Source organism: Oceanithermus profundus DSM 14977 (assembly GCF_000183745.1).
Classification (GTDB): domain Bacteria; phylum Deinococcota; class Deinococci; order Deinococcales; family Marinithermaceae; genus Oceanithermus; species Oceanithermus profundus.
The window spans coordinates 1,392,662-1,501,697 of sequence record NC_014761.1 but is presented as its reverse complement, the minus strand read 5'-3'; the positions used below and the strand labels follow the sequence as shown (position 1 = coordinate 1,501,697).

Here is a 109,036-nt window from a genome sequence, read left to right as displayed (position 1 = left end):
GGGCCGCCTCGAGCCGCAGCGTCAACTCGCCGAGGAGCGGCTCCCAGGCGGCGGCGTGCGCCTGCACCACGAGGTGGCGGGCGTAGCCGTCCACGACCAGGCCGGGCAGCAGGTCGCCTTCGGCGTGCACGAGGCGGAAGCCCCCCTCGGGCTCGGCTTCGTAGGCTTCCCGGCGAAAGGCCAGGGCGCGCTCGAGGTTGGCCCACAGGGCGGCGAGCGGGTCGTCCGTGGGTCCGAAGTGGAAGACGCGCACCTGGATCAGCGAGCGGGGGTTGGTCAGGGCCCAGCCCAACAGCCCCCGGGGCCCGTAGACGGGGTGGATGCCGGGGGTCTCGGGGAGGCTTTTCACGTCGCTCTGCCAGACCCAGGGGTGGCGGGCGAGGACGCGGGCGGCGCCGCGGGGGGAGAGCACGACCTTCACGGCATCGAGCATACACGCGCAGGGCGCTTCGCGTATGATGGTAGACGTTGGTTCGCCCCCTGACGGGCGCGCGTTGACACCTCAGGGGGCCTGGGGTATTATGCGCCGGGACGCGTCGCAGACGCGAGTTTAGCCGTGTTTCGCGGGGTATAAGGAGGCGGTATGCAAGGCCTAGGACTGGTAAAGAGTCTCGCCGAGCGGGAGCGCGAGTTGGCGCAAAAACTCGAGGAGGCGCAGAAGACCGCAGAGGCCAAACTGGCCGAAGCCCGGGCGGAAGCCGAACGCATCCTCAGGCAGGCCGAAGAGGAAGTCGAACGGCTCGCCGCCGAATACAGCGAACAAATCGAAGCCGAGGTGCGGCGGATCGAAGAGGAGGCCCGCCGCAAGGCCGAGGCGGAGGCCCAGAAGGTCAAGGCGGCCGCGGAAGGCAAGCTCAAAGGGGCCGTGGAAGCGGTCCTCGAGGAGGTCCTTCCGTGATCGCACCCATGGAGAAGCTGATCGTCGCCGGCCCCAAGCGCCGGGTGCACGAGCTTCTCGGGGAGCTGCAGCGCATCGGGGTGGTGCAGATCGACGCGCTCCGCACCGAAGAGCTGCCGGAGTACGCCTACAGTCCCGAGGAAGAGGACGCGGCCAAGCGCTGGCAGCGCGTGGTCCAGGGGGCGGAGCACGCCCTCGCGCTGCTCGGCTCGGCGCCGGAGGCCACCCGCCCCTTCGAGGGAGGGCTGGCCGCGGCCGAGTCGGAGCTCGAGCCCCTGGTCCACCGCGCCGACGTGCTCACGCGCGAAGCCGAGAAGCTGCGTGAAGAGATCGACCTCATCGACCTCTACCAGCAGCCGGTCGAGACGCTGGCGGAGATGGCCCACGGCCTCGACACCAGCCGGTGGCTGGCGGTGCTGCCCTTCCTCCTCGAGAAGGAGTCCGAGCTGGAAGTGGCCGCCGAAGCCCTCGGCGAGGCGCTGGAAGACCGCTACGTGCTCGCCCACCAGCCGCTCGACGGCCGGGTCGCGGCGCTCGCGGTCGTCCTCCAGGGCGACCTGGAGACGGCGCGGGGCGCCCTTTCCCGCAAGGGCATCGGCGAGCTGCGCCTGACCGGTCCGTTCGCCGGCCTCTCGCTCGGCGAGGCGCGGGTGCGCATGCGCGAGCGCGCCAAGCTGGCGCCCGAGGAGCTCGAAAACGTGCACTCGGCGCTGACCCGGCTGCGCAAGGAGGCGGAGGCCCCGCTGCGCTCCCTCTGGACCCGGGCGATGGACGAAGCCGCACGCCTGCGCGCGCTGCTCGACATCGCCGCCGGCCGCTTCGGCTTTGCGCTCTTCGGCTGGATCCCCGCGCGGCTCAAGGGCAAGGTGGAAGAGGCGCTGGCGGCCCACAAGGAGCACGTCGTCTACACCCTCGAACCCGCCGACGAGCACCACGAGGCCGACCGGGTTCCGGTCACCCTCGAGAACGGCCCCATGGTCAAGCCCTTCCAGATGCTCATCGAGTTCCTGAACATCCCCAAGTACGGCACCTGGGACCCGACCTGGGTTGTGGCCGTCTTCTTCCCCTTCTGGTTCGGGATGATCGTGGGCGACCTGGGCTACGCCCTGCTCTTCATGCTGATCGCGCGGCTGCTCTCCGGGTTGGTCAAACAGAAGAAGCCGCTCGTCATCGAGTTCTTCGGCATTCACATGAAGCCCCCGGTGGTCAAGGACCTGGTCTTCGTCCTCAACGCCATGATCTTCTGGACCGTCGTCTGGGGCTTCATCTACGGTGAGTTCTTCGGCAACTTCCTCGAACACCTGGGCGTCTTCTACGTGCCGGGCCACAACGAGGGCCTGATTCCCATCGCCATTCCCAGGGCCGACACCGCGGCGACGGCCACGATGATGATCCTGATCGCCATCGCCTTCGGGGTCTTCCAGGTCTTCCACGGCCTGGGCGTGCGCGCCTGGCTGAGCCTGCGCCACGGCCACATGAAGCACTTCTGGGAGGCGACGGGCTACCTGGGCGGGCTCGTGGGCCTGATCGTCTTCGCCTACACCTTCCTCACCGGAGCCAGCGGGGGCGGGTACAACCTGGTCATGTACGCCGGCTTCGCGGTCTTCCTGCTGGGCATCGTGATGTCGCGGGTGGTCCTGATGATCGCCGAGCTGCCCACCCAGGGCGGGCACATCCTCAGCTACATCCGTATCTACGCCGTCGGCGTGGCCGGGGCGATCATGGCCAACCTGGCCACCGACCTGGGCTTCTCCCTGGCCGAAAAGCTGGGGATCCTCGGGGTCCTGGTCGGCCTGGTCGTGGGTCTGCTGACGCACCTCACGATCCTGGCGCTGACGATGATGGGGCACATCCTGCAGCCCATCCGTTTGGTTTGGGTCGAGTTCTTCACCAAGTTCGGTTTCTACGAGGAGTCGGGGCGGCCGTACCGCCCGTTCAAGTCCGTCCGTAACGATGCAGGCACTGCATCTTAGGGAGCAAGAGAGAAGGGTTGTGGAGGTTACATCATGAAGAAAGTTCTAACTGCACTGGGGATGATGGTTCTGGGCGCTCTGGCGATGGCTGCGGAGAACACCGCCGGCGGTGACGGCGGCGTCAGCAGGGGCCTGATCGGCCTGGGTATCGGCCTCGCGGTCGGCCTGGGCGCGCTCGGCACCGGCGTGGCGCAGGCCCGCATCGGTGCGGCGGGCGTCGGAGCCGTGGCCGAGAAGCCCGGGATGTTCGGTACCGCGCTGATCTTCCTGCTGCTGCCGGAAACCCTGGTCATCTTCGGTCTCGTGATCGCGTTCATCTTGCTCGGCAGGCTCTAGAGCGGTGCATAACGGCTTCGCCCGCGCCGCACGCGGCGTCGGGCGAACCGTCACGGGAGGCGGTGCATGTCTAAACTAGAAACGATCCTCCAGGAGGAGGTGCTGGCCGAGATCCAGCAGCTGATGGCCAAGGCCGAGGAAGAGGCGGCGGCGATCGTCGCCGAGGCCAAGGAGAAGGCCGAGGCGCTGGTAGCGGCGCAGCAGCGCAAGCTCGAGACGCGCAAACAGGCCGAGCTGCACCGCGCCGAGAGCGCGGCGGAGCTGGCGGTCACCACGGCCCGCGTCGAGGCCAAGGGTGAGGTCATCGCCACGATCTACCGTGAGGTGCAGGGCCGCCTCGAAGAGCTCCCCCAGAACCCGGAGTACCCGACGCTGCTCGAGCGCCTGGCCGAGGAGGCCGTGGCCGCGGTGGGCGAGGCCGAGGCCATCGTCGTCCACCCCGACGACGTCCCCCGGCTCAAGGGCTGGGCCGAGGGCAAGGGGCTGGCGGTGCAGGCCGACGACGCCGTGCGCCTGGGCGTCGTGGCCGTGGCCAAGGGCGGCAAGACCCGGGTGGCGAACACGCTGCCCGACCGGCTGGAGCGCGCGTGGGAGGTTCTTTCCGCCAAGGTCTCGCAGGTTCTGTGGGCATGAGGAGGTCCCGGTGACGGACGACTTTGGATACCTGAACGCGCGCGTGCGCGTCCGCCGCTCGAGCCTCCTGCCCGAGGGCTTCTTCCAGGAAGCCCTGAACCTGAACTTCGACGACTTCGTCGGCGCGTTGGGCGAGACCCCCTACGCCGAGCACCTGACCGGCGAGGACCTGGGCGCGGTCGACCGCGCCGTCGCCGCGCGCCTGCGGCAGGTCGTGGGCTCGCTGCCCGAGCTGGTGGGCGGCGAGACCCGCGAGGCCGTCGTCATGCTGCTCTCGCGCGCCGACCTGGCGAACATCAAGACGATCCTGCGCGCCAAGGAGGTGGGCCTCTCGGCCGAGGAGATCCGTGCCAACCTGGTCGGCGGCACCCTGCCCGAGGCCGTGTTGCAGGCGATGATCGAGGCGCCGGACGCGGCGGGCGTGGTGCAGGCCCTGGTCCTGCCCGGCCACCCGCTCTCGGCGGCGTTGCGCGAGGCCGTGGCCGCCGGTGGGGAGGCGGAGCAGATCGAGGTCGCCCTGGACCGGGCCTACTTCGAAGGGCTGCGCAAGCTGGCGGGAAGGATCGACGATGCCTTCCTGCAGGACTACCTGGCCTACGAGATCGACGGCGTCAACCTCTCCACCGCCTTCAAGCTGGCGCAGCGGGGGGGCGTGGCCGACGCCGACGCCTACTTCGTCAAGGGCGGGCGCCACGTCAGCGAGGCGCTGTTCACCCGCATCGCGGGCGGTGAGGTCGCCGCCGTGGACGAGCTCGCGGGTACGCCGCTCGAGCCGCTGGCGGCCGCGCGAGACCTGGGCGAGCTCGAGCACGCGCTGCGCTGCCTGCTGCTCGAACGCGCCGGGCGCGGTGCCTTCGACGCGGAGGGCGCCGGTCTGGTGACCGCGTTCGTCCGCGCCATGGAGTGGGAGGCGGCCCGCCTGCGCCTGATCGCGCGCCGCGCCTACTACCGCCTGCCGGTCGAGGCCGTGGAGCGGGAGGTGTTCTGCTCGTGAAGATCGCCGTGCTCACCGATCCCGAAACGGCCACCGGATTCCGCCTGGGCGGCCTCGAAGTGACGACCGCCCGGGACGAAGCCGAGGCCACCGAGCGTCTGGCCGAGATGGTCGAGAGCGACGAGTTCGCCCTGATCGCCGTGGACGAAGGGCTCCTGCCCGAGCCCTACGAGGCGGTGGAGCGGGTGATGCGGGGGCGCGACCTGCCGGTCCTGCTTCCCTTTACCTCGCTGGCGCAGGCCTTCGCGGCCGGCGAGGAAGACGCCACCGAGTACATGCGGCGGCTGGTGAAGTCGACGATCGGCTACGACATCAAGCTTTAGCGCAAGGAGGCAAACGGGAATGATCCAAGGAACCATCTACAAGATCGCGGGCCCGGCGGTCATCGCCAAAGGCATGAGCGGCGCCCGCATGTTCGACATCTGCAAGGTCGGCGAGGAGGGGCTGGTCGGCGAGATCATCCGCCTCGACGGCGACACCGCGTTCGTGCAGGTCTACGAGGACACCTCGGGCCTGCAAGTGGGCGAGCCGGTGGTCTCGACCGGAAACCCGCTCTCGGTCGAGCTGGGCCCCGGCATGCTTAACGCCATCTACGACGGCATCCAGCGCCCTCTCGACAAGTTACAGGACAAAACCGGCGACTTCATCGACCGCGGCGTCGTGGTGCACGCGCTCGACCGCGAGAAGACCTGGGACTGGACCCCCGCGGTCGAGCCCGGGGACGTGGTCTCGGGCGGTCACGTGCTCGGCACCGTGCCCGAGTTCCAGTTCACCCACAAGATCCTGGTTCCCCCGGGGGTCAGCGGCACCGTGAAGTCGGTCAAGCCCGCGGGGGCCTACACCATCGAGGAACCGGTGGTGGTGCTCGAGGACGGGACCGAGCTGAAGATGTACCACCTCTGGCCGGTACGCCGCGCCCGACCCATCACCTCCAAGGAGGACCCCAACGAGCCCTTCCTCACCGGCATGCGCATCCTCGACGTGCTCTTCCCGGTGGCCATGGGCGGCACCGCCGCGATCCCCGGGCCCTTCGGTTCGGGCAAGACCGTGACCCAGCAGTCGCTGGCCAAGTGGTCGAACGCCGACGTGGTGGTCTACGTGGGCTGCGGTGAGCGCGGCAACGAGATGACCGACGTGCTCGTCGAGTTCCCCGAGCTGGAAGACCCCAAGACCGGCGGCCCGCTGATGCAGCGCACCGTGCTGATCGCCAACACCTCCAACATGCCGGTGGCCGCGCGCGAGGCGAGCATCTACGTGGGCGTCACCCTGGCCGAGTACTTCCGCGACCAGGGCGTCTCGGTGGCCCTGATGGCCGACTCGACCAGCCGCTGGGCCGAGGCGTTGCGCGAGATCTCCAGCCGCCTCGAGGAGATGCCCGCCGAAGAAGGCTACCCGCCCTACCTGGCCGCGCGCCTGGCCGCGTTTTACGAGCGCTCCGGCCGCGTCGTCACCCTCAACAAGGAGCCGGGGGCGGTCTCGATCGTCGGTGCGGTCAGCCCTCCGGGCGGCGACATGTCCGAGCCGGTGACCCAGTCCACGCTGCGCATCGTCGGCGCTTTCTGGCGCCTCGACGCCTCGCTCGCCTACCGCCGCCACTTCCCGGCGATCAACTGGAACGGGTCGTACTCGCTCTTCATCGACATCCTCGACCCCTGGTACCGCAAGCACGTGGCCGAAGACTACCCCGAGCTGCGCAACCGCCTGCAGGAGCTCCTGCAGCAGGAGGCCAGCCTGCAGGAGGTCGTCCAGCTCGTCGGCCCCGACGCGCTGCAGGACGCCGAGCGCCTCATCATCGAGGTGGGGCGGATCGCCCGCGAGGACTTCCTCCAGCAGAACGCCTTTGACGCCGTCGACGCCTACTGCTCGCTAAAGAAGGCCTACGGCATCATGCAGATGATCATGGGGCTGTACGAGGCCGCTTCGGAAGCGATCCAGGCCGGCGTGACGATCGACGAGATCATCCAGCACGAGGTGATTGAGAAGATCGCCCGCGCCCGTTACGTCCCCGAGGACGAGTTCGAAGCCTACAAGGACGAGGTTCTGGCCGAGATCAAGAGCGCCTTCAAGGCCGCGGCCTAAGGGAGAAGAACCATGGATCTGTTCAAGAAAGAGTACACCTCCCTCACCTACATCTCGGGGCCGCTGCTCTTCGTGGAGAACGCCAGCGACCTGGCCTACGGCGCCATCGTCGAGATCAAGGACGGTTCCGGGCGCGTGCGCGGCGGTCAGGTCATCGAGGTCTCCGAGGAGTACGCGGTCATCCAGGTGTTCGAGGAGACCACCGGTCTGGACCTGGCCACCACCACGGTCAGCCTGGTCGAGGACGTGGCGCGCCTGGGCGTGAGCCCGGAGATGCTGGGCCGCCGCTTCAACGGCATCGGCAAGCCGATCGACGGCCTGCCCCCGATCACTCCCGAGAAGCGCGAGCCGATCATCGGTAAGCCCATCAACCCGGTGGCCCGCCGCAAGCCCGAGGAGTTCATCCAGACGGGCATCTCGACCATCGACGTGATGAACACGATGGTGCGCGGGCAGAAGCTGCCCATCTTCTCGGGCTCGGGTCTGCCGGCCAACGAGCTGGCCGCTCAGATTGCCCGCCAGGCGACGGTGCCCGGTGAGGACGTGCAGTTCGCCGTGGTCTTCGCCGCCATGGGGATCACCCAGCGCGAGCTTTCCTTCTTCGTGAACGAGTTCGAGCGCACCGGGGCGCTCGCGCGCAGCGTGCTCTTCCTCAACAAGGCCGACGACCCCACGATCGAGCGCATCCTCACCCCGCGCATGGCGCTCACGGTGGCCGAGTACCTGGCCTTCGAGCACGACTACCACGTGCTGGTCATCCTTACCGACATGCTCAACTACTGTGACGCGCTGCGCGAGGTCGCCGCGTCGCGTGAGGAGATTCCCGGTCGCCGCGGCTACCCGGGCTACATGTACACCGACCTGGCGACGATCTACGAGCGTGCCGGCGTGATCGAGGGCAAGAGCGGTTCGGTGACCCAGCTGCCCATCCTCTCGATGCCCGACGACGACCGCACCCACCCGGTGCCCGACCTGACGGGGTACATCACCGAGGGTCAGATCCAGCTGTCGCGCGAGCTGCACCGCAAGAACCTCTACCCGCCCATCGACCCCCTGCCCTCGCTCTCGCGGCTGATGAACAACGCCATCGGCAAGGGGAAGACCCGCGACGACCACAAGCAGGTGGCCGACCAGCTCTACGCCGCCTACTCCAACGGCGTGGACATCCGCAAGCTGGTGGCCATCATCGGTGAGGACGCGCTCACCGAGAACGACCGCAAGTACCTCGAGTTCGCCGACCAGTTCGAGAAGTACTTCATCAACCAGGGCTCGGCGAACCGCACCCTCGAGCAGTCGCTCGACCTGGCCTGGGCCCTGCTTTCGACGCTGCCGCAGTCCGAGCTGAAGCGCATCTCGCGCGACCACATCGGCAAGTACTACGGCGCCAAGCTCGAAGAGATCTGGGGCCAGGTCTAGCCGGGAGGCGTCATGGAACAGATCAGCCCCACCCGGATGACCCTCTTGCAAAAACGCAGCCAGCTGCAGCTGGCCAGCAAGGGGGTGGACCTGCTCAAGAAGAAGCGCGACGCGCTGGTGGGGGAGTTCTTCGCGCTGGTGCACGAGACGCTCGAGGCGCGCAAGCGGCTCGAGGACGCGGCCAAGGACGCCTACTTCGCCCTCTTCCTGGCCAAGGCCTTCGACGGTCCCGAAGCCGTGGACGCGCTGGCCCTGGGCATGCCCGTGCTGGGCAGCGTGGAGGCCGAGGTCGAGAACGTCTGGGGCACCAAGGTGCCCAAGCTGAACGTGGACTGGCCCGAGGGCGCGGCGGCGAGCCCCATCGCCACGGGTGGGCAGACCCTGAAGGCGCAGGAGGCCTTCCGCCGCTTCGCTCAGGCGCTCGTCGAGGTGGCCAACACCGAGACCCGGCTGCGCCGCATCGGCGAGGAGATCAAGAAGACCACCCGCCGCGTCAACGCGCTGGAGCAGGTGGTGATTCCCGGCGTGCTGCACCAGATGCGCTTCATCAAGCTGGTCCTCGAGCAGCGCGAGCGCGAGGACACCTTCCGCCTCAAGCGCATCAAGGCCAAGAGCGAGAAGGAAGAGAAGCAGCCCGCCACGGCCTGAACCCGTTTCCCGTTTGCCTTGCCGCGGGGCCCCAATGGGGCCCCGTTCGCCTTGCCGCCCTCAGAACCAGCAGGAGGTGGGCAGGGGCCCGGACTCCGCCAGCTTTGCGCCGAAACCCTGCGGCAGAACGACCGGTTCGAACCCGGTCGCCACGCTGCCCTTCAGGGCGTTCGCGGCGTAGCCGAGGGGTTTGACGTGCACCCGCACCACCACCTCGGTGTCGGGATCGATCAGCACCGGTCCGCCCGAGCGCGTGAAGGGTTGCTCGCGGGTGTGGGCGTGCAGCAACACGCGGCGGTAGAGCAGCTTCGACCCGTCGGGGGTGACCACTTCCCACCAGTCGGCGTAACGTTCGCAGCCGGTGTCGGGGCTCTGCACCCGAACCGCGAAGGTGTAGGCGCCCGCGCGCCCGTCGACCTTGACGTCCAGCACCTGGGCCGCGAGGGGCCGCGCCGGTGCGGGGGCGGGGCTTTTGCCCGAGGAGGTGGCCAGGGCCGAGGCCGCGAGCAGCAGCCACCAGAAAGCGGAACGCATACCGCAGGCTAGCCCCTGTGCATGAGAAGCGGCTGTCAGGGCAGCCAGCTGCGCAGCCAGCGAAGCCAGTTCTCGCCGAGGACGCCGGGGAAGACGCCCGCGGGCAGCAGATCCCCCAACCGCCGCAGGTCGGCGGGGCGGTCGAGCGGCTCGGGAAGCTCGCGGGCGCCGAAACCCCCGTCGAAGTCGGAGCCGATGCCCACGCGGTCCCAGCCGATCAGGCCGGCGACGTGCGCCATGTGGCGCCGCGCGGCCTCGAGCCCCGGTCGCGGCTCGCCCCGCTTCCAGCCTTCCTGCAGGAAGGCGTTGTAGAAGACGGTGCCGATCACCCCGCCGCGCTCGCCGATCGCGCGGATCATGGCGTCGGTGAGGTGGCGTTCGTGGTCCACGTAGCGGCGCGCGTTGGAGTGGCTGGCCAGCATCGGGCCCTCGTAGCGCTCGACCGCCTCCCAGAAAGAGCGTTCCGAGAGGTGGCTCGCGTCGAGGGCCACCCGCGGTTCGTCCTGCAGGGCCGCCATCAGCTCGCGGCCCAGCTCGGTGAGGCCGCCGGTGCCGTACCAGCTGCCGCCGGCGTAGCGGTTGCCGATCCAGGCGGGCCCCACCAGCCGCACCCCGGCGTCGGCCCAGAAGTTCAGCTCGTCCGGGGTGCGGATGGGGTCGGCGCCCTCCATCAGGACGATTGCGCCGACCACGCCGTCTTCCTCCCAGGCCCTCAGGTGGGCTTCGAGGCCGGCCCGGTCGGTGACGAGCCGAATCCGGCCCTCGTCCGCCCAGCGGCGGTAGAGCTCGAGCTGGCGCAGGGCCCAGGCGTGGGCTTCGTCCGGGGTGCGGTAGCCTTCGGGGTTGTGCTCGGGGTGGTAGGGGCTGGCGAAGAGGGTGGCGAAGACGAGCGCGGCGCCCGCCTCCTCCAGCGCCGGCAGCGTGACCGTGGGCACGTCGCCCTCCGTGCGCCGCCGCCTCAGCTCCACGAGCGGCAGGGTCAGGTCGAGCCCCATGTCGAGCACGTTGTGGGCGAGGTCGAGGTGCGCGTCCACGAGGGGAGGCTTTGGGGGTTTCACGCCATCCATGGTACGGCAGGAAGCCCGTCGTTCCAACGGCAAGGAGGGTTCGCAGGAAATGGCCTGTGGGAATCGGCCTGTGGCTCGTAGCTTGTAGCTCGTGGTTTTTCGCCGCAACAAGAGCCTTCGGTTTGGTTGCGGCGCAACAAGAAGCCCTCCCCGAGGGGAGGGCCGGGTGGGGACTTTGGGAACTGGGGGATCTAGAGATTTGCCTTCCCGGTCAAGGCCCCGTACGCCGATTCAAATCCTCGTTCAAGCACCTGCGAAAGCGACGTCGGCGACCTCGACCATGGGGCTCGCCCCCACCAGGAACATCACGCTCCACTCGAGTTCCTGGCCGACGGCCACGATGCGCTGGAGCAGCTCGAAGACGTTGCCGCTGATGGTGAAGTTTTCGACGGGATAGGCCTCCTCGCCCCCTTCGATCTTGAGGCCCAGCGCCTGCAGCGAGAAGTCGCCCGAGATGGGGTTGGCCCCGGCGTGCACGCCCATCAAGTCGGTCACGAGCACGCCCTCCTCGAGCCGCACGCCCGCGCCGGGGGCGACGATGAGGTTGTGCGGGGCCACGCCGAGCACGCCCTTGTAGCTGCGGGTGGCGTGGCCGGTGGGCTCGTGCCCCAGCTTGCGGGCGGTCTGGCTGTTGTGCAGGAAGCTCTCGACCACGCCCTCACGCAGCAGGTAGACCTTGCGCGTGGGGGTGCCCTCGGCGTCGAAGGGGGCGTTCATCAGGCCTTCGGGGTGGTCGGGGTCGTCGTAAAGCGTGAAGACCGCGCTCGCGACCTGCTGCCCCAGCTTGTCCGCGAGGCGGCTCTTGCCCTCGAGCACCTGCTTGGCGCTCCACATCGAGACGAAGGGCGCGAGCAGCGCCAGGAAGGCCTTGGGTTCCAGGTAGGCGGTGTAGCGGCCGCTCGGGAGCGGACGCGCGCCCAGCAGCCGGCCGGTTTTGTGGAGGAACTCCTGCGCGGTGCTGGCGGGGTCGAGGGCGGCGATCTCGCGCGTCACCTTGAGCTCGAACCCCTGTTTGACGCTCGCGCCCGCGCCCATCACCGCGTTCACCATCTGGTAGGCGTAGCCGCTGCGGTAACCGCCCTGGGCTCCCTTGGTGGAGGCCAGCTCGGTCTGGAACTCGCGTTCGCTATAGCTGGCCGCGCCCACCTGCCGCACCCGCGGGTCCTTCTGGACCTCGCGCTCGAGCGCCAGCGCCAGCCGCTTCTTCTCGTCCACCGGGGCGGAGAGGCCCTCGCCCAGCAGGTCGTGACGGCCGAGGGGGCGGCCGGGGGGAAGGAAGCCTTCGGTGTCGGCCTGCAGCTCGGCGTTCTCCACCGCCTCGGCGAGCACCCAGTCCAGGGCTTCGGGGGTGAGCTCCTCGGTGTAGGCGTAGCCCGTCTTGCCGCCGGTGACGACGCGCACCCCGATGCCCGCGCTTTCGGCCTCGGTGATCTCTTCCAGGTCGCCCTCCCGGGCGCGCAGCGTCAGCTCGCGGCTGCCGGTGGCCAGGGCCTCGAGCTCCACGCCGCGCTCGCGGGCGCGCTCGAGCAGGTAGGTTTGCGCTTCTTGCAGGGTCATCCTTCGCCTCCCACGACGATCTCGCTGATGAGCAGGTGGGGCTGGCCCACCTCGACGGGGATGGAGCCCGAGAGGGAACCGCACATCCCCGGCGCGTTCTTCCGGTCCGCCGCCACCGCCACGATCCGCTGGATGCTCTCGGGCCCCTTGCCCACGAGCATCGCGCCCTTTACGGGCTCCTCCACCCGGCCGTTTCGGATGACGTAGCCCTCCTGTACCGCGAAGTTGTACTCGCCGGAGCCGGGCTTGACCTGGCCGCCGCCCATCTTCTTGGCGTAGAGGCCGAACTCGATGCCCTCGAAGAGGCTCTCGATGGAGGCGTCGCCCGCTTCGATGAAGGTGTTGCGCATGCGGCTGGTGGGGGCGAAGGTGTAGTCCTGCCGGCGGCCGGAGCCGGTGGGGCGGTAGCCGGTCATCAGGCTGCCCCAGCGGTCCACCATGTAACTTTTCAGTACGCCCTTCTCGATGAGGACGGTGCGTTCGGTGGGGGCGCCCTCGTCGTCGTACTCCGACGAACCCCAGGCGTGGGGGAGGGTGCCGTCGTCGACGTAGGTGACCGCGTTGCTGGCGATCTGCTCGCCCAGCTTGTCCGTGAGCACGCTGGTCTTGCGGGCGACCGAGGTGGTCTCGAGCAGGTGGCCCAGCGCCTCGTGGAAGATGACGCCGCCGAAGGCGTTGCCGATGACCACCGGCATCGGGCCGGCCGGGGCGGGCCTGGCCCCGAGCAGGGTCCGCGCCTGCTCGCCGGCGGCGCGGCCGTGCTCGGCCGGGGGCTCCAGGTCGAAGAGCTCGAGCCCCACGCTCAGGCCAGGGCCGGCGAAGCCGGTCTGCATTCCCTGCTCGTTCTCGGCGATGGCCGTCACCATGTAGCGGGTGCGCACCCGCCGGTCGGTGTTCCAGACGCCCTCGCTGTTCACGACGAGGATCTCCTGGTCGCGCTCCAGCAGGTAGATCTGCACCTTCTTGATCTCGGGGCCCACCCGCGCGGCGGCGTCGGCCTCGGCCAGCCGCTCGATGCGCCAGCGCTTATCGCGGGCCTCGAAAGGCCGCTCGGGAGCGTGCCGGCCCGCGGGCGCGGTCTTGCGGAAGTCGAGGCCGCCGGCGCCGCGGGCGTCCACCCGGCCCCCGCCACCCTTGAGGCGGGCCAGGGTGTCGGTGACCTCGAGCAGGTTGGCCTCGCTGAGGTCGTTGGTGTAGGCGTAAACCACCTGGGTTCCGAAGAAGAGGCGGATCCCGGCGCCGCGTTCGATGCCGCTGGTGGCCTCCTGTACCTCCAGGTCGAGCAGGCGCAGGTTGCGGTTCTTGGTGCGCTCCACGTAGACTTCCGCGAAGTCGGCCCCCTGGGCGAGGGCGTGGGCGATCAGTCGTTCGGCCGTGCTTTCGCTGAGCATGGAACCATCGTACACGAAAACTGACCCGTGGGTCAGCCCCGCAGCGCCATCAGCACCCGCTCGAGCGCCAGCACCGGGTCGCGCCCCGTCTTGGCGGCCTTCTCGGCCTCGGCCAGCGCGTCGAGCGCGCGCAGCAGGCGGGCTTCGTCGATCCTGCGGGCAAAGGCCAGCAGCTTCTTGGCCGCGAAGGGGTGCAGCTTGAGCAGCGCGGCGGCGTCCTTCTCGGTCAGGTGGCGCCGCTGGAGCTCGGCCCAGAGGACGGCGGTGCGGGTGAAGTGCTTGCTCAGCGCGCCCAGGATGCGCAGCGGCTCCTCGCCGCGGTCCAGCAGCCCCCGCAGCAGCTTCATGGCGCGCTCGAAACGGCCCGCGGCCGCGGCGTCCACAAGGTCGAAGCTCGAAAGCGGGGGGTCCAGCGCCACCACCGCCTTCACCCGCTCGAGCGTGAGGGGGCCGTCGAGCAGGGCCAGCTTCTCCAGCTCGGCGTGGATGGCCTCGAGGTCGGCCTCGAGCTCGCCCAGGTAGTGGGCGACCGCCGCCGGCGCTTTCAGGCCCATGCGCTTCATCTCGTTCGTCACCCAGCGCACCTTCTCACGGTAGCGGGGGGTGGGGTGGTCGCGCTTCTCGGTGTGTTTGCCGAGCCAGCGGCTGCGGGCCGCGGTGGGTTTGGGGTCGTAGAGGAGGACCACGCTCTCCTGCGGAAGCGCCTCCAGCACCCCGCGCAGCTCCTTCCACTCGGCTTCGCCCGCCTCGCGCAGGTCCACGATCGCCCCGCCGGGGCCGAAGAGGCCGCCCCCGGCGGCCTGCTGCACGGCCATGGGCTCGGGCGGGAGCAGCCGCCACTCGAGTCCGCGCAGCTCGGCCTCGGCCCGCGCCGCCCGCCGGGCTAAAAACGGGTCACCGGTAAAGGAGACGATCACGCATTCATCTTAACCGTCCGCCGGTTTGTTAATATTGAAATATGGAAAGACGAAAGACCACCTTATACCTCGACGAAGACCTGATCAAGGCCGTCAAGATTGCGGCGGCTCGCGAGGGGCGCCGGGAGTACCAGGTGGTCGAGGCGGCGCTAAGGGCGTATTTCGGCCGCGACTTGTTAGACGAATTGTGGCAGCGCAACCAGCTTTCCGAAGATGAGGCCATGGCCATTGCCTACCGCGAGCTGGAAGCGGCGCGCGAGCGGTGATTCGCCTAGTAGTTGACCCGGGGGTTTTGATCGCGGCCGTTCTTTCCGCCGCCGGTGCGCCGGCGGAGTTGTTGCGTTACTGGCTGGACGGGGCGGTAGAGATTGTCGTGTCGGAAAAACTGCTGAACGAGCTGGACACCGTTCTGCAAAGGCCAAAGTTTCGCTCCTATTTGTCGGTCGCCGAAGCGAAAAGATATGTGGCTCTACTACGTCGCTGGGCCGAGGTGGCATCAGACGTGGAGAGCGGCGAGGCGTTTACCACCGATCCGAAAGACGACTACCTGGTGGCCCTGGCCCTTTCGTCCCGGGCCGATTTATTGGTTTCGGGAGACAAACACCTAACCGGGATCGAACACCCACGGGTTCCGGTTCTCACCCCGCGACAGGCGGTGGGGTTACTAAAAGAACTGGACCGGAAAAAGGGCGAAAGTTAGCGTCGGAAATATTCTCGATCAAATAAATAGCGGGCCCCAAGGCCCGCCGTGAGTGTCGCGGCAATAAACTTCAGTCCCCCGCCACCTCGGCCTTCCAGGCCTCGGGCACGTAGGCGCAGCGGGTCTCGGACTCGAAGGGGTCGCCGGTCTCGGCCCAGGCGCGGGCGCGGCTGCCCCAGCAGACGTTGCCGAACTCGCAGACGCGGCACTTGCCCTTCAGGTAGCTGCGGTCACGCAGTTTGCGGAAGAGCTCGGAGTTTTGGTAGATGTCGAGCAGGCTGCGCTCCTTGATGTTGCCCGCGCTCATCGCCAGGAAGCCCGAGGGGAAGACCTCACCCTGCGAGCTGATGAAGACGAAGCCGTAGGCGTCGTGCATGTGGACGCCGCGCTTGTTCTGCACCAGGGCGTGGTCGGCGTCCGCACTCTTCATCCGTTCCTGGATGACCACCCGGCGGAAGTGGGGCGCCTCGGTGGTGCGGATGTGCAGCTTGTGGGTCTTGGAGACCTGGTAGAGCCAGCGCAGCACCTCTTCGTACTCCTCGGCGCTGAGCTGCTGCAACAGGGCGCCGCGGCCCACCGGTACCAAGAAGAAGACCTCCCAAGCGGAGATGCCCAGGTCGCGGCCCAGATCGGCGAGTCCCGGCAGCTCGGGTTTCGTCTGCTTGGTGACCGTGGTGTTGATCTGGGTCGAGAGGCCGATCGAGCGGGCGTAGCGGAGGGCGTCCACCGCCAGCTCGAAGGTGCCGGGGACGCCGCGGAACTCGTCGTGGGTCTCGGCGCTGGCCCCGTCGAGGCTCACGGCCATGGCGTGCACGTCGAGCTCCTTGAAGCGGTCGATCACTTCGTGGGTCAAGAGCGGGGTGACCGCCGGGGTGATCCCGATCTTGATCCCCAGCTCGCGGGCCTTCTCCAGGATTTCCCAGAGGTCGTGCCGTTTGAGCGGATCGCCTCCGGTGGGGAGGAGGATGGGCTTGGGCTTGTAGGTGGCCATCTCCTCGAGGAAGCGGAAGGCCTCCTCGGTGGTGATCTCCCCGGGAAGCGGGTCGGGCTCGGCGCTGGCCCGGCAGTGCTTGCAGGCCAGATCGCAGGCGTGGGTCATCTCCCAGGCGACCAGGAACGGGTAGCGGTCAAAGTCCGGGCGCATGCTCCTAAATTAAAGCGTCGCGCTCAGGATTTCCCGGGGTAATTGTCCCTAGCAAAATCAAAAGAAACTAAATCAACACGTTTCCGACGGTTCCCCAGAATACCGCCCAGGCGAAGCTGGCGAAGGTGCCGAGCAGATAGTACTCGGTTTGCTCGCGGCTCTGGAAACGGGCGATGGCCTTGCCCGCGAAGACGAAGCCCACGCCGTTGTAGGCGCCGGCCAGGATCATGGTCAGGATCATCAGCCGCTCCAGGTAACCGATCCAGCGCCCCGCCTGTGCGAGTCCGGGTTCGACGCCCTGCACCCCCGGCACCTGGCTCAGGACGAAGCGCACCGCGTGGTTGCCGCCCTCGACCACCAGCAGGTAAAGCAGCACGTACTCGAGCGCCAAGATCATCCCCCCACCTCCTTTAGCAGCGCGCCCACGCCGGCCAGCCCCGCGCGCACGGCGAGAACGCCGCGGCCGTGCAGCTGCTTGTGCACCGCCTGGTAGCTGACGCCCAGCTCTTCGGCCAACGTTCCGATGTCCGCGACCTCATCGTAGCGCAGCGCGCGCCGCCACACCTCGGCGCTCCAGCGCTTCCACACGAACTCGACCAGGCCGAAGGTGCCGTCCGCCGCGGCGTCCAGGTCGGGTCGGCCGCTCTGCAGCACGAGCTGCCGCCTTTCCTTGCGCGCCCGCGCCAGCGCTTTGGCGGCGGCCACGAAGGCGGGTCCGGTGAGCAGCGACGGGTCCTCCACGTTCGCGAGCTCTTGATCGATGGCGCCGAGGCCCAGGCCGAAGCGGCTGCGCAACCGCCCTCCGGTGCGGCCGACGAGGCCGCCCTGGAGCCGAAAGACGAGGGCCAGGGCATCCGGGCCGGCGACCGCGACCCCCTGGAAGGCGTCGCCCTGGATCACGTCGAGGGGTACGAGCAGCGCCTCCGAGAACCGGGCGTTGACCTGGTTCACGACTTCGGAAAGGACGCGGGCGGCCTTGTCGGCGCCGTAGGCGCGCGAAGCGACGAGGTCGCCGCTGAGGACCACCGGGGTCATGCGCTCAGGATAAGCCGTTGGCCCGGAATAGTCAACCGTTAAAAGTTGAAATAGACAAATTAAACCTGAAAAGGTTGCACGCCGCCGGGAAGTCTCCGGCGGCGTGCGTGCGTGGAGCCTCGCGCTACTGGGCGAGACCGTTGTGAAGCTTGGCGTGCAGCACGTAGCCGCCGCTGCCGTCGTCTTCGCTCCAGACGACGACGGGATGACCGCCGGCGTTCACCGCCAGGTCGAAGGAGTAGAGTTCCTGACCGAAGTCGAGGTTGACCTCGTCCGCATAGGAATCCCAGGCGGTGCCGTTCCAGTGCATCACGATGAGGTGGCCCCTCACGTTGGTGGCGATGACGGGCCGGCCCTGGGGATCGAGCTCGAGCGCCACCTGGAACCCCCCGGCGTTCACCAGGTCGCTGCTCCCGTAGCTCCGCCAGGCGCTCCCGTCCCAGTACTTGGCGAAGATGCCCAGGCTGTTCGACTGCTCACGCCAGGCGATCACCGGCCGGTCGTCGGCGTCCAGCGCCATGTCCAGGGAGGGGATGAAATCACCGGTGGACTCGAAGATCTCCGGCGGGCTGCCGTAGAAGCTGTCGGTCCCGGTGTTCTTCACGTAGATGACCTTGCCGCTGGCCGTGTTCTCGACCCAGGAAAGGACCAGGCTGCCGTTCGCGGCCATCTTGGCGACGGGGGCGATGGCGTCGCGGTCGGCGTCGAAGTTGTCCGGGGTCACCACGCCGATCCAGCCAAGGTTATCGGTGTATCCGCTGCGGTAGACGCGGTAGGCGGTCGATCCGGAGACCGTCGATTGTTCGGAGAAGAAGACGCCCGGGTTGCCGTCGTTCCCGATCACCAGACTGGCGCCGTGGGCCGCGTCGGAAAGGGTGCGGTCGAGCGCCCCGCCGCCGCCGTAGCCCGTCCAGGCGCTGCCGTCCCAGTGCCGAACGAAGACGTTGTCGTGGTTCGTGGCGTTGTACTCACGGAAGGCCACCACCGGGTTGCCGTCGGGATCGAGCTCCAGGTCGGGGTCGAAGGCGCTGTCGCTGCTACCCGAGTTGAAGGGATTACCAATGCTTTCCCAGGTATTGCCGTTCCAGCGGCGGACGACGATGCGGTACCCGGAGGCCTCGGCGGACTCGAAGGCGACGACGGGCCGGCCTTCGGCGTCCAGGGCGACCGAGGGGTCGTCGGCGTCGGTCGCGGCGTCTTCCTGAACGAAGGAGCCCAGCTCGACCCAGTCGTCGGCGGTGGTGAAGCTGAAGGAGGTCGAAAGCGCAGACCCCCGGGTGTTCTCGATGCCGTCGATCCGCACGGTCAGGGTGGCCGGCAGGCTGGCGGGGGCGGAGGTCAGGGTGAGGGTCAGGGTCTTGCCGTCGCTCGAAAAGGCTTTGTCGTAGCTCAGTTCGTTGCTGCCGTCGAGGACCTTGAGGCTGTCGGGCGTAACCGTTTGGGCGGCGACCGCCACGTTGAAGTCGAGCTCGATGGCGTCGGCCAGGAGCACCCCGGTGGCGTCCGTGGAGGGGGTGTGCGAGGTGAGCTCGAGCGGCGGGACGGGGGCACCGCCGCACCCCAGGAAGGCGAGGGGCAGCGCAGCGGCGAGGGCGAGAAGTGCAAGGCGGAAGTAAGAAAAACGATTCATACGAATTCATCTCCTATCGGCCCCGATGGGCAGGTGCAACCGGCCCGTGTTTATAAAGGCCAGCCTGGACGAGCGCTGACTTTTTCCGAGCCGAGGCATTGTACCGTGACCAGGAAGGGCTAAATGTCCGGGGGTGGGGAAGCGCGAAGCCTTCCCTGCGCGGATCGCCCGCCGTGCGCTCCGACCGGCTGGCCGCGCGCACGCCGCCAAAGTAGAAGTTCCTACGCTCCCGGAGGATGAGGCGGAGTACGCCCACCAGGGCGCCCGGGGTAGCGCCCGCCCCGGCTCGACCTCGAGGCGGCGGTTTTTGCAGCAGACGCGCGGGGCGGCAACCGCCTTCGAGGTTCCACCCCTAGCGTGGGCGGGTGGACCGCCGTCCGAAAACGGCGGTTCGGACACGGCGGGAGCCGCCGGAGCCGAGGGCGTAGGCGCCGGTTTCGGACCGCAAGATCACCGGCGCCATCATCGGGGCCAGGCGCACCCCAGGTAGGGGAGGCGGGCGGTCGGATGGCGGCGCGTCGTCTTCGCCCGGCAGGTAGTTGGGCAAGACGCCGGTAGCGGGGGGCCACCGGCCCCGAGCCCTCGCCGTCGGTAACGGTCATGGCCGGCGGGCGGCCTTCGCCGTCGCAAATCGAAAAATGGGTGGTGCCGCGACGCGGCCCCGCATCGGCCGCGCGGCGCATGGCCTGGGCCAGGCCGGGTCTCGCGCAGGTCAAAACGGCCCGCTTGGCCGGGGGCGCGAGCTGCTTATTTCTCCTCCAGCCCGAAGACGTACCCCGGGCGAGTGAGCCAGATAGCGAACGAGACCCGGGGTCCATGCTGTCCGGAAAACCGACATTAGGTTGACGCCAACTACCCGCCGTTTGTTTGCCGGGGTGTTGATGCAACTTCAATCACGGGTTGATGACTCGGTCTGGATCCCAGGTCGCGCGGCTTCGCCGCTTGCCTGGGATGACGAGATTGTGTTTGGATCAAATCGAACCCACTTCGTCATTCCAGCCAAGCAGGCGGTTGCCTGTGCGGGCTGGAATCCAGAGCTTAAAGCATAGTAAGTGCTTCGTCTTTGTCTTATAGCGGCTTAAAGCCCTCCCCTTGGGAAGGTGGTTGCGTAGCAACCGAAAGGGGTTTTTCTATTCAGGATGTAGGAGGTTGAATGTGGGGTGTAGGGTGGCCACGAATCGGCACCCGACATCTGGCTATTGCATCACCAACAACCCCCACCCCGGCCCTCCCCAAGGGGAGGGAGCATTGTTTTGCGGCAACCGAACCGTGGCGTTTGGGCGCGGCATGGACCCGGCTCGCGGTCGCTGCGCTCCCTTGGCCGGGGATACGAACCGCTTTTCTGTCCCCAAGTCCAAAGACGTATCCCCGGGCGAACCCGCGAAGCGGGTGAGACCCGGGGTCCATGCCGTCACGCACAGCCGACGTTTCGTTGCCATGGACCGACCTGCCACGGGCCACGGGCTACAGGCCACAAGCCGCTTTTCCGGAATGTTGACGCAGCTTCAGTCATGGATCGGTAACTCGGTCTGGATCCCAGGTCGCGCGGCTTCGCCGCTTGCCTGGGATGACGAGAGAAAAATCAGAAAATAGTCGTGGGCGGCGTGCCACGTCGTTGGTAAGCATTGAAGCACGGGGTGAGCGAGCATTTGTATGCCAATGTGCGCTGCCGCCAACAAGCCGTCGAGTTTGCAAAGGTGTTAACCCAACCTCAGTCGCGGTTGGTGACTCGGTCTGGACCCCAGCTTTCGCTGGGGTGACGAAGTTTCGTCGTAAGTGTTTTTTCCGCTGCCGTTTTATCGAGAACTAATGAATTCACCATCGCAGGCATCAAGAATCAACTTTATTTCTCCAACCAATCTCGTCATTCCAACCAAGCAGGTCGTAGACCTGCGCGAGCTGGAATCCAGAGCCTAAAGCATGGTGAGCGCGCGTGAGGCGTTGAATATACGAGGCCGGCAACAATTTAATCGAGCAAATGGAACAGGTCGTTCCAGTTGGGGTTTTCCTTTTGAATGAGGTCAATCTTCCACGCACGTTTCCAGGCCTTGAGCTGCTTTTCGCGCTGGATGGCCGAGGCCATGGTGGGGTGGAGTTCGAAATAGACGAGGCGTTTGAGCCCGTAACGCTTGGAAAAGCCCTCGACCAATCCCTGACGGTGCTCCCAGGCGCGTCGCTTAAGGTCGGATGTTACCCCAACGTAGAGAGCGCCGTTCTTGCGGTTGGCCACGATGTAAACGGCAGGTTGCATCTAATGCAACTATAGCCTCGGCAATGGGTTTACCGGTGCATATTTCGGGGCGGTCAAACGTTGAAGTACCGCGCTTCGGGGTGGTGCACCACGAAGGCGCTGGTGGATTGTTCGGGGACGAGCTGGAAGTCTTCGGTCAAACTCAGACCGATGTCGCGCCAGGAAAGCAGGCGTTCCAGTTTGGCTTGGTCTTCCAGGTGGGGGCAGGCGGGGTAGCCGGGGGCGTAGCGGGCCCCCTGGTAGCCCTGGGCAAAAAGCTTTTGCAGGTCGGTGGCGTCGGCGGCGGCAATGCCCCACTGCTGGCGCAGGCGCTTGTGCCAGAACTCGGCCAGGGCTTCGGTCATCTCTACCGAGAGGCCGTGGAAGAGCAGGTAGTCTTCGTATTCGCCGGCGTCGAAGAGCTGCTGGCTGTAGGCGCTGGCGCGGGGGCCCATGGTGACGGCCATCAGCGCCATCACGTCGCGGGCGCCGGCGGCCCAGGCGGCCGGGGGCAGCCACTCTTCCTCATCGCCTAAAGGCTCCGCACTGCGGGGGCGGAAGTAGTCGGCGAGAGCAAGGCCGCCGCCGGCCTGGCGGGGGAAGGCGAAGCGCTCGAGCTCGGTCCCCGTTTCCGGGTCGAAGAGCACCACCGCGTCCCCCTCGCGCGCGGCGGGCCAGAAACCGTAGACGACCCGGGGCTCGAGCAGGTTTTCGTCAGCGGCGCGCTCGAGCCAGCGGCGCAGCCGCGGCCGGGCTTCGCGCTCGATGAGCGCGCGGTGTTCCTCGGGGCTCAGCTGGCCGCGCTTGTACCCCCACTGGCCGCGGAAGAGGGCGTTTTCGTTCAGGTAGCGGGCGATGGTAAAGAGGTCGAGCTCGCCCGGCTCGACGATGCGGCGGCCGAAGAAGGGCGGCCGGGGAACGCGCGGCGGCGGGGCGACCGGTTTGGCGCGGGCGGGGGCGGTTCGCGGTTTCGGTCTGGCCGCGGCGGCGGGTTTGGCGGGCTCTGCCCGGCCGCGTGCGCCGACGATTTCTTCCATCAACTTCAGGCCGGCGAAGGCGTCGGGGGCGTAGTGGACGGTGCCGGGGTAGACGGCGCGCAGGTCGCGCTCGACGTAGCTGCGGTTGAGCGCCGCGCCGCCGAGGATGACCGGGATGCGGTGGCCTAGGGCGGCCATGTGCTCCAGGTTCTCCTTCATGACCGCGGTGCTCTTGACCAGCAGGCCGCTCATGCCGACGGCGTCGGGCCGGTAGCGCTCGACGGCCTCCAGAATCGAGTCGATCGGCTGCTTGATGCCCAGGTTGATGACCCGGTAGCCGTTGTTGGAGAGGATGATGTCGACCAGGTTCTTGCCGATGTCGTGGACGTCGCCCTTGACCGTCGCCAGCACCAGGGTGCCCTTGTGGCTGCCCTCCTGCCGCTCCATGTGGGGCTCGAGCCAGGCGACCGCGGCCTTCATCACCTCGGCCGACTTGAGGACGAAGGGGAGCTGCATCTGGCCGGAGCCGAAGAGGTCGCCCACCTCCTGCATGCCACCGAGCAGGATCCGGTTGATGATCTCTTCGGCGCGGTACTTCTCCAGCGCCTCGGCCAGGTCTTCTTCGAGCCCCTTCTTGCGCCCCTCGACGATGCGGCGGTGCAGCCGCTCTTCGACCGGCAGTTCGGCTTCGTCCTTTCGGGCCTCGTCAAGGGTGTGGCTTTCGAAGTAGTCGATGAAGGCGAACAGCGGGTCGTAGCCCTCTTCGCGGCGGTCGTAGATGAGGTCGCGCGCCAGCCACACCGCCTCTTCGGGAATCTGGTTGACCGGTACGATCTTGCCGGGGTGGACGATGGCGGCGGTCAGGCCGGCTTGCTGGGCCTCGTGCAGGAAGACCGCGTTGAGCACCTTGCGGGCGGGGGGCTTGAGGCCGAAGGAAACGTTGGAGACCCCCAGCACGAAGCCGACGCCGGGCAGGGCGTCCTTCAGGTAGCGCATGGCCTCGAGCGTGGCCAGCGCCAGCCGCCGGGTGTCTTCGTCGCCCTGGGTGATGGGGAAGGTGAGCAGGTCGAAGAGGATGTCTTCGGGCAGAAAGCCATGCTTTTCCACCAGCCGCCGGTAGATGCGCTGGGCCACCTCGAGCTTGCGCTCGACCGTCTTGGCCATGCCCTCCTCGTCGATCGTCAAAGCGACGACCGCCGCGCCGTGGGCGCGGGCCAGCGCGGCGGTGCGGTCGAACCGGGCCTCGCCGTCTTCGAAGTTGACCGAGTTGATCACCGGGCGGCCGGGGACGTGCTCGAGCGCCGCTTCGATCACCTCGGGTTGGGTGCTGTCGATCATGAGGGCCGCGTCCACCTCGCGGGCCAGCCGCTCGACCACCCGCACCATGTCGGCCTTTTCGTCGCGGCCGGTCCAGGCCACGCTGACGTCGAGCATCTGCGCCCCGCCGGCCACCTGGTCCTGGGCCAGCTCGACGATGCCGTCGAGGTCGCCGGCGAACAACAGTTCGCGGAACTTCTTGGAGCCGGTGGCGTTGGTCCGTTCGCCGATCATCAGCACCCCGGCCTGGGGGCGCAGCTCGACCGCCTGGTAGAGGCTGGCCACCGCCGGGGGCTCGAGCCGGGCCGGGCGCGGCCTGGTCTGGGGTGCGCCCGCCAGCGCCTGGCTGAGGGCGCGGATGTGCTCGGGGCCGGTGCCGCAGCAGCCGCCGACCACGTTCAGGCCGTACTCGGTCACGAACTTGGTCTGCCAGCGGGCCAGCTCTTCGGGGGTCAGGTCGTAGACCACCTGGCCGTCTTCGTTGCGCGGCAGGCCGGCGTTGGGCATGCAGACGGTCGGTCGGCTGGAGTGTTCGGCGAAGACGCGGATGTGCGGGTCCATCAGGTCGGGACCGGTGGCGCAGTTCATCCCCACCACGTCCACCGGCAGCGACTCGAGCGCCGCCAGCGCCGCCTCGGCGTCGCTGCCCACCAGCATCTGGCCGGTGGTCTCGATCGTCACCTGGGTTTGCAGCGGCACCTCGCGGCCTTCGTCGCGCATCGCCTGGCGCACCGCCTGGACCGCGCAGCGCACCTGCAGAATGTCCTGGGCGGTCTCGATGACGATCAGGTCCACCCCGCCGGCGATCAGGCCGCGGGCGGCGGTGCGGTAGCTTTCGAAAAGCTCGTCCCAGCTAATCTGCCCCAGGCTGATCAGCTTGGTTCCCGGGCCCAGGGAGCCGGCGACGAAGCGGGACTTTTCGGGACTGCTGAAAGCGTCGGCCATCTGCCGCGCCAGCCGTGCGCCGGCCTCGGCCAGCTCGCGGGCGCGGGCCGCCAGGCCGTACTCGCCGATCACGTGGGGCATCACCCCGAAGGTGTTGGTCTCGATGACGTCGGCTCCGGCTTCCAGGTAGCGCTCGTGGATCTCGCGGATCACGTCGGGCCGGGTGAGGTTCAAGATCTCGGGACAGCCGTCGTATTCCGCGCCGCCGTAGTCTTCGGGCTTCAGGTCGTACTTCTGCAGCTCGGTGCCCATGGCGCCGTCGAAGACGAGCACCCGCTCGGAGAGGGCGCGCAGGTAGGGGAACCGGCGCGCGCGCTCGGCCAGGTCGTAGCGCAGCCGGGGCAGGGGCAGCTCGCCCCAGCCCGTCCCCTGCGGTGCGTGTTCGTGGTCGTGCGCCATGGAAAAGGCCCCTCCGGCCTTAGGCGCAAAGTATAGCAAAACGGCGCGGAGGGACGTGAGAAACGGGGTTCAAGCCGCGTACAGGCGGGGGTCGGCGGGGTTGGCGTTGGCGAGCAGGCGTTCGCGCGCCGCGGCTTCGTCCATGGCGTCGAGGGCGGCGTAGACGTCCGGCGGCAGCACGGCTTCCTTGAAGTTGTAGGCACCGCCCTTCCTGAGCAGCTGCACCAGCTCGGCGAGGGCCCGTTCGCCCGCTTCGCCGTAGGCGGGGCCGAAGGCGTCCTCGGTGAGCAGCGCGTGCTTGCCGCCCACCAGGAAGACGCGGTAACGCGCCCGTTCGCGGCGGCCTTGGCGGTCGGTCACGAGCACGACCTTGAGCGAGGGGAAGTGCAGCTTCTTGAGCCGGGGTTTCAGTTGCTCGAGCGTCTCCTCGGGCAGCCCTTTGAATCCAATCCGCTCCATACCCCCATTCTGCTCTGCGGCGGCGGTTTGCGCCAGGGGCAGGGGCCCTTGGCGGTCAGCGTCCCTTGGCGTAGGCCAGGCCCAGCGACGCCAGCGCGACGGCGAGCGTGAGGAGGATCACCGCGGCCAGCCAGAGCGCGCCTTCGGGCCCCGAGAGGTAGTCGGCGCGACCGCCGAGGGCCCAGTAAACCGGCCGCGCGTCCAGCGCCGCGATCGCGAAGGCGAACAGGGTGCCCACCAGCATGTAGAGCATGCCGCCCAGGCTCATGGGCACCTCGCTGGCGTTCGTGGCCTCGCGGTTGGGCCAGACCGCCCCGAGGCCGACCCCCAGGGCCGCCAGCCCCACCACCGCCGCCAGCGCCGAGATCAGCGAGACCGTACGCAGACCGGGGTCCAGGCCGATGACCGAAGGCGCGTAGAGCCCCAGCGCCAGCCCGAGGGGGAGCAGGAGCAGCAAGGCGAGGGCGTAGCGGGAGAGCAGGAGGCCCAGCCGCCCGACCGGCGCGGTCTGAACCAGCCAGTAGCCCGGGCCTTCGAAGGAGTAGAGCGGGTAGGCGAGGCGGACGCCCACCCCCGCGATCACCAGGCCCTGGAAGGCGAGGTGCAGGAAGCCCACGACGCGCACGAAGACCGCACCCTCCAGCGGCATGGCGGCCAGGCTGGTGGTGTAGAGCAGGACAAGCACGGCGACGAGCACCAGCTGCGCGATCTGGTTGGGATCCCTCAAGAAGAGGCGCAGGTCGCGCACCCACAGGGCCCCGACGCCGCCGAGGCGGGCGAGCGCGCGTTCCCAGACCGCGGGCGGCCGCGCGGGTCTGAGGACGCTCGCGCCCTCGAGGCCGCGGACCCAGCCTGCCTGGTAGGCGTAGCCGGCGGCGAGTGCGCTCGCTCCCAGCACGGCGGCGGCCGTCAGCAACAGCCCCAGCAGCGCGGGGGAAAGCGCCGCCGGCTGGGCGAGGGCCTCCTGTACCGCGCGGCCCGCCCAGGCCGGTGGAAGGAAGGGGGCCGCGGGGTTCTGGAACTGCTGGATGAAGGCCTTCAGGGCGGCCTCGTTCGCGAACTCCTGGCGGAAGAGGGCTTCGGGGCGCAGGGCCCGCAACCCGTAGATCATCGCGCCGCCCAGGACGGCGCTGAGCGCCCCGGCCCACTCGCGGGCGCGGCCCGCGGGGGCGAAACGCACCAGCGGCAGCGCCAGCCCGACGCCCAGGCCTACGGGCAGGGCGTACAGGGCCAGCACCGCGAGGGTGGCCACGAGGTGGTAGCCGAAAGGGGCCTCGTGAAAGGCGCCCAGGGCGTAGAGGACCGGCAGCGTGAGCAGCGTGGGCACGAGCGCGGTCACCGCGTAGGTCTCGATCACCTTGAGCGTGAAGACGCGGGCGGCCGGCAGCGGCCAGGCCAGCAGCAGCGGCAGGTCGCGGGAATCGTAGAGGACCGCGAGCGCCCCCGGGAGCGCCGAGAGCAGCACCGCGGCCGAGAGCACCAGGAACAGCCCTTCGAGGCTGCGCACTTCCACGACGCGGGCGGCGAAGGGGTAGCCGGAAAGGAAGCGCAGGAAGGCCAGGGTGCCGCCGTAGGCGAGGGCGGCCACCCCCAGCCCCAGGGCGGCGGCCACCAGCACCGCAAGCGGGCGGGCGGCGAGGCTATGGCGCAGGATGCGCAGGCGCAGCCGCAGCATCTTGGGCAGCGTCCTCCGTGAGCCGTATGAAGACCTCTTCCAGGCTGGCGTCACCGTGCTGGGCGCGGACCGCGTCCGGGGCGCCGAGCAGCCGCAGCCGCCCTTCGTGCAGCAGGGCCACGCGGTCGGCGGCGGCCTCGGCGAGTTCCATCTGGTGGGTGGAGAAGAGCACGGCGCGGTCGGGCTTCGAGTACGTGCGCAGCAGGGTGCGCACGGTGCGCGCGGCCACCGGGTCGAGCCCCACCATCGGCTCGTCCACGATCAGCACCCGCGGCTCGGGCAGCAGGGCTGCGGCGAAGGTGAGCTTCTGGCGCATGCCGTGGGAGTAGGTCTCGATCAGGGCCGAGGCGAAGCGCTCGAGCCGGAACTCCGCGAGCAGCGCCTCGATCCGGGCCTCGATGCGGCGCCCTTCCATCCGGTAGAGCCGCCCCACGAAGCGCAGCAGCTCCACGGCGGAGAGCTTGCCGTAGAGGTAGGGGCGGTCGGGCACGTAACCGAAGAGGCGTTTGGCCGCCACCGGGCGGCGCCAGACGTCGACGCCGGCGAGTTCCACGCGTCCCCGGGTGGGCCGCAGCTGGCCGGTGAGCGCGCGGATCGCCGTCGTCTTGCCCGCGCCGTTGGGCCCCAGGAGCACCAGGGTCTCGCCGGGGGGCACGTGCAGGTCCAGGCCCTCGAGCGCGGTAAAGCGGCCGTAGCGCTTGGTGAGGCCCTGGATCCGGATCACGCGGGTCTAGCGGGCGCCCAGAAGCTCGAGCGCCTTCTTGAGGATGGCGTCGTTCTCCACGTCCACCTTGGCCTCGCCCTGCACGTCCGAGAGCTCGCGCGGGGGCAGCTCCTCGCTGAAGCTGAACTTGCCCTCTTCGTCGGCGGTCGTGGTGTAGGTCTTGCCGCCGGTCGAAAGCGTCACCTCGGCGCCGGGTTCGGCCCCCAGGCCCTCGAAGGCGAGCGGCGTGGGGAAGCGGTTGTCGCGCACCTTGACGTCGGGGGTGATCCCCTGTTCGTGGATGGAGCGCTTCTTGGGTGTCAGCCACTCGAAGGTGACCAGGGTGAGCTCACCGCCGTTGGCCAGGGTGAAGACGTTCTGCCCCACGCCCTTGCCGAAGGTCTGCTCGCCCACCACCTGGGCGCGGCCGGTGTCCTGCAGGGCGCCGGCGACGATCTCGGAGGCCGAGGCCGAGCTGCCGTTGACGAGCACGACCATCTCGTCGTTCCAGATCGTGCGCGGGCTCGCTTCGCAGTAAGCGCGGGTGGAGCGGCGGTCGCGGGTGTAGACGATCACGCCGCGCTTCAAGAAGGCGTCGGCCACCTGGCAACCCTGGTCGAGCAGCCCGCCGCCGTTGTCGCGCAGGTCGAGGATCAGACGGGTGGCGCCCTGGCGCTTCAGGTCGGCCACCGCCTGGCGCAGCTGCTCGATGACCTTGACGTTGAGGAAGGTCTCGATGGCCACGTAGCCCACGTCGTTCGGGAGCATCGCCTTGCTCACCGAGACGATCTCGATCTTGCGGCGGACGATCTCGAAGCGCAGCACCGCATTGGCGCCCTTGCGCTGCACCCCGATGGTGACCTTGGTGTCCTTGGGGCCGCGGATCTTGGCCACGATGTCAAAGAGCGGCAGGTCGCTCACGTTTTCGCCGTCGACCTCGACGATCACGTCGCCGGTCTTGATGCCGGCGCTGAAGGCGGGGCCGCCGCGGAAGACGTTGACGATCTTGGCCCCGGTGCCGTCGGGGTTGGCCGGGGAGATCTGCACGCCGATGCCGAAGAACTCGCCGCGCACGTCCTCTTCGCGGATGTGGGCGTTGCGCGGCGGGCTGTAGCTGGTGAAGGGATCGCCCAGGGCGCCGACGACGCCGCTGATGCCGCCCTGCAGGAGCTCGTCGGCCTTTTCCGGGCCGATGGGCTTCAGGTACTGCTCCTGAATGATCTCGTAGGTTTCGATCAGGGCCTTGCCGTTGGGGTTGCGTTCGAAGCCCGCGCCGCCGCCGAACTGCGCGAGGCCCACGGCCACGGTCAGCAGGGCCACGCCGGCCCAGAGGAGTCGAGGATGCGCCATGGAGCGCATTTTACCCCGGAGCGCATGAGAAGAAGGTAGCCGGGCCTTCCTGCGCAAAGCCTCATCCGGGTGGGGTATCTTGGGTCCAGAATGATCCACTTTCACCGGGTCTCGGTCGAGTACCCCCGCACCAAGACAATGGCGCTCTACAACGTCAACCTCGAGGTCAAGAAGGGCGAGTTCGTCTTCCTGGTGGGGCATTCGGGCGCGGGGAAGAGCACCTTGCTGGGCTTGGCCCTCAAGCGGCTCGAGCCCACCTCCGGGGCCGTCTACGTGGCGGGTCAGAACCTCGCCAACCTGCGGGGCAACCGGGTGGCGCTGCACCGGCGCAACATCGGCATGGTCTTCCAGGACCACCGGCTGCTCGCCGACCTGACCGTCGAGGAGAACCTAGCCTTCATCCTGCGGGTGCTGGGGGTGGACCCGCGCGAGTGGAAGAAGCGCATCGTGCGGGTCTTGCGCACCGTGGGCATCGTCCACAAGCGCCGCGCCTACCCCTACCAGCTCTCGGTGGGGGAGGCCCAGCGGGTGGCCATCGCCCGCGCCATCATCGGGCGGCCGCCCATCGTGCTCGCCGACGAGCCGACGGGCAACCTCGACCCCGAGAACGCGGTGCAGGTGCTCGAGATCTTCAAGGCCATCCACGCCTCCGGGGCCACGGTGATCATCGCCACCCACTCGCGCGAACTGGTGGAGGCCTACCCGCAGCGGGTCGTCGTCCTGCGCTCCGGGCAGCTCGTACGCGACGAGAAAACCGGCACCTACGCCCTCTAGGCCGGTGCTAGACTGGAAGAGAGGGTGAAGTTCGGTCCGAAAGGAGGACGTATGAACATCTACAAGTTCGTGGGTCGCAACGTCGAGGTCACCGAAGCCCTCAAAAACTACGTCGAGCGGAAGGCCGAACGGCTGGACCGCTACTTCGACAACATCGTCGACGCCAAGGTGGTGCTGTCGATCGCGGGCGCCCCGCACGTGGAGCGCCGCGCCAAGGCCGAGATCCAGCTCAACGTCCCCGGCGGCATCATCCGCGTGGAGGAATCGGACCCCGACATGTACGCGGCGATCGACCGCGCGGTCGAGGTCCTGGAAAAGCAGCTGAAGCGGTTCAAGGGCCGCCTGATGGGCAAGCGCCACAGCGGCCTCGGACCGAGCGCCCCCCCGCCCCCGCCGCCCGAGGAGGAAGAGGAGCCCTTCGAGCCCGAGATCGTGCGTGTCAAGCGCTTCGAGATGAAGCCGATGACCCCCGAGGACGCGGCCCTGCAGATGGAGGCCCTGGGGCACACCTTCTTCGTCTTCCGCAACGCCGATACCGGCGAGATCAACGTCATCTACCGCCGCCACGACGGCAACTACGGCCTGATCGAGCCCGGGGCCTAGCCCCCGCGCCCGCGGTTCCCGCCCGCCGCGCCCTGCGGCGGGCGTTCAGTAGTACTTGGCCGGGTCGACCGAGACGAGCCGGCCCTTCTGGCTGAGGATGACGCTGAACCACATCTCGTTGGGGGGGATGATCGCCGAGCCCCCCAGGTAACCGATGATCTGCCCCTGCAGCACCCGGTCCCCGGTGCGCACGAGCGGCTCCTGGAGGTTGGTGTAGCGGGTGAGCAGGTTGTCGGCGTGCAGGATGAGCACGTTCCAGCCGTAGTTGGCGTAGAAAGCGGTGGCGAAGACCTGGCCATCGGCGGCCGCGCGCACCGGGGCGTAGTTCTGGTCGGCCTGGATCACCTGCCAGGTGTTGTCGGCCTTGCCGAAGGGCGTCACGATGCGGCCGCCGGGGATGGGGAAGAGCAGCTCGCCCACGAGCTCGCGGGGGATCTCGAAGCTGGGGCCGACGGTGCGCCCGGCGCGCGCTGCGGCCTCCCGGCGGCGGCGCTCCTCTTCCAGGCGGCGCTTCTCGGCTTCGAGCTGGGCCGCGAGCGCCTGCATCTGGCGCTCGAGCTCCTCGGCCGCCTTGTTGAGCTCGACGATGCGCACCTCCTCGGCGGCCCGTTTCTGCTCGAGCTCGGCGAGCACCGCCCGGTACTGGCGGCGTTTGGCTTCGAGCGCGGCGATGCGCGCCTCGCGTTCGCTCTTCTTCTTGGTGAGCTCCTGGAGCAGGTTCACGAGCCGCTCGCGGGCCGCGTGCAGCTCCCGCACCAGCGCGCTCAAGGTCTCGACGAGGCGCACGTCGCTGGCGCCCAGGTACTGCACCCAGCCGGCGCGCATCAGCAGGTCCGAGAGCGACTGGGCGCGCAACAGCGGCAGGTAGCGCCCGGCGCGTTCGCGGTAGAGCTTTTCCACCAGCCGCGTCATCCGCCCTTTCAAGCGTCCCAGCTTGGCCTCGATCCCCGCGATCTCCTGCTCGGTGGCGGCGATCTGGCCCTCGAGGCCGGCGATCGACTTCTCGATCTGGCGTTTTTCCCGCTCCAGACGGGTGATGTCGCGGGCCACGGCCTCGAGCTCGCGCCGCTTCCGTTGCACCTCGGCCCCCAGCTGCTTGAGCCGCACCTCGGCGGCGCGCGCCGCCTCGATGCGCTGCTGGCGGAGCTGCTCGGCCTGCTGCAACGCGGCGTTCAGCTCCTCGAGCGAGGCCTGCCCCCAGGCCAGGGGCAGCGCGAGGACCAGGAGCAGGGTCAGCCAGCGCTTCATGTTTCCGTATCCCGCAGGTAGGTGCGCACCGAAAGCCAGGCGCCGAAGAAGCCCAGGAAGACCGAGAGGGCGAGCAGGCCCAGCGAGGCGCGCAGCAGGTCGTCGGGGGAGAGGACGGGCAGGAAGGGCAGCAGGTTCTGCAGGGTGGCGGCGACGAAGCGGTAGGCGAGGTTGCCCAGCGCCAGCGCGAAGAGCGCCGCGGAGAGGGTGAGGAGCAGCCCTTCGAGCAGGAAGGGGCGCTGCACGAAGCCCCGGGTGGCCCCGACCATCAGCATCACCCGCAGCTCCTCGCGGCGGTTCTCGATGGAGAGCCGGATCGTGCCCATGACGCTGAAGAAGGTGTCGACGATCAGGAGCAGCATCAGCACGTTGGCCCCCAGGCGCAGCCCGGCGAGGAAGCGCACCAGGCGCTCCGTCACCTCGCCGCCGTAGTCGACGTTGCCGGGGCCGATCTGCGGCAGGTCGCCGAGTTTGCGCGCCACCTGGCGGGTGAGGGTGGGGTCGATGAGGCGCACCTTGAGGGTGTCAGGGAGGGGGTTGTCGATCAGGTCGGAGGCCTCGGCCAGGTAGGGGTACTCGAGCTGCAGCAGCGCCAGCGCCTCGTCCTTGCCGATCAGCTGCACCGACTCGACCTCGGGCCAGGAGCGCACCTGCGCGAGGACGGCCTGGGGGTCGGCGCCGTCCTTCAGGTAGGCGACGATCTCAACCTCGCTCTCCAACGAACCCACGACCCGGTCCAGGTTCCAAAGCAAAAGCCCCACCAGGAAGAGGAGCGAGAACGAAACGGTGGCCGTGGTCAGGGTCGCAAGGGCGCTGGTCGGGTGACGGCGGAACGCGCGCAAGGCCTGGGTGAGGGCGTACACATCGGTAGTTTACCCGCTTGCAAATTAAGGGCATGGGAACCGGCGGCTGCGTTAACGTAAGGGCATGCGCCTGCGCGTGGCCATCATCCTCGCGGCGGTCTTCGCCTACCTGAGCCCGCTCGCGGTCTTCTTCATCCACTACTGGGCCCGCGGAAACCCGGGGTTCGCGGCGCTCTACTACCGCTACCACCTGCTCGTGGACGCGGGCATCACCTTCGTGGCGGCGAGCCTGAGCGGCATCACCGTCTACTGGGCGCTGCGCTACATGCTGGGCCCCTGGCTGCGCCTGGAGCGCGAGCTCGAAGGCCTGCTCGCCGGCCGCGAGCGGCTGCGTCCGGTGGGCGAGGAGCACGCCGACCGCATCGTGGCGCGGATCAACGAGCTGCTGCGCATCAGCCGCGACTACCTGAGCCTGCAGGAGCTCGAGTTCAGCCAGCTGGCCTCGGCGCTGCACGACGACGCGGTGCAGACGTTGATCGCGGCCCGCTGGGCGCTGGGGCGCGGCGAAGCCGAGAAGGCCGAGCGACTGGTGCGCGACGCCGAGAAGAGCCTGCGGCGGGTGATCTGCCGGCTGGCGCCGCCGGAGCTCGAGCACCTGGACCTGCGCGAGGCGCTGGAGCAGCTGGCCCTGCGCCAGGGGCTGGAGCTCGAGCTCGCCCTTTCGGTCGACCTGGGCACCGAGGAGGCCATCGAGGTCTTCCGCATCGTGCAGCACGCCCTGGCCAACGCGCGCCGGCACGGGCGGGCGCGCAAGGTCTGGGTGCGCATCGAGCGCAACGGGGAGATGCGGGTCAGCGTGGACGACGACGGGCGCGGCGGCGCGATCGAACCGGGACAAGGGTTACGGTTGCTCGAGGCTAGAATGAGGTTGCGCGCGGGGCGCCTCGAGTGGGAGCCCAGCCCCCACGGCGGCATCCGCCTGGCGGCCTCGTGGCCGGTGGAGACATGAAGATACTCGTCGTAGAAGATCACGCGATGGTGCGCGAAGGGCTCGTGCGCATCATCGAAGGCGCGCTGCCCGACGCCGACGTCCGTGCCGTGGGCACGGCCACCGAGGCGAAGCAGCACCTCGACTGGGCCGAGCGGGTGCTGCTCGACCTCTCCCTGCCCGACCAGCACGGGCTGCGCTTCCTCGAGGAGATCGGGGTCAGCCACCCCGACCTGCCCGTCATCATCCTTACGGCGTACGACGAGCCCGCCTTCCGCACCCGCGCCTCCGAGGTGGGGGCCGCGGCCTTCCTTTCCAAGAACGAGCCGCCCGAGGTGCTGGCCGCGGCGCTCGCGGACCTGCAGGCGCCGCCCGATTCGGGGGCGCACCCGCGGCTCGAGCGCCTCTCGCCCACGGAGCGGCAGGTGCTGGCGCTCTTCGGTCAGGGGCTGTCCAACGCCGAGGTGGCCCAGCAGCTGGGGATCGAGGAAAAGACCGTCTACACCCACCGCCGCCACCTGATGTTCAAGCTGGGTCTGCGCAGCGCCCAGGACCTGTTGCGCTTCGCCACCCTGTACCACGCGGGCCTGGACTAGAAGCCTAAGAAAATTTCGTACCGTTTTCCTCACGCGCGGTTCACGTAAAACGTAATGCGTGTGGTTCCTGTTTGCAGCTGCGCTGGTGCTCCAGCCCGGAGATCCGCTGCCCCCGCTACAGCCTGGCGACACCCTGAGGCTCGCCCCCGGCGTGCACGCCGGCCCCTGGACGATCGACGTCCCGGGGGTCCGCCTGGTGGCCGAACCCGGGGCCGTTCTCGACGGGGGCGGCGCGGGCAGCGCGCTGGTGTTGGCGGCCGAAGGGATTGCGGTGGAGGGGCTCGAGGTGCGCCGCGTGGGGCGCGGGAGCGACTTCTACGCCCCCGACGCGGCCGTGTGGCTCGTCGACTGCCCGGACTGCACGGTGCGCGGCCTGAAGGCGGTCGGGGTGACCACGGGCGTGCGGGCCGAGGACTCGCCGCGGGTCCGCGTCGAGGACTGCGAGCTGCAGGGTCTGGGCGACGCGCCCGGGATCACGCTCTACCGCACCCCCGGCGCGCGGGTGCAGGGCAACCGCGTCGAGGGGTTCCTCGACGGCATCTACCTCGAGCACGCCTCGGGCAGCCGCGCGCTCGAAAACGTCTCCCGGGGCAGCCGCCGCTACGGCTTCCACCTGATGTTCAGCCGCGACGTCGAGGTCGCCGGCAACCGTGTGGAGCAGGGGCGGGTCGGATCCGCGGTCATGTACGGGGCCCGGGCCTGGGTGCACGACAACGTCTTCGCCGGGCACGTGGGTCCGCTGGCGTTCGGCCTGCTGGTGCAGGAGCAGAGCGAAAGCCGCTTCGAGCGCAACCGGGTCACCGGGAACACCGTGGGGATGCTCGTGGTCTCCTCCCCGGACGACGTCTTCCGGGCCAACGACCTGTTCGACAACGGCTTCGGCGTGCTGGTCCGCCGCGAACGCGACAAGGGCGCTTCGGCGCTGCGCTTCGAGGGCAACCGGTTCCGCGGCAACGTCTACGACCTAGCCGTCGACGATCCCGAAGCCAAGGTGGCGATGCGCCGCAACCGCTACGATCGCGTGCGGCCGCTCGACCTCGACGGGGACGGGGCGGCCGACCTGCCCTACGTACCCAGCTCCAGCTACGCGCTGCTGACGAGCCGGCAACCCGACCTCAGCCTCTTTGCCCTGGGGCCGGGGATGCTGCTTTGGGAGCGCGTCGAGGGGCGGGTGCCGGCGCTGCGCTTCATGACGCTGGCCGACGCGGCGCCGCTGCCGCTCGCGCGGGAGGGGCGGCCCTTCGCGGGCTTCGCCTGGATCCTGGCGCTCGCCGGTCTTGGAGGGGGGCTATGGTTGCGCTCATAGAAGCCTGCAAACGCGGCCGCCTGGAGCCGCTCACGGTCGAGATCGGCCCCGGCGCGCTGGCCCTCGTCGGGCCCAACGGCGCCGGGAAGAGCACGATGCTGGGCCTGATCGCGGGCCGGCTCGCCCCCAGCTGCGGCCGGGTGACGCTGGACGGCTTTCCGGCGCGCTCGCCACGGGCCAGCGCGCTGCGCGCCTACGTGCCGCAGCAGATCGCCTGGCCTCCGCATCTGCGCGCGGCCGAGGTGCTGGGCGCAGCCCGGCGCATGCGCGGAGCGTCGGAGGCGGCGCTGGAGGCGGCGGTCCGGCGGATGGGGCTCGAGCCGGTGCTGCCGAAGCCGGTGGGCCTGCTCTCGGGGGGGATGCGCCAGCGCCTGGCGCTGGCCGCCGGACTGCTTGGGGAGCCGCCCGTCTGGCTGCTGGACGAACCCGCGAGCGCGCTCGACCCGGGCGGCTTCGCGCGGCTGCGCGGCTGGGTGGACGAGCACCGCGCGAACGGCGGGACGGTGATCGTCAGCGCCCATCGGCCCGAAGAGGTGGAGGCCCTTGCCGACGAGGCGCTGCTGCTGGCCCACGGCCGGCTGCGCGCCCGCGGTCCGGTGGACTCGTTCTACCGCTACCGCCTCGAAGACGGCCGCGATCTCAGCGAGGTGCTTCCGGGGGCCCGCGTGCTGCGGGAACCCGTGGACACGCTTAGGGAGGTGCTTTATGAAGAGGAGTCGACGTCGTCTGATTAAGGGTTTGGGTGCGCTGGGGCTGGGGGCGCTGTTCAGCCCGGTCCTGGCGATGGGCCACGGCCGTCCGGCGCCGGGCATGGGGGCGCCGCAGCCGGGGACGGGCAAGATCTACCCGGCGGCGGAAGTACCCTGGCGAGAGGGGCGCTGCGCCTTTTGCGGCATGCCCCTGGCCACGCCCGAGGGCGGCTGGCGCGGCAAGAAGTTCCCCAAGGGCTTTTTCGAGCGCACCTACGCCCAGATCGTCTTCGAGGACGGCGAGGCCCTGCACTTCGAGTCGCTGGCCTGCATGTTCAACTACGCCTACGCCAAGGGGCTGGTCGACGGCGACGGCAGCACCTTCTACGTGATGGCCGTGGAGGCGCTGCCGAAGGGGTGCAAGCGCCTGGGCCTCGTTCCCGCGCGCCAGGCCACCTACGTTTGGGGCGAGAAGCTGAAGACGACGATGATGGCCCGCCTGGTGGCCGTGCCCAGCCCCAAGAAGGCCGGCGACTTCGTGAGGAACCGCCCGAACCTCGGCCGCTACCACTTCTACACCTACCGCCAGCTGCTCGACCTGAGCCCGCTCCCGGAGGCCAACCTGGTCCCGCTGCTCGCCAAGCAAACCGGGCTCGTGTAGGCTGACGCTTGATGAAACGCCGCGACCTACTCAAGGGCCTGATCGGCCTCGGCGTTCCCTGGAGCCTGGGGGTGCTCGCCGAAGCGCGCTCCGTGCGCGTGGGGGTGGACGTCTGCCCCTACTGCAACATGACCGTCATCGACGCACGCTACGCCGCCCAGATGATCACGCGCACCGGCAAGGTCTACAGCTACGACGCCATCGAGTGCCTGGTGGACCACCTGAACGGCTACGGCGGACCCAGGGTGGAACCGCGCGAACTCTACGCCGCCGATTTCGCCGCCTCGCGGGCGGACCGGGCCGAGCTGCGCGCCGTGGGCGACCTCGTCTTCCTCTACCACCGCCGCATCCGCACGCCGATGGGCGGGGGGCTCGTGGCCTTCGCCCGTTCCGGGGACGCGGACCGCTTCGTCCAGGAGCGCCGGCTCCAAGGGGTGCGCCGGATGCGCTGGGACGAGCTGGTGGCCGAAGGCCGGCAGCACGCCTGGGTGCCGCCCTACTGACGATGTCCGGACTCCAGGCCCCCGCCCTTTTCACGCTCTACCTCAAGGCGCTGCTGCGCAATCCCTGGGCCTGGGCGGCGGCGCCGGCGCTCGCGGGTTTTGCCGCGGTGTTTGCGGCGCGGGGGGCGGAGGTGGGCCTCGTCAGCACCTTTGCCCTCGCCCTGCTGGCGCTTCCGCCCCTGTGGTTGGCGCTTGCGGTGCCTTTGCTCGCCGAGCGTGAGGAGTGGGCTTTCTGGGCCGCCTTTCCCGGCAAGGCGGCACGGCTCTACCGTGCCGGGGCCTTCGGCGTCGCCGCGGCCTTCCTGCCCCCGCTCTTGCTGGGGGCCGGGCTGGCGGGGGGCGTGCTGGGCCTCGGCGCGGGGCCAACGCTGCTCCTCTTCGGCCTGCTCGCACTGGTGGCCCTCTACTGGGCGGGGGTGGCCGCGCTGGCCGCGGCGCTCAGCCCCGAGGCGCCCCGCGCCTTGGGTTTGGGGCTGGCCTTCTGGGCCGTGCTGGTGTTGCTCTACGAGCCGGTCGTCGTGGGGTTGGCGGTGGCCCTTGCCGACTGGCCCCTGGAGGCGCCGCTGCTCGCGGCGGTGCTTTCCAACCCCATGGAGCTGGCGCGGATCGGGCTGCTGAAGACGCTCGAGGTTCCGGTGCTCGTGGGACCCGTCGGCTACCTGCTCGACCGCTTCCTGGGCGCGTGGGGCCCGGCCCTGATGCTCCTGACCTTCGGGTTCTGGATCGCCTTCTTCTTCGCGCTGGCGGGCTGGATCTTCGCGCGCAGGGACCGCTGAACCCGGCGCGGCGGCAAAGAAGCGCCCGGCCCTGGGGGCCGGGTCTTTGGTGGGCGGTAGAGGACTTGAACCTCCGACCTCTCGCGTGTGAAGCGAGCGCTCTAGCCATCTGAGCTAACCGCCCGCGCGAACCTTAAGCTAGCACGCCGGCGCGCGGGGTGTCAAGGCGGATTTCGCGCCGTGAACGGCCTTCACCGGGTCCTGAAGTAGCATGGGGGCATGGGTCTGGATTTCGTTTCGGAGGTGGCGGCGCGGCCGCCCTTGGTGCTGGGGGTTGACCCGCGGCCGGCGTGGCACCCGGGGCCGGAGCCGCTCGAACACCTGGAGCGCTACGCCTTGGAGCTGATGGAAACGCTCGCGGACGGGCTGGCCGCGGTCAAGTTTCAGTACGCCTTCTTCGAGGCGCTGGGCGGAGCCGGCTGGGCCCTGCTGGAGCGCCTCGTCGCCGCGGCGCGGGTGCTGGGGCTGCCGGTGATCCACGACGCCAAGCGCGGCGACATTGGCTCCACCGCCGAGGCCTACGCCCGGGCCACCCTGGCGCGCTGGCCCGGCAGCGCCCTGACGGTGAACCCCTACCTGGGCGGGGACGCGCTCGAGCCCTTCTTCGAGGCCGCGGCCGCCAGCGGCGGCGCGGTCTTCGTGCTGGTCAAGACCTCGAACCCCGGCTCCGCCGATTTCCAGGACCTGGACGCGGGCGGGAGGCCCCTGTACCTGCGCGTGGCCGAGCGGGTGGCTGCGTGGGCCGAAGCCTGGCCTGCGGAGGCGGAGCCCTGGAGCCGGGTGGGGGCCGTCGTGGGCGGCACCCATCCCGAGGCGCTCGAGCTGCTGCGCGCCGCCCTTCCCCGCAGCCTCTTCCTGGTGCCGGGGCTGGGGGCGCAGGGGGCCGAGCCGCGTCCGGGCGCGGGGCTGTTGTGGTCGGCCTCGCGCAGCCTCTTCTACCCGGGCGGCCGCCCCGACCTGGCGGCGGCGCGGCGTCAGGCCGAGGCCTACCGGCGCGCGCTCGCCGGGTAGGATGGGACCGTGGACGTTCTGGAGCTCTACCGCAAGACCGGCGCCCTGCTCGAGGGGCACTTCTTGCTGCGCAGCGGCCGCCACTCGCCCGTCTTCCTGCAGTCGGCGGCGCTCTTGCAGCACCCCCTCTTCGCCGAGGCGGTCGGGGAGGCGATCGCCGAAAAGTTTCCGGACGAGCGCTTCGACTTCGTGATCGGGCCCGCGATCGGCGGGGTCGTGCTCAGCTTCGTGGTGGCGCGTGCGCTGGGCGCGCGCGCGGTCTTCGCGGAGAAGACCCCGGAGGGGGGGATGACGATCCGGCCCGGGCTCGAGGTGAACGCGGGCGACCGCTTCCTCGCCGTCGAGGACGTGGTGACCACCGGCGGTTCCTTGCGCAAGGCGATCGAGGCCGCGAAGGCGCGCGGGGCGGTCTTGCAGGCGGCCGCGGCGATCATCGACCGCAGCGGCGGTACGGCGCGTTTCGGCGCGCCCTTCGTGGCGCTGGCCCGGCTCGAGGCGCCGGTCCACGATCCCGAAGCCTGCCCGCTCTGCCGCCGCGGCGTGCCGCTCGAGGAGGTGTAGCATGCGACGTTGGATCTTGGGAGTGGGGGCGCTGTTGCTCGTCGCGGCCTGGGCGCAGGCGGCCGATCCGGTGGTGTTGGCGCGCGACGCGGTGGACCGCTGGATCCGGGGCGAGCTGACGCCCTCGGTATCGGTGCAGGACCTGCAGGGCAAGACGCCCGAGGAGATCGCCGACCTGCTGCGCCGCACCGTGGCCTTTCCGCCCCCGCCGCCGGAGCTGGAGGTCAACCTCGACGAGGCGCAGACGGACGCCCTGCCCGCCGGGGGCGAGCGCGTGCGCTTCCCGGCCGTGAGCGGCTCCGTCGGCGGCGAAGTGGTCGTGGTCGTCGCCGACGGCCGGGTGGAACGGATCGCCTGGCGTCCCAGCGGCGGCCTGTTGCCGGGATGGGTCAAGAGCCCCGTCACCCGCTGGATCTTCGCGGCGGTGAGCCTGCTCCTCCTCCTAAACGCGGTCCAGGGGGGCGTGACCCGTTGGCTGCGCGGCGCTTGGGCGCAGCTTGGAGGTTACCGGCGGCTCTACTGGGCGGTCAACCTGCTGCTCTACGGCCTCTTCGTCTTCGGCGCCCTGCTCGCCTACGCGATGCCGGACCTGGCGCGGGCGTTGCAGGAGGCCGTCGGGGGCGCCATCGAGACGATCGGGCTCGAGGAGGGGGTGAAGGGCGGGGTCAGCGGGCTGTCCTGGATGATCTTCTACTGGAACTTCACCCACGGCCTGCTGCTGACCAGCTTCTTTCCGGCGTTGCTGCTCGGCCTTCCGGCGCTGCTCGTCAACGCCGCCCGTTACTACGTCTTCGGCTTCGCGCTCAGCCCGGCGGTGATCCCCTGGTCGGTCTACGTTTGGCACGTCCCCACGCTGCTGATCGAGCTCCAGGGTTACATCCTCGTGACCTTTGGGGGGTTGGTGCTCTTCTGGGAGACCTTTCGCGGCGGCGGCTTCCGCGCGGGGCTGCGCTACCTGGGCCTCACCCTGCTGCTGGGCACCTTCTTCCTGCTTGCGGGGGCCTGGTACGAGTCCTTTGAGCTGCTGTACCTGCTGAGGTAGACCGGTGAACGTCGCCGTCCTTGGGGCCGGGGGTTGGGGTACGGCGCTGGCCGTGCTGCTGGCGCGGAGCGGGCACCGGGTCGCGCTCTGGTCGCGGCGGTGCGAGCTCGCCGAGGCGCTCCTGGCCACCCGCGAGAACGCGGCGTACCTGCCGGGGGTCCGTCTTCCCGAAGGCGTGCGGCCCGTCTGCACCGCCGAGCGTGCCGTCGAGGGAGCGGCATTCGTGCTGGTCGCCGTCCCCGCCAAGGGGGTGCGGGCGGTGCTGGCCGGGATGCCCCCCGTAGGGGCCTACGTGTCGGCGGTGAAGGGGGTGCGCTTTGCCGAGGGGCGGCTGCTGCGCATCTCCCAGATCATGCGCAGGGCCGCCCCCGGAGCGCGGGTGGCCGTGCTTTCGGGGCCCAACCTGGCCCTCGAGGTGGCCCGTGGGCTGCCGGCGGCGGCGGTGGTGGCCAGCGAGGACGCCGACCTTGCCGCACAGGTGCAGCGGGCGTTGGGCGGCCCCACCTTCCGCGTCTACACCTCCCCCGACGTCGCCGGGGTGGAACTCGGAGGGGCGCTCAAGAACGTGATGGCGCTGGCGGCGGGCATGGCCGACGGGCTCGAGCTGGGCGACAACGCCAAGGCGGCGCTGCTCACCCGGGGCCTCCGCGAGATGGTGCGCTTCGGCACCGCGCACGGCGGTGCGGTGGAGACCTTCTACGGCCTCTCGGGCCTCGGCGACCTGATGGCCACGGCCATGAGCCCGCTGTCGCGCAACCGCAGCGCGGGCGAGCGCTTCGCGCGCGGGGCGACTCTGGCCGACCTGGAAACGGGCCGGCAGGTCGTCGAGGGGGTGCACACCACCGCGGCGCTGCACGAGTGGGCGGCGCGCAGCGGCGAGGAGCTCCCCATCACCGAGGCCGTGTGGCGGGTCGTCTACCGCGGGGACGACCCGCGGCGGGTGCTCGAGGAGCTGATGCGCCGCGAGCCCAAGCCCGAATGAGGCCGCCTGGCCGCGCATTGCGCGGCCAGGCGGCCAGGAGCCGGCTCAGGCGGCCTTGTAGAACCGGCGGGTCGACTGCAGCAACCAGACGAGCAGCAGGGCGATGACGCCCAGGGCGATGTAGACGGTGAAGCCCTCCGGGTAGCCGCGGGCCGGGCCGAGCTCCTTGACGAAGAAGCCCATGATCGGGGGCACGACGAAGCCTCCGAAGGCGCCCAGCCCCCCGACCCAGCCGGAGGCGCCCCCCACCGCGTCGGGCACGTAGAACGGCACCATCTTGAAAACCGCCGCGTTGCCGATGCCCATGCCCAGGCCGATGATCGTCTCGCCCAGGAAGGCCAGCGGGAAGCTCTGGGCCAGGACCATGACCAACGCCCCCAGGAGCACCGATCCGAAGGCCAGCATGGCCGTCTTCTCGCCGCCGATCCGGTCCGAAAGCGAGCCGCCCCAGACGCGGATGAGCGAGGCCAGGATGGAGAAGTAGGCGGTCAGGTAGGCGGCGGTGCGCACGGGTTCCTGGTGGAACTCGCGCCAGTAGGTGGGGAGCCAGGCGGTCAGGGCCAGGAAGCCGCCGAACGAGGTGAAGTAGAGCGCCACGAGCACCCAGGTGCGCCAGTTGCGGGCGCTGATGGCCAGCGTTTCCAGCACCGAGCCGGCCGGGAAGATCTCCTGACCGAGCTCGCGCGCGATCGCGATCGCTTCCTCACGGGGAACGCCGTGCTTGACGAGCTGGAAGAAGGGCGCCCCGAACCCGATGACGATGAAGACCAGCGTGCCCAGCACCAGCAGCCCCGTCCAGGCGACGTAGGCGCCGAGCAGCCCCCAGCCCGCCAGCGCGGCCGGCAGCAGGAAGGTGAAGATCCCCGGGGCCAGGTTGCCCACGCCCGCGTAGGTGCCGAGCGCCCATCCCTGGCGGTGCTGCGGGAACCAGTAGGCGACCATGCTGATCCCTACGGAGAAGGTGGCGATGCCGCAGCCGGCCAGGAAGCCCAGCAGCAAGAGCAGGGGGTAGAGGCCGTCGTTGAGCCGGTCCGGGTAGTAGGCCACGATCAGGGCGATGAGGCCCAACAGACCGACGATGGCCATGGTGAGCAGGGTGAGCATGGGCTTGCGGCCGCCGTCGGTGTCGACCCAGGCGGAGAAGGGGATGCGCAGCAGCGACCCCGAGAGCATCGGCATGGCGACGAGCAGGCCGACCTGGACGGGGTCGAGCCCCATCGCGTCTTTGAAGTTCTTCGCGGTGACGTTGAACAGCGCCACGGCCGCGAACCCGACGAAGAAACCGATGGTGGCGGCGATGAGGGCCTCGGCGGGGTTGGACTTGATGCGGTGCTTCTTGAACGCTTCTGTGCTCACGGAATGCCTCCTCCTTATCGACTAGGGGTTGGGTTGGGTGAAGCGGCGGCGCACCCAGATCACGATCTGCCAGGGGCGGGCGACGTACCCCAAGGGTACGGTGATGATGTGCACCAGCCGGGAAAAGGGGAAGAGGGCCAGCAGCACCCAGAAGTTGAAGACGTGCCACTGGAAGGCGAAGGGCAGGTCGGCGACGAGCTCGGGGCGGGGGCGCAGCGTCAGGATGCTCGTCAGGTAGGGCGCCATCGTTCCCGCGAACCAGCTGCTGCCAAACCGGTAGGCCACGGCGGTGTAGATCCCGGTGAGTACGGAGACGAGCACCGCGAAGAGGACGAGGTAGTCCATGGCCGTCGCGGTGGCGCGCACCTTCGCGTTGACCAGACGCCGCCACAACAGGACGACGAGGCCCGCCAGGGTCCACAGCGCCAGCGCGAAGCCGCTGACCTCGAGCAGGTAGAGGCGGAAGAGCGACGCGTTCCAGGCGTAGATGGCCTCGGGAAAGATCCAGGCGATCAGGTGCACGGTCAGGATCAGGGTGATGCCCCAGTGGAAGGGCAGCGACCCCCAGAAGAGAAGCCGGCGTTCCAGCAGCTGGCTGGAGAGCGCCGAAACCGAGAACGGGCGGTAGGCGTAGCGGTAGAGGGTGACCACCACCGCCACGACCAGCGCCAGGTACGGGAAGATCTCGAAGAGCAAACGGTTCCAGTTCACGTTTTCCTCCTCTCCGGTGCGGGCACCTGCTGCAGGAGCGCGTCCAGGAGATGCAGGTAGGGGTTGGAGGCGTCCAGTACGTGCAGGTCCTTGCGGATGCGGGCGAGGGCGGGCTCGAGCACTTCCAGGAGTTCGGGCAGCGGCTCGTCCGCACGGGCCAGGTAGCGCAGCACCGGCACCAGGTGGTCGGGCAGCTCGCCCGCGGTGTCCAGGTCCAGTTCGTCCATCGCGTGCTTGAGCCGCGCCAAAAACTCACCGCGCCGGTAGCTCTCGCCCCAGACGACGTAGCCGACGTAGGGGACCAACCTGGGGTTCATGTCCAGCGTCGCGGTGTACAGCTCCTCCCAGCGGGCCAGCTCGAGCCGCTTCACCTCGGCGACGAAGCGGGCGAAGGCCTTTTGGGCGGGGCCGGCGGGGGCGCGCTCGAGCTCCGCCTCGAGCGCCTCCAGCAGCCCCTCCCGCGGGTAGGTGAAGGCGAGCGCCAGGGCTTCGAACATCTACTCCCCCCTCACCGGAGGCTGGATGTAGCCGAAGCCCTCCTGCCCCTTGCGTTCGAGCGGGTCGTTCCAGGCCTCGATCGAGGCTTCCCGGTGGTAGGGCGGGATGACGAAGCGCTCGTCCAGGGTCGGCTGGGTGGTCAGCCGGTAGATGGCCTCGGCCGTCTCCGGGGTCAGCCCCACCTCGTCCAGCGCCGCGCGGGCCGCGTCGTTGAGCCCGCCTTCCACGGATTCGGCGCGCTTGAAGATGCGCACGGCCAGCAGCCGCTTCAGCACCCCTTCGATGATTTCCTCGTTCCCCGCGGAGAAGAGGTTGGCCAGGTAGCGCACCGGCAGGCGCGCCTTGGAGAGGTCGGCGAAGAGCTCGAACTCGGGGCCGGTGGTGTCCAGCGCCAGGTTAAGGGCCCGGTCCTCCACGACGCTCATCACCGGCGAGAGCGGCGGGATGTAGAACATCATGGCCATCGTCCGGAACTCGGGGTGCAGCGGCAGCGCCAGCCGCCATTCCTTGACGAACTTGTAGACGGGGGAGGCCTGGGCCGACCGGATCCAGTCGTCGCCGATGCCGTTCTTCTTGGCCGCGGCGATCACCTCGGGGTCGAAGGGGTCGAGGATGGCCTCGAGCTGGGCCTCGACGAGATCGCGGTCGTCCACCATCGCGGCCTCGGGGATGCGGTCGGCGTCGTAGAGCAGCACCCCCATGTAGCGGATGCGGCCGACGCAGGAGTGGGCGCAGGCCGGCGCCTGGCCGGTCTCCAGCCGGGGGAAGCAGAGGATGCACTTCTCGCTCTTGCCCGTCGACCAGTTGTAGTAGACCTTCTTGTAGGGGCAGGCGGCGACGCACATCCGCCAGGCCTTGCACTTGTTCTCGTTGACCAGCACCACCCCGTCCTCGCCGCGCTTGTAGATCGCCCCCGAGGGGCAGGCGGCGACGCAGGCGGGGTTCAGGCAGTGGTTGCAGATGCGCGGCAGGTAGTTGAAGACCACGCCCTCGATCTCCTCGAGCTGGGCGCGCACCTGCTCGGAAAGCCCCTCCAGGCTGGGGTCGTTGCGGGCGTAGACGTCCGAACCGGAGAGGTCGTCGTCCCAGTTGGGGCCGGTTTCGATCTCCATCGGCTCGCCGGTGATCATCGAGACGGGGCGGGCCGTCGGCTGGTCGTCGCCCTCGGGGGCGGTGAAGAGGTCGCCGTAGCGGAAGGTGAAGGGCTCGTAGTAGTCCTTCAGGTCCGGCAGGGCCGGGTTGAAGAAGAGCCGGGTCAGGCCCTGGGTCTTGTTGTGCAGCCGCAGCGAGAGCCCGCCGCGCCCGTCGTAGCTCCAGCCCCCCTGGTAGAACCGCTGGTCCTCCCAGCCCGTGGGGTAGCCGGTGCCCGGGCGGGTCTCGACGTTGTTCCACCACATGTACTCGGTGCCCTCGCGGTCGGTCCAGAGGTTCTTGCAGGCCACCGAGCAGGTGTGGCAGCCGATGCACTTGTCCAGGTGGAAGAGCATGCTCATGTGGGTGCGTACGTTCATCCTGCGCCTCCTAGTACTCCGGGCGGTCCACGCGACGGACGAAGACCCAGGTGTCGCGGTTCACGCCGGTCGGTCCCCAGTAGTTGAAGAAGTAGGTGAACTGGGCGTAGCCCCCGTTCATCAGGACCGGTTTCAGCCGGGCCCGGGTGATCGAGTTGTTCATCCCCGCGCGCTTCTTCCGCAGGGGGGACTTGGGGATGCCCACGGTGCGCTCGGTGGCGTGGTAGACGAAGACCGTACCCCGGGGGATGCGCGCCGAGGTGATGGCCCGCTGCACGAAGACGCCGTTGTCGTTGTAGAGCTCGACCCAGTCGTTGTCGCGGATCCCCAGCTCGGCCGCGTCCTTGTCGTTCAGCCAGATGGGGTAGCCGCCGCGGGAGAGCGTCATCATCCGGTGGTTTTCCGAGTAGGTCGAGTGGATCGACCATTTGCCGTGGGGGGTGATGTAGTTCATCAGCCGCCCCTTGGCCTCCTTCTCGGTCACCTCGGTCTCCAGCAGCATGGCCACGTCGGGGCGGGGTTTGTAGGTGGGCAGGTGCTCGCCCCAGGCGAGGTAGCCCTCGTGGTCGAGGTAGAAGTGCATGCGCCCGGTGAGGGTGCGCCAGGGGACGAGGCGCTCGACGTTGAGGGTGAAGGGGCTGTAGGCGCGTCCGTCGTTGAGGATCGCCGACCAGGTCGGGGTGGTGAGCTGGCGCCGCGGCTGGGCCACGATGGCGTCGAAGGTGATGCGCACGCTGCGGTTCTTCTCGCCCAGGTCGGCCAGCTGGAGGCCCGTCTTCTTCTCCTCCTCCAGGAACGCCCGGTAGGCGACCTCGCCGTTCGTCACCGGGTCGAGCCGCAGGATCGCCTCGGCCACCTGCCGGCCGTCCTCGAGCGCGGGGAAGACCCCGCCCAGGACCTCGCTCTTCCTCGGTTGGTGCTCCTTGAGGGCCCGGTACTCCTCGGCCACCGGGATCCTGAGGCCGTGGGCGGCGACGCCGTTCTTCTCGAGCGCCGGCCCCAGCGAGGCCATGCGCTCGTAGATCTCGGTGTAGCGCCGTTCGACCACGCGGAACTTGGGCATCGTCTTCCCGGGGACGGCCTCGACCTCGCCCTTCCACCAGTCGCGCACCTCGGTCTGGGCCAGCTCGTCCGGGGTGTCGTGCTGCAGGGGCAGCATGACCACGTCCTTGACCGGATCGGGCAGGTGGGTCCGGGCCAGCTCGGCCACCTTCTTGGCGAAGAGGCTGTAGATCTCCCAGTCCGGCTTCGACTCCCAGACCGGCGGCACCGCCGGCTGCATCGGGTTCACGAAGGTGTGCATGTCCGTGGTGTTGAGGTCGTGTTTTTCGTACCAGCTCGCCGCCGGGAGGACCAGGTCGGAGTAGAGGGCGCTCGTGTCCATGCGGAAGTTGAGGTCGACGACGAGGTCGAACTTGCCTTCGGGCGCGGGTTCACGGAACGCCGCCTCATGCACCTCGTCCTTGGCCCACTCCTGCGCGACCGCGTTCGAGTGCGTGCCCAGGTAGTGGCGCAGCATGAACTCGTGCCCCTTCATGCTGGTGCCGATGGCGTTGCCGCGCCAGATGAACCAGACGCGCGGCCAGTTCTCGGGGGCGTCGGGATCCTCGACTGCGAACTTGAGCTCGCCCTTCTTGAGCTTCTCCACCACGTACCCGATGATCTCGGCCTCGCTCCGGGCTCCGGCCGCCTCGGCCTCGCGGGCCAGCTCGAGCGAGTTGCGGTTGAACTGGGGGAAGAAGGGCAGCCAGCCGCGCTTGACCGCGCGGACCTGATGGTCGATCGTGTGGTGCTCGTTGGCGCCGGGCGTCTTGTCGTAGTCCTTCGAGCCGCGCTCGTAGCGCCACTGGTCGGTGTGGACGTAGTGGAAGCTCGGGGTGTTCTGGTGCCGCGGGGGCATCCCCCAGTCGAGCGCGAAGGCGATCGAGCCCCAGGAGGCCTGGTTGGCCACCTTCTCCTGCCCCACGTAGTGGGCGAGCCCGCCGCCGTTCTTGCCCACGGCGCCGGTCAGCATCAGGCCCACGATGCCGGCCCGGTACATCAGGTTGTTGTGGTACCAGTGGTTGACCCCGGCCCCGATGATGATCAGGTTCTTCCCTCCGGTCTTGAGGCCGTTCTCGGCCCAGGCGCGGGCGAAACGCAGCACGGTGTCGCGGTGGATTCCGGTGTAGGCCTCCTGCCAGGCGGGGGTGTAGGGCTGGGGGTCGTCGTAGCCTTCCGGGTAGTCGCCGGGAAGCCCCCGGCCGACGCCGAACTGGGCCATGAGCAGATCGAAGACGGTGGCCACCGTCACCCGCCCGCGGCGGGTTTGGACGTGGCGTACGGGCACTCCACGCTTGAGCGTGCGCTCGCCGGCGAAGTCGTCGAAGGCGAGCTGCTGCACCTCGTCGTGGCGTTCCAGGAAGGAGAGCTCGGGCTCGATCGGCGCGCCGGTCTTGCCGTCCTTCATCTCCAGGTTCCACTTGCCCTTGTCCTTCTCGGCCCAGCGGTAGCCGATGCTGCCCTGGGGCATGCTCGGCCCGCGTTCACGGTCCCAGACGAGCAGCTTCCACTCGTTGTGCTCGACGTCGGCGTAACCCTCGAGCTCGGCCGCGCGCAGGTAGCGGAAGGGCCGGCCGTCCCGCACCTCGATGAGAAAGGGGGCGTCGCTGTAGGTCTGGAGGTAATGGTTGAACTCGGGGGTCTCGCGGTCGGCGTAGTACTCCTTGAGGAGGACGTGGTCCACCGCCATCCAAAAGGCGCCGTCCTGGCCGGGGTTGGTGGGGACCCACCAGTCGGCGTACTTGGCGACCTGGGAGAAGTCGGGGCTGAAGACGGTGAGTTTCGCGCCCGCGTGCCGCACCTCGGAGATGAAGTGGGTGTCGGGGGTGCGGGTCATGTTGAGGTTCGAGCCCATCACCGCGATGAAGCGGCTGTTGTACCAGTCGGCGGACTCGTTGACGTCGGTCTGCTCGCCGAAGATCTCCGGCGACGCGGGCGGCAGGTCGCAGTACCAGTCGTAGAAGCTGAGGATCGTGCCGCCCAGGTGCGAGAGGAAGCGGCTGCCGGCGGCGTAGCTGACCTGGCTCATCGCCGGAATCGGGGAAAAGCCCACCACCCGGTCGGGGCCGTACTTCTTGATCGTGTGCACCGTGCTGGCGGCGACGATCTCCAGGGCCTCGTCCCAGGTGATCCGGCGGAAGCCCCCCTTGCCGCGGGCACGCTGGTAACGGCGGCGCTTCTCGGGGTCGGACTGGATCGACGCCCAGGCCTCCACCGGATCCGGGTGCTGCTTCTTCGCCTCGCGCCAGAGGTCGACGAGCGCACCCCGGGCGAAGGGGTACTTCACCCGGATGGGGCTGTAGAGGTACCAGGAGTAGCTGATCCCCCGCTGGCAGCCGCGCGGCTCGTAGGGGGGCAGCCCCTCCTCGAGCAGGGGGTAGTCGGTGGCCTGCAGCTCCCAGGTGACGATCCCGTCCTTGACGTAGACCTCCCAGCTGCAGCTGCCGGTGCAGTTCACCCCGTGGGTGGTGCGCACCCGCTTGTCGTGCTGGTGGCGGTTGCGGTAGAACTCCTCCCACTTGCGTTCCGCGGGGGACTCGAGCTCTTTGATCCAGTCCTTCATGCTTTCCTCCTCAAGAGACGATCACGGTAGCTCTCCCGCTGTCGGGGCCAGAAGGGGAGCAGGACGAGGAACAGCAGCAGCGTGCCCAGCGCGCCCAGGCCCGCGAAGCGCCAACCCCGCGAGGGCGCCGGGGCGGCCGCACCCGTCTCGGCGGCGAGGAAGGCGGCGACGTCGCGCGCCTCCTCCGGGGTGAGGGGGCGGTCCGCGTAGAGCGAGCGCATCACCTTGAACCCCGGGCGCTCGAGCAGCTGGGCGAGGCCCGATCCGAACCGCGCGCCCGCGCCGGTGAGGTCGGGGCCCAGGGTGCCCCCGCCCAGGGCGCCGGTGCCGGGCGCGTCGTGGCAGGCGACGCAGGGCGTGCCGCCGCGCGCGAAGCGGCGGTTGCCCAGGAAGTAGGCGCGGCCCGCCTCGGGGTCGCCGGCGGCTGCGGCGGCCGGCCGGGCCTCGGGCGTCGGGGCGGCACCCGTTCCCGCCAGACGGCCGGCCACGTACCCGGCCAGCGCCTCCACGTCGGCGTCCGAGAGCTGCGTGAAGGGAGGCATGCTGCCGTCGAAGGTCTGACCGCCCACGGTGAGCGGCCCGCTCAGCCCGTTGCGGACGACGCGCGCCACGTAGGCGGCGTCCGCGGCCCGCGGGTTGCCGGCGAGCGGTGGGAAGACTCCAGCCACGCCCTCGCCTCCGGGGCCGTGGCAGGATGCGCAGTTTTGCGCGTACAGTTCGGCTCCACCCGCCCAGGCTGCGCCGGCGAGCCACAGCAACGACGCCAAGACCAGCGTTTTTCGCATCGTGCACCTCCTTGGCCCACGCTAAGGAGGCGGCCTTCCTCCGGGTTTCCGCACGCGGGACGAATGTCCCGGTAGCGGTATAGTTGAAGCGTGCCGCTCAAGCGCATCCGCCTCGACCGAAACGGGCGAATCGTCCAGGCCAGCGAGCGCGCCCTCGCGCTGCTGGGGCTGGAACCCGAGGCGGCGGTGGGCCGCTACTGCTGGGACGTGGTCCGGGGCACGGACGACTTCGGCCGTCCCGTCTGCACCCGCTGTCCGGTGCTCGCGCGCCTGCGCGGCGGCGCCTACGAGGCCGAGGTGCGGCTGCGGGTGCGCGGTCAGCGGCTGCGCTGCCAGGCCATCGTCCAGGACTCCGGCGTCCAGGTCGTGCTCGACGAGCGCCGGCGGCCGAAGCTGGGCGAGGTGCTCTTCTCGCTTTCCTGGGCCACCCAGCGCATGGTCGACGAGCCGATGCGTTTCTTCCAGACCGCGGAGCTGTTCCTGGGGAAGCTGCGTCGGGCCGCGGGCATGGACGCCGCGGAGCTCTTCCTCGCGGACCCCGAGCACAAGTACCTCATCCTTACGGCCCTGGAGGCGGAGAACCGCTCCGCCTTCCTCGAGCGTCCCTGGTTCGCGCTGGGCGAGGGCTACCCCGGCATCGTGGCCGTGGACCGCTCCCCGCTGGTCACGCACCGCCTGGACGAGGACGAGCGCTACCTGCGCCTCAAAGTGAAGGAGGCGGGCTACCGCACCTACCTGGTCTTTCCGCTGGAGCTGCCGCAGGGGGTCATCGGCGTGCTGAACCTGGCCAGCAAGGATCCGAACGCCGACGAGAGCGCCGCGCTCGAGCTGCTCGAGGCGGTGGCCCCGGTCGTGGCCGCGGGGGTTTACAGCGTGCTCACCAGCATGGGCGAGCGCCAGCTCTTGGCGCTGTTGCGCCAGAGCAAGCTGAGCGACCAGGACAACGACGCGGTCATCGAGTCGCTACTGCGCTCGGCGATGGCGTTCTCCGGGGCCAAGGCGGCGCAGTACAAGGACCGTTCGGGCCGCCGTGTTGCCGTTCCCGCGCAGCTGACGGTGAACTGCGACCGCGAGGACTGCCCGGTCTGGATCGGCGAGCCCTACGCGGTGCGGGCGGGGGGCCGCCCCTGCCCCTGGGTGGAGGAGGGGCGGCCCCGCTACTGCCTTCCCGTGGTCGTCCAGGGCGAGGTGGTGGCGGTGGAGTCCATCTTCTTCTCGCGCGTGCCCCGGCCTCAGACGCGGGCGATGGCCCCCCTGCTCTGGCTGCAGCGCATGGCCTGGCAGCTGCTCGGCCCGCGCGCGACGGCGGCGGAGGACGCCGCCGCCGTCCCCCGCCTCGAGGTCCGGGCGCTGGGGGCGCTGTCGGTGCGCCTCCAGGGTGAGGCGCTGCCGCCGCAGCGGTTCCAAACGCTGCCCTGGCGTTTGTTCAAGCTGTTCCTGGCCCACCCCGAACGGGTGCAGACGCCCGAGGAGATCGCCGAAGCGCTCTGGCCCGACCTCGACCCCGCTTACGCCGCCCGCCGGGTGGCGCGCGTGGTGCACGAGCTGCGGAAGCAGATCGAGCCGGACGCGGGCGCGCCGCGGATGCTGCGCTCGGTGGAGGGGGGCTACCTCTTCCGGTTCACCGAGGGCTACGCCTACGACGTGGAGCGTTTCGAGGCGCTGATCCGGGAGGCCGACGCCCAGAACGACGAAGGCCAGGCGCTGGCCGGTTACCTGGCCGCGCTCGATCTGTTCCGCGGCGAGTTCCTGGCCGACGAGCCCTATGCGGACTGGGTGGAAGCGGAGCGCGCCTACCTGCGGGCGCTGGCCGTTCGCGCGGGGGAGCGGGCGGGCGAGCTGCTGGAGGCGATGGGGCAGGAGAAGGCCTCGCTCTCGCTGTACCGCCGGTTGATTGCGATCGACCCCAGCGACCCCTACCTCTACGACCGCCTGGCGGCGGTGCTGCGTTCGATGGGGCTCGAGGCGCGCGCCCGCGAGATCGAGCTGCGCAAGCAGGCCCTGCTCGCGGGGGAGTGAGCCCGCTCAGCGCTCGTCGAACTCGTTCGGGGGGTAGTCGCTTTGGATGTGGTCCACCTTGAGGGTGGCGCCCACCCACTCGCGGATCAGCTCGTCGTAGAGCTCGGGGGTGATCTCGGGCTTGAGCGCCTCGATGGTCGCGCGCGCCTGCTCGAGGATCTCTTCGGCCTCGTCGAAGTCGCGGTCCTTGACCGCCTTTTCCTCGGCGTGGACCAGCATGGTGCGGAAGAGCACCAGGTTGTCGAGGACGTTTAGCGATTCGTGCTCGCTCACGGCTAGCCTCCGTAGACCTTCTCGAGGAAGCCCAGGAGCGCGGTGTTGAACGCCTCCGGAGCTTCCAGGTTGGCCATGTGGCCGGCGCCGGGCAGGATCAGCAGCTCGGCGTCCGGGACGGCGTCGGCGATGGCGCGGGCGTCGTCCGGCGGGGTGAGGGCGTCGTCCTCGCCCACGAGGACCAGGGTCGGCACCTCGATCTCGCCCAGCAGCGGCCGCGAGTCGGGGCGCGCCGCCAGCGCCTCGAGCGCCCGGGCCACCCCCTCGGGGTCGGCTTCGCGCACCCAGCGCTCCACCCACTCGAGGACCGCCCGCTTTTCTTCGGTGTCCGCGGCGAGCGTTCCCGGTCCCAGCACCGAGGGGACGAAGCTCTCGATCAAGACTCCGGTGCCCTCTGAGCGCACCCGGGCGGCCAGCTCCGCGCGCTTCGCCTTGCCGGCCTCGTCGTCGGGCTGGGCACGGGTGTCGGCGAGCACCAGCCCTGCGACGCGCTCGGGGAAGAGGTCCCAAACCCGGAAGGCCAGGTAGCCCCCCATGGAGAGGCCCACGAAGACGGCCTCCTCGAAGCCCAGGTCGTCGAGCGTTTCGTCGAGTTCTTCGGCCCAGGCCTCCAGGCTCGCCGCTCCCGGCTCGCGCCCGCCGAAGCCGGGCAGGGCCGGCGCGTAGACCGTGTAGCGGCCCTCCAGCTCGGCCACCTGCGGGGCCCACATCTCGGGGTTGAACGGGAAGGCGTGCAACAACACCACGGGTTTAGCCGCGATCAACCATTCCATGGTTCTCCCTTCAGGCCACGCGCTTCCAGCAGGGCCACGAGTGCGGCGTCGCGAACGCCCACCCAGTTCTCCCCGTCCTTCTGAAAGGCCACGATCTTGTCCTCGCCCGCGGCCTCCTTCCACAGCTGCATCAGGTGGGCGTCGCCCGCGAGCAGCGGGGTGACCTGCTTGGCGCGGTAGGCCTTCATGACGGGCGCACTTCCTCGATCGCCTGCTCCAGGGCGTTCCAGGCCAGCGTGGCGCACTTGACGCGCGCGTGCAGCTTGGCTACCCCCTGCAGGGCGCTGAGGTCCCCCAGTTCGGGTGCGGGGGGTTCGCCCTCGACCACCATGGCCTTGAACTTCTTTTCCAGCTCCAGCGCCTCGTCGAGCGTCTTGCCGCGGATCAGGTCGGTCATCATGCTGGCCGAGCTCTGGCTGATGGCGCAGCCGTGGCCGGTGAAGCGGGCCTCGGCGATGCGGCCGTCCTCGACCTTCAGGTAGAGCTCGATCCGGTCGCCGCAGCTGGGGTTGTGGCCGCCGACCTTCACGGTCGCGCCCTCCAGCGGGCCGAAGTTGTGCGGCCGCTGGGCGTGCTGCATGATCGTCTCACGGTAGAGTTCTTCGAGCAGGCTCATGCCAAGTCCATTCTAGCCGGGTGCGGGCGTCGGGGGTCCGCGCTCCTGGCTACAACCAGTCCGCGAAAAACTTCCGGGCCTCCAGCAGCGCCTCCACCAGCCGGTCCACGTCGGTGGGGGTGTTGTAGACGTAGAAGCTCGCGCGGGCGGTGGCCGCGACCCCCAGCCGCCGGTGCAGCGGTTGGGCGCAGTGGTGCCCGGTGCGCACGGCCACGCCGCGCTCGTCCAGGGCGGTGGCGAGGTCGTGGGGGTGGAGGCGGCCCAGGTTGAAGGCGATCACCCCGCCCCGGTCCGCGCCGCGGGGCCCGTAGAGGTGCAGGTCGGGCACCTCGGCCAGCCGCTCGAGGGCGTATTCGAGCAGCGCCCGGTCGTGGGCCCAGACGTTCTCCATGCCCAGCCGCATCAGGTAGTCGGCCGCCGCCCCCAGGCCGATGGCCTCGGCGATCGCCGGGGTTCCGGCCTCGAAGCGTTGCGGCGGCGGGGCGTAGGTGGAGCGCTCGATCGTGACCTCCTCGATCATGCTGCCGCCGCCCAGGAAGGGGGGCAGGTCGGCCAGCGCCTCGCGCCGCCCCCAGAGCACGCCCGCGCCCGTGGGGCCGAGCATCTTGTGGCCCGAAAGGGCGTAGAAGTCGGCGTTCAGTTCCCGCACCCGCACGGGCAGGTGGGGAGCGGCCTGGGCCCCGTCGACCACCACCAGCGCCCCGCGCTCGCGCGCCGCGGCGGCCAGCTCCGCCACCGGGTTGACCGTGCCCAGTACGTTCGACATCTGGGTGACGGCGAGGACGCGGGTGCGCTCCGAAAGCAGGGCCTCGAAGGCGTCCAGGTCGAGCCGGCCTTCCGCGGTGAGGGGCACGGCCTTGATGCGGGCGCCGGTGCGGGCCGCCACCAGCTGCCAGGGCACCAGGTTGGCGTGGTGCTCCATCTCGGTGACCAGGACCTCGTCGCCGTCGCGCAGGTGCTCGAGCCCCCAGGCGTAGGCCACCAGGTTGAGCGCCTCGGTGGCGTTGCGCACGAAGACGACCTCGTCCGCTTCCGCGCCGAGGAAACGCGCCATCTGCCGGCGCGCGGTCTCGTAGGCCTCGGTGGCGCGCATCGAGAGCCCGTAGGCGCCGCGGTGGACGTTGGCGTGGTCGTGTTCGTAGTAACGCGTCATCGCCTCCGTCACCGCCCGCGGCTTCTGGCTGCTGGCGGCGGAGTCGAGGAAGACGAGGCCTTCGTGGTGTTCGAAGATGGGAAAGTCGCGCTTGACCGCTTCGGGGTCGAACATGGGGTTCACCTCTGGCGTTAGTCTACGCCCGCGCCGTACGGCGCGGGCGCGGTGCGCGCCGGGTTCAGCCGGCCAGCCGCTCTTCGATGATCCGGGCGATGTGGAGGCGCAGCTTCTCGAGCGGCACCCGCCCCAGCACCTCTTCCAGGAAGGCGGCGACGAGCAGCTGCTGCGCCTGGGCGCGGGGGATGCCGCGCGTGGCCAGGTAGAAGAGCTGCTCCTCGTCGACCGGCGCGGTGGAGGAGCCGTGGCTGCAGCGCACGTCGTTGGCGGCGATCTCCAGCTGGGGCACGCTCTCGGCCCGGGCCTCGCGGCTGAGCAGCAGGTTGCGGTTGGTCTGGTAGGCGTCGGTCTTCTGCGCCGTGGGCTCGAGCTGGATCAGCCCCTGGTAGACGACCCGCCCGTTCGCCGCGGCCGCGCCCTTGTAGTAGACGTCGGAACGCGCCTGAGCGCTCACGTGGTGCTGGGTGGTGTAGTGGTCGAGGTGCTGGTCCCGTCCGGCGAAGTAGACCCCCAGCATCTCCGAGTCGGCTCCGGGCCCCACGAGCTCGCTGGCCACCTCGGTGCGGGCGAGGGTGCCGCCAAGGTTGACGGCCAGGTCGAGCAGCACCGCGTCGCGCTCGAGCAGCGCCCGCTGGCGGTGGAAGTGGCGCACCCCCGCGCCCCAGGTCTGCACGCCGGCGTGGCGCAGGCGGGCGCCGGGCCGGAGGAGCAGTTCGCCCGTGGCCACGTGGGTGCGCGCGTGCGCTTCCGAGAGGTACTCCTCGATGAAGGTCGCCTCGGCGTTGTCGTCCAGGACAATCAGCGTGCGGCTTAGGCTCAGCTTTCCGGGACGGGCGGCGTAGTGGAAGACGCCGATCGGCGCTTCGAGCGTCACCCCGGCGGGCACGTAGACGAAGGCCCCGTAGCCCCACAGCGCCGCGTTCAGGGCGGCGAGTTTGTCTTCGGGGCCCTGCAGGCCGGTCTCGGTGACCGCCTGGTAGAGCGCGCCTTCCACGTGCTCGCCGTGGTCTTCGAGCGCGCCGGCGAGGTCGCTGAGGACGACGCCCTTGGCGCCCAGCTCGGCGGGCAGGTGGGCGTAGACGAGGCGGCCGTCCTCGAAGACCAGCGCGGCCTCGGCGTCGCTTTCCGCCAGCCGCTCGCGCACCGCGCGCGGCAGTTCGTCCCGCTGGCGCAGCTCGGCGGGCCGGGCCTCCTCGAGTTCGAGCGCGAACCAGGCGGGGTCGAGGTCGGTATAGCGCCAGGCCTCGTTCTTGCGGGTGGGCCAGTCCAGCCGCTCGAAGATCCGCCAGGCGCGCTCGCGCGCGGCCGCCAGCCAGGCGGGCTCGCCCCGCTGCTTCGAGCGCCGGCGCAGGCTCTCCAGCGAAAGGGAGGTCACGGTCTCGTTCATCTAGCCCACCGACCCTTCCATCTCGAGCTCGATCAGGCGGTTGAGCTCGACGGCGAACTCGAGCGGCAGCTCCTTGGCGACCGGTTCGATGAAGCCGCGCACGATCAGCGCCGCCGCCTCGTCTTCGGGGATGCCGCGGGTGGTCAGGTAGAAGATCTGGTCGTCGGCCAGCCGGCTCACCGTGGCCTCGTGGCCCACGCTGGCGGTCTCGCTGGCGATCTCCATGTAGGGGTAGGTGTCGGTCTTCGAGGCCTCGTTGATCAGCAGCGCGTCGCACTCGACGTTCACCTTGGCGCGCTCGGCCTTCTGGGGCACCTTGATGAGGCCGCGGTAGCTGCTGCGCCCCTCGCCCTTGGAGATCGACTTCGAGACGATCGAGCCCGAGGTGTCGGGCGCGGCGAAGATCAGCTTGCCGCCGGTGTCGAGGTGCTGGCCGTCGCCGGCGAAGGCGATCGAGAGGATCTCGCTGCGCGCGCCCCGGCCCTTCAGGACCGAGGAGGGGTACTTCATCGTCACCTTGGAGCCCAGGTTGCCGTCGAGCCACATGTGGTAGGCGTTCTCGTGCACCAGGGCGCGCTGGGTGACCAGGTTGTACATGTTCACCGGCCAGTTCTGGATCGTGGTGTAGCGGCTCTCGGCCCCTTCCATCACCACGATCTCGATCACGCCGGTGTGCAGCGCCTCGGTGGTGTAGATGGGCGCGGTGCAGCCCTCGATGTAGTGGGCCTTGGCGCCCTTGTCGATGATGATCAGGGTGCGCTCGAACTGGCCGAAGCCCTCGGTGTTGACGCGGAAGTAGGCCTGCAGCGGCACCTCCACGTCGACCCCCGGGGGCACGTAGACGAAGGATCCGCCCGAGAAGAGCGCCGAGTTGAGGGCGGCGAACTTGTTGTCGGTGGGGGGCACGACCTTCGCGAAGTAGCGGCGGAACAGCTCTTCGTGCTCCTTGATGCCGTCCTCGATCGATTTAAAGATCACGCCCTTCTTCTCGAGCTCCTCCTTGATGGAGTGGTAGACCATCTCGGAGTCGTACTGGGCGCCGACGCCGGCGAGCACCTTCTGCTCGGCCTCGGGGATGCCCAGCTTCTCGTAGGTGCGGCGGATCTCGTCGGGGACCTCGTCCCAGCTGCGGGCCTCGTCGCGCACGGGGGGCTTGACGTAGTAGTAGAAGTCGCCCATCTGCCGGCGCAGCTCGCTCAGGTCCGGGCCCCAGGTGGGCCAGGGCTTCTGGAAGTAGATCTCCAGCGCCTTCAGGCGGAACTCGAGCAGCCACCCGGGTTCGCCCTTGGCCTCGGAGATCGCCCGCACCACGTCTTCGGACAGCCCCTTGAGCTTCAGCTCGGGCTCGACGTCGTCGGCGAACCCCCATTTGTAGTCTTCGGCGATGTGCTTGAGTTCGGCTTCGCTCATGCGGCCTCCTAGGCGCCCACTTCTTCCTTGAGCCAGTCGTAGCCGCGCTCCTCCAGCTCGAGCGCCAGCTCACGGCCGCCGGTCTTGACGATGCGGCCGTCCATCATCACGTGCACCACGTCGGGGACGATGTAGTTGAGCAGGCGCTGGTAGTGGGTGATCACCAGCGCGCCGAAGTCGGGGCCGCGCATGGCGTTCACGCCCTTGGCCACGACCTTGAGGGCGTCGATGTCGAGGCCCGAGTCGGTCTCGTCGAGGATCGCGTAGGCGGGCTCGAGCACCATCAGCTGCAGGATCTCGTTGCGCTTCTTCTCGCCGCCCGAGAAGCCCTCGTTGAGGTAGCGGGTCACGTAGGCCTCGTCCCACTCGAGGGTCTCGATGGCGCGCTGCAGTTTGCCGTAGAACTCGGTGAGCGGCACCTCCTTGCCGTAGCGGGCCTGCAGCGCCAGGCGCAGGAAGTTGGCGATCGTCACCCCCGGGACCTCGACCGGGTACTGGAAGGCGAGGAAGAGCCCCTTGCGGGCGCGCTCGTCGGGCTCGAGCCCGGCGATGTCCTCGCCGTCGAGCAGGATCTGCCCCCGCACCACTTCGTAGCCGGGATCGCCGGCGATGACCTTGCCCAGCGTGCTCTTGCCGGCTCCGTTCGGCCCCATGAGGGCGTGCACCTCCCCGCGGGGGAGGGTCAGGTTGACCCCTTTGAGGATGGGGGTGTCTTCGACGTTGACCCAGAGGTCACGGATTTCGAGTGTCTTCGTCATGCTTCCTCCATGCTGCGGCCGCTACAATCCCGACCGATACACTCAGGATTATAGCGGCCGCATCCGCCGAGCACAAGGCCCGGTCAGCGCTCCTCGACCAGCACGTACCCCTTGGCCTCCATGCAGTCGCTGACGTAGCCGCGCACGAAGGCGTTCCGGTAGTCCTCGTAGGCGTCGCGCACCGCGTCCTGCGCCGCCTCCTCCACGCGCCGTTCCAGCTCGAAGGGCGTGCCGAAGGGCACGTCCACGTAGGCGCGGAAGGCGCCGAGCGGGGGGACGGCCTCGGCGAAGCGCGCCTGGGCCTCGTAGCGGCAGAGTTCCAGATCGCGGTCGCGCTGGGTGCTGGTGGCGCCCGGCTTGTACCAGACCCGGGGCGCGCAGGCCGCGAGCAGCACCAGCAGCGCCAGCAGAAGCCAGCCGGTTCGTTTCATGCGGACCTCCTCCTCAGGTTACCCGACCCGCGCGAGCGCCTGCTCGAGGTCGCGCTTCAAGGCCTCCGCGGGCTCCAGCCCGGCGAAGAGCCGCACCAGCCCCGGTGGAAAGCCGTAGGCCGCCCGCACCCGCGGCTGGGCCGCCAGCGGCAGCACCAGCGACTCGTGCCCGCCCCAGCTCACGCCGATGGCGAAGCGCTCGAGCGCGTCGGCGAAGGCGCGCGCCTCCGCCTCACCCGCCAGCTCCACGGCGAAGAGGCCGCCGGTTCCTTCGAGGTAGCGCCGCGCCAGTTCGTGCTGGGGGTGGCTTTCGAGGCCGGGGTGGAGGACCCGCCGCACCTTGGGGTGCGCCTCCAGGAAGCGGGCCAGCTCCAGTGCGGTCGCCTGGTGGCGTTCGAGCCGCAGTTCCAGCGTCCGCAGCCCGCGCACCAGCAGCCACGCCTCCCAGGGGGCCAGCTTGCCGCCCAGGAAGACGGTGCCCAGCGAACGCACTGCGTTCAGCCGCTCCCTGGGGCCCGCCACCACCCCCGCCACCACGTCCGAATGCCCCGAGAAGTACTTGGTGGCCGAGTGCACCACCAGGTCCACGCCGAAGCGCGCCGGGCGCAGGTAGACGCCGGCGCCGTAGGTGTTGTCGATGACGCTCAGCACCCCGTGTTCGCGGGCGGCTTCGGTGAGCGGGGCCAGGTCCTGCAGCTCGAAGGTGTACGAGGTGGGCGACTCGAGGAGCAGCAGCCGCGCCCCCGCGAGCGCCCGCACCAGGGCGGCGGTGTCGTGGCCGGGAACGAAGTCCACCTCGACCCCGAACTTGGGCAGCAGCTTGGTGAGCATCCCGTAGGTCCCGGCGTAGACGGGCGTGGCGGCCACCACCCGGTCCCCGGCCTCGAGGAAGGTGAAGAGCACCGCGGCCATCGCCGCGTTGCCGCTGGCGAAGGCCAGGGCGTCCTCGGTGCCCTCCAGCGCGGCCACCTTCTCCTCGAAGACGCGCACCGTGGGGTTGGCGATGCGGGTGTAGACGGGGCGGTCGCCGCTGCGCATGGCCGCCTCGAACTCGGCCGTCGTCGTGAAGGCGAAGAGCGAGTTCTGGAAGACGGGGGGGACGACCTCACCGTAGGGCGTGAGCGGGGGTTCGTGCAGCAGGTCGCTTGGGTCCATGCCCCAGGATACCGCCGCGTTCAGCCGCGCGCCGCGGCCACGCGGTTCTTGCCCGCGTGCTTCGCGCGGTAGAGCGCGCGGTCGGCCCGGGCGAGCAGCTCGCTGGTGGTGCGCAGCCGCCCGGTCTCCACGACCCCGAAGCTGGCCGTGGCGGGCGGGCCCTCGTCGCTGGGGGCCTCCAGGGCGCGGCGCAGGCGTTCGGCGAGGCGCAGCGCCTCCTCGAGCCCGACGCCGGGCAGGAGCACCGCGAACTCCTCGCCCCCCAGCCGGCCCAGCCGGTCTTCCTCGCGCAGGTTGTGCAGCGTGCGCTTGACGCTGCGCATCAGGACCCGGTCGCCCGTGGGGTGGCCGTAGGTGTCGTTGATCTGCTTGAAGTTGTCGAGGTCGAAGAGGATCAGCGACCCCGGCCGCCCGCTTTCCAGCAACGCCTCGGTCTCCTCCAGGAAGCGGCGACGCGAGAGGCAGCCGGTCAGGGCGTCGGTGTCGACGAGCTTCTGCATCTGCTTGGCCTGCGCTCGGTCGGCCTCGGCCCGGAGGCCGAAGGCGACGAGCACCCGCGAGACCCAGAGGTAGCCAAGGTTGGAGAGCAGGATCTGCAACGTGTCGTTGATCTGTTCCCCGCGCAGCGGGCCGTGGGCGCGTCCGAGCTGCAGCGCGACCAGACCGCCGAGCAGGAGCACGACGTAGTAACGCCAGGCGAAGGCGTACGCCTGTTTGGGCGGGAAGAGCACGTAGGCCAGCAGGTAGACGATCCCGCCCCACAGGAGCGGCGGCCAGACGCCCGCGCCGTGGCCGATGCTGTGCAGGTTGAGCCAGGTCATGGCCAGGAAGAACAGGGCCGTGATCGCGAGGGCGAAGCGTTCGATCCAGCGGGTGGGCGCGCCCAGGGCCACCCCGAAGGCCACGGCGACGAGCAGCGCGGCGTAAACGAGCAGCAGGTCGTTCTCGCGGGTGGGGTGGGTGAGGACGACGTAGCCGATGACGAGCGAAAACGTCCCGGCCAGGGCAAGGCCGAAGTACACCCCGCGCTTGAGTCGGTCGATCGGGTCGCGTTCGGGCATCGGTCCTTTCAACGCTAGCACAGGAGCGCGCCCGAGACCGTAAGCGAACGGGTAAACTGCGGTGCGTACCCGAGGGGCGGGAAAGGAGATCGTGAAGATGCGCGGGTTTCTTGGTTTGGGGTTGATGGTTCTTACGGCGGCGCTGGCGCAGGCTCCCGGCGGGGCGCCGCCGCCGCGCTTTTCGGTAACGACGGTCGCGCTCGCCGATTACGGGGTGGACCTGCCCTCGCTGGACGACGAAGGCAGGATCCTCGACAACGTCCACTTGGGGGCGAACCCCGGCTGGTTGCACCTGGGGTACCGTCGCTACCTCCGTCCGATCGAGCGGGGCGGGCGCACCGAGATGTTCTGGGGGGTCGGCGCGTTGGTCCCCTTCGATCAACCGGGTTTGTTGCTGCGCTACAACTACCTGTCCGTGGGGCTCGAGCGTTTCCTGACGCCGCAAATCTACGCGGGCACGCAGATCCACTTTTCGCCCGGGGTGCTCTACCACGTCCTCTACGGCCCTGCGGATCCCTCGGGCTCGACGGACATGAGTTTCCTGCTCATCTTCGTGCCCACCTTCTACGTGGGTTTCGCCCTGTTCTAGGCGGTATCCTAGAGCCATGCTCCTGGCCATCGACGTGGGCAACACCGCCACCATCCTCGGTTTGTGGGACGAAGACCGGCTGCTCGAGCGCTGGCGCATCGCCACCGACCCGCTGCGCATGGAGAGCGAGTACGCGGTGCTGTTCAGGGAACTCTTCGATCAGGCCGGGCTTGGCGCTCCCGACGCCGCCATCGTCTCCAGCGTCGTGCCCCCGGTCGAGTACGAGATCGAACTGGCGCTGGACCGGCTCTTCGGCGTGCGCCCCCTGCTCGTCGATGCGCGCAGCGCCGGCCTCGACGTCGACCTGGAAAACCCGGCCGAGGTGGGCGCCGATCGCCTGGTCAACGCCGTGGCCGCGCTCGCCTACGGCGACCCCCGGGGCCGGTACGTCGTCGTCGATTTCGGGACGGCGACCACCTTCGACCTCGTCGAGGCGCCGAACGTTTACCGCGGCGGGGCCATCGCCCCCGGACCCCGAACCGCCGCCGAGGCGCTTTCGCTGCGCACCGCCAAGCTGCCCCGGGTCGACCTTGCGCGTCCGCCCGCGCGGGCCGTGGGGCGCTCGACCGCCGACGCCCTCAGGTCGGGGTTGATCCTCGGCTACGCCTCCCTCGTCGACGGCATGGTCCGGCGTTTCCTCGACGAGGCGGGGGCGGCCCGGGTGATCGCCACCGGCGGTTTCGCCCGCACCGTTGAGCGCGTCTGCGAGACGCTCGACGTGGTGGACGACGACCTGACCCTAAAGGGTCTCCGAATCATCTGGGAAAAACGCGCGTAGCACCGCGGCGCCGCCCAGCAGGATCCACATCGCCAGGTAGAAGCCGAAGAGGGCGAGGAGGAAGCCGGCCAGCGGGCCGTAGATCGACTCGTAGCGGGTGCGGGAGATCAGGCCCGGCAGCAGCCGCGAAAGTCCGGTCCAAACGCTCGAGGCCAGGAAGGCCGCGCCCAGGGCGTGCAGCGAGCCCGGCGGCGGGTAGGGAAGGAAGCGGTAGATCACGAAGAAGGCCAGCAGCGTGGCCAGCCACGGCAGCGAACCCATGACGAAGCCGCGCCAGGGTCCGTCGGGGAGGTAGGGGAGCACCATCGTGACCGCCAGGCTCGCGAGGCTGAAGAGCAGCAGCGCGAGCCCCAGCAGGAGCGGCGCCACCAGCCCCAGCAGGCGTCCGCGCCAGCCGGGGCCGCGTCCGCCGAAGATCAGCGAGAGCGCGTAGGAAAGGGCGGCGAAGAAGTTGCTCGCGGTCCAGCCGAGGACGAGCACCGAGGTCAGGGTGGCGCTGGCCGCGCCCTTGCGCAGGGCCTGGGTGACGGTCTCGCCGACCGAGGCGGAGGTGGGGAAGAGGTTCTGGGCCAGGTGCTCGATCTGCAGCATGAAGGCCTGTTCCAGGTCCGGCCGGCTCTCGAGCATCAGGCCGAAGACGCCGACGATGAGCAGCAAGAGCGGCAGCAGGCTGAAGAGGGCGTAGTAGGCCAGCGAGGCCGCGAAGAAGGGGACGTGCGCCTGCCCGTAGACGCGCACCAGGCGCGCCAGGAAACGGCGCAGCCCTGCGGTTCGCACCTTAGCCGCGCACCTGCCCGTCGCCGAACGCCACGAACTTGGTCGTGGTCAGTTCGCGCAGCCCCATCGGTCCGTAGGCGTGCAGCTTGGTGGTCGAGATGCCGATCTCCGCCCCCAGGCCCAGCTGGAAGCCGTCGTTGAAGCGGGGGCTGGCGTTGACGAGCACCAGGCTGGCGTCGACCTCGCGCAGGAAGCGGCGGGCGCGGGCGTAGTGCTCGGTGACGATCGCCTCGGTGTGGTGGGATCCGTAGCGGGCGATGTGCTCGAGTGCCTCGTCCAGCCCCGCCACCACCTTGACCGCGAGGATCAGGTCCAGGAACTCGCGCCCCCAGTCGTCCGCAGCCGCGGGCCGGGCCCCCTTCAGGTGAGGAAGGGCGTTCTCGTGGGCGCGCAGCTCGACCCCGGCCGCGGTCATCGCCTCCTCCAGCCGCGGCAGGAAGTCGGCGGCCACGGCTTCGTGGACGAGAACGGCCTCGAGGGCGTTGCACACCCCCGGCCGCTGCACCTTGCCGTTGTGGGCGATGCGCAGGGCCATCTCCAGGTCGGCGTCCTCGTCCACGTAGAGATGGTTCACGCCCTTGGCGTGGTAGAGCACGGGCATGCGCGCGTGCTCCGCGACCAGCCGGATCAGGCCTTCGCCGCCCCGGGGGATGATCAGGTCGATGAGCTCGTCGAGCTGCAGCATTTCCAGCACCGCCGAGCGGTCCGTAACCGGAACGAGCTGCACGGCCTCGGCCGGCAGCCCGTTCTCCCGCAGCGCTTCCTGGAAGAGGCGCACGAGCAGGGCGTTGGAGCGCAGGGCCTCCTTGCCGCCCCGCAGGACGATGGCGTTCCCGGCCTTGAGGCTGAGCCCGGCCGCCTCCACGGTGGCCCCGGGGCGCGATTCGTAGATGAAGCCGATGACCCCCAGCGGGATGCGCATCCGGCCCACCTGCAGGCCGTTGGGCAGCGTGTGCATCTCGTCGATCTCACCGACGGGGTCGGGCATCGCGGCCACCTGGGCCAGGCCCTTCTTGAGGTCGGCCATGGTGCGCTCGTCGAGGCCCAGCCGCCCCAGCTTGGGGCCGGTGAGGCCCGCCTCCCTGGCCGCGGCGAGGTCGGCGGCGTTGGCCTCCAGGATCTCGTCCCGCCGTTCGTCCAAAAGCTCGGCCAGTCGCAACAGCGCCCGCTCCTTGGCCGCGCCGCTGGCGGCCTGCATGCCGCGGGCGGCCGCGCGGGCTGCGCGGGCGAGCTCGAGCACGGTTTCGCGTACGTCGCTCATGTACCCACGATACCGCGCGCCGCCGCTCAGCGGTCTTCCAGGAGCACGAAGTGGTCGCGGTGGATCGCTTCCTCGGGGGCTTCGCGGCCCAGCAGCGCGGCCAGCTCCCGCGAAGGCCTGCCGGCGGCAAGCCGCAGGTCCTGATGGTCGAAGTTGCACAGGCCCACGCCCACCAACCGCCCCTCGGGGTCGAGGACCCGCACCGGGCTTCCCGCGGCGAAGCTGCCGTGCACCTCGCGCACGCCGACGGTCAGGAGCGAACGCCCCCGCTTGCGCAGCGCCTCCGCCGCCCCTGCATCGACGACCAGGGTGCCCTCGTGGCGCGAGAGCTGCGCCAGCCAGAGGCGCTCGCCGCCGTACCGCCGCTCACGGGCGCGGAACAGCGTGCCGATCTCCGCCCCCGCCAGCGCCTCTTCCAGCACGCCGCGGCGGCGGCCCGGCAACAACCACAAGGGCACGCCGGCGTCGAGCGCCATCTTCGCCGCCAGCAGTTTGCTCTTCATGCCTCCGCGCCCGGCGCTGCCCGGGCGGTCCGAGGCCATGGCCAGCACCTCGGGGGTGACGGCGTCGAGCTCGCGCACCGGCCGGGCGTCGGGGTCGAGGCGCGGGTCGCGCTCGAACAGCGCCTCGGCCTCCGAGAGCACCAGCAAAGCGTCCGCGCCCAGAAGGCCGGCGACGCGCGCCGCCAGCTGGTCGTTGTCGCCGAACTGGATCTCCTCGGTCATCACGGTGTCGTTCTCGTTGATCACCGGCACCACGCCCCAGCCGAGGAGCCGCTCCAGGGTGGCGCGCGCGTTGAGGTACCGCCGGCGGTCGGTCAGGTCCTCCGCGGTCAACAGCACCTGGGCGGTGCCGAGGCCGTGGGCGGCCAGGGCTTCCTGCCAGGCCCGCATCAGCTCGGGCTGGCCCACCGCCGCCGCCGCCTGCAGCTCCGCCAGCGTCTGCGGTTTCTGCGCCAGGCGGGGGGCGGCCGCGGCGATGGCGCCGCTCGAGACCAGCAACACCCCGCGACCGCGGGCGAGCGTCGCCAGCCCGCGCCCCAGGTCGGCGAGGCGGTCGGGGTCGAGGCCCTGCCGGCCGGCGATGACGGCGCTGCCCACCTTGACCACGATGCGGCGGGCGCGGGCGAGCAACTCGGCGCGTCTCACGAGGAAGAGTCTATACCGATCGCGGCCGGAGGCTCAGTCCGCCGCGACCCCGATCCTCTCGGCGATCTCGGGGATGCGGCGCAGGAAGGCCCCGGTGGGGCTGTCGGGGTGGCGGGCCACCTCTTCGGGGGTGCCCGCGGCCACCAGATAGCCGCCGCGCTGCCCGCCCTCGGGGCCGAGGTCCAAGATCCAGTCGGCCGTCTTGATCACGTCGAGGTTGTGCTCGATCACCAGGACGCTGTTGCCCTTGTCCACCAGCCGGTGCAGCACCTCGAGCAGCTTCTTGACGTCGTCGAAGTGGAGGCCGGTGGTGGGCTCGTCGAGGATGTAGAGCGTCTTGCCGGTGGCCTTGCGCCCCAGCTCGGTGGCCAGCTTGATGCGCTGGGCCTCGCCGCCCGAGAGGGTGGGGGAGGGCTGGCCCAGCTTCATGTAGCCGAGGCCCACGTCCATCATCAGCTGCAGCTTGCGCTTGATGCCCGGGTGGTGCTGGAAGAACTCGAGCGCCTCCTCCACGGTCATGTCGAGCACGTCGGCGATCGTCTTGCCGCGCAGCTTCACCTCGAGCGTCTCCTTGTTGTAGCGCTTGCCCTTGCAGACCTCGCAGGGCACGTAGATGTCGGGCAGGAAGAGCATTTCGATCTTCACCGTGCCGTCGCCGCGGCAGGCCTCGCAGCGGCCGCCCTTGACGTTGAAGCTGAAGCGGCCGGGCGCGTAGCCGCGCTTGCGCGCCTCGGGGCTCTTGGCGAACATCTCGCGGATCTCGTCGAAGACGCCGGTGTAGGTCGCGGGGTTGGAGCGCGGGGTGCGGCCGATGGGGCTCTGGTCGATCTCGATCACCTTGTCCAGGTGCTCGACGCCCTCGATGCGGTCGTGGCGGCCGGGGATCGCCTTGGAGCGCATGATCTGGCGCGACAGCGCGGCGTAGAGGATGTCGTGCATCAGGGTGCTCTTGCCCGAGCCCGAGGGGCCGGCGATGACCACGAAACGCCCGAGGGGGATCTCCACGTCCAGGTTCTTGAGGTTGTGCTCGCGGGCGCCGCGAACGATCAGCGCCTTGCCGGCGCCCTTGCGGCGCTCGCTGGGCACGGGGATGAACTTTTCGCCCCGCAGGTAGGCGCCGGTGAGGCTCTCGGGATGGGCCGCGATCTGCTCGGGCGTGCCCTCGGCCACGACCTCGCCTCCGTGGATGCCCGCGCCCGGGCCCATGTCCACCATCCAGTCGGCGGCGTGCATCGTCTCCTCGTCGTGCTCCACCACGATCAGGGTGTTGCCCAGGTCGCGCAGCTTCTTGAGGGTGCCGATGAGGCGCTGGTTGTCGCGCGGGTGCAGCCCGATCGAGGGTTCGTCGAGGACGTAGAGCACGCCGGTGAGGCCGCTGCCCACCTGGGTGGCCAGGCGGATGCGCTGGGCCTCGCCGCCCGAGAGGGTGTTGGCCGCGCGGTCGAGGGAGAGGTACTCGAGCCCCACGTCGGCCAGAAAGCCGAGCCGCGCGGAAACCTCGCGCAGGATGGGGCGGGCGATCTGCAGCTGGTACTCGCTCAGCTTCTCCGGAAGCTCGCGGAAGAAGGCGAGAGCGTCGCGCACCGCCATGGCCGAGACCTCGGCGATCGAAAGCCCCGCCACCTTCACCGCCAGCACCTCGGGCTTGTAGCGGGTGCCGCTGCAGGCGGCGCAGGCGTTCAGGCTCATGTAGCCCTCGAGCCAGTCGCGCATCCCCTCCGACTCCACCTCCTTGTAGCGGCGCTTGAGCCAGGGGATCACGCCCTCGTAGGTCACCTCGAGCCGCATCGTCTCGCGCCCGCCGCGGCGGAAGACCACCTCGAAGGGTTCGTCGAGGCCGTAGAGGACGGCCTGCTGGTGCTCGGGGTCCAGGTCCCCGAAGGGCGTCTTCATGTCGAAGCCCAGGTGTTCGGCCAGCGCCCGCGCCCGGTCCCACATGTGGCTGACCTGGCTGCCGCGGCCCTTGGCCCAGGGCTGAATCGCCCCTTCGGCCAGCGAGAGCGCCGGGTTGACGACCAGCTCGGGGTCGAACTCGAGGCTGTAGCCGAGGCCGCTGCAGACCTCGCAGGCGCCGTAGGGCGAGTTGAACGAGAAGATGCGCGGCTCCAGCTCCTCGAGCACCGCGCCGTGCTCGGGGCAGGCGAACTTCTCGGAGAAGAGCTGCTCCTCCTCTCCGTTCTCGCGCAGGAAGACGACGCGCAGCAGGCCGTCGCCGCGCAAGAGCGCCAGCTCCACCGACTCGGCGATGCGGCCGCGCTCTTCTTCGGTGAGCGTGACCCGGTCGACCACCAGGTCGATGTCGTGGGTTTCGTAGCGGTTCAGGTCGCGCGCCTGCGCCTCTTCCAGCCGCACGATCTCGCCGTCGAGGCGGACACGGGCGTAGCCCTCCTTGAGCAGCTGCTGGAAGAGCTTCTTGTACTCGCCCTTGCGCCCCCGCACCAGCGGCGCCATCAATATGGCCTTGGTGCCCTCGGGTTCTTCGAGCAGACGGTCGGTGATCTCGCTCGCCGAGCTGCGTTCGATCTTGCGGCCGCAGACCGGGCAGTGGGCCTCGCCGGCGCGGGCGAAGAGGAGGCGCAGGTAGTCGTGGATCTCGGTCACCGTGCCCACGGTGGAGCGCGGGTTGTGCGAGGTCGTCTTCTGGTCGATGGAGATCGCCGGGCTGAGGCCCTCGATGTGCTCCACGTCGGGCTTGTCCATCACGCCCAGGAACTGACGGGCGTAGGACGAGAGGCTTTCGACGTAGCGACGCTGCCCTTCGGCGTAGATGGTGTCGAAGGCCAGCGTGCTCTTTCCGGAACCCGAAACGCCGGTGATGACGATGAATTTTCCGCGGGGCAGCTCCAGGGAAATGTTTTTCAGGTTGTGCTCGCGCGCACCCTTGATGACGATTCGGTCCATCCGAACGATTTTACCACCTGCGGGCGTGGAGGTGAAGCGGGCGCCTCAGGCCCGATGCCTCGATCGTTTTCTCGCAGGACGCGAGCAACCGGGCTCGTTCTGGACGGTTCGAGGCCTCCCCGGACGCCGTTCAGGGCCTGTCCTGAACGCGATTTAGGGTATCGCGGGAGCCAACCAAACCCCGTCACCCCGGACAAGCCCGCGTAGCGGTCGAGATCCGGGGTGACGACGGTCGCAACCGCTTGTGAGGTTCCAAAGCTCCTGAATTGCACGCGGCGAGGTTCCGGACCTGTCCCGGGCTGGATCCGGGACCTGTCCCGAACTTGATTCGGGATCACGGGAACCCGCGGTTCCCTCGTCCGGAACGACGGGTTTTCTTGTGGGGCTATCCCTCGTCACCCCGGGCAAGCGCCCGAAGGGCGCGCGACCCGGGGTCTCGTGGGCGCAGCGAACTTCCCTCACCCCGGACGAACAGAGCGCGACCCGGGGCCTGCCCTGAACTCGATTCAGGGCCTGCCCTGAACTCGATTCAGGGCCTGCCCTGAACTCGATTCAGGATCTCGGAGGTTCTGCAGAAAGATCGAAGGGCCGGACCGAGGATTCAGCCGCTTGTGAGGTTCCTAAGCTCCCCAATCCGTGCGCTACCCTCCGCTCAAGCCCAGCAGCGCGAAGACCGGCGGCGCCAAGAGCGCGGTCACCAGCCCCGCCGCGGCCATGGCCAGGCCGGAGGCGGCCAGCGCCAGCGGGCCCTCTTCGGCGGCGCGGGCCGTGCCGATGCCGTGGCTCGCGGTGCCCAGCGCGGTGCCGCGGGCGAGCGGATCGACCGCCCCCACGCGGTCCAGCAGCCAGGGCCCGAAGGCTGCGCCCAGGATGCCCGCGAGGATGATCAGCGGCACCGCCAGTTCGGCGTTCACCCCCAGGCGCGGCGCCAGGTCGACGGTGACCGCCGAGGTGACCGACTTGAGCGCCAGCGCCTTTTGCAGCTCGGGCCCCGCCCCCAACGCCCGCGCGATCAGCGGGGTGAGCGTCAGGCTGGCCAGGCTGCCCGCGAAGAGGCCGCCCAGGAAGGGGCGCAGTCGGCCCGCGAGGCGGCCGCGTTCGCGCCAGGCCGCCCAGCCGAGGGCGACGACGGCGGGTTTGAGCAGCCAGACCAGCGACAGGGTCTCGTTCTGGTAGCGCTCGAGCGGGTAACCGCTGAGCTTGATTCCGACCACCAGGGCCAGCACCGCGAGCCCCACCGGGTTCAGGAGGGGGTGCGGCCGGAGGCGGTAGACGCGCTCGGCGGTGAGGTAGACGAGCGCTGTCGCGATCAGCGCCACCGCGCACCCCCCAGCGCCGCGAGCAGCGTGACCAGGGTGCCCAGCGCGAGCGCCGCCGCCACGGCCGGCGCCTGCTGCCGCAGCAGGCCTTCGAAGGCGAGCACCCCCACGCCCACGGGCACGAAGTAGAGCCCCAGCCCGCGCAGCAGCGGCCGGGCGGCCGCCTCCACCCTGCGTTCGTCCAGCGCGCCCGCGCTCAGCGCGGCGTAGAGCAGCACCATGCCCCAGAGGCTGCCCGAAAGCGGCACCCCCGGCAGCAGGCGCGCCAGCCCCTCGCCCAGGGCGTAGAAGGTCAGGAGCCAGGCGAAGCCGACGAGCGCATTCACGGTTGCAGGAGTTCGCGGGCGTGCTCGAGCGCCGTCTCGCTGTACGAACCCGAGAGCATGCGCGCCAGTTCGCGCACCCGAGCCTCGCCCTCGAGGCGCTCCAGGCGGGCGGACGCGCCCTCGCGCACGACCCGGTAGTGCACCCCCGCGGCCGCCGCGATCTGCGCCAGGTGGGTCACGACGATCACCTGCCGCTCGCGGGCCAGCCGCGCCAGCCGTTCGGCCACGGCCACGGCCACTTCGCCGCCGATGCCCACGTCCACCTCGTCGAAGATCACCGTGGGGGCGTCGGCCCCGGTGTGCAGCGCCAGGGCCAGCATGATGCGGCTCAGCTCGCCGCCGCTCGCCGCCTTTTCCACCGGGGCCGCTTCCAGGTCGGGGCCCGCGGCGAAGAAGAAGCCCACCTCGTCGGTGCCGTGAGGCTGGGGTTCGGGCAGGGGGCGCACCCGCACGGCGAAGCGGGCGCGCGGCATCCCCAGCGCCCTGAGTTCCGCCTCCACCCGTGGGCCCAGCTCCCGGGCGGCCCCTTCGCGGGCGGCGGAGAGCGCCCGGGCGGCCTCTTCCAGCCGCCGGCGCGCCGCCTGCCGCTCGGCGCGCAGCGCCTCCAGGCGGTCCTCGGCCCCCTCGAGCTCGGCGACCTCGCGGCGCAGCTCGTCCGCGAAGGCGAGCACCGCTTCCAGGTCGCCGCCGTACTTGCGCTCGAGCCGTTGCAGCTCGGCGATGCGCCGCTGCACGACCTCGAGCCGTTCGGGGTCGGCCTCCAGGCCCGCCGCGTAGGTCTCGGCTTCGCGCGCCACCGCCGCCAGCGCCGCCTCGGCCGCTTCCAGGTCGGCGGCCAGCGGCTCTAGCTCCGGCGTCAGCCGCGCCGCCTGCCCCAGCTCCTTGCCGGCGGCGCGGATGCGGTCCAGGGCGTTCTCCTCCGACTCGGCGAGCAGGTCGAGCGCCGCGCCGAGGTGCCGCATCAGCTCGTCGGTGTGGCCCAGGCGACGGGCCTCGGCCTCGAGCTCTTCGAGCTCGCCGGGGCGCGGGGCGGCCTGTTCGATCTCGCTCAGCTGGAAGCGCAGCACGTCGAGCCGCCGTTCACGCTCGGCCACCCGGGCCTCGAGCCGCACGAGCTCCTCCTCGAGTTCGCTCCAGCGCCGGTAGGCGGTTTCGTAGGCTTCGCGCACCCCGGCGTCCACGAGTCGGTCGAGGGTCCGGCGGTGCCGGCTCTTGCGCGTGAGCGCCAGGGCGGCGTGCTGGGTGTGGAGGCTCACGTGCGGTTCCAGCGCCTGCTGCAGCTCGGCCAGCGTGACCACCTCGCCGTCGATCCGGGGGACGCTGCGCGCGGGGGTGACGCGGCGGCTGTAGGGGCGCCCCTCCACCCAGGCGGTGACGAGCAGGGCTTCGGCCCCGGGACGGATCAGGCCGGCGTCGGCCTTGGCCCCGAGCAGCAGCCCCAGCGCCCCGACGAGGATCGACTTCCCCGTCCCGGTCTCGCCGGTCAGCACCGTCAGGCCGGGGCCGGGCTCGAGCGTCGCCTCGGGCAGGGTAGCGAGGTTCTGGACCTCCAGGCGTTCGAGCATCCCCTCGATTCTAGCGTAGACTGAAAAACGTGGAAACGATCGGCGTGGAGCGGTACCACGAGCTACTGGAAGGGGGCGCGCTGGCGGTGGACGTCAGGGCCGAACCCCTCTTCAAGGCCCGGCCCACGCCGGGCGCGGTCAACGTCCCCTGGGCGCGCATCCAGGAAGGCGACCACGACCTGCCGAAGGACCGGCCCCTGGTGTTGCTGTGCGAGGTGGGGCAGATGAGCCGGGTGGCGGCGCTCTACCTGGAGGCCGACGGCTACGGTCCCGTTTACGTGCTCGAAGGGGGGCTGCGCGCACTCGACGGGGGCGGCGCGTGAACACCCTGGACCTCGAGCGTCTGGTGCAGGACGCCGAGGCCTGCGTGCGTTGCGGGCTCTGCCTTTCGGTCTGCCCCACCTACCGCGAGACCCAGCTCGAGATCCAGAGCCCCCGCGGCCGCGTCATGCTCTACGCCGACCACGCCCAGGGTCTGGTGGACGACCCCCTCAAGGTGCTGGAAGCGGCCTACGACTGCCTGGACTGCCGCGCCTGTCAGACCGTCTGCCCCAACGACGTCAAGCCGGGCGAGGCGGCGCTCGACGCCCGGGTGACGCTGCAGGAGGGGCGGCCGCCCAGCCGCCTCGTGCGCGCGGCGCTCGCCCTCTTCCACTACCCTTTCCTCATCGACCTGGCCAACGTACTGCTCGTGATCTACCAGCGGCTGGGCCTGCAGGCGCTGGTCCGGCGCACGCGCCTGCTCGAGCGCCTGGGGCTGGGCAAGCTGCAGTTCGCCGAGTCGCTGCTGCCCGGCCGCCCCGTCCACCCCGCCATGCGCCTCTTCCACCCCCGGCGGGTGCGGCCCGACGGCGAGCCCAAGGGCCGGGTGGCCTTCTTCCTGGGTTGCGTGATGAACCTGGTCTTCTCCGAGGCCTCCAAGGCCACCGTCGAGGTTCTGCGCAGGAGCGGCTGGGAGGTGGTCATCCCGCGCGAAACCACCTGCTGCGGCGCGCCCCACATCGAGGAGGGCGACTGGTACGGCTTCGAGCGCCTCGCCAAGCAGAACCTCGACCACTACGGCCGCCTCGACGTGGACTACATCCTCACCGACTGCGCCGCCTGCGGCGCCGAGCTGAAGGGCTACGTCAAGCACTTCGCCGCGGACCCCGTCTACGGCCCCCTGGCCGAGCGCGTGGCCGCCAAGACCCGGATGTTCAGCGAGTTCGTCGACGCCGAAGGGTTGCCGGGTTCCACCCGCTTCCCCTTCGCCACCACCCACCAGCACGCCTGCCACGCCTGCCACGCCCAGGGCGTCAAGGACGAGCCCGAGCGGGTGCTCCGCTTCGCCACCGACTACCGTCCGCTCGAGGGCGGCACCGACTGCTGCGGTTCGGCCGGGGTCTACAACCTCACCCACACCGAAACCAGCATGCGCATCCTCGAGCGCAAGATGGCCGGCGTGGCCCGGACCGGGGCCGAGGTGCTCACCGTCGAAAACCCGGGCTGCCTCCTGCAGCTGGATCTGGGCGCCCGCCGCTACGGCCCCGAGGTGAAGGTGCGCCACATCGCCGAGGTGGTGCTGGAGGCGATGGAGGCCCAAGAAGAACCGCCGCGCTAGGCGGCGGCGGTCTGGCGGCCCCGACGGGACTCGAACCCGCGATCTCCCACGTGACAGGCGGGTGTGTTAACCGACTACACCACGGGGCCCTGCCCCACGCAGTATAGGCGGGCTCCGGTCCGCTGTCAACGCGTTTTTTCGGCCAGGTAGGCCAGGGCGAAACGGTAGCCGAGGGGCCCCAGCCCGGCGATCTGACCCACGGCCGCCGCCGCGGTGACGCTCTGCCGGCGGAAGGGTTCGCGGGCGTGGACGTTGGTGAGGTGGACCTCCACCACCGGCAGCGGCTGGGCGGCGATGGCGTCGAAGAGGGCGTAGCTGTAATGGGTGAGCGCGGCAGGGTTGAGCACGATGCCCGAGAACCCCTCGCCTTGGGCCTGCTGGATCCACTCGATCAGCTGCCCTTCGTAGTTCGACTGCCTCAGGGTGACCGCCACGTTTAGTTCCGCGGCCCAGGCTTCGATCTGGTCTTCCAGCTCCTCGAGGGTCATGCGCCCGTAGAGCTCGGGCTCGCGGCGGCCGAGCAGGTTCAGGTTGGGTCCGTTGAGCACCAGGATCATGCGCGCCTCCTACCCAGGATACCCCGCCGCGTGCTCGCGCCAGGCGGCGAAAGCCGCCCGCAGCGCCGCTTCGGCCACCGGCTCGACGCGCACGTCCCCCGCGGCGTAGGGCACCACCCAGCGGAGGCCGGCGCTGCGGTTCTTCTTGTCGCGCGCGATGTACCCCGCAAAGTCGTCCCAACCTCCGGCGGGGGGCGCGGGCGCCCGCGTCCAGGCCAGCAGCCGCAGGACCGGTTCGGTGAGGTCGTCGCCGCCCAGCTCGCGGCCCAAGAGCGCCGCGAAGAGCAGGCCCCAGGCCACGGCGTGGCCGTGGGCTAGGGCGTGGCCGCTCGCCGCCTCCAGCGCGTGGGCTAGGGTGTGGCCCAGGTTCAGCTTCATCCGCTCGCCACTCTCCTTGAAGTCGCGTTCGACCACGGCGATCTTCACGGCCACGGCCCGGGCCAGGTAGGGCTCGAGTTCTGGGCGGTCGGGAGCGAGGCCCCAGGGGGCGAGCAGCACCGCGTCGCCCGCGATCAGGCCGTGCTTGAAGGCCTCGACCAGCCCTTCGCGGAACGTGGCCTCGGGCAGGGTTTCGAGCGCGGCCAGCTCGGCGTAGACGCCCCGGGGCGGGTGGAAGGCGCCCACCAGGTTCTTGCCCTCGGGCAGGTTGACGCCCGTCTTGCCGCCCACCGCCGCGTCGACCACCGCCAGCGTGGTCGTCGGCCAGGCCCGCCAGGCCACGCCGCGCAGGTAGCTGGCGGCCACGAAACCGGCCAGGTCGGTCACGGTGCCGCCCCCCACCGCCCACACCTCGGCGTCGCGCGGGAGGCCGGCCTGCGCCAGCGCGCGCAGCATTCGTTCGAAGACGGCGAGCCGCTTGCTCGCCTCCCCGCCCTCGAGCTCGAGGGCGATCCGCGGCCGTACCGCCTCTTGCAACAAGCGGGCCAGCGGTGCGACCTTGGGGTCGAAGATCAGCGCCACCGGACCGTGCGGCTTTGGCGCGTCCAGACCCCGGCCGATCCAGACCGGGTGATCGTGCGGAGGGGCGACGTCAAGACGTTTCACGACCGGGAGCCTCCAGTTCCCAAAGCTTTTCGATCAGTTCACGAACCACCTCGCGCGCGGGGCGCCCCTCGGTGGAGGCGTGGATGTGCGCCTCGCGGTAGACCGCCTCGCGCTCGGCCAGCAGGCGGCGGATCTTTTCGAGTGCGTCCCCCTCGCTGAGCAGGGGCCGTTGCCCGGGCTTGCGCAGCACGCGAGAGTGGATGGTTTCGGGGCTGGCCCACAGCGCCACCACCGGTCCGCGCTCGAGCAGCAGCCTGCGGTTCTCGGGGTTGGTGTAGGTGCCGCCGCCCAACGAGAGCACCAGGTGGTCGCGCCGGACCAGTTCGCGCACGGCCTCGGCCTCCATCTCGCGAAAGGCCGCCTCGCCGATGTAGCGGAAGATGTCGGCGACCGAGAGCCCCGTCTGGCGTTCGATGTAGCGGTCCAGGTCCACGAAGTGCAGCATCAGCTCCTGCGCCAGCTCGCGCCCGATCCGGGTCTTGCCCACGCCCATGAACCCGGTGAGCGTCACCCAGGTCGTGGGGCGCGGCAGGTCGATGCGGGCCATCAGTAGCCCCGCGCCCGTTCCTTGTAGGCGTCCACGCGTTCGCGAACTTCCTCGAAGGTGTCGCCCCCGAACTTTTCCAGGTAGGCGTCGGCCAGCACGATGGCCACCACCGCTTCCAGGATCACGCTCGCCGCGGGCACCGCGGTCACGTCCGAACGCTCGCGCGCGGCGTCCGCGGCTTCGTGCGACACCACGTCCACGGTGGGCAGGGGCTTCATCAGGGTGGCGATGGGTTTGAGCGCCGCCCGCACCACCAGCTCCTCGCCCGTGGTCATGCCGGCCTCCAGCCCCCCGGCGCGGTTGGTGGTGCGGTACCAGCCGCGCTCCTCGGACCGGTAGATGGCGTCGTGCACCTCCGAGCCGGGCAGGGCCGCGGAGGCGAAGCCCTCGCCGATCTCCACGCCCTTGACCGCGGGGATGGACATCGCCATCTGGGCGATGCGGCCGTCCAGCTTGCGGTCGTACTGCACGTAGCTGCCCAGGCCCGGGACCAGCCCGCGGTAGCGCACCTCGAGCAGGCCGCCCAGGGTGTCGCCCGCGGCCTTGGCTTCGTCGATGCGCCGCACCGCCTCCTCCTCGGCCTCGGGGTCGGTCATCCGCGTCGGGCTCGCCTCGATGCGCTCGCGCAGGCTCCAGTCGAAGGGCACCCGCGAGGCCACCCCGCCCAGCATGGGCACGTGGGCCAGGCTCTCCACGCCCAGGAGCGCGAGCAGCTTGTGGGCCACCGCGCCCACGGCCACGCGCATGGCGGTTTCGCGGGCGGAGGCGCGCTCGAGCACGTCGCGCAGATCCTTGTGGCCGTACTTGATGCCGCCGGCCAGGTCGGCGTGCCCCGGGCGTGGGGCGGTGAGCGCCCGTTTGCGGGGCTCGCCGCCCGGAGCGGGGTCCATGATCTCCTGCCAGTTCTTCCAGTCGCGGTTCTCGATCACCAACGTGAGCGGTGCGCCCGTGGTGCGCCCGGCGCGCACCCCGGAGGCGAAGCGCACGCGGTCGCGCTCGATGGCCATGCGCCGCCCGCGGCCGTACCCCTGCTGGCGTTTGGCGAGCCAGGGGTCCACGTCCTCCGCGCGGAGCGGCATGCCCGCGGGAAGGCCGTCCACCACGGCCGTAAGTTGCGGTCCGTGGGATTCGCCGGCGGACAGAAATCTGAGATTCACGTTACCCAGCTTAAAAGGAAACCGCCCCGCTCACAAGGCGGGGCGGCATGGAGGCGGTGCTTGGGTTACTTCTTCGACCCGGCGGCCGCGGCGGTCGCGTCGTTGACGATGTTGGCGGTGATGACGATCAGCAACTCGTTGTCCTCGTTGTTGACCGTCGTCTGCTTGAAGAGGCTGCCGAGGACGGGGATGTGCATCAGCACCGGCACGCCCTGGGTGGTCTTGTCGCGTTTCGTCTTGATGAGGCCGCCCAGCACCACGGTCTGGCCGTTGTCGAGGCGCAGCGTGGTCTCCGACTTCTGCTTCGAGAGCACGTCGACGTCGCCGTCGACGGGGTTGCGCTCCTTGATGTCCGAGACTTCCGACTCCACCTTGAGCACGATCTGACCGTCGGCGGTGATCTGCGGGGTGACGCGGACGATCACGCCGATGTCGTAGGGCACCTTCTCGACCTTGTCGCCCACGACGCGCTTCACGAAGATGGTGAAGCCCGACTGGATGAAGCCGGTCTGGTTGTTGAGGACGGTGATGTTGGAGTCGTTGACGGTGCGCGAGAGGCCCTGCTTCTCGAGCGCCTCGAGGGTGGCGACGATGTTGAGCGAGGCCAGGCTGCGGGTGGCGTCGAAGATCAGCGACAGGCCGTTGTCCACGATGCTGGAGACGATGTTGCCGCCCGAGATCGTGTTCCACTTGAGTCCCAGGTTGCGCACGAGCGTCTGGGTGACCTCCTGGATGCGCACCTGGACGTTCACCTGCTGCACCGGGAAGTCGAGCTTCTTGATCAGCTCCTCGACGAGCTCCAGCTGCTTGGCCGTGCCCGTCACGATCAAGGTGTTGGTGCGGGTGTCGGCCACGATGCTGATCGTGCTCTTTTCGGGAATCGTGGCCTGAACCTGCTGCTCGCCGGCGCCCGCTTCCACCTTGATCTGCGACTGCGCCTGGCGGGCCTGCATGGCCTCGGCCAGCACCTTGGCGGCCTCTTCGGCCTTGGCGTGGGAGAGGCGGAAGGTGCGCTGGAAGATGGGCGGCCCCTCCTCGACCGGAGCGGTGATCTGGCCGAGGATGCGCTGCACTTCCTGCTGCTGCGCGTCGGTGCCGCGCACGGCCAGCACCTGCTGTCCGGGCACGACGGTGGCGACGATGCCCTGCACCTCCTTCATCAGGAACTCCGCGATCTTCGCGGGATCGCCGCTGCGGATGGGGTAGAACTTGCGCACGATCGGCTGTACGGCCTCGCCGCTTTCCGGCGGGGGCGGCGGCGCGGGCTCGGGTTCGCCGACCACCCGCGCGATCACCTCGGGCGGCGCCACCAGGATGACGTCGTTGTCGAGGAGGACGTAGTCCAGCTTGCCGTCGCTGTAGGTGTCGATTAGCAGCTGCCAGAGCTGACGGAAAGGCTTGTCGATCCAGTCGAGGCGCAGCGTGATCGGCGGGATCTCCCGCAGCATGGGGGTGAGGTTGACGCTACGGGCCGCGCCGTCGAGCACGGCCTCGAGGGCCATGCCCCCCGGGCCCGTGCGCACGGTCACGGGCACGTCGAAGCGCGGGTCGTCGGGGAGCGTTCCGGCCAGCGCCAGGCCGAAGATGAGGACGATCAGGGCCAACAGTCGTTTCATACTCATTCACCGCCTCCAAGTTCGAGCGTAAGGGTGTGGGTGCCGCTGTCGTCGACGAGCAGGACCCGTTCAGCCGTTATGGTCTTGACGAGCACGTTCTTGTCGGGGAAGGTCTGACCCACGGGCAGGGCCAGGTAGCCGCCGACGGTCTTGAAGATGGCCACGCTCACCGGCCCCAGGGCGACGCCGTCGAGCTGCAGGCCGTACTGGTTGGCCCACTCGATCAGCGGGTTGGGGGGCGGCGGGGGCGGCTCGGCCGGTGGTGGCGGGGTCTCTTCCGGCTGTTCGGGTGCGGCGGGTTCGGGTTGCGCGGCCTCGAGCGGGGTCTGCGGTTCGACCTCCTGCGCGAGCGGCGTCAGCTTGACCGGCAGGGTGCCCTGCCCCAGGGCTACCGGGGGCGGCGTGACCGTACCGCCTTCCGGCGTGACCACCTTCGGCAGGGGGATGTTGGCCGGAAGCTCCGGTTCGGGCGCGATCGTCACCGGCTGCTGGTTCTCGGGCACCTCCTGCGGCCGGGCGGCGGCCGGCGCCTTGGGCGGCCGCAGCGGCACGAAGGGGTTGGGCGGAACGCTGGCGCTGGCCAGGACCGCTTTCTGCTGGGCCTTACCGGTTTCGAGCGGCACCTCTTCGGGCGCCTCGGTGACCAGGAAGGGGATCGGAAGCACCTGCAGCGCGCGTGCGCTGGTGGTGACCGGCGGTGCGACGGCGGGCTGCTCTGGCGCCTTGGCCTCCGGTTGGGGGGCGGGCTGGTCGGCCTGCGGCGCCGCGGTGGGGCTGAAGAACAGGCTGTACCAGACCGCGACGGCCGCCACCAGCAGGGCCAAGAGAATGAGGATCCGTGTGCTCTGGCTCATCTTCATTGCCCGGCCCCTCCTTCCTGGACGTCCGTGGGCGGGGTGCCCTCGTAGACGTAGACCGTCATGGTCAGGTTTGTGCTAAGGGTGGGGTTGGTGGTCTCGGCGTCGCCGATCGTCATGGCCAGGCCGTCGATCGTGCTGAAGCGCCGCATGGTTTCCAGGCGCTTGAGGAAGACGAACAGCTCGGGGAAGGGCGACTCGAGCGAGAGCGTCACGTTCACGGCGCGCACGTCTTCGACGGGGCTCCCCGCGGGCGAGCGCGAGATCGAGCGCAGGGTCACGCCGGTGGCGTTGGCGCGTTCGGAAAGTGCATCCAGCACCGAAGCGAACTCTTCGCGCGGCGGCAGCGCCTTGAGGAACTCGGCGATCTGGGCCTCGTAGTCGCGGATCGTGGCCTCGAGCTGCGGCTGCGCCCGGCGCGCCGCCAGGCCCCGCTGCTTCTGGATCTCGAGGCGGCCGATCTCGTCCTGGAGCTCCTGGATGTGCGTCTGGGCTCCGGTGTACCAGGTGAAGTACCACGCGCCCGCCGCCAGGAGGCTGAGCACGATCACGATGATCGCGATTTCGCGTTGGCCGATCTTAGCGAGCACTGCGCTCACCCCCCTCGGGCTTGGCGCCGGACTCGGTGATGGCTACGGTGGCGGTGAAGTCGAAGCCGCCGTTTTCGTTGAGCGAGCCCTGCTGGAAGTTGATGCCGAAGTTGGGGTTGTCCTCGAAGGCCTGGACGAATCGGGCCAGCGCGTTCTCGTTGCGGGCCTCGCCCTGCAGGTTGAACTCGACGGCGACGGGCTTGCGGTCGTAGAGGCCCTGTTCCGCGAGGTTGGCCCGGGTCTCCTGGGGCACGAGCCGGGTGTTGACCGAGCGCAGGAAGACCTCGAAGCGGCCGCCCCGGCGGGGGATCTGGTTGATGAAGCGCGCGAGGTTGTCGGACCAGGGGATGAAGCGTGCCTTGATCTCTCGGTCGACGTTGATGATCTTTTCCAGCTCCGCCTTGCGCCGGGTCAGCTCCTGCTGCCGTTGAATGTAGGGCTGCAGGGCCTGGACCTCGATCTTGAGTTTGTCGCGCTCGTCCTCGAGCTGGCCGACCTGGTTGCTCACGCTCATGTGGATCATGGCCACGACGGCGAAGACGACGAGGGGGAAGATGATGGCCGTGAGGCGCCACCAGCCGGGCTCCACCCGCTTGCGCAAGCGCTTGGGCAGGAGGTTGAGTCTAATCAAGCGGATCCACCCCCCTCAGGCCCAGACCCACGGGCACCGTGAACTCCGGGGACAGCCGGTGCAGGTCCGAAACGTCGAACTGCGACTCGTTGATCTGGAGCGCGGCCCAGGGGTTCACCGGGTCGAGCTGCAACCCCAGCGCTTCGCCGAGGATGCCCGGGAGGCCGCGCAGCTTGCTGCCGCCGCCGGAGATGTAGCCCTTGTCGATGTGGATGTCGCCCACCTGGACCCGGAAGAACTCGAGGCTGCGGCGCAGCTCCGTAGTGAAGTCGACCAGGACCGGGCGGATGGCGTCGTACATCCGGGCGGGGTTGAAGCGCTCGCGCTCGGCGTCGAAGTCGAGCAGCGACTCCTCGTCCTCCGTGGGGATCGTGGCCAGACCGAAGTCGCGCTTGACCTCCTCGGCGCTCGAAAAATCGAGGCCGAAGGATTTGGAGATGGCCTCGGTGAAGTCGTTGCCCGAGATGTTGAGGTTGCGGTTCATGAGCAGGCGGTTGCCGCGCGTAAGGACCAGCGAGGAGGACTCGGCGCCCACCTCGAGGAAGACCGTGATGGGCTCGTTGCCCTCGTTGCCGCCGCCGTTGAGGTAGTCCTCCACGGTGCGCAGCCCCGCGAAGGGTTTCACGTCGAGGACCACGGGCTCGAGGTTGGCCTCCTTCAGCGTCTCGACGAGCTGGGTGATGGTCTCGAGCCGGGCCGCGGCGATGACGACGTCGAGCTGGCTGTCGTCGGGAACCTCGGAGGGGGGATCCAAGGGTGCGAAGTCCAGCACGACTTCGTCGATGGGGAAGGGGATGTACCGCTCGGCTTCCCAGTGGATGGCCTCTTCGAGCTCGCGCTCGCCCATCTTGGGCACCTGGATGATGCGGGTGATGACCGCCAGGTTCGACACCCCGGCCACCACGTAGCGCTTGCGGGTCTGCATTTCGGCCATCATCTCGCGCAGCTCGGCCGCGATCGCACTGGGTTCTACGATGTTGCCGCCGTGGATCGCGCCGTGCGGCGTCGGGCGGATCGCGTAACCCTTCAGCGTCGGGGGTGACCCGCTGATCTCGACGAGTTTCAGGTTGCCCGCACCTATTTCGAGACCCAACGCCTCGATACGCGGTTGCAACCATCGGTTTAATAGATTTCGCACGCTTCCCCCCTTCAGGACGTTAGGAAGTTTTACTGGCACTCAGTTTATCACAGTATTCATCTTCACGAAGGTCCTTTTCTACCCCTATTTGAGGGGTCTGTGAATTCATGCCGAAAGGAGCTCCTGCACTTTGGCTGCAACGGCTTCAGCAAATTCCTGCGTCGTCGCCCTGCCGCCCAGGTCCGGGGTGCGCGGCCCCGATTCGAGGACGCGGTCCACGGCTTCCTCGATGACGCGCGCCACACGGCTTTCTCCCAGGTGGTCGAGCATCATCGCCGCCGAAAGGATGGTGGCCGTAGGGTTGGCGATGCCCTTCCCGGCGATGTCGGGGGCCGAGCCGTGCACGGGCTCGAAGATCGCCGCCCGCTCCCCGATGTTGCCGGAAGGGGCGATGCCAAGGCCGCCGACCAGCCCCGCGGTGAGGTCGGAGATGATGTCCCCGAAAAGGTTCTCCATCACCAGCACGTCGAACTGGCTGGGGTCGCGCACCAGCCTCATGGCGCAGGCGTCGACGATGACCTCTTCGATCTCCACGGTGGGGTGGCGCTTCGCGGCGTCGTAGGCAGCCTCGAGGAAGAGGCCGTCGGAAAGCGGCAGCACGTTGGCCTTGTGCACCAGCGCCAGCTGCCCGCGGCGGCGCTCGGCCAGCTCGAGGGCGAACTCCACGATCCGGTACGAGGCGTCGTAGGTGATGACGCGGTCGGCGATGGCCACGCGCCCCCGGGCGTAGCGCCGCTCCTGCTCGACGTACAGCCCCTCGGTGTTTTCACGCACCACGATCAGGTCGGTACCCGGGGTCGCGCCGGGCACGGGGTGGTACTTGGCCGGGCGCACGTTGGCGAACAGGTCGAGGCGGCGCCGCAGGTAGCGGATCGCTCCGAAGAAGCCCTCGACCTTCTTGGTGGGGCTCGTCGCCGCCCCGAACAGGGTGGCGTCGGAGCGTTCGATCTTCTCCACCGTTTCTTCGGGCACCGAGGTGCCTATTCGCTCGAAGGTTTCCCAGCCGGCCTCCGCTTCGTCGAAGACGAAGCTCAGTCCGGTGGCTTCGAGCACGGTGCGTGCCGCGGGGATGACTTCGTGGCCGATGCCGTCGCCTTCGATGAGGGTGATCTTGTACACGCGGTTCTCCATAGCTCTCCTTTTGTATTCTATTTGGCTGGCTTCAGGCGCGCCGGTTGCGGATGACCCGCTGGGTGGCCTCGGGGAAGAACAACAGCACCGCAATGAACAGGAACGCGTCGCCCGGGCTGATCACCTTCTTGAACCAGGGGAGGGGGATGACGTCCGTGAGGAACCACAGCCGCGTATCCGGGCCGATCAAGTTGTGCACCGCGTCGCTCGAGGTCTGCATGAAGCGCAGGAACCCTTCCAGCCCTGCCGCGATCAACGCGTCGGCCGAGACCGGCATCTGCCCTCCGTTGGCCGTCATGGCGATGGTGTTCAGCAGAAGCCCGAAGGCTGCGAGCCAGATGGTGCGCAGATGGCGGTTCTGCCACAGGCCGTAGCCCACCAGGACGACCACCGCGGTCTTGGCGATGGGGGCCGCCACCTGCGGCGCGATCCAGCCCGTGGAAGTGGACCACGCCAGTCCGCCTTCGATCAGCGCTGCAACGATGAAGGCCCAGGCCGCCTTCAGCTCGATTTCTGCGAAGTCTCGGGCTCGCGCTCCAAAGAGGGCGGCGAGGAAGACTCCAACGAGGGCACTTTCGAGGAATAGAGTCGTAGGAACACCTCCCTGTCGCGCCAAGCGGGGTTGGTCTCCCAGATCTCCCGGAACAGGCGGACGAGTTTGGGGTCGAACTGGATGCCGGCCAGGTCTTCGATCTCGCGTAGGGCGTCTTCGGGGGTCTTGGCCTTTTGGTAAGGCCGGCCGGCCGTCATGGCCTCGTAGGCGTCCGCCAGCCCGACGATACGCGCCCACAGGGGGATCTCCTGCCCTGCGAGGCCTTCGGGGTAGCCGCGGCCGTCCCAGCGTTCATGGTGGTACTTGATGATGTCGAAGGTCTCGCTCAGGTATTCGGAAGCGGGCTCGAGCAGGCGCACGCCGTACTCGGGGTGCTTCTTGATGATGTTGTACTCTTCTTCCGTCAGCGAGCCCGGTTTGAAGAGGACGGCGTCGGGGATGCCGATCTTGCCGATGTCGTGGATGCGCGAGCCTTTCTCGATGGTGTTGACCTGAGCGGCATCCAGCCCGTAGGCGCGGGCCAGGGCCGAGGCGATGGCGGTGACGCGTTCCGAGTGGAGGAAGGTGTGGGAGTCCTTGGCGTCGATCGTGTTCGAGAGCAGGTCGACGGTCTTGTTGAAGGCTTCGCGAAGTTTGACGACCTCGTCCCAGTGGAACCGGGCGTAGTAGAGGGGGATGAGGAAAAGGATAACGGCCCAGCCACCCCAGTTCCCAAGCAATGGCGGGTTTGCGTTGTATAGCCTTGCCAAAAGTAAAGAAACAGGCGTCATCAACATGTAGCTAAAAACAATCCATCCAAAGTTATGAAACCAAATATCCTTTATTGGCATCCTTGTACTTATATGCACAGCTAGCGACACCAAGGAGATATTAATAATAAAATTAGCAATAGATGCTAATATAATTGCTACCATTTGAGTTATATTAACGTCACTAATATAAATTGGTATATTATTGTAAATAAAAGTAAATACAAATGCTGCACCTGCGGCCGCCAATAACGATTGCAATCTGTTAAAAAAATCTTTATACCAAGTATAAGAAAAATCTTCTTTTGTTAAATTAAAAATAGAAGGATTAATATAAAATAGAAAAATTAATAATGGAACGACCCATGGCGGGAAAATAATAATAGCAGCGAGGACGAAGATAAATAAGTGAGAAAAGCTTGCATATGCAAGAAGCTTAACCTCAGCAAACTGTGCCCATGCAAACAGAGCGCCCCAAAACAAAATATCGTAAATATGGAACTGAAATGCTGCGGATCTCTCTATGCCAACAGAATAATGCCATAAAAAGTAAACTGATGCTGCGGATAGAGCCGTTAGCGCTACCAGCAGCGCTGAAATTGCTGCAGGTGGTTTTGATGTCCAAAACCGCATGACTGAATAATACATGAAATAAATGGGGGTTAGTACCCCCATTTTTAGGTATTAAGATTTTACTTCCAGCTTGCGTTGGCACCAGCAGCGATACCGAGGGCCACCAGGCTGAGGATCAGCGTGAACAGTTTCGCGAAAGTCTTCTTCATCATCATTCCCCCTTCGTAAGGTTCCTTCTTCGTTCGCTTCCGGGGTTGCCCTTTTGGGTCTTCCCCCTTGCCTGACTTCAGGCTAGCATATGCTGGTATATGTGTCAACTGGAAATAGCAAATATATATTGGGTAAAAAACGTGAAGATACGACAAATCTATCAGAAAGCATAGTAATAGCATAGTGCTGAAGATATGCACAGCACCAGCTGTTCCTAAATGGCTTGTGTGTGAAAAAATGTATTGCTCCTGGTAGCGATACCACGCTCACAAGTTAATGAACTTGCAGGAACAAATAGGAACGCTTATCCCCCATTTGGGGGTATTTTACTACACCCAAGCGCGGTATAAAAAGGGTTTCCCCCGCGACCGCCTCCGCCGGGGGCTTCCGACCTCGCCGGGTCTGGCTATGATGGGCGCATGATCGTGCTTCCCAGCCTGGGCCCGCTGCACCTGACCCAGCCTCGTTACAACGCCGTAAGCCTGCTGCGCCAGGTGGAACACCGCAGCCCGCAGGTCGTCTACCTCGCTTCGTACAGCCCCGAGGGCCTCGAGGCCAAGGTCTGGCGTGACCAGCAGGACCTCGCGCTCTTCGTGCTCGAGCCGTGGGCGGCCCGCCGGGGGGTTGGGCTCGTGGCCCTGGGGGAGCGCGCGGAAGCCCTGCAAGCCGAAGCCGAGCACTTTCTCGAATACCTGGGCAGCATGCCCCGTGGCGAGGAGGCCAAGCGGCGCTTTACCGAGGCCGACCGCCAGATCGTCGAATACCTCTCCGTACCGCGTTTGCCGGAGGAGTACGCCTCCGAAAGCTTCCTGTCCGGTTTGCGTGAGCGCTTGGGTGCCGTACGCGAACTCGCGGGGGAGGGGCCCGCAACCGGTTTTCGCGAAGAGCGCATGGCGGCGGTTGCGGCCCGGCTCGCCGAGATGGACACGGACGCCGCGGTCGTTCTCGTCGACGTGCTCGACTACCCGGTCCTGCTCGAGCGCCTTGGGGCGGCCGTGGGGCCGGTTCCCCTCGAGCCCAACGAGGCCGAGCGTGCGCGCGCGGTGATGGACAGGGCCTGGCGGCTCGAGGAAGACGACGCATGGGGCAACCTTCTGGGCCAGCTGATGGAAATCGGGGAGGCGGAGGCCCGCTTCCTGGCGGCGCAGGTCTACCTGGCCGCCGGACAGGCCGAAGACGCGGTGCGGCTCATGGAAGAGGTTTCGCGCGGCGACTTTTCGACGCCGGAATACCTTCCGGGTTACCTGCTCGCACGCCTGGGCCAGCTCTACGACCTGACCGGGCAGCGGGACCGCGCCTTGAGGGCCTACCGCGGGGTGCTCGCCCTCTCCTGGGCCCCTGCGGAGGCGCGCGAGATCGCCGCGGCCGGGCTGCGAACACCCTTCCGCCCGAACCCGGAAGGCTAGCGTCCAGACACTCTGGGAGCCGCTTCGGTTCCAGTCGCGGTGTTCGTGCGGCCAACGACTTTCGGGGTGTAAAGCCCCCGGCTGCTCCGACGGGGCTCCAGCTTACCTAGATCCAGAACTTCACAGCGCGCGGCTCAGGAACCAAGAGCCTCATGATCTGCTGCATCCCCCAGCGTTTGTACATTTTTCGGTGCATGGGAACCCTGAATCACGTCCAGGGCAGCCTCCGCGTCCCGCGCTCCGTGGGCGCTTGTCCGGGGTGGTGGGGGTTTCGCCCCGCCCGCGAGACCCTGAATCTCATCCAGGGCAGGCCCCGGATCTCGCTTCGCTCGTCCGGGGTGACGAGGACTTCGCCTTGCGCCAGAAAACCAACATCTAGCCCGCCGTGCGAGCTTGTCCGGGGGGGACGAAGGGGGCGAGGTGGCACAAAAAACCCCGTCGTTCCGGATAAGCGGGCCGCAGGCCCGCGCGATCCGGAACCCCTCAGCGCGCGTTGAGGTAGTTATACCTGAGCAAAACAGCACCTGCGCGATCCCGGATCAAGTCCGGGACAGGCCCCGGATCAAGTCCGGGACAGGCCCCGGATCAAGTCCGGGACGGGCCCGGAACCTCACAGCGCGTAATTCATCAGGAGCTTCGGAACCTTGCAGGAGGCCCCGACCATGGCACAGCCTTCTAACAAAACAGCACCCACGAGACCCCGGGTCGCGCGCCCTTCGGGCGCTTGCCCGGGGTGACGAAGGGTGGGTCCACAAGAAAACTCGTCGTTCCGGACGAGGAAACCGCAGGTTTCCGAGATCCGGAACCTCGCTGCGCGTTGAGCTCATGCGTCGCGATTAAAACTACGTCCGCGCGATCCCGGATCAAGCCCGGGGCAGGTCCGGGACCCCCACTGCGCGCGTTGGTTTAATATGGCGCACACATCGAAGAAGGCGACGCGATCCCGGGCCCCAAGTGCGTGGCCACGACTTCGAAGCGGAGTGGCTACACAGGCGAACGGTATTAAGTACATGCCCCCATTGATGCTGGGTTCGCGGGCGAACTACGGTGTTTAGGCGTTCATGTTATGGAGGTTGAGCTAAATTTATCAGAGCTCTCCCCAGAGGTCGTCCCAATCGGGGTTGGCGGATTCGATGAGAGCAATCTTCCAGGCGCGCTTCCAATTCTTGAGCTGCTTCTCGCGGGAGATGGCCGATTCCATGGTGGGGTGCGCTTCGAAGTACACCAGTTTGTGGACGCCGTACCTCCTGGTGAACGCAGATCCAATGCCCTCTTTGTGCTCCCAAACACGCCGTTTGAGTACAGCGGTAACGCCGATGTATAGCACCCCGTTTTTCCGGCTCGCAAGGATATAAACCGCTGGTTCCATTGGGTGGTTTGATTTTACGCCAGCGCCCTTTGGTCGGGGCAGGCGGAAGGTTGATTCTGCTCGCGGGTCTTATGGTTCCGCTTGCTCGGTACGTCGAGGTTCTCCTTAGGGCCCCACGCGATCCTGAATCAAGTTCAGGACGGGCCATTAATCAAGTTCAGGGGAAGCCCTGAATCTCGTCCAGGGCAGGCCCTGAATTGAGTTCAGGGCAGGCCCCGGGTCGCGCACCCTTCAGGCGGCTTCCTGGGGGACGGGAGTTTTTCGTGTCGCCCGCGAGACCCTGGATCTCGCCCCTGCGGGGCTCGTCCGGGGTAACGAAGGGGGCGAGGCGGCATCAGGAAACCCTGTCGTTCCGGACAGGGAACCGCAAGGTTCCTGTGATCCCGAATCAAGTTCGGGACAGGTCCCGGTCAAGCCCGGGACATGTCCGGAACCTCGTCTCGCGCAATTCAGGAGCTTTGGAGCCTCACAAGCGGCTGAGGCCGTCGAGACCCCGGATCTCGCTTCGCTCGTCCGGGGTGAGGGAAGTTCACTGCACCCACGAGACCCCGGGTCGCGCGCCCTCCGGGCGCTTGCCCGGGGTGACGAAGGGGGCGAAGCGGCATTAGGAAACCCACGTCGTTCCGGACAAGCGGGCCGCAGGCCCGCGCGATCCCGGATCAAGTCCGGGACAGGCCCGGAACCCCGACGCGCGCGCAGAAGCGATCGGGCGGCTTCCACGGGGCGGTATCAGATCGGGTGCATGGCCGATCCCTCTCCCCACATCAAGGAAGGCGAGCATCTTTCGCGGACCACGAGTTAAGCCCGGAGCGATTCCTGACTTCGTAGCCTCGCTTTACGTTAGTGGGTGGGGTTCGACTGCAGCACCCGCGAGGCTCTGAATCAAGCTCGGGACAGGCCTTGAATTAGGTCCAGGACAGGTCCACGTCGTGCGCCCATCGGGCGCTTATCCGGGGTGACGAAACAATAGAGTTATATACAGGAAAAACCCGTCGTTCCGGACGAGGAAACCGCAGGTTTCCGAGATCCGGAACCTCGCCGCGCGCGTTGAGTTAGTAAGGCTTGATCCAGCGGTTCCCGCGCGATCCCCGATCAAGCCCAGGACAGGCCCCGGATCGAGTCCGGAGGCGTGACGCGCGCGGCTCACAGGCTTGGGACTTGCCTCCACGAACCCGAATCTCACTTGCCTCGCAGTCCCCTTCGGGATGATGAAAGGTCAGGACCGGCCCAGGGTGGCCGCTGGGGTAAAGGGCTGGAACGGCTAGGCGGGTTTGCGCCCTACCCGTGCCTCGACGGCGAGGATGCGTTGTTTTAGTTCGTCGGGCAGGGGCGCCCCGCGTCCGCCGGCGACGTAGGCCTGCACGGTTACACCGTCCGCAGCGGGTTCGCCGTCGGCGAGAACCAGGTACTCCATCGTGTAGCTCTTGTTTCCGAAGCGGGCGACGCGGCAACCGACCCGGACCTTCTGCCCCAGCACGATGGCGCGCCGGTAGTTCACCTCGGCGCGCGCCACCACGACGCTGTCGTCCCGAGAGGTCCACCCCAGCTCCGCAAAGTAGGCCACCCGGGCCTGCTCGAAGTAGGTGAGGTACACGGCGTTGTTGACGTGGTTGAAGGTGTCGAGGTCGCGGTAACGTACGTCCACCTCGACCACGATGGGAAATTCGGCGAGCGGGTCCACGGGGCTCATTTTACCGGCGGCTTCATCGTTTCCGCGCGTGAGGGTGCTAAGCTGGGGCGGATGCGAAGCGCAGCCCTGTTCGTGACGCTGGTCCTGCTGCTGGCGGCTTGCAAACCCACGAAAGCCGAACCCCTGGACGCCGACGTGTCCATCACCCCCTGGCCTCCCCAGGTGCGGCCGTCGTTGATCGCCGTCCGCATCCCGGCCTCGCTGGACGTGGTGAGCGTCAAGGTGGTGGGGGACATGACCCACGCGGGCATGATTCCCGTGGAGGCGGAGGCGAGCCGCGACGAGGACGGCGTCTGGCGGGTGCGCGACTTCGATCTCAACATGCGCGGCGACTGGATCCTGACCGTCACGGCCAAGGACCGGCAGGGGAAGAAGTACGTCAAGGAAGTTCGCTTTACGATCCGGTAAAGGGGGCCCCGTTGCGAATCGACCTGTTGCGACTGCCCATCGTCGGACGATTCGTCCGTTGGCGCTACAGCCGTTTTGCGCTGCAGCTGCCCCTGCTGCTGCTCGCCGCGCTGGCCATCTACGACGGCTTCGTCGGCCGGCAGCTGGCGCCCAAGAACCTGGCGACCGTGTCGGTTTGGCTGCACTATCGGGGGCTGCTGGTCCTGGTCATCGCGGTGCTCGGCAACCTGTTCTGCAGCGCCTGCCCGCTGATGCTGACCCGCGGGCTCACGGAGCGGCTGCGCCGGTTCGCGCCCCGGCTTTCCTGGCCGCTGGCGCTGCGGAACAAGTACTTCGTCATCGCCTTTACCTTGGTCTACCTCTTCGCCTACGAATACTTCGACCTCTGGGCCAGCCCCTGGTTGACGGCGTGGTTGATGGTCGGCTACTTCGGTGCGGCGCTGGTGATCGACACGCTGTTCCCCGCAGGCACGTTTTGCAAGTACGTGTGCCCGCTGGGCAACTTCAACTTCACCCTCTCCACCGCCAGCCCCACCCGCATCGGCGTCCGGGACCGCCAGGTCTGCCTGGACTGCGAAGGGCACTACTGCGTCAACGGCCGGGTGGACGCCGCCGAAGGGCCGTTGCCGCTGGCTTTCAACACCGATGCCGAGGGCACTCGCTACCCGGGTTGCGAGACCAAGCTGTACGCCCCGCAGATCGAGAGCAACTTCGACTGCACCCTCTGCTTCAACTGCGTGCGCGCCTGCCCCTACGACAACGTGACCTGGGAGACGCGCAGCCCCGCCCGCGAGTGGACGGGCGCACGTTATCGCCTGGACTACGTTTTCCTTGGGCTGCTGCTCTTCTTTGCCGGGTTCATGAACGCGTTCGCGATGATCCCCGCGTACTACGACCTGGCCGAGAAGGCCGCGGCGCTGCTGCGGACGCAAAGCGAAGCGTTGCTGCTGATGCTGGCCTTCGTGCTCTGGGTGGGCGCGGGTCTGGGGCTGACGTGGCTGGTGGCCCGCCTCTCCGACCGCATCGCGGGTTTGCGCGACCCCGGACTCGCCCCGCTGCGCCGGTGGGGGGCGGCCTTTCTGCCGCTGACCTTCGCCATGTGGGCCGGGCACTACGCCTACCACTTCCTGACGGGTTGGGCCACGATCGTTCCCGTGACGCAGCAGGCGCTGGGCAACCTGGGCCTGCCCGTGGGGGAGCCCAACTGGCAGCTCGCCGCGTTGGTGCCGGAGAACCTGCTCTACCCTCTGCAGGTGGGGATCCTCTACCTGGGCCTGATGGGTTCGGCCTACGCGGTCTTCGCCCGCGCGCGCAAGCTCGGCCGCCTCCGCGCGGCGTTGCCGATGTTCGCCTACCTGGTGTTGTTGGTGGTCTTGACGCTTTGGGTGCTGGCGCAGCCCATGGAGATGCGCGGCACGTTGCTGGATCCGGGAAGCCAGCCGGGAGGGTTGAAATGACGCTGAAACGCTGGAGATGGACGGTGCTGTTCGCGTTGCTGGGGGGGATCGCCTGGGGGCACGCCGAACCGGTGCAGGTGGTGGTGGTGCTGACGCCGGCGGGGCCGGAACTCAAGATCGACGTGCAGATGGTGGGGGAGGTCAGCACCCTGCCCATCCGCGGTGCGGTGGTGGAGGCGCGCCTCTACGCGCGCACCCCCGAACTGCAGAAGCTGCTCGACGAGGGGGGCGGCTCGGTTTCCCAGGCCGGCGACCCCGACCTCCTGGGCGCGCCGCTGGCCAGCGTTCCGCTCGAGGAACCCAAGGAAGGCGGGTACCGGGGGGCCCTGCCCACTTTGCCGCCGGGGGACTACGTCCTGGCCGTGGTGGACACCACCTTCAAGGGGGAGGCCGCGGTGGCGGCCAAGCCGCTGCGCCTGCCGCCGCCGCCCACGGGGGCGACGCTGGCGCTCGAGCTCCCCGAGACCTCGACGCCCAACCGCTACCTGCTCTACGCCCTGCTGGGCCTGGCGCTGCCGGCGCTCGTGGGCATCGGCTTCGCCCTCGCCGCCCGGGGCGAGCGCAGGGAGGGCTAGCCCTCGAGCAGCCAGCGGGCGGCGTCCGGGGCGAAGTAGGTGAGCACGAACTGGGCCCCGGCGCGGCGCAGGGCGACGAGCGACTCGAGCACCACCCGGCGCTCGTCGATCCAGCCGTTCAAGGCGGCGGCCTTGACCATGGCGTACTCGCCGGAGACGTGGTAGGCCGCCAGCGGTTTGTGGAAACGCTGTTTGAGCAGCGGCAGCACGTCCAGGTAGGGGAGGGCCGGCTTGACCATGAGCATGTCGGCCCCCTCCCGGTCGTCGATCTCGGCCTCGCGCAGGGCGTCCCAGTACCCGCCCGCAGGGTCCATCTGGTAGCTGCTGCGGTCGCCGAAGGCGGGCGCGCTGTCGGCGGCGTCGCGGAAGGGGCCGTAGAAGGCCGACGCGTACTTGACCGCGTACGAAAGGACGGGGGTGCCCGCGAACCCTGCGTCGTCGAGGGCGGCGCGGATCGCGGCCACCTGTCCGTCCATCATGGCGCTGGGGGCGATCACGTCGGCCCCCGCGCGGGCCTGGCTCACGGCCGTCTTGGCCAGGAGCTCGAGCGTGGCGTCGTTGTCCACGGTTCCTTCGTGCACGATGCCGCAGTGGCCGTGATCGGTGTACTCGCAAAGGCAGGTGTCCGCCATGACGAGCAGGTCCGGGTGTTCGGCCTTGATGCGGCGGATGGCCTCCTGCACCAGGCCGTCCTCGGCGTAGGCGCCGCTGCCGGTGGCGTTCTTCTCCTCCTGCGGGAGCACGCCGAAGACCATGATGCCGCCGAGCTGCAGGTGCACCGCCTCGGCGGCGGCGGTCATCAGGCTGTCCAGGGAGTGCCGCAGCTGCCCCGGCATCGAGGCGATGGGCTCCGGATCGGCGCCGCGGTGCACGAAGAGCGGCCAGACGAGGTGACGGGGCTCGAGGCTGATCTCGCGTACCAGCCGGCGCATGCTCGGGCGTAGGCGCAACCTGCGGGGGCGTTCCATGCCCTTTACGTTACAAAAAAACACGCACCGCTGCGCCCCTCCCTATAATGGGGGGCGGAGGGCGCATGAACTTTCAGAAACTGCTCAAAGAAGCGAAGAAAGCGCAGCAGAAAGCTGCTGAAATCCAGGAGAAGCTCGCCGGCATGACCGTCGTGGGCACCGCCGCCGGAGGGCTGGTGGAGGTGACGGCCAACGGCCACGGCCAGATCGTGGCCATCAGCCTCAAACCCGAGGCCGTGGACCCCGACGACGTGGAAGCCCTCGAGGACCTGCTGTTGGTGGCTGTGCAGGACGCCCAGGCCAAGGCCGCAGAGCTCTCGGAGAAGGAGATGGGCGGCGGCCTCGGGCAGATGGGGCAGATGCTGGGGGGCCTCTTTTGAGGTACCCCGACCGGCTGCTCGCCCTGATCCGGGCGCTGGCCCGGCTTCCCGGCGTGGGTCCCAAGAGCGCCCAGAAGCTGGGCCTTCATCTGGCGCAGAACAAGGCCGAGGCGGCGGAGCTGGCCCAGGCGCTGGAGGAGGTGCGGCGCCACGTGGGCGTGTGCGAACGCTGCGGCAACCTGGCCGAGGGGCCGCTCTGCCCGGTCTGCGCCGACCCCGCGCGCGACGCGGGGGTGATCGCCGTGGTCGAGACCGCGGCCGACGTGCTGGCCATCGAGAAGAGCGGGGAGTACACCGGGGTCTACCACGTCCTCGGCGGCGCGCTCAACCCGCTCGAGGGCGTGGGGCCCGAACAGCTGCGCGTCGAGAGCCTGCTCGAGCGGGCGCGCTCGGCGCGCGAGGTCATCCTGGCCACCTCGATGACCGTCGAGGGTGAGGCCACCGCCGCTTACCTGAGCGAACGGCTCGCCGGCGGTCCGGCGAAGCTGAGCCGGCCGGCGTACGGCCTTCCGGTCGGAGGTACTTTAGAATACGTGGACGAGGTAACGTTGGCCCGGGCGCTGGCGCACCGTCAACCCGTGTCCGAGTAGGGAGGGTCATGCGAGAGTTCGAAGCCGTTCTGAGCAACCTGGTCGTCGAGGTGGGCGGGCTCTACGCCGCCGCCCTGGGCGGCGTCGACGGCTTGATGATCGAGGGGTTTTCGCGTGCGCAGGCCGTCGATCTGGAAAGCGCCGTGGCGGAGCACGCCGGCCTCTTGCGGGCGACGCGTGAGCGCTACGCGGCCACGATGAGCACCCCGGCGATCCAGGAGTGGCTGGCCGTGGGCGACCCGATCGTCGGGTACGTGAGGCCGATCAGCGACGAATACTTCCTGCTCTGCGTGGCCAGCCCCGAGGTCAACCTCGGGCAGCTGCGGCTCAAGGCGACGCAGGCGGCGGATGTGCTGAAGGGGGTGCTGTCGTGAGCTGGCTCAGTGAACTGGAAGCCCTTCCCTCGGTGCGCCGCGCCGTTTTGGCCGGTATGGACGGACTGGTCATCGAGTCGGTGGGGCGCGGCGGCCTGTCGGACTCGGTGATGGCGGCGGAGATGGCCGCCCTGGTGCGGGCCATGCAGGGCATCACCGGCGCTTTGGGCGAGGACCTGCGCCGGTTCACCCTGGCGACGGCGAGCTACGAGATCCTCGCCGTCTGCTTCGAGGGCTACTGCCTGGGCGCGCTGATCGAGCGCGGCGGCGAGCGCGCCGTGGTGGGGCAGACGCTGACGAACCTGGCCATGCGCCTGGTGGATCAGCTGTAGGTTTAGGAGGCGAGATGTCCATTCAAGAACTGCTCGAGCAACTTGCGGGAGACGAGGGCGTCAAGGCCGTGGCGCTGGTGGGCGAGGACGGCTTCGTGATCGAGAGCGTGAGCAAGGAAGGGGCCGCAGACCTCGACTTCGTCGGGGGCGCCGCCACCTCGGCGATGGCCAGCTCGCGCGCCCTGGCCGACCACCTGAAGAAGGGCGAGGTCGAAGAGGTCATGGTCGAGTTCGACGAGGGGCCGATGCTGCTCGAGCCCATCCAGGCCTCGGGCGCCACCTACAGCCTGGTGCTGCTTCTGGCGGGGGCCCAGAACCTGGGCCGGGTGCGCTTCCAGCTCAAGAAGGTGCGTGCCCGTCTGCAGGAGGCGCTGGCGTGAGCGGGGAGCTGCGCCTCGACATCGACAAGGAGACGGCCAAGGGGCACTACAGCAACCTGGCGGTCTTCAGCCACACCCCCAGCGAGTTCTTTCTCGACTTCGCCCTGGTGCAGCCCCAGGGGGTGGCCCAGGTGGTGGCGCGGATCATCACCAGCCCCCAGCACGCCAAGGCGCTGATGCGCTCCCTGGCCGACAACATCCGCAAGTACGAGGCCCAGTACGGCCCCATCCCCGACCTCCCCGGCGGCCTGCCCAAACCCGAAGGTCCGCAGGCCTGAGCCGTCCCGCACGGCAATGCGCCCGGCCGTAGTCGGCCGGGCGCTTTCGCGCGAGCCCGCGGTCAGACGCGCTTCAGCAGCAGCACCGCGTTCTGGCCGCCGAAGGCGAAGGAGTTGGATAGCGCGTACTCCACGGCCGCCTCGCGCGGTTCGCCGGGCACGTAGTCGAGGTCGAGCTCGGGTTCGGACTCGACCAGGTTGATCGTCGGCGGGATCACGCCGCTGGCCAGCGCCTGCGCGGTGGCGATCGCCTCGATGGCGCCGGCCGCGCCCAGCAGGTGGCCGGTCATCGACTTGGTGGAGGAGACGAGGAGCTTGTAGGCGTGCTCGCCGAAGAGCTTCTTGATGGCCAGGGTCTCGGCGCGGTCGTTGAGCGGCGTCGAGGTGCCGTGGGCGTTGATGTAGCCGATCTGCTCCGGGGTGACCCCGCCGTCGCGCATCGCCGCCTTCATGGCCAGCAGGGCGCCCTTGCCCTCGGGGTGGGGCTCGGTGATGTGGTGGGCGTCCTCGCTGCGGCCGAAGCCCGCCACCTCCGCGTAGATCGTGGCCCCGCGCCGCTTGGCGTGCTCGTACTCTTCGAGGACCAGCACCCCCGCCCCCTCGGCCAGCACGAAGCCGTCGCGGTCCTTGTCGAAGGGGCGGCTCGCCTTCTCGGGTTCGTCGTTGCGGGTCGAGAGCGCGCGCATGACGGCAAAACCGCCGATGGCCATCGGCGTCACGGCGGCTTCGGTGCCCCCGGTGATCATCACGTCGGCCTCGCCGTGCTGGATCATCCGCGCGGCGCTGCCCACCGAGTCGGTGCCGGTGGCGCAGGCGGTGACGACGGTGGAGCTGGGCCCCTGGAAACCGTACTTCATGGCCACGTGGCCCGAGGCCATGTTGGAGATGACCATGGGGATGAAGAAGGGGCTGAGGCGGTGCGGCCCGCGCTGGAAGTAGATCTTGAACTGGTCTTCCCAGGTCTTGATGCCGCCGATGCCGCTGCCGATGAGCACCCCGGTGGTTTCGGGCTCGAGTTCCCCCGCTTCGAGCCCCGCGTCCCGCAGCGCCAGTTCCGCGGCGATCAGCGCAAGCTGCACGAAGCGGTCGAGTCTTCGCGCTTCCTTGCGGTCGAGGTAGTCGTCGATGTCGACGTCCACCTCGCCCGCGATCTTGACGTTCAGCTGGTAGGCGTCGGGGTCGTAGCGGGTGATGCGGCGGATGCCGCTCTTGCCCGCGAGTTGGGCTTGATGAAAGGCCTGGGCGCCGACCCCGATGGGGGTCACGGGGCCCAGGCCGGTGATCACGACTCTTCGCATGGGTTCAGTATAAGGGGGCCGCGGAGGGGTCCGTTCGGACCGGTCCGCGGCCCCAATCGCCTGCGCTCAGGCGACCTTTTCTTGGATGAACTTGATCGCGTCCCCGACGGTGCGGATCTTCTCGGCTTCCTCGTCGGAGATCTCCAAGCCGAACTCGTCCTCGAGGCCCATCACCAGCTCGACGATGTCGAGCGAGTCGGCGCCGAGGTCTTCGATGAAGCGCGCTTCGGGCGTGACCTTGTCGGCTTCCACCCCGAGTTTTTCCACGACAACGGCCTTGACTTTGTCCAGAATGTCCATGCGAACCTCCTTCGGGAGTTTAACACACGCAAGAAAACGTGTTTGAACCGGGTTTAGTGCGGGTAGAGCCCGCCGTCGATGGCGATCGTCTGGCCGTTGATGTAGGCGGCGGCGTCGGAGGCCAGGAAGGCCACCAGCTCGGCCACCTCTTCGGGCCTGCCGAAGCGGCCGGCGGGGATCGCGTTCAGGTACTCCTGCTGCACCTTCTCGGGCAGGGCGGCGGTCATGTCGGACTCGATGAAGCCCGGGGCCACGGCGTTGGCGGTGATGCCGCGCCCGCCGTACTCCTTGGCGATCGTCTTGGTGAAGCCGATCAGGCCGGCCTTGGCGGCGACGTAGTTGGCCTGGCCGGGGTTGCCCATCAGCCCCACGACGCTGGCGACGTTGACGATGCGCCCCCAGCGCGCCTTCATCATCCGCTTCACGGCCTCGCGGGTGAGGCGGAAGACGGCCGAGAGGTTGGTCTCGAGGACCGCGTCCCAGTCCTCGTCCTTCATGCGGATGAGCAGGCCGTCGCGGGTGATGCCGGCGTTGTTGACGAGGACGTCGAGCCCCCCCAGCTCCGCGTGGGTGCGGGCGACCAGGTCGGCGGCGGCCTCCTTCTGGCTCAGGTCCGCGCCCAGCACGGCCACCTTGGGCGCGCCCAGGCGCTCGGCCTCGGCGGCCACCTCGCGGGCGGCGGCCTCGCCCCGGGCGTAATGGACGGCCAGCGCGTACCCGCGCCGGGCCAGCTCGAGCGCGATGCCGCGGCCGATGCCGCGGCTGGAACCGGTGACCAGGACGTGTTTCACGAAACCACCTCCTTCAGCGCGGCGGCGAGCCCCTCGGGCTCCTCCGCGTTCAGGGCCCGGGCCTCGGGCAGGGTGCGGCGGACGAGCCCCGTGAGGACGTTCCCCGACCCCAGCTCCACGAAGGTCGTCACCCCGCGCCCGTGCATCCCCTCCAGGATCTCCACCCAGCGCACCGGTGCGGTGATCTGCGCGAGCAGCAGCTCGCGGATGCGCTCAGGGTCGGTCGCGGGTTCGGCGGTCACGTTCGAGAAGACCGGGAAGCGCGGGGTCCGCAGCTCGACCCGCGCCAGGTCGCGGGCCAGCGCCTCGCGCGCGGGGGCCATCAGCTCCGAGTGGAAAGGGGCCGAGACCTTGAGCGGCACCACCCGGCCGCGCCGTTCCTTCAGCTGTGCGGCCGCCGCCTCCACGGCCTCCTTGCGGCCGCTGATCACCACCTGTCCGGGGCTGTTGAGGTTGGCGATCCAGACCCCCTCGGTGCGCTGGACCACCTCACGCACCGCGGCCTCGTCGAGCTTGAGGATCGCGGCCATGGCCCCTTCGCCCTCGGGGACGGCCTCCTGCATGTAGCGGCCGCGGTTGCGGACCAGGCGCAGCGCGTCCTCGAGTTCGAGGGTGCCCGCGGCCACGTGGGCGCTCCACTCCCCCAGCGAGTGCCCCGCGGCGTAGGCGGGGTCGGGGCCGCCGGCCTCGCGCCAGGCCGCCCAGGCCGCGGCCGAGACCGCGAGCAGCGCCGGCTGCTGGTTCTCGGTGAGGCGCAGGGCTTCCTCGGGGCCCTCCCAGATGGTGTCGAGCAGCCCCGGGAGCGCGGCCTCGGCGCGTTCGAAGACCGCGCGGGCCGCCGCCGAACCTTCGGCGAAGGCCCGCCCCATACCGACCTTTTGCGAACCCTGGCCGGGAAAGAGCGCGGCGAACACGGCTAGGCGCCCCCCCAGGTGAGCACGGTGGCGGCCCAGGTGAGGCCGGCGCCGAAGCTGACGAAGAGCAGGTGGTCGCCGTCCTTGATCTTGCCGGCGTCGAGCGCCTCCTGCAGCGCCAGCGGGATCGAGGCCGTCGAGGTGTTGCCGTAGCGGTCGAGGTTCATGACCACGCGGTCCCATTCCAGCCCCAGGCGCTCGCGGGCGGCGTCGATGATGCGCTCGTTGGCCTGGTGGGGGACGAAGAGGCTGATGTCGTCGGGGTGCATGCCCGCCTTTTCGATGGCCTCGACGGTGGCCGTGTCCATCACGCGCACCGCGAACTTGAAGACCTCGCGGCCGTTCATGTAGGCGGCCGCCCCCATGCGGGTGCCGTCGGGGAGGCTCGAGGCGATGGCGGCGAAGTGCAGCGCCCCGCCGCCGGAGCCGTCGGCGCCCAGCACGAACGAGCGGAAGCCGTGCCCCTCGGCGACCGGTCCCACGACGGCCGCGCCCGCGGCGTCGCCGAAGAGCACCGCCGAGGAGCGGTCGCGCCAGTCGACGATCTTGGTGAGCACCTCGGAGCCGATGACCAGCACCTTGCGGGCGACGCCCGCCTCCACCTGCCCCGCCGCCTGGGCGAGGGCGTAGAGCCAGCCGGGGCAGCCCGCGAGCAGGTCGTAGCCCGCGGCCCCCTTGAGCCCCAGTTCGTTGGCGACGAGGGCGGCGGTGTTGGGGAAGAAGGCGTCGGGGGTGTTCGTGGCCACGACGACCTGGTCCACGCCCTCGAGCGCCTGTTCGCCGTGGCGGCGGACCAGGTCCCGCACGGCCTTCACGGCCAGGTCCGAGGCGTACTCGTTCAGCTCCGAGACCCTACGCTCGCGGATCCCCGTCCGGGTAGTGATCCACTCGTCCGAGGTGTCCATAAAAGACTCAAGGTCCTTGTTGTGAAGGACCTTGGAAGGTGCGTAGGTGCCCAGGGCAAGCAGCCCGGCGGCCATGTTACGCCTCCGGGGTGCCGAGGTCGAGCACGGGGCGGCCGTCGTAGTAGCCGCACTCGGGGCAGACGGTGTGCGGCGGCTTCTTGGCGTGGCACTGCGGACAGGTGACCAGCGTGGGCGTGCTCAGGGCGTGGTGGCTGCGCCGGGCGCCCTTGCGCGCCTTGGAAGTTTTCTTCTTGGGTACGGGGTGCTTCGCCATCTCTCTCCTCCTAGTGCCCCTTCGGGGCAGACCCGCGCATTATAGCACCCGAACGGGGTTTTCTCTACACCTCGTCCAGGAATTTGCCGAGTTCGGCCAGGGCCCCGGAGACGGCGTCCCCCTGGACGTGGCCGCATTCGGTGACGTTCAGGTCGGCGCCGCAGACGGGGCAAAGACCCTTGCAGGACTCGTCGCAAAGGGCGGTGTAGGGCATGGCGAGGGCGAAGGCCTGGGCCAGGAAGAAGCGCAGGTCCAGGTCCGGTTCGCCGAAGCGGTAGACGTCCTCGTCGTCCTCGTTCTGCACCAGTGTCAGCTCTTCGACCTCGGGGTGGAACTCGAGCAGGTGCTGAAAGTAGGCGTCCACCGGCTGGGGCGTGGGCTTGAGGCAGCGCCGGCACTCCATGAGCACGGTGCCGTGCACCTCGCCCGAGAGCCAGAACTCCTCGCCCGCGCTGGTGACGGTGACGCTCCATTCGGCCTCACCCTGGAGCGGCAACACGTCCTCGCCGGCGGTGATCGCTTCGCGGATCACGCCTTCGGCTTCGGCGGTGCCGGGCTCCTTGAGGATCTGGGCGAGGTTGATGCTTTGCAGTTCGCGTACGTCCATCCTTGTAAGTATACGCCCGTTTTGACCGCGGGTCAAGATGTATGCAAAGGTATGCATAAATGAAGAAATAAGATGCAGACGGTATTATCCGTGTTTTCTTCTGCTACAATACAGGCCATGAAGCAGGCCGTCATCGTAGGGGTGCCCATGGACCTTGGCGCCGGCCGGCGCGGCGTGGACATGGGGCCCAGCGCCATCCGTTACGCGCGGTTGCACGAAGCGATTCGCGCCCTCGACTACGCCGTCCTCGATCGGGGCGACCTGGAGGTGCCGGTCGTCGAAACCCTGAAGAAGAACGGGGGCGCGCCCGGAGGGCTGCACCACCTGGAACCGATCCGTTCGACCTGCGAGGCGCTGGCCCGGGAGCTGTCCGCCCTCGACGACGCCGCCCTGCCGGTGGTGCTTGGGGGCGACCACTCGATCAGCATGGGCTCCGTGCGCGGTGTGCAGCGCGGGCGCACGGGGCTGATCTGGATCGACGCCCACGCCGACTTCAACACGCCCGAGACCAGCCCTTCGGGCAACATCCACGGCATGCCGCTGGCCGCGCTCTTGGGCTACGGCGACGAGCGGCTGGTGCGGATCGGCGGCGGAGAACCCCTCGAGCCGCAGGACGTCGTCCTCGTCGGGGTGCGCAGCGTCGACCCCGGCGAGCGGGAGCTGCTGCAGCGGGCCGGGGTGACGGTGTACACGATGAAGGAGATCGACCGCATGGGCGTCCCCACGGTGGCGGCCAACGTGGTGGCCCAGCTCGAGCGCGTGGAGCGGGTGCACGTTTCCTTCGACGCCGACGTGCTCGACCCCACGGTGGCGCCCGGCGTGGGCACGCCCGTGCCCGGGGGGCTGACCTACCGCGAGGCCCACCTGTTGATGGAGCTCCTTTCCGATGCGGGCATCGTGACCAGTCTGGACCTGGTGGAGGTCAACCCGATCCTCGACGAACGGAACCGCACGGCCGAGATCGTCGTCGAGCTGGCCGCGAGCCTTCTGGGGAAGAAGATCCTCTGAGCGCGGCGCCAGAAAGGGGCCGGAAGCCTCGGTACGTACGCCAAGTGATCAGCCCCGTGCAGGCCGATGAGCCCGGATGATCCTTGTTCACCGGCAGCGGAAACATCGAGATCCTGAATCAAGTTCAGGACAGGCCCTGAATCAAGTTCAGGGCGGGCCCACGTCGCGCTCCCACCGGGTGCTTACCCGGGACGACGAAGGGTGGGCCTATAAAAAAACCCGTCGTTCCGGACAGGGAACCGCAAGGTTCCCGTGATCCCGGATCAGGTCCGGGACAGGCCCGGAACCTCGCCGCGCGCGGCTGAAGAGGCTTGGAATCTCATAGGCCGCCGTAACTTGCAGTCCTGTGTTTGTGCACTTGCAGCACCAGCTAGATCCTGAATCAAGTTCAGGACAGGCCCTGGACCTCGCCTCTACGGGGCGCATCCGGGATGGTATGGCAAACGCGCTGCATCCGCTGCGGAGGTATGGCGGTGCGGGGTTACCAGTCGCCGTCGCGAATCCGCGGGTCCATCAGGATCGCGTAGACGTACGAAGGGCCGAAGACGTCCTTGGGCACGTCGGCCACCTTCTCGAAGGGCACGGCACCGAGCGCCTTGGCGAACTGGCTCTTCTGGATCCGGACCTTGGCGGTGCTGGGCACGACCGCGTGGCCTTCGACGCGGTAGGTGAACGGCTGCCCCTTGAGCAGGTGAAAGGTCTCGCCCTGGTGCGCGACGATGCGCGCCCATACGGCGTCGACGTCGGGCCGGCCGGCGTCCGCGTCCGCAGCCGGGGCCGCCGCGGCTTCGTGCGCGGGGGCGGTCGGGGCCGGCTCTGCGGGCTCGGGTGCGGAGGTCTCGGGTTCCTCGGATTCGGCTCGTTCGTGGGGCTCCTTCTCTTCCAGAAAGGCCTGGGCGATGAACCCCAGCCCCATGCCGATGAAGAGGCCGGCCGCGAGGTGGCCGAGCAGCCAGCCCAGGCCCATGCCCAGGAACATGAAGCCTACGAAGACGTTGCTGCGGTCGCGTTTCTTTCGCAAAGCCATCACCGCCTTCTTGGAACGTTCCCTTTCATTCTAAGCGAGGCGCGCCATCAGCGCACGGCCTCGTCGCGCCGCTGCGCCCAGCCGGCGAGGGCGGCGAACGCCACCGTGAACCCGGCGACGGCCAGCCAGTGCCCGGCGTCCCAGGAGCCGCCGCTGACGGCGGGCCACACCAGTTCCATCCACTGACGCGAGGGCAGGTAGGGGCTGATTTCCTGAACGATCTTCGGCAGCAGCTCCGGAGGCATCCACATGCCGCCCATGAAGGCGAGGGGCAGGTAGATCAGGTTGGCGAGGGGCAGCGCCGCCTTGGGCGTGACCAGGTAGGCGAGGGCGGTCCCCAGCATGCCCATCATCACGCCCCCCGCGGCGAGGGCCAGGAAGATCCGGGGCCAGCGCGCCAGCGGGAGGTCGAGCGGCGTGGAAGCGGCGGAGGCGAGGACGAGCACCAGTGCGGCCAGCAACGCCAGGACCGCCGCCGTGGTCACCTTAGCGGCGTTGCGGTAGAGGGGGGAGGCCGGGAGCGTGCGCACGAAGCTGCTCCACGGGTTCTCGCGCTCGTTGGCCGTCCCTACCCCGAACTGGAAGAAGGTCACGGTGAAGACGGCGAAGGTCATGAACGAACCGGTCGCGAAGTTGGCGGCGGCGGTGCTGGGCAGGTTGGGGGCCGCGAACATCAGGAAGAACATCGAAGGAAACAGCATGGTGGGGATCAGAAAGCCGGGCGTGCGCAGGAGCGCGAGCAGTTCGGCTTTGGTGTGGGCGAGCCAGAGTTTCATGCTTTCGCCTCCCCATCCAGTACGGCGAGGAACGCCTCTTCGAGGCTGACCGGGCGCACCTCCAGGTCGTGGAAGGCCGCGCCGCTCTCGACCAGCCGGCGGACGAGGGCGTCCGCGTCGGCGGTCCAGAGGGTGAGCAGGTCGCCCTCCCGTTCGCTGCGCTCGACGCCCTCGAGCTCGGGCGTCTGCGCGGCCCGAAAGCGCACGCGCTTGAGCCCGACCCGCCGCTTGATGGCTTCGGGGCTGCCCTCGCTCACGACGCGGCCGCGGTTGAGGACCACGACCCGATCGGCGAGGGCCTCGGCCTCCTCGAGGTAATGGGTGGTGAGCAGCACGGTGCCGCCGCCCTGCTTGAAGCGTTCGATTTCGCGCCACAGCGCGCGGCGCGACTCCACGTCGAGGCCGGTGGTGGGTTCGTCCAGCACCGCCAGCCGCGGGCGCCCGGCGAAGGCGAGGGCCACGGCCAGGCGCCGGGCCTGGCCCCCGGAAAGGGCCTGGACGTTGCGCGCGGCCAGGCCGCCGAGGCCGAAGCGCTCGAGCAGCTCGTCCGCGGGCAGGGGTTCGGGGTAGTGCGCGCGCACGAGCTCCACCACCTCGCGCACCCGGAGCGTCGGCGGGAAGCCCGTCGCCTGCGGGGTGACCCCCAGGATGCGGCGCGCCGAGGGGAGGCGAGGGTCGCGCCCGTCCAGCCGCACCGCGCCGCGGTCGGGGGCGCGCAGGCCCACGAGCAGGCTGACCAGGGTGGTCTTGCCCGCTCCGTTGGGGCCCAGCAAGGCCAGCAGCTCGCCCTCGCGCACGTCGAGCGAGACGCCCCGAAGCGCCTGGACCCGGCCCAGCCTCTTGTGGGCGTTTTCGACCGTCGCGATCATCGTTTCTCCCTTCCGGCCGCACCCGGATAGCGGGCCGTGCGCGCCAGCTCTTCCAGGGCCGCCAGGTGACCCTGGAGCGCGTCGCGCCCGGCGCCGGTGAGGCGGATCCAGGTGCGCGGGCGCTTCTTGGCGTAGCCCTTCTCGATGCGTAGGTAGCCCGCCTCTTCCAGTTTGGCGAGGTGGCGCGAGAGGTTGCCCTCGGTGAGCCCGAGTTCGCGTTGCAGCGTGCCGAACTCGACCTGCGCTTCGGAGCCGAGCCCGGTCAGGTAGGCCATGATCTTGAGCCGCGTGGGTTGGTGGATGAGCTCGTCGAAGCGCACGTCACCTCACCTGCCGCAGACCCGCCGCGCAGGCGAGCGCGCCCATGGCGGCGAGCGCGAACGCGTACGCGTCCGGCCAGAAGACGTAGAACAGGGTGTTGACGAACACCAGCAGCAGGCCGCCGCGCACCAACCCCGGTTGCCGGACGGCCTCGCCGCTCTGGATCAGGGCGTAGCCGACGAGCAGGTTCAGGGTGAAGGAGAAGAGCGGCTCCGCCACGCCGCGCGCGGCGAAAGCGAAGACGGCCAGCGCCATCGTGACGCCGAACCAGGCCCAGATGCGCTGCAAGCGGGAGCCTTCGGGCGTGCGGAAGGCTCCGCCGACGCGGTACCCCAGCGCGAAGCTGAGCGCGAAGGCCGCCGCGTCGAGGGGGAACCAGAACCAGGCGGGCACCCAGCCCAGCTCGCCGCCGCCGTACATGACGAGGTAGACCAGCCCCCACAGGACGAGCAGCTGCCCGGTGAAGCGGAGCAGCACCCCGCGCGCCTTCTTAAGGGCCGCGTTCGCCTCGCGCAGGGCTTGGCCGGGGTCGAAACCGGTGTCTTTCATCAAACCTCCGTAAATAACTTTACAATGCAAAGTAGCTCGGGTCAAACCCCCGGGGGAGGCGCGGGCTTTTTCATGGGTTCTGGGTATGCTGGGGCCATGAAGGTCATCCCCGCGGTGGACATCCAGGGCGGCAAGGCCGTGCGGCTGGTCGAGGGCGACCCGGCGCGCGAGACCGTCTACTTCGAAGACCCGGTGGGCGCGGCGCTCTACTGGGAAGAACAGGGGGCCTCGCTGCTGCACGTCGTCGACCTCGACGCCGCGTTGGGGCGCGGAGACAACCGCGCGCAGATCCGCCGCATCGCAGCGGCGCTGGCCATGGGCTTCGAGGTGGGAGGCGGCGTGCGCAACCTGCGCGAGGCCGAGGCGATCCTGGCCCTGGGCGCGGAGCGGGTCGTGATCGGTACGGTGCTGGTCAAGGACCCGGACGAGGCGGCGCGGATGCTCGAGACGCTCGGTCCCGAGCGGGTGGTGCCCAGCCTCGACGGCCGCGGGCTCGAGGCCGCGGTGGCCGGCTGGCAGGAGGGCCAGGCGGGCGACGTGCTCGAGCTGGCGCGCACCGCCGACGCGATGGGGTTCCGCACCCTGATCTACACCGACGTCCGCCGCGACGGCACCCTCGAAGGGCTCGACCTGGAAGTGGTCGCCCGCGTGCGCGAGGCCTGGCCGCACGAGCTGATCGCCGGGGGCGGAGTGGCCACCGACGCCGACCTGGAGGGGCTCGAGCGCCTGGGGGTCGAGGGGGCGATCGTGGGCAAGGCGCTCTACGAGGGCGCGGTCGACGGCCGCCGCTGGTGGCGCGGCTGAGCGATGCCGGAACTGCCCGAGGTGGAAACCGTCCGGCGCATGCTGGCGCCGGTGGTGACGGGCCGGAGGCTGCTGGGCCTCGAGCACGACGACCCGGCCCGCTACGCCGCGGCCGAGGCGGCGGTGGGGCGGCGGGTGCACGCCCTGCGCCGCCGCGGCAAGTACTTGATCTTCGCGCTCACCGGCGGGCTCGAGCTCGTGGTGCACCTGGGGATGAGCGGCAGCCTGCGGCTGGACGAGGGGACGCACACCCGCGCACGGCTCGAGTTCGAGGGCGTCACCGTCTTCTTCAACGACCCGCGGCGTTTCGGCAAACTGCGGGCGGTGCCCGCGGGCGACTACCGGGTGCTGCCCACGCTCGCGCGCATGGGCCCGGAGCCGCTTACGCGCGGCTTCACGGCACGCGCCTTCGCCGCTCGCCTGGCGCGCACGGCGCGCCCGCTCAAGCCGGCGCTGCTGAGCCAGGAACCGGTGGCGGGGCTGGGCAACATCTACGCCGACGAGGCGCTGTGGAAGGCGCGGCTTCACCCCGCGCGCCCGGCGAACGCACTCGCGCCCGACGAGGTGCGGCGGCTCCACCGCGCGGTGCGCGCGGTGCTGCGCCGGGCCGTCGAGCGGGGCGGTTCGACGCTGGGCGACGGCGCCTACACGAGGCCCGACGGCGAGCCCGGCTACTTCCAGATCGAGCACGCGGTCTACGGCCGCGCCGGCGAGGCCTGCCCGCGCTGCGGCCGGACGATCGAGCGCCTCGTCCTCGGCGGCCGCTCCACCCACGTCTGCCCGCGCTGCCAGCGGCGTTAGCAGGCGGCGTTCCCTGCGGCGAGGCTGAAAAACCCGGGCGTTTGTGCTATCCTATGCATGTAGTCCCCTGGCGTATGCAGGGTGGGTGGAAACCCACCCTTTGTTGCTGAAAAGGGGGCGCAAGACGGAGCAGCACATGGATCTTTGGGAACTGGTCGAAAACGTGGTGCGGCCGCTCGGGTACGAGCCGCTGGAAGTCCGCCTGCACGGGGCGGGGAAGACGCAGGTGCTCACGGTTCGGCTCGAGCGCCTGGACGAGGCCCCGATCACCGTCGCCGACCTGCAGCGCGCCAACCGGATCATCGGGCTCGAGCTCGACCGCGCGGACCCCATCCGCGGCAGCTACCGCCTCGAGGTGGAGTCGCCGGGCCCCGACCGCCCGCTCCTCACCCGGCGCCACTTCGAGCGCTTCGCGGGCCTCAAGGTCAAGGTGCGCACCGAGGAGGGCGGCTTCACCGGCCGGGTCGTGGAGGTCGGCGAGGACGCCGTCACCTTCGAACTCGCCGGCGGCGAGCGCCGCACCCTGCCGCTGGGCGGTTTCAAGGCCACGCTGGCCGAATGGCCCAGCGAGCCGCGTTGAGTACAGGAGGATTTTGGAGCGATGAACAGAGAATTCGTAGAAGCCCTGCAGCACGTCGCGCTCGAGCGCGGCGTCAGCACCGACGAGCTGATCGAGGCCTTTGAGGAGGCCCTGGCCAAGGCCTACCTGCGCCACAAAGGGTTCAAGCCCAAGGAGGTCGAGGAAGGCCTGGGGCCCCTGGTCGAGGTGCACCTCGAGCCCTCGACTGGTGAGATCGAGGTGCTGGAGATCCGTCGCGTCGTCGAAGAGGTCGAGAACCCCGACCGCGACATTCCGCTCGAGGAGGCCAAGAAGTACGACCCCGAGGTCCAGGTGGGCGAGGAGATGGAGTTCCCCGTCGACCCCGACGAGTTCAGCCGCATCGCGGTGCAGGCGGCCAAGCAGATCCTCACCCAGCGCCTCAAGGAGGCCGAGCGCAACCGCGTCTACGAGGAGTACAAGGACCGCGAGGGCGAGATCATCACCGGCCAGGTGACCCGCGTGGACAACCGCGGCAACGTCTACGTCGACCTGGGCCGCGGCGAGGCGCTGATGCCGCCGCGGGAACAGATCCCCGGCGAGCGCTACCACCCGGGGCAGCGCGTCAAGGTCTACCTCAAGGAGGTGCGCCGCAGCTCCAAGGGGCCGAGCCTCATCGTCTCGCGCGCCCACGAGGAGTTGCTCAAGTACCTGATGCGCCAGGAGGTGCCCGAGATCGCCGAGGGCACGGTCGAGATCAAGGTCGTGGCCCGCGAGCCCGGCAGCCGCAGCAAGGTGGCCGTGGTCAGTCACAACCCCAACGTCGACCCGATCGGCGCCTGCATCGGCCACAAGGGCCAGCGCATCCAGGCGGTGAGCGCCGAGCTGGGCCGCGAGAAGATCGACGTCATCCCCTGGAGCTCGAACCCGCGCGAGTTCATCCGCAACGCCCTCTCGCCGGCCACGGTGGGCAACATCGAGATCGACACCGAGGCGGGGCGCGCCGTCGTCTCCGTCGGCAAGGACCAGCACTCGGTCGCGATCGGCCGCGGCGGTCAGAACGTGCGCCTGGCCTCCAAGCTGACCGGCTTCGAGATCGACTTCAAGGAGGCGGAGGAGGTCTCCGACCTCGACGAGGCCCTGCTGCGCGCCTCCGAGAAGACCGAAGAGGTGGCCGTCGACGCGGGCGCCAAGGCGCGCTTCGACAGCCTCTTCGCCGACACCGCCGAGGCCGAGGAAGGGGAGGCCGAGTCCGAAGGTGAAGCGTAAGGGCCACGTTCCCGTGCGCATGTGCGCCTCGTGCCGCCGCCGGCGGCCGAAGCGCGAGCTGCTGCGCGTGGTGCGCACGCCCGCGGGCTGGCGGGTCGACCCCACCGGCAAGGCGCCGGGCCGCGGGGCCTACGTCTGCCCCGACGAACCCGCCTGCCGGGAAGAAAAGAAACTGAGGCGCTGGGCCGGAGCCGGGGCACGAGCCCTGGCCGAAGCGCTCGCCGCCCATTTGGGAGGAGAAGATGGCGAAGGTTCGAATTTACCAACTGGCCAAAGAGCTGGGCATGGAGAACAAGGAGCTCATGGAGCTCCTGGACACGATGGGGGTGGAGTATAAGTCCCACGCTTCGACTCTCGACGAGGAGACCGCGGCGGCCGTCAAGGAGATCGTCGCCGAGCAAAAGGGCCTAGAAGAGAAGAAGAAAGCCGAGGAGGCGCGGGCGGCGCTTCCCAAACGGCCCCCCGTGGTCACGATCATGGGCCACGTCGACCACGGCAAGACGACCCTGCTCGACTACCTGCGGCACAGCCGCATCGCCGAGCGCGAGGCCGGCGGCATCACCCAGCACGTGGGGGCCTTCACCGTCGAAACGCCCCAGGGCAAGATCGTCTTCATCGACACCCCGGGCCACGAGGCCTTCACCACGATCCGCGAACGCGGGGCGCGGGTGGCCGACATCGCGGTGATCGTGATCGCCGCCGACGACGGCATCATGCCCCAGACCAAGGAGGCCATCGCCCACGCCAAGGCCGCGGGCGTGCCCATGATCTTCGCGATCAACAAGATCGACCTGCCGCGCGCCGACGTGGACAAGGTGATGCAGGACCTGATGAAGGAGGGGTTCGTTCCCGAGGCCTACGGCGGCGACGCCATCGTGGTGCCGATCAGCGCCAAGACCGGCGAGAACGTGGACGAGTTGCTCGACATGATCCTGCTGGTCGCCGAGATGGAGGACCTGCGCGCCGACCCCGAGGCCGAGCCGCGCGGCGTCA

The 109,036-nt window shown here is 69.1% G+C and carries 116 protein-coding genes and 2 tRNA genes (2 of these 118 cut by a window edge); 47 read left to right on the top strand and 71 right to left on the bottom strand.

All coding sequences use genetic code 11. The features are described 5' to 3' along the window. On the bottom strand, positions 1-421 hold the beginning of the coding sequence (locus OCEPR_RS07410) for a 23S rRNA (cytosine(1962)-C(5))-methyltransferase (protein WP_041554104.1). 749 nt of this gene lie to the left of the window's left edge; the window shows 421 of its 1,170 coding nt (coding positions 1-421); the start codon lies at positions 419-421; its stop codon lies off the left edge, out of view. 162 nt (positions 422-583) lie between these two features. On the opposite strand from OCEPR_RS07410, the gene OCEPR_RS07405 reads away from it, so the two are divergent. From OCEPR_RS07405 to OCEPR_RS07365, 9 genes are all read left to right on the top strand, one after another. Further along, positions 584-898 carry a V-type ATPase subunit subunit G family protein gene (locus tag OCEPR_RS07405; protein WP_013458091.1) on the top strand — a complete coding sequence of 105 codons (315 nt, stop codon included), beginning with the start codon at positions 584-586 and terminating at the stop codon, positions 896-898. Beyond that, the gene (locus OCEPR_RS07400) at positions 895-2,871 is read left to right on the top strand and encodes a V-type ATP synthase subunit I (RefSeq protein WP_013458090.1); all 1,977 of its coding nucleotides are present in this window, start codon (positions 895-897) and stop codon (positions 2,869-2,871) included. The genes OCEPR_RS07405 and OCEPR_RS07400 overlap by 4 nt, the downstream gene beginning before the upstream one ends. Positions 2,872-2,904: 33 nt before the next feature. Further along, positions 2,905-3,207 (top strand): F0F1 ATP synthase subunit C, encoded by a 303-nt coding sequence (locus OCEPR_RS07395; protein WP_013458089.1) that lies wholly within the window; start codon positions 2,905-2,907, stop codon positions 3,205-3,207. A gap of 66 nt (positions 3,208-3,273) precedes the next feature. Continuing rightward, complete coding sequence (locus OCEPR_RS07390) at positions 3,274-3,840, top strand: V-type ATP synthase subunit E (protein WP_013458088.1); 567 nt, start codon at positions 3,274-3,276, stop codon at positions 3,838-3,840. Positions 3,841-3,850: 10 nt separating this feature from the next. Then, complete coding sequence (locus OCEPR_RS07385; RefSeq protein ID WP_013458087.1) at positions 3,851-4,834, top strand: V-type ATPase subunit; 984 nt, start codon at positions 3,851-3,853, stop codon at positions 4,832-4,834. Further along, positions 4,831-5,157, top strand: a complete 327-nt coding sequence (locus OCEPR_RS07380; protein WP_013458086.1) for a V-type ATP synthase subunit F — start codon at positions 4,831-4,833, stop codon at positions 5,155-5,157. The genes OCEPR_RS07385 and OCEPR_RS07380 overlap by 4 nt, the downstream gene beginning before the upstream one ends. 19 nt (positions 5,158-5,176) lie before the next feature. Beyond that, the gene (locus OCEPR_RS07375; protein WP_013458085.1) at positions 5,177-6,913 is read left to right on the top strand and encodes a V-type ATP synthase subunit A; all 1,737 of its coding nucleotides are present in this window, start codon (positions 5,177-5,179) and stop codon (positions 6,911-6,913) included. A 12-nt stretch (positions 6,914-6,925) separates the two neighbouring features. After that, positions 6,926-8,329 (top strand): V-type ATP synthase subunit B, encoded by a 1,404-nt coding sequence (locus tag OCEPR_RS07370; protein ID WP_013458084.1) that lies wholly within the window; start codon positions 6,926-6,928, stop codon positions 8,327-8,329. A gap of 12 nt (positions 8,330-8,341) precedes the next feature. Then, complete coding sequence (locus tag OCEPR_RS07365; protein ID WP_013458083.1) at positions 8,342-8,977, top strand: V-type ATP synthase subunit D; 636 nt, start codon at positions 8,342-8,344, stop codon at positions 8,975-8,977. A 60-nt stretch (positions 8,978-9,037) separates the two neighbouring features. Here the strand turns inward: OCEPR_RS07365 and OCEPR_RS07360 are convergent, their stop codons facing one another. The 5 genes from OCEPR_RS07360 to holA all read right to left on the bottom strand — a co-directional run bounded on the left by OCEPR_RS07360 (position 9,038) and on the right by holA (position 14,443). After that, on the bottom strand, positions 9,038-9,511 hold the full coding sequence (locus OCEPR_RS07360; protein ID WP_013458082.1) for a hypothetical protein: 474 nt from the start codon (positions 9,509-9,511) through the stop codon (positions 9,038-9,040). A gap of 35 nt (positions 9,512-9,546) precedes the next feature. Further along, a complete protein-coding gene (locus OCEPR_RS07355; RefSeq protein ID WP_013458081.1) occupies positions 9,547-10,578 on the bottom strand; it encodes a dipeptidase in 1,032 nt (343 codons plus the stop codon). Between the two features lie 243 nt (positions 10,579-10,821). Next, the gene (locus OCEPR_RS07350) at positions 10,822-12,135 is read right to left on the bottom strand and encodes a TldD/PmbA family protein (RefSeq protein ID WP_013458080.1); all 1,314 of its coding nucleotides are present in this window, start codon (positions 12,133-12,135) and stop codon (positions 10,822-10,824) included. Then, entirely contained in the window at positions 12,132-13,526 is a 1,395-nt protein-coding gene (locus tag OCEPR_RS07345; RefSeq protein ID WP_013458079.1) for a TldD/PmbA family protein, read from the bottom strand. Before OCEPR_RS07345 ends, OCEPR_RS07350 begins: the two co-directional genes overlap by 4 nt. Positions 13,527-13,558: 32 nt before the next feature. Next, positions 13,559-14,443, bottom strand: a complete 885-nt coding sequence (gene holA, locus OCEPR_RS07340; protein WP_013458078.1) for a DNA polymerase III subunit delta — start codon at positions 14,441-14,443, stop codon at positions 13,559-13,561. Between the two features lie 41 nt (positions 14,444-14,484). On the opposite strand from holA, the gene OCEPR_RS07335 reads away from it, so the two are divergent. Both OCEPR_RS07335 and OCEPR_RS12520 read left to right on the top strand, forming a co-directional pair. After that, positions 14,485-14,709: a hypothetical protein gene (locus OCEPR_RS07335; protein ID WP_013458077.1), complete on the top strand. Its 225-nt coding sequence runs from the start codon at positions 14,485-14,487 to the stop codon at positions 14,707-14,709. Further along, complete coding sequence (locus OCEPR_RS12520) at positions 14,706-15,143, top strand: putative toxin-antitoxin system toxin component, PIN family (RefSeq protein WP_013458076.1); 438 nt, start codon at positions 14,706-14,708, stop codon at positions 15,141-15,143. Before OCEPR_RS07335 ends, OCEPR_RS12520 begins: the two co-directional genes overlap by 4 nt. A 70-nt stretch (positions 15,144-15,213) precedes the next feature. Here OCEPR_RS12520 and OCEPR_RS07330 read toward each other — a convergent pair whose 3' ends face one another. The 10 genes from OCEPR_RS07330 to OCEPR_RS07285 form a co-directional block, all read right to left on the bottom strand. Continuing rightward, the gene (locus tag OCEPR_RS07330; RefSeq protein WP_013458075.1) at positions 15,214-16,287 is read right to left on the bottom strand and encodes a TIGR04053 family radical SAM/SPASM domain-containing protein; all 1,074 of its coding nucleotides are present in this window, start codon (positions 16,285-16,287) and stop codon (positions 15,214-15,216) included. Positions 16,288-16,354: 67 nt separating this feature from the next. Next, positions 16,355-16,684 (bottom strand): hypothetical protein, encoded by a 330-nt coding sequence (locus OCEPR_RS07325; RefSeq protein WP_049773522.1) that lies wholly within the window; start codon positions 16,682-16,684, stop codon positions 16,355-16,357. Beyond that, entirely contained in the window at positions 16,681-17,322 is a 642-nt protein-coding gene (locus tag OCEPR_RS07320; RefSeq protein WP_013458074.1) for a SatD family protein, read from the bottom strand. Before OCEPR_RS07320 ends, OCEPR_RS07325 begins: the two co-directional genes overlap by 4 nt. Positions 17,323-17,446: 124 nt before the next feature. Next, positions 17,447-18,952, bottom strand: coding sequence for an Ig-like domain-containing domain (locus tag OCEPR_RS07315; RefSeq protein WP_013458073.1), 1,506 nt, complete (start codon positions 18,950-18,952; stop codon positions 17,447-17,449). Between the two features lie 1,966 nt (positions 18,953-20,918). After that, entirely contained in the window at positions 20,919-21,203 is a 285-nt protein-coding gene (locus tag OCEPR_RS07310; protein WP_013458072.1) for a GIY-YIG nuclease family protein, read from the bottom strand. A gap of 53 nt (positions 21,204-21,256) precedes the next feature. Beyond that, positions 21,257-24,820 carry a methionine synthase gene (metH, locus tag OCEPR_RS07305; protein WP_013458071.1) on the bottom strand — a complete coding sequence of 1,188 codons (3,564 nt, stop codon included), beginning with the start codon at positions 24,818-24,820 and terminating at the stop codon, positions 21,257-21,259. 69 nt (positions 24,821-24,889) lie between these two features. Next, on the bottom strand, positions 24,890-25,279 hold the full coding sequence (locus OCEPR_RS07300) for a DUF3197 domain-containing protein (RefSeq protein WP_013458070.1): 390 nt from the start codon (positions 25,277-25,279) through the stop codon (positions 24,890-24,892). A 55-nt stretch (positions 25,280-25,334) separates the two neighbouring features. Next, complete coding sequence (locus tag OCEPR_RS07295; protein WP_013458069.1) at positions 25,335-26,954, bottom strand: putative ABC transporter permease subunit; 1,620 nt, start codon at positions 26,952-26,954, stop codon at positions 25,335-25,337. Then, complete coding sequence (locus OCEPR_RS07290) at positions 26,920-27,678, bottom strand: ABC transporter ATP-binding protein (protein ID WP_013458068.1); 759 nt, start codon at positions 27,676-27,678, stop codon at positions 26,920-26,922. Before OCEPR_RS07290 ends, OCEPR_RS07295 begins: the two co-directional genes overlap by 35 nt. Positions 27,679-27,684: 6 nt before the next feature. Continuing rightward, a complete protein-coding gene (locus OCEPR_RS07285; RefSeq protein ID WP_013458067.1) occupies positions 27,685-29,007 on the bottom strand; it encodes a S41 family peptidase in 1,323 nt (440 codons plus the stop codon). Between the two features lie 90 nt (positions 29,008-29,097). Here OCEPR_RS07285 and ftsE point away from each other — a divergent pair, with 90 nt between their 5' ends. Both ftsE and hpf read left to right on the top strand, forming a co-directional pair. Then, complete coding sequence (gene ftsE / locus OCEPR_RS07280; protein WP_013458066.1) at positions 29,098-29,781, top strand: cell division ATP-binding protein FtsE; 684 nt, start codon at positions 29,098-29,100, stop codon at positions 29,779-29,781. A 51-nt stretch (positions 29,782-29,832) separates the two neighbouring features. After that, a complete protein-coding gene (gene hpf / locus OCEPR_RS07275) occupies positions 29,833-30,384 on the top strand; it encodes a ribosome hibernation-promoting factor, HPF/YfiA family (RefSeq protein ID WP_013458065.1) in 552 nt (183 codons plus the stop codon). 45 nt (positions 30,385-30,429) lie between these two features. On the opposite strand, the gene OCEPR_RS07270 is transcribed toward hpf, so the two are convergent. Together OCEPR_RS07270 and OCEPR_RS07265 are read right to left on the bottom strand one after the other, a co-directional pair. Then, positions 30,430-31,632 (bottom strand): murein hydrolase activator EnvC family protein, encoded by a 1,203-nt coding sequence (locus tag OCEPR_RS07270; RefSeq protein WP_013458064.1) that lies wholly within the window; start codon positions 31,630-31,632, stop codon positions 30,430-30,432. Then, positions 31,629-32,495, bottom strand: a complete 867-nt coding sequence (locus tag OCEPR_RS07265) for a cell division protein FtsX (protein WP_013458063.1) — start codon at positions 32,493-32,495, stop codon at positions 31,629-31,631. The genes OCEPR_RS07270 and OCEPR_RS07265 overlap by 4 nt, the downstream gene beginning before the upstream one ends. A gap of 64 nt (positions 32,496-32,559) precedes the next feature. On the opposite strand from OCEPR_RS07265, the gene OCEPR_RS07260 reads away from it, so the two are divergent. Genes OCEPR_RS07260 through OCEPR_RS07230 form a run of 7 tightly spaced genes read left to right on the top strand, consistent with a single transcriptional unit; the run spans position 32,560 to position 37,954 of the window. After that, positions 32,560-33,444, top strand: a complete 885-nt coding sequence (locus tag OCEPR_RS07260; RefSeq protein ID WP_013458062.1) for a sensor histidine kinase — start codon at positions 32,560-32,562, stop codon at positions 33,442-33,444. After that, positions 33,441-34,019: a response regulator transcription factor gene (locus OCEPR_RS07255; protein ID WP_013458061.1), complete on the top strand. Its 579-nt coding sequence runs from the start codon at positions 33,441-33,443 to the stop codon at positions 34,017-34,019. The genes OCEPR_RS07260 and OCEPR_RS07255 overlap by 4 nt, the downstream gene beginning before the upstream one ends. A gap of 58 nt (positions 34,020-34,077) precedes the next feature. Further along, entirely contained in the window at positions 34,078-35,325 is a 1,248-nt protein-coding gene (locus OCEPR_RS07250; RefSeq protein ID WP_013458060.1) for a NosD domain-containing protein, read from the top strand. Further along, entirely contained in the window at positions 35,310-36,059 is a 750-nt protein-coding gene (locus OCEPR_RS07245; protein WP_013458059.1) for an ABC transporter ATP-binding protein, read from the top strand. Before OCEPR_RS07250 ends, OCEPR_RS07245 begins: the two co-directional genes overlap by 16 nt. Further along, entirely contained in the window at positions 36,031-36,675 is a 645-nt protein-coding gene (locus tag OCEPR_RS07240) for a nitrous oxide reductase accessory protein NosL (RefSeq protein ID WP_013458058.1), read from the top strand. Before OCEPR_RS07245 ends, OCEPR_RS07240 begins: the two co-directional genes overlap by 29 nt. Before the next feature lie 11 nt (positions 36,676-36,686). After that, positions 36,687-37,178: a nitrous oxide reductase accessory protein NosL gene (locus tag OCEPR_RS07235; protein ID WP_013458057.1), complete on the top strand. Its 492-nt coding sequence runs from the start codon at positions 36,687-36,689 to the stop codon at positions 37,176-37,178. A gap of 2 nt (positions 37,179-37,180) precedes the next feature. Next, on the top strand, positions 37,181-37,954 hold the full coding sequence (locus OCEPR_RS07230) for a hypothetical protein (RefSeq protein ID WP_013458056.1): 774 nt from the start codon (positions 37,181-37,183) through the stop codon (positions 37,952-37,954). Positions 37,955-38,001: 47 nt separating this feature from the next. Here the strand turns inward: OCEPR_RS07230 and OCEPR_RS07225 are convergent. Beyond that, positions 38,002-38,078: transfer RNA gene (locus OCEPR_RS07225), tRNA-Val, on the bottom strand. 95 nt (positions 38,079-38,173) lie between these two features. On the opposite strand from OCEPR_RS07225, the gene pyrF reads away from it, so the two are divergent. The 4 genes from pyrF to OCEPR_RS07205 are packed head-to-tail and all read left to right on the top strand — an operon-like array spanning position 38,174 to position 41,550. Beyond that, a complete protein-coding gene (gene pyrF / locus OCEPR_RS07220) occupies positions 38,174-38,965 on the top strand; it encodes an orotidine-5'-phosphate decarboxylase (protein WP_013458055.1) in 792 nt (263 codons plus the stop codon). A 9-nt stretch (positions 38,966-38,974) separates the two neighbouring features. Further along, entirely contained in the window at positions 38,975-39,526 is a 552-nt protein-coding gene (gene pyrE, locus OCEPR_RS07215; RefSeq protein ID WP_013458054.1) for an orotate phosphoribosyltransferase, read from the top strand. A gap of 1 nt (position 39,527) precedes the next feature. Next, positions 39,528-40,568 carry a hypothetical protein gene (locus tag OCEPR_RS07210; RefSeq protein WP_013458053.1) on the top strand — a complete coding sequence of 347 codons (1,041 nt, stop codon included), beginning with the start codon at positions 39,528-39,530 and terminating at the stop codon, positions 40,566-40,568. 4 nt (positions 40,569-40,572) lie between these two features. After that, entirely contained in the window at positions 40,573-41,550 is a 978-nt protein-coding gene (locus tag OCEPR_RS07205) for an NAD(P)H-dependent glycerol-3-phosphate dehydrogenase (RefSeq protein ID WP_013458052.1), read from the top strand. A 45-nt stretch (positions 41,551-41,595) separates the two neighbouring features. On the opposite strand, the gene OCEPR_RS07200 is transcribed toward OCEPR_RS07205, so the two are convergent. From OCEPR_RS07200 to OCEPR_RS07175, 6 genes are read right to left on the bottom strand one after another with little or no spacing between them, the layout of a single operon-like run. Then, on the bottom strand, positions 41,596-42,906 hold the full coding sequence (locus OCEPR_RS07200; RefSeq protein ID WP_013458051.1) for an MFS transporter: 1,311 nt from the start codon (positions 42,904-42,906) through the stop codon (positions 41,596-41,598). 21 nt (positions 42,907-42,927) lie between these two features. Then, positions 42,928-43,617, bottom strand: coding sequence for a respiratory nitrate reductase subunit gamma (narI, locus tag OCEPR_RS07195; protein WP_013458050.1), 690 nt, complete (start codon positions 43,615-43,617; stop codon positions 42,928-42,930). Further along, on the bottom strand, positions 43,614-44,114 hold the full coding sequence (locus tag OCEPR_RS07190) for a nitrate reductase molybdenum cofactor assembly chaperone (RefSeq protein WP_013458049.1): 501 nt from the start codon (positions 44,112-44,114) through the stop codon (positions 43,614-43,616). Before OCEPR_RS07190 ends, narI begins: the two co-directional genes overlap by 4 nt. Continuing rightward, the gene (gene narH, locus OCEPR_RS07185) at positions 44,115-45,626 is read right to left on the bottom strand and encodes a nitrate reductase subunit beta (RefSeq protein ID WP_013458048.1); all 1,512 of its coding nucleotides are present in this window, start codon (positions 45,624-45,626) and stop codon (positions 44,115-44,117) included. It lies immediately after the preceding gene. 10 nt (positions 45,627-45,636) lie between these two features. Then, positions 45,637-49,230 carry a nitrate reductase subunit alpha gene (locus tag OCEPR_RS07180; protein ID WP_013458047.1) on the bottom strand — a complete coding sequence of 1,198 codons (3,594 nt, stop codon included), beginning with the start codon at positions 49,228-49,230 and terminating at the stop codon, positions 45,637-45,639. Beyond that, entirely contained in the window at positions 49,227-50,015 is a 789-nt protein-coding gene (locus OCEPR_RS07175) for a c-type cytochrome (RefSeq protein ID WP_013458046.1), read from the bottom strand. Before OCEPR_RS07175 ends, OCEPR_RS07180 begins: the two co-directional genes overlap by 4 nt. Positions 50,016-50,105: 90 nt before the next feature. On the opposite strand from OCEPR_RS07175, the gene OCEPR_RS07170 reads away from it, so the two are divergent. Further along, positions 50,106-52,034 carry a GAF domain-containing protein gene (locus OCEPR_RS07170; RefSeq protein WP_013458045.1) on the top strand — a complete coding sequence of 643 codons (1,929 nt, stop codon included), beginning with the start codon at positions 50,106-50,108 and terminating at the stop codon, positions 52,032-52,034. 6 nt (positions 52,035-52,040) lie between these two features. Here OCEPR_RS07170 and OCEPR_RS07165 read toward each other — a convergent pair whose 3' ends face one another. The 11 genes from OCEPR_RS07165 to OCEPR_RS07115 all read right to left on the bottom strand — a co-directional run bounded on the left by OCEPR_RS07165 (position 52,041) and on the right by OCEPR_RS07115 (position 61,168). Then, on the bottom strand, positions 52,041-52,307 hold the full coding sequence (locus tag OCEPR_RS07165; RefSeq protein WP_013458044.1) for a hypothetical protein: 267 nt from the start codon (positions 52,305-52,307) through the stop codon (positions 52,041-52,043). A gap of 2 nt (positions 52,308-52,309) precedes the next feature. Continuing rightward, a complete protein-coding gene (locus OCEPR_RS07160; protein ID WP_013458043.1) occupies positions 52,310-53,080 on the bottom strand; it encodes an alpha/beta fold hydrolase in 771 nt (256 codons plus the stop codon). Further along, a complete protein-coding gene (locus OCEPR_RS07155) occupies positions 53,068-53,268 on the bottom strand; it encodes a hypothetical protein (RefSeq protein ID WP_013458042.1) in 201 nt (66 codons plus the stop codon). Before OCEPR_RS07155 ends, OCEPR_RS07160 begins: the two co-directional genes overlap by 13 nt. After that, entirely contained in the window at positions 53,265-53,696 is a 432-nt protein-coding gene (gene sufU / locus OCEPR_RS07150) for a Fe-S cluster assembly sulfur transfer protein SufU (RefSeq protein ID WP_013458041.1), read from the bottom strand. The genes OCEPR_RS07155 and sufU overlap by 4 nt, the downstream gene beginning before the upstream one ends. 49 nt (positions 53,697-53,745) lie before the next feature. Next, on the bottom strand, positions 53,746-54,963 hold the full coding sequence (locus tag OCEPR_RS07145; RefSeq protein ID WP_013458040.1) for a cysteine desulfurase: 1,218 nt from the start codon (positions 54,961-54,963) through the stop codon (positions 53,746-53,748). A 64-nt stretch (positions 54,964-55,027) separates the two neighbouring features. Further along, positions 55,028-56,353: a Fe-S cluster assembly protein SufD gene (gene sufD / locus OCEPR_RS07140; RefSeq protein WP_013458039.1), complete on the bottom strand. Its 1,326-nt coding sequence runs from the start codon at positions 56,351-56,353 to the stop codon at positions 55,028-55,030. Next, on the bottom strand, positions 56,354-57,763 hold the full coding sequence (gene sufB / locus OCEPR_RS07135; RefSeq protein ID WP_013458038.1) for a Fe-S cluster assembly protein SufB: 1,410 nt from the start codon (positions 57,761-57,763) through the stop codon (positions 56,354-56,356). It abuts the gene before it with no gap. A gap of 8 nt (positions 57,764-57,771) precedes the next feature. Continuing rightward, on the bottom strand, positions 57,772-58,521 hold the full coding sequence (gene sufC, locus OCEPR_RS07130) for a Fe-S cluster assembly ATPase SufC (RefSeq protein WP_013458037.1): 750 nt from the start codon (positions 58,519-58,521) through the stop codon (positions 57,772-57,774). Between the two features lie 83 nt (positions 58,522-58,604). After that, positions 58,605-58,952: a hypothetical protein gene (locus tag OCEPR_RS07125; protein ID WP_013458036.1), complete on the bottom strand. Its 348-nt coding sequence runs from the start codon at positions 58,950-58,952 to the stop codon at positions 58,605-58,607. 18 nt (positions 58,953-58,970) lie between these two features. After that, positions 58,971-60,107: a trans-sulfuration enzyme family protein gene (locus tag OCEPR_RS07120; RefSeq protein WP_013458035.1), complete on the bottom strand. Its 1,137-nt coding sequence runs from the start codon at positions 60,105-60,107 to the stop codon at positions 58,971-58,973. Positions 60,108-60,127: 20 nt separating this feature from the next. After that, positions 60,128-61,168, bottom strand: coding sequence for a GGDEF domain-containing protein (locus OCEPR_RS07115; RefSeq protein WP_013458034.1), 1,041 nt, complete (start codon positions 61,166-61,168; stop codon positions 60,128-60,130). 91 nt (positions 61,169-61,259) lie between these two features. Here OCEPR_RS07115 and OCEPR_RS07110 point away from each other — a divergent pair, with 91 nt between their 5' ends. Together OCEPR_RS07110 and OCEPR_RS07105 are read left to right on the top strand one after the other, a co-directional pair. Then, complete coding sequence (locus tag OCEPR_RS07110; RefSeq protein WP_041554099.1) at positions 61,260-61,757, top strand: hypothetical protein; 498 nt, start codon at positions 61,260-61,262, stop codon at positions 61,755-61,757. 16 nt (positions 61,758-61,773) lie between these two features. Then, positions 61,774-62,535: a type III pantothenate kinase gene (locus tag OCEPR_RS07105; RefSeq protein ID WP_013458032.1), complete on the top strand. Its 762-nt coding sequence runs from the start codon at positions 61,774-61,776 to the stop codon at positions 62,533-62,535. Here OCEPR_RS07105 and OCEPR_RS07100 read toward each other — a convergent pair. From OCEPR_RS07100 to OCEPR_RS07070, 7 genes are all read right to left on the bottom strand, one after another. Beyond that, a complete protein-coding gene (locus OCEPR_RS07100) occupies positions 62,497-63,312 on the bottom strand; it encodes a YihY/virulence factor BrkB family protein (RefSeq protein WP_013458031.1) in 816 nt (271 codons plus the stop codon). The genes OCEPR_RS07105 and OCEPR_RS07100 overlap by 39 nt on opposite strands. Before the next feature lies 1 nt (position 63,313). Then, on the bottom strand, positions 63,314-64,573 hold the full coding sequence (locus tag OCEPR_RS07095; RefSeq protein ID WP_013458030.1) for a glutamate-5-semialdehyde dehydrogenase: 1,260 nt from the start codon (positions 64,571-64,573) through the stop codon (positions 63,314-63,316). Positions 64,574-64,599: 26 nt separating this feature from the next. Further along, positions 64,600-65,721: a glutamate 5-kinase gene (proB, locus tag OCEPR_RS07090; protein WP_013458029.1), complete on the bottom strand. Its 1,122-nt coding sequence runs from the start codon at positions 65,719-65,721 to the stop codon at positions 64,600-64,602. A gap of 33 nt (positions 65,722-65,754) precedes the next feature. Beyond that, on the bottom strand, positions 65,755-68,622 hold the full coding sequence (uvrA, locus tag OCEPR_RS07085) for an excinuclease ABC subunit UvrA (RefSeq protein WP_013458028.1): 2,868 nt from the start codon (positions 68,620-68,622) through the stop codon (positions 65,755-65,757). Positions 68,623-69,263: 641 nt separating this feature from the next. Further along, positions 69,264-69,941: an LrgB family protein gene (locus OCEPR_RS07080; protein WP_013458027.1), complete on the bottom strand. Its 678-nt coding sequence runs from the start codon at positions 69,939-69,941 to the stop codon at positions 69,264-69,266. Then, on the bottom strand, positions 69,932-70,267 hold the full coding sequence (locus OCEPR_RS07075) for a CidA/LrgA family protein (protein ID WP_013458026.1): 336 nt from the start codon (positions 70,265-70,267) through the stop codon (positions 69,932-69,934). Before OCEPR_RS07075 ends, OCEPR_RS07080 begins: the two co-directional genes overlap by 10 nt. Further along, positions 70,264-71,832, bottom strand: coding sequence for a DNA repair protein RecN (locus OCEPR_RS07070; RefSeq protein ID WP_013458025.1), 1,569 nt, complete (start codon positions 71,830-71,832; stop codon positions 70,264-70,266). The genes OCEPR_RS07075 and OCEPR_RS07070 overlap by 4 nt, the downstream gene beginning before the upstream one ends. 29 nt (positions 71,833-71,861) lie before the next feature. Here OCEPR_RS07070 and OCEPR_RS07065 point away from each other — a divergent pair, with 29 nt between their 5' ends. Then, positions 71,862-72,155 (top strand): rhodanese-like domain-containing protein, encoded by a 294-nt coding sequence (locus OCEPR_RS07065; protein WP_041554097.1) that lies wholly within the window; start codon positions 71,862-71,864, stop codon positions 72,153-72,155. Continuing rightward, positions 72,152-73,432: a (Fe-S)-binding protein gene (locus OCEPR_RS07060; RefSeq protein WP_013458023.1), complete on the top strand. Its 1,281-nt coding sequence runs from the start codon at positions 72,152-72,154 to the stop codon at positions 73,430-73,432. Before OCEPR_RS07065 ends, OCEPR_RS07060 begins: the two co-directional genes overlap by 4 nt. Before the next feature lie 12 nt (positions 73,433-73,444). Here OCEPR_RS07060 and OCEPR_RS07055 read toward each other — a convergent pair. From OCEPR_RS07055 to OCEPR_RS13200, 13 genes are all read right to left on the bottom strand, one after another. Further along, positions 73,445-73,521 (bottom strand) — tRNA-Asp (locus OCEPR_RS07055). Between the two features lie 36 nt (positions 73,522-73,557). Then, positions 73,558-73,989, bottom strand: a complete 432-nt coding sequence (gene aroQ, locus OCEPR_RS07050; RefSeq protein WP_013458022.1) for a type II 3-dehydroquinate dehydratase — start codon at positions 73,987-73,989, stop codon at positions 73,558-73,560. Between the two features lie 9 nt (positions 73,990-73,998). Then, positions 73,999-75,033 carry a 3-dehydroquinate synthase gene (locus OCEPR_RS07045; protein WP_013458021.1) on the bottom strand — a complete coding sequence of 345 codons (1,035 nt, stop codon included), beginning with the start codon at positions 75,031-75,033 and terminating at the stop codon, positions 73,999-74,001. After that, on the bottom strand, positions 75,020-75,580 hold the full coding sequence (locus tag OCEPR_RS07040; RefSeq protein ID WP_013458020.1) for a shikimate kinase: 561 nt from the start codon (positions 75,578-75,580) through the stop codon (positions 75,020-75,022). Before OCEPR_RS07040 ends, OCEPR_RS07045 begins: the two co-directional genes overlap by 14 nt. Beyond that, the gene (aroC, locus tag OCEPR_RS07035) at positions 75,580-76,737 is read right to left on the bottom strand and encodes a chorismate synthase (protein WP_013458019.1); all 1,158 of its coding nucleotides are present in this window, start codon (positions 76,735-76,737) and stop codon (positions 75,580-75,582) included. Before aroC ends, OCEPR_RS07040 begins: the two co-directional genes overlap by 1 nt. A 65-nt stretch (positions 76,738-76,802) precedes the next feature. Continuing rightward, the gene (locus OCEPR_RS07030; protein WP_041554095.1) at positions 76,803-78,353 is read right to left on the bottom strand and encodes a type II secretion system protein GspD; all 1,551 of its coding nucleotides are present in this window, start codon (positions 78,351-78,353) and stop codon (positions 76,803-76,805) included. 2 nt (positions 78,354-78,355) lie between these two features. Continuing rightward, positions 78,356-79,213: a hypothetical protein gene (locus OCEPR_RS07025; protein ID WP_013458017.1), complete on the bottom strand. Its 858-nt coding sequence runs from the start codon at positions 79,211-79,213 to the stop codon at positions 78,356-78,358. Further along, on the bottom strand, positions 79,210-79,800 hold the full coding sequence (locus OCEPR_RS07020) for a type IV pilus inner membrane component PilO (protein WP_013458016.1): 591 nt from the start codon (positions 79,798-79,800) through the stop codon (positions 79,210-79,212). Before OCEPR_RS07020 ends, OCEPR_RS07025 begins: the two co-directional genes overlap by 4 nt. Further along, the gene (locus tag OCEPR_RS07015; RefSeq protein ID WP_013458015.1) at positions 79,790-80,431 is read right to left on the bottom strand and encodes a flagellar protein FliT; all 642 of its coding nucleotides are present in this window, start codon (positions 80,429-80,431) and stop codon (positions 79,790-79,792) included. The genes OCEPR_RS07020 and OCEPR_RS07015 overlap by 11 nt, the downstream gene beginning before the upstream one ends. Continuing rightward, on the bottom strand, positions 80,424-81,569 hold the full coding sequence (gene pilM / locus OCEPR_RS07010) for a type IV pilus assembly protein PilM (protein WP_013458014.1): 1,146 nt from the start codon (positions 81,567-81,569) through the stop codon (positions 80,424-80,426). The genes OCEPR_RS07015 and pilM overlap by 8 nt, the downstream gene beginning before the upstream one ends. A 105-nt stretch (positions 81,570-81,674) precedes the next feature. Further along, positions 81,675-82,700, bottom strand: a complete 1,026-nt coding sequence (locus tag OCEPR_RS07005) for an isocitrate/isopropylmalate dehydrogenase family protein (RefSeq protein ID WP_013458013.1) — start codon at positions 82,698-82,700, stop codon at positions 81,675-81,677. Positions 82,701-82,731: 31 nt separating this feature from the next. Continuing rightward, positions 82,732-83,157: a DUF5317 domain-containing protein gene (locus OCEPR_RS07000; protein ID WP_425357644.1), complete on the bottom strand. Its 426-nt coding sequence runs from the start codon at positions 83,155-83,157 to the stop codon at positions 82,732-82,734. Between the two features lie 44 nt (positions 83,158-83,201). Then, positions 83,202-84,485 carry an HD-GYP domain-containing protein gene (locus OCEPR_RS13200; protein ID WP_342626188.1) on the bottom strand — a complete coding sequence of 428 codons (1,284 nt, stop codon included), beginning with the start codon at positions 84,483-84,485 and terminating at the stop codon, positions 83,202-83,204. On the opposite strand from OCEPR_RS13200, the gene OCEPR_RS13160 reads away from it, so the two are divergent. After that, on the top strand, positions 84,461-84,637 hold the full coding sequence (locus OCEPR_RS13160; protein WP_245544451.1) for a hypothetical protein: 177 nt from the start codon (positions 84,461-84,463) through the stop codon (positions 84,635-84,637). The two genes, OCEPR_RS13200 and OCEPR_RS13160, sit on opposite strands and share 25 nt — an antisense overlap. A 567-nt stretch (positions 84,638-85,204) precedes the next feature. Continuing rightward, positions 85,205-86,191 (top strand): tetratricopeptide repeat protein, encoded by a 987-nt coding sequence (locus OCEPR_RS06990; RefSeq protein WP_013458009.1) that lies wholly within the window; start codon positions 85,205-85,207, stop codon positions 86,189-86,191. A gap of 1,087 nt (positions 86,192-87,278) precedes the next feature. On the opposite strand, the gene OCEPR_RS06985 is transcribed toward OCEPR_RS06990, so the two are convergent. Both OCEPR_RS06985 and OCEPR_RS06980 read right to left on the bottom strand, forming a co-directional pair. Then, positions 87,279-87,560, bottom strand: a complete 282-nt coding sequence (locus OCEPR_RS06985) for a GIY-YIG nuclease family protein (RefSeq protein ID WP_013458008.1) — start codon at positions 87,558-87,560, stop codon at positions 87,279-87,281. Between the two features lie 1,261 nt (positions 87,561-88,821). Continuing rightward, on the bottom strand, positions 88,822-89,250 hold the full coding sequence (locus OCEPR_RS06980) for an acyl-CoA thioesterase (protein ID WP_013458007.1): 429 nt from the start codon (positions 89,248-89,250) through the stop codon (positions 88,822-88,824). Between the two features lie 51 nt (positions 89,251-89,301). On the opposite strand from OCEPR_RS06980, the gene OCEPR_RS06975 reads away from it, so the two are divergent. Genes OCEPR_RS06975 through OCEPR_RS06965 form a run of 3 tightly spaced genes read left to right on the top strand, consistent with a single transcriptional unit; the run spans position 89,302 to position 91,690 of the window. Beyond that, positions 89,302-89,658 carry a hypothetical protein gene (locus tag OCEPR_RS06975; RefSeq protein WP_013458006.1) on the top strand — a complete coding sequence of 119 codons (357 nt, stop codon included), beginning with the start codon at positions 89,302-89,304 and terminating at the stop codon, positions 89,656-89,658. A gap of 11 nt (positions 89,659-89,669) precedes the next feature. After that, positions 89,670-91,115: a 4Fe-4S binding protein gene (locus OCEPR_RS06970; protein WP_013458005.1), complete on the top strand. Its 1,446-nt coding sequence runs from the start codon at positions 89,670-89,672 to the stop codon at positions 91,113-91,115. Next, a complete protein-coding gene (locus OCEPR_RS06965) occupies positions 91,112-91,690 on the top strand; it encodes a hypothetical protein (protein WP_013458004.1) in 579 nt (192 codons plus the stop codon). Before OCEPR_RS06970 ends, OCEPR_RS06965 begins: the two co-directional genes overlap by 4 nt. Here OCEPR_RS06965 and hemB read toward each other — a convergent pair. Beyond that, positions 91,687-92,658, bottom strand: coding sequence for a porphobilinogen synthase (hemB, locus tag OCEPR_RS06960; RefSeq protein WP_013458003.1), 972 nt, complete (start codon positions 92,656-92,658; stop codon positions 91,687-91,689). The two genes, OCEPR_RS06965 and hemB, sit on opposite strands and share 4 nt — an antisense overlap. A gap of 65 nt (positions 92,659-92,723) precedes the next feature. Between hemB and OCEPR_RS06955 the strand changes: the two genes are divergently transcribed. From OCEPR_RS06955 to OCEPR_RS06930, 6 genes are read left to right on the top strand one after another with little or no spacing between them, the layout of a single operon-like run. After that, a complete protein-coding gene (locus OCEPR_RS06955; protein ID WP_013458002.1) occupies positions 92,724-93,038 on the top strand; it encodes a YbaB/EbfC family nucleoid-associated protein in 315 nt (104 codons plus the stop codon). After that, positions 93,035-93,628: a recombination mediator RecR gene (gene recR / locus OCEPR_RS06950; protein ID WP_013458001.1), complete on the top strand. Its 594-nt coding sequence runs from the start codon at positions 93,035-93,037 to the stop codon at positions 93,626-93,628. The genes OCEPR_RS06955 and recR overlap by 4 nt, the downstream gene beginning before the upstream one ends. Before the next feature lie 8 nt (positions 93,629-93,636). Then, positions 93,637-94,002: a roadblock/LC7 domain-containing protein gene (locus tag OCEPR_RS06945; protein WP_013458000.1), complete on the top strand. Its 366-nt coding sequence runs from the start codon at positions 93,637-93,639 to the stop codon at positions 94,000-94,002. Next, a complete protein-coding gene (locus OCEPR_RS06940) occupies positions 93,999-94,334 on the top strand; it encodes a roadblock/LC7 domain-containing protein (protein WP_013457999.1) in 336 nt (111 codons plus the stop codon). The genes OCEPR_RS06945 and OCEPR_RS06940 overlap by 4 nt, the downstream gene beginning before the upstream one ends. 14 nt (positions 94,335-94,348) lie before the next feature. After that, on the top strand, positions 94,349-94,714 hold the full coding sequence (locus OCEPR_RS06935; RefSeq protein WP_013457998.1) for a roadblock/LC7 domain-containing protein: 366 nt from the start codon (positions 94,349-94,351) through the stop codon (positions 94,712-94,714). Continuing rightward, positions 94,711-94,992 (top strand): DUF3467 domain-containing protein, encoded by a 282-nt coding sequence (locus OCEPR_RS06930; protein WP_013457997.1) that lies wholly within the window; start codon positions 94,711-94,713, stop codon positions 94,990-94,992. Before OCEPR_RS06935 ends, OCEPR_RS06930 begins: the two co-directional genes overlap by 4 nt. Positions 94,993-95,054: 62 nt before the next feature. Here OCEPR_RS06930 and fabF read toward each other — a convergent pair whose 3' ends face one another. The 7 genes from fabF to OCEPR_RS06895 all read right to left on the bottom strand — a co-directional run bounded on the left by fabF (position 95,055) and on the right by OCEPR_RS06895 (position 100,081). Then, complete coding sequence (gene fabF / locus OCEPR_RS06925; protein WP_013457996.1) at positions 95,055-96,290, bottom strand: beta-ketoacyl-ACP synthase II; 1,236 nt, start codon at positions 96,288-96,290, stop codon at positions 95,055-95,057. Positions 96,291-96,356: 66 nt separating this feature from the next. After that, the gene (gene acpP / locus OCEPR_RS06920) at positions 96,357-96,590 is read right to left on the bottom strand and encodes an acyl carrier protein (RefSeq protein WP_013457995.1); all 234 of its coding nucleotides are present in this window, start codon (positions 96,588-96,590) and stop codon (positions 96,357-96,359) included. Between the two features lie 53 nt (positions 96,591-96,643). Continuing rightward, a complete protein-coding gene (gene fabG / locus OCEPR_RS06915) occupies positions 96,644-97,381 on the bottom strand; it encodes a 3-oxoacyl-[acyl-carrier-protein] reductase (protein ID WP_013457994.1) in 738 nt (245 codons plus the stop codon). Next, the gene (gene fabD, locus OCEPR_RS06910; protein ID WP_013457993.1) at positions 97,378-98,295 is read right to left on the bottom strand and encodes an ACP S-malonyltransferase; all 918 of its coding nucleotides are present in this window, start codon (positions 98,293-98,295) and stop codon (positions 97,378-97,380) included. Before fabD ends, fabG begins: the two co-directional genes overlap by 4 nt. 2 nt (positions 98,296-98,297) lie before the next feature. Further along, a complete protein-coding gene (locus OCEPR_RS06905; protein WP_013457992.1) occupies positions 98,298-99,275 on the bottom strand; it encodes a beta-ketoacyl-ACP synthase III in 978 nt (325 codons plus the stop codon). 1 nt (position 99,276) lies between these two features. Beyond that, positions 99,277-99,474, bottom strand: a complete 198-nt coding sequence (gene rpmF / locus OCEPR_RS06900) for a 50S ribosomal protein L32 (protein ID WP_013457991.1) — start codon at positions 99,472-99,474, stop codon at positions 99,277-99,279. 64 nt (positions 99,475-99,538) lie between these two features. Further along, positions 99,539-100,081: a YceD family protein gene (locus OCEPR_RS06895; RefSeq protein ID WP_013457990.1), complete on the bottom strand. Its 543-nt coding sequence runs from the start codon at positions 100,079-100,081 to the stop codon at positions 99,539-99,541. Positions 100,082-100,198: 117 nt separating this feature from the next. Between OCEPR_RS06895 and rocF the strand changes: the two genes are divergently transcribed. Continuing rightward, positions 100,199-101,089, top strand: a complete 891-nt coding sequence (gene rocF / locus OCEPR_RS06890) for an arginase (RefSeq protein ID WP_013457989.1) — start codon at positions 100,199-100,201, stop codon at positions 101,087-101,089. A gap of 481 nt (positions 101,090-101,570) precedes the next feature. Here the strand turns inward: rocF and OCEPR_RS12310 are convergent, their stop codons facing one another. From OCEPR_RS12310 to OCEPR_RS06865, 5 genes are read right to left on the bottom strand one after another with little or no spacing between them, the layout of a single operon-like run. Beyond that, positions 101,571-102,116 carry a hypothetical protein gene (locus tag OCEPR_RS12310; protein WP_013457988.1) on the bottom strand — a complete coding sequence of 182 codons (546 nt, stop codon included), beginning with the start codon at positions 102,114-102,116 and terminating at the stop codon, positions 101,571-101,573. A gap of 47 nt (positions 102,117-102,163) precedes the next feature. Then, positions 102,164-102,892, bottom strand: a complete 729-nt coding sequence (locus OCEPR_RS06880) for an ABC transporter permease (RefSeq protein ID WP_013457987.1) — start codon at positions 102,890-102,892, stop codon at positions 102,164-102,166. Beyond that, positions 102,889-103,761 carry an ABC transporter ATP-binding protein gene (locus OCEPR_RS06875; protein WP_013457986.1) on the bottom strand — a complete coding sequence of 291 codons (873 nt, stop codon included), beginning with the start codon at positions 103,759-103,761 and terminating at the stop codon, positions 102,889-102,891. Before OCEPR_RS06875 ends, OCEPR_RS06880 begins: the two co-directional genes overlap by 4 nt. Continuing rightward, positions 103,758-104,081, bottom strand: coding sequence for a transcriptional regulator (locus OCEPR_RS06870; RefSeq protein ID WP_013457985.1), 324 nt, complete (start codon positions 104,079-104,081; stop codon positions 103,758-103,760). The genes OCEPR_RS06875 and OCEPR_RS06870 overlap by 4 nt, the downstream gene beginning before the upstream one ends. 1 nt (position 104,082) lies before the next feature. Next, positions 104,083-104,631 (bottom strand): hypothetical protein, encoded by a 549-nt coding sequence (locus OCEPR_RS06865; RefSeq protein ID WP_013457984.1) that lies wholly within the window; start codon positions 104,629-104,631, stop codon positions 104,083-104,085. Between the two features lie 96 nt (positions 104,632-104,727). Between OCEPR_RS06865 and hisA the strand changes: the two genes are divergently transcribed. The 6 genes from hisA to infB all read left to right on the top strand — a co-directional run. Continuing rightward, entirely contained in the window at positions 104,728-105,435 is a 708-nt protein-coding gene (gene hisA, locus OCEPR_RS06860; RefSeq protein ID WP_013457983.1) for a 1-(5-phosphoribosyl)-5-[(5-phosphoribosylamino)methylideneamino]imidazole-4-carboxamide isomerase, read from the top strand. Between the two features lie 3 nt (positions 105,436-105,438). After that, a complete protein-coding gene (gene mutM, locus OCEPR_RS06855; protein ID WP_013457982.1) occupies positions 105,439-106,236 on the top strand; it encodes a bifunctional DNA-formamidopyrimidine glycosylase/DNA-(apurinic or apyrimidinic site) lyase in 798 nt (265 codons plus the stop codon). A gap of 136 nt (positions 106,237-106,372) precedes the next feature. Continuing rightward, positions 106,373-106,816, top strand: coding sequence for a ribosome maturation factor RimP (rimP, locus tag OCEPR_RS06850; RefSeq protein ID WP_013457981.1), 444 nt, complete (start codon positions 106,373-106,375; stop codon positions 106,814-106,816). A gap of 21 nt (positions 106,817-106,837) precedes the next feature. After that, positions 106,838-108,043, top strand: coding sequence for a transcription termination factor NusA (gene nusA, locus OCEPR_RS06845; protein ID WP_013457980.1), 1,206 nt, complete (start codon positions 106,838-106,840; stop codon positions 108,041-108,043). A 19-nt stretch (positions 108,044-108,062) separates the two neighbouring features. After that, positions 108,063-108,380: a YlxR family protein gene (locus OCEPR_RS12515; RefSeq protein ID WP_083804390.1), complete on the top strand. Its 318-nt coding sequence runs from the start codon at positions 108,063-108,065 to the stop codon at positions 108,378-108,380. After that, a protein-coding gene (infB, locus tag OCEPR_RS06840; RefSeq protein WP_013457979.1) for a translation initiation factor IF-2 crosses the window boundary here: on the top strand, positions 108,286-109,036 show its start. The gene runs 977 nt beyond the window's last position; only the first 751 of its 1,728 coding nucleotides appear in the window; its start codon is at positions 108,286-108,288; its stop codon lies off the right edge, out of view. Before OCEPR_RS12515 ends, infB begins: the two co-directional genes overlap by 95 nt.

Excerpts from the sequence above, each read along its gene's own strand:
- OCEPR_RS06955 (WP_013458002.1), top strand. The coding sequence starts at position 92,724 with ATGAACTTTCAGAAACTGCTCAAAGAAGCGAAGAAAGCGCAGCAGAAA.
- hemB (WP_013458003.1), bottom strand. The coding sequence starts at position 92,658 with ATGGAACGCCCCCGCAGGTTGCGCCTACGCCCGAGCATGCGCCGGCTG.
- aroQ (WP_013458022.1), bottom strand. The coding sequence starts at position 73,989 with ATGATCCTGGTGCTCAACGGACCCAACCTGAACCTGCTCGGCCGCCGC.
- rocF (WP_013457989.1), top strand. The coding sequence starts at position 100,199 with ATGAAGCAGGCCGTCATCGTAGGGGTGCCCATGGACCTTGGCGCCGGC.
- OCEPR_RS07230 (WP_013458056.1), top strand. The coding sequence starts at position 37,181 with ATGTCCGGACTCCAGGCCCCCGCCCTTTTCACGCTCTACCTCAAGGCG.
- acpP (WP_013457995.1), bottom strand. The coding sequence starts at position 96,590 with ATGGACATTCTGGACAAAGTCAAGGCCGTTGTCGTGGAAAAACTCGGG.
- OCEPR_RS07180 (WP_013458047.1), bottom strand. The coding sequence starts at position 49,230 with ATGAAGGACTGGATCAAAGAGCTCGAGTCCCCCGCGGAACGCAAGTGG.
- OCEPR_RS07335 (WP_013458077.1), top strand. The coding sequence starts at position 14,485 with ATGGAAAGACGAAAGACCACCTTATACCTCGACGAAGACCTGATCAAG.
- OCEPR_RS06985 (WP_013458008.1), bottom strand. The coding sequence starts at position 87,560 with ATGGAACCAGCGGTTTATATCCTTGCGAGCCGGAAAAACGGGGTGCTA.
- OCEPR_RS07255 (WP_013458061.1), top strand. The coding sequence starts at position 33,441 with ATGAAGATACTCGTCGTAGAAGATCACGCGATGGTGCGCGAAGGGCTC.
- OCEPR_RS07095 (WP_013458030.1), bottom strand. The coding sequence starts at position 64,573 with ATGAGCGACGTACGCGAAACCGTGCTCGAGCTCGCCCGCGCAGCCCGC.
- narH (WP_013458048.1), bottom strand. The coding sequence starts at position 45,626 with ATGAACGTACGCACCCACATGAGCATGCTCTTCCACCTGGACAAGTGC.
- OCEPR_RS07210 (WP_013458053.1), top strand. The coding sequence starts at position 39,528 with ATGCGACGTTGGATCTTGGGAGTGGGGGCGCTGTTGCTCGTCGCGGCC.
- ftsE (WP_013458066.1), top strand. The coding sequence starts at position 29,098 with ATGATCCACTTTCACCGGGTCTCGGTCGAGTACCCCCGCACCAAGACA.
- OCEPR_RS07360 (WP_013458082.1), bottom strand. The coding sequence starts at position 9,511 with ATGCGTTCCGCTTTCTGGTGGCTGCTGCTCGCGGCCTCGGCCCTGGCC.
- sufD (WP_013458039.1), bottom strand. The coding sequence starts at position 56,353 with ATGAACGAGACCGTGACCTCCCTTTCGCTGGAGAGCCTGCGCCGGCGC.
- OCEPR_RS07285 (WP_013458067.1), bottom strand. The coding sequence starts at position 29,007 with ATGGCGCATCCTCGACTCCTCTGGGCCGGCGTGGCCCTGCTGACCGTG.
- OCEPR_RS07190 (WP_013458049.1), bottom strand. The coding sequence starts at position 44,114 with ATGTTCGAAGCCCTGGCGCTCGCCTTCACCTACCCGCGGGAGGGGCTG.
- OCEPR_RS07370 (WP_013458084.1), top strand. The coding sequence starts at position 6,926 with ATGGATCTGTTCAAGAAAGAGTACACCTCCCTCACCTACATCTCGGGG.
- OCEPR_RS06990 (WP_013458009.1), top strand. The coding sequence starts at position 85,205 with ATGATCGTGCTTCCCAGCCTGGGCCCGCTGCACCTGACCCAGCCTCGT.
- OCEPR_RS07300 (WP_013458070.1), bottom strand. The coding sequence starts at position 25,279 with ATGGAGCGGATTGGATTCAAAGGGCTGCCCGAGGAGACGCTCGAGCAA.
- mutM (WP_013457982.1), top strand. The coding sequence starts at position 105,439 with ATGCCGGAACTGCCCGAGGTGGAAACCGTCCGGCGCATGCTGGCGCCG.
- OCEPR_RS07365 (WP_013458083.1), top strand. The coding sequence starts at position 8,342 with ATGGAACAGATCAGCCCCACCCGGATGACCCTCTTGCAAAAACGCAGC.
- uvrA (WP_013458028.1), bottom strand. The coding sequence starts at position 68,622 with ATGGACCGAATCGTCATCAAGGGTGCGCGCGAGCACAACCTGAAAAAC.
- OCEPR_RS07390 (WP_013458088.1), top strand. The coding sequence starts at position 3,274 with ATGTCTAAACTAGAAACGATCCTCCAGGAGGAGGTGCTGGCCGAGATC.
- OCEPR_RS07105 (WP_013458032.1), top strand. The coding sequence starts at position 61,774 with ATGCTCCTGGCCATCGACGTGGGCAACACCGCCACCATCCTCGGTTTG.
- OCEPR_RS07005 (WP_013458013.1), bottom strand. The coding sequence starts at position 82,700 with ATGGAGAACCGCGTGTACAAGATCACCCTCATCGAAGGCGACGGCATC.
- OCEPR_RS07270 (WP_013458064.1), bottom strand. The coding sequence starts at position 31,632 with ATGAAGCGCTGGCTGACCCTGCTCCTGGTCCTCGCGCTGCCCCTGGCC.
- fabF (WP_013457996.1), bottom strand. The coding sequence starts at position 96,290 with ATGCGAAGAGTCGTGATCACCGGCCTGGGCCCCGTGACCCCCATCGGG.
- nusA (WP_013457980.1), top strand. The coding sequence starts at position 106,838 with ATGAACAGAGAATTCGTAGAAGCCCTGCAGCACGTCGCGCTCGAGCGC.
- OCEPR_RS07395 (WP_013458089.1), top strand. The coding sequence starts at position 2,905 with ATGAAGAAAGTTCTAACTGCACTGGGGATGATGGTTCTGGGCGCTCTG.
- OCEPR_RS07070 (WP_013458025.1), bottom strand. The coding sequence starts at position 71,832 with ATGCTCGAACGCCTGGAGGTCCAGAACCTCGCTACCCTGCCCGAGGCG.
- OCEPR_RS06895 (WP_013457990.1), bottom strand. The coding sequence starts at position 100,081 with ATGGACGTACGCGAACTGCAAAGCATCAACCTCGCCCAGATCCTCAAG.
- OCEPR_RS07025 (WP_013458017.1), bottom strand. The coding sequence starts at position 79,213 with ATGAAGATGAGCCAGAGCACACGGATCCTCATTCTCTTGGCCCTGCTG.
- metH (WP_013458071.1), bottom strand. The coding sequence starts at position 24,820 with ATGGCGCACGACCACGAACACGCACCGCAGGGGACGGGCTGGGGCGAG.
- OCEPR_RS07175 (WP_013458046.1), bottom strand. The coding sequence starts at position 50,015 with ATGCGAAAAACGCTGGTCTTGGCGTCGTTGCTGTGGCTCGCCGGCGCA.
- OCEPR_RS07245 (WP_013458059.1), top strand. The coding sequence starts at position 35,310 with ATGGTTGCGCTCATAGAAGCCTGCAAACGCGGCCGCCTGGAGCCGCTC.
- OCEPR_RS06905 (WP_013457992.1), bottom strand. The coding sequence starts at position 99,275 with ATGGCCGCCGGGCTGCTTGCCCTGGGCACCTACGCACCTTCCAAGGTC.
- OCEPR_RS07315 (WP_013458073.1), bottom strand. The coding sequence starts at position 18,952 with ATGAATCGTTTTTCTTACTTCCGCCTTGCACTTCTCGCCCTCGCCGCT.
- OCEPR_RS07350 (WP_013458080.1), bottom strand. The coding sequence starts at position 12,135 with ATGACCCTGCAAGAAGCGCAAACCTACCTGCTCGAGCGCGCCCGCGAG.
- OCEPR_RS06975 (WP_013458006.1), top strand. The coding sequence starts at position 89,302 with ATGCGAAGCGCAGCCCTGTTCGTGACGCTGGTCCTGCTGCTGGCGGCT.
- OCEPR_RS13160 (WP_245544451.1), top strand. The coding sequence starts at position 84,461 with ATGCAAACAGAGCGCCCCAAAACAAAATATCGTAAATATGGAACTGAA.
- OCEPR_RS07030 (WP_041554095.1), bottom strand. The coding sequence starts at position 78,353 with ATGAAACGACTGTTGGCCCTGATCGTCCTCATCTTCGGCCTGGCGCTG.
- OCEPR_RS12310 (WP_013457988.1), bottom strand. The coding sequence starts at position 102,116 with ATGGCTTTGCGAAAGAAACGCGACCGCAGCAACGTCTTCGTAGGCTTC.
- rpmF (WP_013457991.1), bottom strand. The coding sequence starts at position 99,474 with ATGGCGAAGCACCCCGTACCCAAGAAGAAAACTTCCAAGGCGCGCAAG.
- OCEPR_RS07325 (WP_049773522.1), bottom strand. The coding sequence starts at position 16,684 with ATGATCTTGGCGCTCGAGTACGTGCTGCTTTACCTGCTGGTGGTCGAG.
- OCEPR_RS07155 (WP_013458042.1), bottom strand. The coding sequence starts at position 53,268 with ATGAAGGCCTACCGCGCCAAGCAGGTCACCCCGCTGCTCGCGGGCGAC.
- OCEPR_RS06945 (WP_013458000.1), top strand. The coding sequence starts at position 93,637 with ATGCGAGAGTTCGAAGCCGTTCTGAGCAACCTGGTCGTCGAGGTGGGC.
- OCEPR_RS07320 (WP_013458074.1), bottom strand. The coding sequence starts at position 17,322 with ATGACCCCGGTGGTCCTCAGCGGCGACCTCGTCGCTTCGCGCGCCTAC.
- OCEPR_RS06980 (WP_013458007.1), bottom strand. The coding sequence starts at position 89,250 with ATGAGCCCCGTGGACCCGCTCGCCGAATTTCCCATCGTGGTCGAGGTG.
- hisA (WP_013457983.1), top strand. The coding sequence starts at position 104,728 with ATGAAGGTCATCCCCGCGGTGGACATCCAGGGCGGCAAGGCCGTGCGG.
- OCEPR_RS07125 (WP_013458036.1), bottom strand. The coding sequence starts at position 58,952 with ATGAAACGAACCGGCTGGCTTCTGCTGGCGCTGCTGGTGCTGCTCGCG.
- sufU (WP_013458041.1), bottom strand. The coding sequence starts at position 53,696 with ATGAGCCTGCTCGAAGAACTCTACCGTGAGACGATCATGCAGCACGCC.
- OCEPR_RS07355 (WP_013458081.1), bottom strand. The coding sequence starts at position 10,578 with ATGGATGGCGTGAAACCCCCAAAGCCTCCCCTCGTGGACGCGCACCTC.
- hpf (WP_013458065.1), top strand. The coding sequence starts at position 29,833 with ATGAACATCTACAAGTTCGTGGGTCGCAACGTCGAGGTCACCGAAGCC.
- OCEPR_RS07295 (WP_013458069.1), bottom strand. The coding sequence starts at position 26,954 with ATGCTGCGGCTGCGCCTGCGCATCCTGCGCCATAGCCTCGCCGCCCGC.
- OCEPR_RS06935 (WP_013457998.1), top strand. The coding sequence starts at position 94,349 with ATGTCCATTCAAGAACTGCTCGAGCAACTTGCGGGAGACGAGGGCGTC.
- OCEPR_RS07260 (WP_013458062.1), top strand. The coding sequence starts at position 32,560 with ATGCGCCTGCGCGTGGCCATCATCCTCGCGGCGGTCTTCGCCTACCTG.
- OCEPR_RS06875 (WP_013457986.1), bottom strand. The coding sequence starts at position 103,761 with ATGATCGCGACGGTCGAAAACGCCCACAAGAGGCTGGGCCGGGTCCAG.
- OCEPR_RS07345 (WP_013458079.1), bottom strand. The coding sequence starts at position 13,526 with ATGCTCAGCGAAAGCACGGCCGAACGACTGATCGCCCACGCCCTCGCC.
- OCEPR_RS07240 (WP_013458058.1), top strand. The coding sequence starts at position 36,031 with ATGAAGAGGAGTCGACGTCGTCTGATTAAGGGTTTGGGTGCGCTGGGG.
- OCEPR_RS07160 (WP_013458043.1), bottom strand. The coding sequence starts at position 53,080 with ATGGAATGGTTGATCGCGGCTAAACCCGTGGTGTTGTTGCACGCCTTC.
- OCEPR_RS12515 (WP_083804390.1), top strand. The coding sequence starts at position 108,063 with ATGTGCGCCTCGTGCCGCCGCCGGCGGCCGAAGCGCGAGCTGCTGCGC.
- OCEPR_RS07145 (WP_013458040.1), bottom strand. The coding sequence starts at position 54,963 with ATGTTCGACCCCGAAGCGGTCAAGCGCGACTTTCCCATCTTCGAACAC.
- OCEPR_RS07120 (WP_013458035.1), bottom strand. The coding sequence starts at position 60,107 with ATGGACCCAAGCGACCTGCTGCACGAACCCCCGCTCACGCCCTACGGT.
- OCEPR_RS07040 (WP_013458020.1), bottom strand. The coding sequence starts at position 75,580 with ATGGCCCGCATCGACCTGCCGCGCCCCACGACCTGGGTGACGCTCACC.
- OCEPR_RS07310 (WP_013458072.1), bottom strand. The coding sequence starts at position 21,203 with ATGCAACCTGCCGTTTACATCGTGGCCAACCGCAAGAACGGCGCTCTC.
- OCEPR_RS07330 (WP_013458075.1), bottom strand. The coding sequence starts at position 16,287 with ATGCGCCCGGACTTTGACCGCTACCCGTTCCTGGTCGCCTGGGAGATG.
- OCEPR_RS07405 (WP_013458091.1), top strand. The coding sequence starts at position 584 with ATGCAAGGCCTAGGACTGGTAAAGAGTCTCGCCGAGCGGGAGCGCGAG.
- OCEPR_RS07375 (WP_013458085.1), top strand. The coding sequence starts at position 5,177 with ATGATCCAAGGAACCATCTACAAGATCGCGGGCCCGGCGGTCATCGCC.
- rimP (WP_013457981.1), top strand. The coding sequence starts at position 106,373 with ATGGATCTTTGGGAACTGGTCGAAAACGTGGTGCGGCCGCTCGGGTAC.
- OCEPR_RS07115 (WP_013458034.1), bottom strand. The coding sequence starts at position 61,168 with ATGCCCGAACGCGACCCGATCGACCGACTCAAGCGCGGGGTGTACTTC.
- OCEPR_RS06965 (WP_013458004.1), top strand. The coding sequence starts at position 91,112 with ATGACGCTGAAACGCTGGAGATGGACGGTGCTGTTCGCGTTGCTGGGG.
- OCEPR_RS07235 (WP_013458057.1), top strand. The coding sequence starts at position 36,687 with ATGAAACGCCGCGACCTACTCAAGGGCCTGATCGGCCTCGGCGTTCCC.
- sufB (WP_013458038.1), bottom strand. The coding sequence starts at position 57,763 with ATGAGCGAAGCCGAACTCAAGCACATCGCCGAAGACTACAAATGGGGG.
- OCEPR_RS06865 (WP_013457984.1), bottom strand. The coding sequence starts at position 104,631 with ATGAAAGACACCGGTTTCGACCCCGGCCAAGCCCTGCGCGAGGCGAAC.
- sufC (WP_013458037.1), bottom strand. The coding sequence starts at position 58,521 with ATGACGAAGACACTCGAAATCCGTGACCTCTGGGTCAACGTCGAAGAC.
- pyrF (WP_013458055.1), top strand. The coding sequence starts at position 38,174 with ATGGGTCTGGATTTCGTTTCGGAGGTGGCGGCGCGGCCGCCCTTGGTG.
- OCEPR_RS06880 (WP_013457987.1), bottom strand. The coding sequence starts at position 102,892 with ATGAAACTCTGGCTCGCCCACACCAAAGCCGAACTGCTCGCGCTCCTG.